The 115,343-nt window shown below is 54.3% G+C and carries 90 protein-coding genes and 26 pseudogenes; 51 read left to right on the top strand and 65 right to left on the bottom strand.

Annotated features, from left to right (window positions below):
• Window positions 1–149 precede the first annotated feature (149 nt).
• Window positions 150–410, top strand: coding sequence for a helix-turn-helix domain-containing protein (locus tag HYG81_RS39585; protein WP_226777640.1), 261 nt, complete (start codon window positions 150–152; stop codon window positions 408–410).
• A gap of 21 nt (window positions 411–431) precedes the next feature.
• Here the strand turns inward: HYG81_RS39585 and HYG81_RS39580 are convergent.
• The 3 genes and pseudogenes from HYG81_RS39580 to HYG81_RS39570 all read right to left on the bottom strand — a co-directional run.
• Window positions 432–635 (bottom strand): annotated as a pseudogene (locus HYG81_RS39580) (IS5/IS1182 family transposase); the annotation flags it as partial.
• Between the two features lie 60 nt (window positions 636–695).
• Window positions 696–1,195: pseudogene (locus HYG81_RS39575) on the bottom strand (transposase); the annotation flags it as partial.
• Between the two features lie 272 nt (window positions 1,196–1,467).
• Window positions 1,468–1,701 (bottom strand): hypothetical protein, encoded by a 234-nt coding sequence (locus tag HYG81_RS39570; protein WP_226777639.1) that lies wholly within the window; start codon window positions 1,699–1,701, stop codon window positions 1,468–1,470.
• A gap of 135 nt (window positions 1,702–1,836) precedes the next feature.
• Between HYG81_RS39570 and HYG81_RS39565 the strand changes: the two are divergent.
• Window positions 1,837–2,040 (top strand): annotated as a pseudogene (locus HYG81_RS39565) (Fe-Mn family superoxide dismutase); the annotation flags it as partial.
• A 538-nt stretch (window positions 2,041–2,578) separates the two neighbouring features.
• Here HYG81_RS39565 and gdhB (HYG81_RS39560) read toward each other — a convergent pair.
• Window positions 2,579–3,880 carry a glutamate dehydrogenase GdhB gene (gene gdhB, locus HYG81_RS39560; RefSeq protein ID WP_226777638.1) on the bottom strand — a complete coding sequence of 434 codons (1,302 nt, stop codon included), beginning with the start codon at window positions 3,878–3,880 and terminating at the stop codon, window positions 2,579–2,581.
• Between the two features lie 345 nt (window positions 3,881–4,225).
• On the opposite strand from gdhB (HYG81_RS39560), the gene HYG81_RS39555 reads away from it, so the two are divergent.
• Window positions 4,226–4,375, top strand: coding sequence for a 3-alpha domain-containing protein (locus tag HYG81_RS39555; protein WP_226777637.1), 150 nt, complete (start codon window positions 4,226–4,228; stop codon window positions 4,373–4,375).
• A 312-nt stretch (window positions 4,376–4,687) separates the two neighbouring features.
• On the opposite strand, the gene HYG81_RS39550 is transcribed toward HYG81_RS39555, so the two are convergent.
• Both HYG81_RS39550 and hemL read right to left on the bottom strand, forming a co-directional pair.
• On the bottom strand, window positions 4,688–5,908 hold the full coding sequence (locus tag HYG81_RS39550; protein WP_226777636.1) for an MFS transporter: 1,221 nt from the start codon (window positions 5,906–5,908) through the stop codon (window positions 4,688–4,690).
• A gap of 92 nt (window positions 5,909–6,000) precedes the next feature.
• Window positions 6,001–7,365 (bottom strand): glutamate-1-semialdehyde 2,1-aminomutase, encoded by a 1,365-nt coding sequence (gene hemL / locus HYG81_RS39545; protein WP_226777635.1) that lies wholly within the window; start codon window positions 7,363–7,365, stop codon window positions 6,001–6,003.
• Window positions 7,366–7,400: 35 nt separating this feature from the next.
• Between hemL and HYG81_RS39540 the strand changes: the two genes are divergently transcribed.
• Window positions 7,401–7,718 (top strand): hypothetical protein, encoded by a 318-nt coding sequence (locus HYG81_RS39540; protein ID WP_226777634.1) that lies wholly within the window; start codon window positions 7,401–7,403, stop codon window positions 7,716–7,718.
• 118 nt (window positions 7,719–7,836) lie between these two features.
• Window positions 7,837–7,923, top strand: a pseudogene (locus tag HYG81_RS39535) (IS5/IS1182 family transposase); the annotation flags it as partial.
• 606 nt (window positions 7,924–8,529) lie between these two features.
• Here the strand turns inward: HYG81_RS39535 and HYG81_RS39530 are convergent.
• The 5 genes and pseudogenes from HYG81_RS39530 to HYG81_RS39515 all read right to left on the bottom strand — a co-directional run bounded on the left by HYG81_RS39530 (window position 8,530) and on the right by HYG81_RS39515 (window position 13,980).
• A complete protein-coding gene (locus tag HYG81_RS39530; RefSeq protein ID WP_226777633.1) occupies window positions 8,530–9,474 on the bottom strand; it encodes a transcription initiation factor IIB family protein in 945 nt (314 codons plus the stop codon).
• 212 nt (window positions 9,475–9,686) lie between these two features.
• Window positions 9,687–9,956, bottom strand: a pseudogene (locus HYG81_RS39525) (ATP-dependent protease LonB); the annotation flags it as partial.
• 1,200 nt (window positions 9,957–11,156) lie between these two features.
• Window positions 11,157–11,519: a DUF7972 family membrane protein gene (locus HYG81_RS46110; RefSeq protein WP_486641984.1), complete on the bottom strand. Its 363-nt coding sequence runs from the start codon at window positions 11,517–11,519 to the stop codon at window positions 11,157–11,159.
• A gap of 357 nt (window positions 11,520–11,876) precedes the next feature.
• Complete coding sequence (locus HYG81_RS39520) at window positions 11,877–12,578, bottom strand: DUF2270 domain-containing protein (RefSeq protein WP_226777632.1); 702 nt, start codon at window positions 12,576–12,578, stop codon at window positions 11,877–11,879.
• Window positions 12,579–12,972: 394 nt separating this feature from the next.
• Complete coding sequence (locus HYG81_RS39515; RefSeq protein ID WP_226777631.1) at window positions 12,973–13,980, bottom strand: DMT family transporter; 1,008 nt, start codon at window positions 13,978–13,980, stop codon at window positions 12,973–12,975.
• Between the two features lie 325 nt (window positions 13,981–14,305).
• Between HYG81_RS39515 and HYG81_RS39510 the strand changes: the two are divergent.
• The 6 genes and pseudogenes from HYG81_RS39510 to HYG81_RS39485 all read left to right on the top strand — a co-directional run.
• Window positions 14,306–15,014: pseudogene (locus HYG81_RS39510) on the top strand (transposase); the annotation flags it as partial.
• 112 nt (window positions 15,015–15,126) lie between these two features.
• The gene (locus HYG81_RS39505; RefSeq protein ID WP_226777630.1) at window positions 15,127–15,927 is read left to right on the top strand and encodes an IclR family transcriptional regulator; all 801 of its coding nucleotides are present in this window, start codon (window positions 15,127–15,129) and stop codon (window positions 15,925–15,927) included.
• A gap of 1,063 nt (window positions 15,928–16,990) precedes the next feature.
• Window positions 16,991–17,524 carry an Rrf2 family transcriptional regulator gene (locus HYG81_RS39500; RefSeq protein ID WP_226777629.1) on the top strand — a complete coding sequence of 178 codons (534 nt, stop codon included), beginning with the start codon at window positions 16,991–16,993 and terminating at the stop codon, window positions 17,522–17,524.
• A 149-nt stretch (window positions 17,525–17,673) separates the two neighbouring features.
• Window positions 17,674–18,502, top strand: a pseudogene (locus tag HYG81_RS39495) (IS5 family transposase).
• A 402-nt stretch (window positions 18,503–18,904) separates the two neighbouring features.
• Window positions 18,905–19,548 (top strand): annotated as a pseudogene (locus HYG81_RS39490) (IS1595 family transposase); the annotation flags it as partial.
• 545 nt (window positions 19,549–20,093) lie between these two features.
• Window positions 20,094–20,584 (top strand): annotated as a pseudogene (locus HYG81_RS39485) (deoxyhypusine synthase family protein).
• Here the strand turns inward: HYG81_RS39485 and HYG81_RS39480 are convergent.
• Complete coding sequence (locus HYG81_RS39480; protein ID WP_226777628.1) at window positions 20,577–20,927, bottom strand: hypothetical protein; 351 nt, start codon at window positions 20,925–20,927, stop codon at window positions 20,577–20,579. The pseudogene HYG81_RS39485 and the gene HYG81_RS39480 overlap by 8 nt on opposite strands.
• A 417-nt stretch (window positions 20,928–21,344) precedes the next feature.
• Between HYG81_RS39480 and HYG81_RS39475 the strand changes: the two genes are divergently transcribed.
• The 3 genes from HYG81_RS39475 (at window position 21,345) to HYG81_RS39465 (ending at window position 23,102) form a co-directional block, all read left to right on the top strand.
• Window positions 21,345–21,494 (top strand): hypothetical protein, encoded by a 150-nt coding sequence (locus HYG81_RS39475; RefSeq protein ID WP_226777627.1) that lies wholly within the window; start codon window positions 21,345–21,347, stop codon window positions 21,492–21,494.
• An 879-nt stretch (window positions 21,495–22,373) separates the two neighbouring features.
• Window positions 22,374–22,517: a hypothetical protein gene (locus HYG81_RS39470; protein ID WP_425607555.1), complete on the top strand. Its 144-nt coding sequence runs from the start codon at window positions 22,374–22,376 to the stop codon at window positions 22,515–22,517.
• 231 nt (window positions 22,518–22,748) lie between these two features.
• Window positions 22,749–23,102 (top strand): hypothetical protein, encoded by a 354-nt coding sequence (locus HYG81_RS39465; RefSeq protein ID WP_226777626.1) that lies wholly within the window; start codon window positions 22,749–22,751, stop codon window positions 23,100–23,102.
• 333 nt (window positions 23,103–23,435) lie between these two features.
• Here HYG81_RS39465 and HYG81_RS39460 read toward each other — a convergent pair whose 3' ends face one another.
• On the bottom strand, window positions 23,436–24,197 hold the full coding sequence (locus tag HYG81_RS39460; protein WP_226777625.1) for a TrkA C-terminal domain-containing protein: 762 nt from the start codon (window positions 24,195–24,197) through the stop codon (window positions 23,436–23,438).
• A gap of 507 nt (window positions 24,198–24,704) precedes the next feature.
• On the opposite strand from HYG81_RS39460, the gene HYG81_RS39455 reads away from it, so the two are divergent.
• Window positions 24,705–26,555, top strand: coding sequence for a multicopper oxidase family protein (locus HYG81_RS39455; RefSeq protein ID WP_226777624.1), 1,851 nt, complete (start codon window positions 24,705–24,707; stop codon window positions 26,553–26,555).
• An 84-nt stretch (window positions 26,556–26,639) separates the two neighbouring features.
• Here HYG81_RS39455 and HYG81_RS39450 read toward each other — a convergent pair.
• Window positions 26,640–26,948, bottom strand: a pseudogene (locus tag HYG81_RS39450) (MBL fold metallo-hydrolase); the annotation flags it as partial.
• Here HYG81_RS39450 and HYG81_RS39445 point away from each other — a divergent pair.
• From HYG81_RS39445 to HYG81_RS39435, 3 genes are all read left to right on the top strand, one after another.
• Complete coding sequence (locus HYG81_RS39445; RefSeq protein WP_226777623.1) at window positions 26,924–27,085, top strand: HalOD1 output domain-containing protein; 162 nt, start codon at window positions 26,924–26,926, stop codon at window positions 27,083–27,085. The pseudogene HYG81_RS39450 and the gene HYG81_RS39445 overlap by 25 nt on opposite strands.
• Before the next feature lie 159 nt (window positions 27,086–27,244).
• Window positions 27,245–28,105, top strand: a complete 861-nt coding sequence (locus HYG81_RS39440; protein WP_226777622.1) for an IS5 family transposase — start codon at window positions 27,245–27,247, stop codon at window positions 28,103–28,105.
• Window positions 28,106–28,675: 570 nt separating this feature from the next.
• Entirely contained in the window at window positions 28,676–30,643 is a 1,968-nt protein-coding gene (locus HYG81_RS39435) for an acetate--CoA ligase (protein ID WP_226777621.1), read from the top strand.
• 1,769 nt (window positions 30,644–32,412) lie between these two features.
• Here the strand turns inward: HYG81_RS39435 and HYG81_RS39430 are convergent.
• From HYG81_RS39430 to HYG81_RS45865, 4 genes and pseudogenes are all read right to left on the bottom strand, one after another.
• Window positions 32,413–32,694, bottom strand: coding sequence for a DUF8072 family protein (locus tag HYG81_RS39430; protein ID WP_226777620.1), 282 nt, complete (start codon window positions 32,692–32,694; stop codon window positions 32,413–32,415).
• A 133-nt stretch (window positions 32,695–32,827) separates the two neighbouring features.
• Window positions 32,828–33,001: pseudogene (locus tag HYG81_RS39425) on the bottom strand (IS5/IS1182 family transposase); the annotation flags it as partial.
• Between the two features lie 106 nt (window positions 33,002–33,107).
• A complete protein-coding gene (locus HYG81_RS39420) occupies window positions 33,108–33,311 on the bottom strand; it encodes a HalOD1 output domain-containing protein (RefSeq protein ID WP_226777968.1) in 204 nt (67 codons plus the stop codon).
• Between the two features lie 216 nt (window positions 33,312–33,527).
• Window positions 33,528–33,698 (bottom strand): annotated as a pseudogene (locus HYG81_RS45865) (IS6 family transposase); the annotation flags it as partial.
• Between the two features lie 670 nt (window positions 33,699–34,368).
• Between HYG81_RS45865 and fni (HYG81_RS39410) the strand changes: the two are divergent.
• From fni (HYG81_RS39410) to HYG81_RS39395, 4 genes are all read left to right on the top strand, one after another.
• The gene (fni, locus tag HYG81_RS39410) at window positions 34,369–35,448 is read left to right on the top strand and encodes a type 2 isopentenyl-diphosphate Delta-isomerase (RefSeq protein ID WP_226777619.1); all 1,080 of its coding nucleotides are present in this window, start codon (window positions 34,369–34,371) and stop codon (window positions 35,446–35,448) included.
• Window positions 35,449–35,538: 90 nt separating this feature from the next.
• Window positions 35,539–35,862 carry a quaternary ammonium compound efflux SMR transporter SugE gene (gene sugE / locus HYG81_RS39405; RefSeq protein ID WP_226777618.1) on the top strand — a complete coding sequence of 108 codons (324 nt, stop codon included), beginning with the start codon at window positions 35,539–35,541 and terminating at the stop codon, window positions 35,860–35,862.
• A 368-nt stretch (window positions 35,863–36,230) separates the two neighbouring features.
• Window positions 36,231–37,022, top strand: a complete 792-nt coding sequence (locus HYG81_RS39400) for a sulfite exporter TauE/SafE family protein (protein WP_226777617.1) — start codon at window positions 36,231–36,233, stop codon at window positions 37,020–37,022.
• An 18-nt stretch (window positions 37,023–37,040) separates the two neighbouring features.
• Entirely contained in the window at window positions 37,041–39,473 is a 2,433-nt protein-coding gene (locus tag HYG81_RS39395; protein ID WP_226777616.1) for a heavy metal translocating P-type ATPase, read from the top strand.
• 58 nt (window positions 39,474–39,531) lie between these two features.
• Here HYG81_RS39395 and HYG81_RS39390 read toward each other — a convergent pair whose 3' ends face one another.
• Entirely contained in the window at window positions 39,532–40,386 is an 855-nt protein-coding gene (locus tag HYG81_RS39390; RefSeq protein WP_226777615.1) for an MBL fold metallo-hydrolase, read from the bottom strand.
• Between the two features lie 322 nt (window positions 40,387–40,708).
• Here HYG81_RS39390 and HYG81_RS39385 point away from each other — a divergent pair, with 322 nt between their 5' ends.
• Both HYG81_RS39385 and gdhB (HYG81_RS39380) read left to right on the top strand, forming a co-directional pair.
• The gene (locus HYG81_RS39385; protein ID WP_425607554.1) at window positions 40,709–40,855 is read left to right on the top strand and encodes a rubrerythrin-like domain-containing protein; all 147 of its coding nucleotides are present in this window, start codon (window positions 40,709–40,711) and stop codon (window positions 40,853–40,855) included.
• Window positions 40,856–40,872: 17 nt separating this feature from the next.
• Window positions 40,873–42,174, top strand: coding sequence for a glutamate dehydrogenase GdhB (gene gdhB, locus HYG81_RS39380; protein ID WP_226777614.1), 1,302 nt, complete (start codon window positions 40,873–40,875; stop codon window positions 42,172–42,174).
• A 56-nt stretch (window positions 42,175–42,230) separates the two neighbouring features.
• Here the strand turns inward: gdhB (HYG81_RS39380) and HYG81_RS39375 are convergent.
• Window positions 42,231–43,127, bottom strand: a pseudogene (locus tag HYG81_RS39375) (transcription initiation factor IIB); the annotation flags it as partial.
• A 360-nt stretch (window positions 43,128–43,487) separates the two neighbouring features.
• Here HYG81_RS39375 and HYG81_RS39370 point away from each other — a divergent pair.
• Window positions 43,488–43,709, top strand: coding sequence for a hypothetical protein (locus HYG81_RS39370; protein WP_226777612.1), 222 nt, complete (start codon window positions 43,488–43,490; stop codon window positions 43,707–43,709).
• 37 nt (window positions 43,710–43,746) lie between these two features.
• On the opposite strand, the gene HYG81_RS39365 is transcribed toward HYG81_RS39370, so the two are convergent.
• Entirely contained in the window at window positions 43,747–45,177 is a 1,431-nt protein-coding gene (locus tag HYG81_RS39365) for a pyridoxal phosphate-dependent decarboxylase family protein (RefSeq protein WP_226777611.1), read from the bottom strand.
• Between the two features lie 140 nt (window positions 45,178–45,317).
• Window positions 45,318–46,274, bottom strand: a complete 957-nt coding sequence (locus HYG81_RS39360) for a transcription initiation factor IIB (RefSeq protein WP_226777610.1) — start codon at window positions 46,272–46,274, stop codon at window positions 45,318–45,320.
• Between the two features lie 662 nt (window positions 46,275–46,936).
• Between HYG81_RS39360 and HYG81_RS39355 the strand changes: the two genes are divergently transcribed.
• Entirely contained in the window at window positions 46,937–47,497 is a 561-nt protein-coding gene (locus HYG81_RS39355) for a TATA-box-binding protein (RefSeq protein ID WP_226777609.1), read from the top strand.
• A gap of 763 nt (window positions 47,498–48,260) precedes the next feature.
• Here the strand turns inward: HYG81_RS39355 and mptA are convergent.
• The 10 genes and pseudogenes from mptA to HYG81_RS39310 form a co-directional block, all read right to left on the bottom strand.
• Window positions 48,261–49,205 (bottom strand): GTP cyclohydrolase MptA, encoded by a 945-nt coding sequence (gene mptA, locus HYG81_RS39345; protein ID WP_226777608.1) that lies wholly within the window; start codon window positions 49,203–49,205, stop codon window positions 48,261–48,263.
• Window positions 49,206–49,344: 139 nt separating this feature from the next.
• Window positions 49,345–49,527: a DUF8106 domain-containing protein gene (locus HYG81_RS46105; RefSeq protein WP_486641983.1), complete on the bottom strand. Its 183-nt coding sequence runs from the start codon at window positions 49,525–49,527 to the stop codon at window positions 49,345–49,347.
• A 153-nt stretch (window positions 49,528–49,680) separates the two neighbouring features.
• Window positions 49,681–49,806 (bottom strand): annotated as a pseudogene (locus HYG81_RS45860) (IS200/IS605 family transposase); the annotation flags it as partial.
• 417 nt (window positions 49,807–50,223) lie between these two features.
• Window positions 50,224–51,654: pseudogene (gene sufB / locus HYG81_RS39340) on the bottom strand (Fe-S cluster assembly protein SufB).
• A 474-nt stretch (window positions 51,655–52,128) separates the two neighbouring features.
• A complete protein-coding gene (locus HYG81_RS39335; protein ID WP_226777607.1) occupies window positions 52,129–52,815 on the bottom strand; it encodes an urease accessory protein UreF in 687 nt (228 codons plus the stop codon).
• A 739-nt stretch (window positions 52,816–53,554) separates the two neighbouring features.
• On the bottom strand, window positions 53,555–54,244 hold the full coding sequence (locus HYG81_RS39330) for an urease accessory protein UreD (protein WP_278002171.1): 690 nt from the start codon (window positions 54,242–54,244) through the stop codon (window positions 53,555–53,557).
• Between the two features lie 216 nt (window positions 54,245–54,460).
• The gene (ureG, locus tag HYG81_RS39325) at window positions 54,461–55,084 is read right to left on the bottom strand and encodes an urease accessory protein UreG (RefSeq protein ID WP_226777605.1); all 624 of its coding nucleotides are present in this window, start codon (window positions 55,082–55,084) and stop codon (window positions 54,461–54,463) included.
• Window positions 55,081–55,497 (bottom strand): urease subunit gamma, encoded by a 417-nt coding sequence (locus HYG81_RS39320; RefSeq protein ID WP_226777604.1) that lies wholly within the window; start codon window positions 55,495–55,497, stop codon window positions 55,081–55,083. Before HYG81_RS39320 ends, ureG begins: the two co-directional genes overlap by 4 nt.
• A gap of 2 nt (window positions 55,498–55,499) precedes the next feature.
• Window positions 55,500–57,206 carry an urease subunit alpha gene (ureC, locus tag HYG81_RS39315; protein ID WP_226777603.1) on the bottom strand — a complete coding sequence of 569 codons (1,707 nt, stop codon included), beginning with the start codon at window positions 57,204–57,206 and terminating at the stop codon, window positions 55,500–55,502.
• Window positions 57,203–57,640, bottom strand: a complete 438-nt coding sequence (locus tag HYG81_RS39310) for an urease subunit beta (protein WP_226777602.1) — start codon at window positions 57,638–57,640, stop codon at window positions 57,203–57,205. Before HYG81_RS39310 ends, ureC begins: the two co-directional genes overlap by 4 nt.
• Window positions 57,641–58,176: 536 nt before the next feature.
• Between HYG81_RS39310 and HYG81_RS39305 the strand changes: the two are divergent.
• Window positions 58,177–59,301 (top strand): annotated as a pseudogene (locus HYG81_RS39305) (ISH3 family transposase).
• 291 nt (window positions 59,302–59,592) lie between these two features.
• Window positions 59,593–59,721: pseudogene (locus tag HYG81_RS45585) on the top strand (hypothetical protein); the annotation flags it as partial.
• Here HYG81_RS45585 and HYG81_RS39300 read toward each other — a convergent pair.
• The 3 pseudogenes from HYG81_RS39300 to HYG81_RS39290 all read right to left on the bottom strand — a co-directional run.
• Window positions 59,718–60,505: pseudogene (locus HYG81_RS39300) on the bottom strand (IS5 family transposase). The pseudogenes HYG81_RS45585 and HYG81_RS39300 sit on opposite strands and share 4 nt — an antisense overlap.
• 578 nt (window positions 60,506–61,083) lie before the next feature.
• Window positions 61,084–61,946: pseudogene (locus HYG81_RS39295) on the bottom strand (site-specific integrase); the annotation flags it as partial.
• Window positions 61,938–62,524: pseudogene (locus tag HYG81_RS39290) on the bottom strand (methionine synthase); the annotation flags it as partial. The pseudogenes HYG81_RS39295 and HYG81_RS39290, both read right to left, overlap by 9 nt.
• A gap of 76 nt (window positions 62,525–62,600) precedes the next feature.
• On the opposite strand from HYG81_RS39290, the gene HYG81_RS39285 reads away from it, so the two are divergent.
• The 7 genes and pseudogenes from HYG81_RS39285 (at window position 62,601) to HYG81_RS39255 (ending at window position 67,840) form a co-directional block, all read left to right on the top strand.
• Window positions 62,601–62,840, top strand: a complete 240-nt coding sequence (locus HYG81_RS39285; protein WP_226777601.1) for a sulfurtransferase TusA family protein — start codon at window positions 62,601–62,603, stop codon at window positions 62,838–62,840.
• Between the two features lies 1 nt (window position 62,841).
• A pseudogene (locus tag HYG81_RS39280) lies at window positions 62,842–63,983 on the top strand (NAD(P)/FAD-dependent oxidoreductase).
• Entirely contained in the window at window positions 63,984–64,619 is a 636-nt protein-coding gene (locus HYG81_RS39275) for a helical membrane plugin domain-containing protein (protein ID WP_226777600.1), read from the top strand. It abuts the pseudogene before it with no gap.
• Window positions 64,620–64,833: 214 nt separating this feature from the next.
• A complete protein-coding gene (locus tag HYG81_RS39270; protein WP_226777599.1) occupies window positions 64,834–65,016 on the top strand; it encodes a cytochrome oxidase in 183 nt (60 codons plus the stop codon).
• A gap of 3 nt (window positions 65,017–65,019) precedes the next feature.
• Window positions 65,020–65,877 (top strand): cupredoxin domain-containing protein, encoded by an 858-nt coding sequence (locus HYG81_RS39265; protein WP_226777598.1) that lies wholly within the window; start codon window positions 65,020–65,022, stop codon window positions 65,875–65,877.
• Window positions 65,874–67,628 (top strand): b(o/a)3-type cytochrome-c oxidase subunit 1, encoded by a 1,755-nt coding sequence (locus tag HYG81_RS39260; RefSeq protein ID WP_226777597.1) that lies wholly within the window; start codon window positions 65,874–65,876, stop codon window positions 67,626–67,628. Before HYG81_RS39265 ends, HYG81_RS39260 begins: the two co-directional genes overlap by 4 nt.
• The gene (locus HYG81_RS39255) at window positions 67,628–67,840 is read left to right on the top strand and encodes a CbaC protein (RefSeq protein ID WP_226777596.1); all 213 of its coding nucleotides are present in this window, start codon (window positions 67,628–67,630) and stop codon (window positions 67,838–67,840) included. The genes HYG81_RS39260 and HYG81_RS39255 overlap by 1 nt, the downstream gene beginning before the upstream one ends.
• 158 nt (window positions 67,841–67,998) lie before the next feature.
• On the opposite strand, the gene HYG81_RS39250 is transcribed toward HYG81_RS39255, so the two are convergent.
• The 7 genes and pseudogenes from HYG81_RS39250 to HYG81_RS39220 all read right to left on the bottom strand — a co-directional run bounded on the left by HYG81_RS39250 (window position 67,999) and on the right by HYG81_RS39220 (window position 75,138).
• Window positions 67,999–70,479 carry a heavy metal translocating P-type ATPase gene (locus HYG81_RS39250; protein ID WP_226777595.1) on the bottom strand — a complete coding sequence of 827 codons (2,481 nt, stop codon included), beginning with the start codon at window positions 70,477–70,479 and terminating at the stop codon, window positions 67,999–68,001.
• A 15-nt stretch (window positions 70,480–70,494) separates the two neighbouring features.
• The gene (locus HYG81_RS39245) at window positions 70,495–71,310 is read right to left on the bottom strand and encodes a sulfite exporter TauE/SafE family protein (RefSeq protein ID WP_226777594.1); all 816 of its coding nucleotides are present in this window, start codon (window positions 71,308–71,310) and stop codon (window positions 70,495–70,497) included.
• A 3-nt stretch (window positions 71,311–71,313) separates the two neighbouring features.
• Window positions 71,314–71,511 carry a DUF8131 family protein gene (locus HYG81_RS46100; protein WP_226777593.1) on the bottom strand — a complete coding sequence of 66 codons (198 nt, stop codon included), beginning with the start codon at window positions 71,509–71,511 and terminating at the stop codon, window positions 71,314–71,316.
• A 157-nt stretch (window positions 71,512–71,668) separates the two neighbouring features.
• Window positions 71,669–72,019 (bottom strand): universal stress protein, encoded by a 351-nt coding sequence (locus HYG81_RS45855; protein WP_226777592.1) that lies wholly within the window; start codon window positions 72,017–72,019, stop codon window positions 71,669–71,671.
• Window positions 72,016–72,474 carry a hypothetical protein gene (locus HYG81_RS39230; protein ID WP_226777591.1) on the bottom strand — a complete coding sequence of 153 codons (459 nt, stop codon included), beginning with the start codon at window positions 72,472–72,474 and terminating at the stop codon, window positions 72,016–72,018. Before HYG81_RS39230 ends, HYG81_RS45855 begins: the two co-directional genes overlap by 4 nt.
• Before the next feature lie 3 nt (window positions 72,475–72,477).
• Window positions 72,478–73,059 carry a DUF7342 family protein gene (locus tag HYG81_RS39225; RefSeq protein ID WP_226777590.1) on the bottom strand — a complete coding sequence of 194 codons (582 nt, stop codon included), beginning with the start codon at window positions 73,057–73,059 and terminating at the stop codon, window positions 72,478–72,480.
• A 592-nt stretch (window positions 73,060–73,651) separates the two neighbouring features.
• A pseudogene (locus tag HYG81_RS39220) lies at window positions 73,652–75,138 on the bottom strand (transposase).
• Between the two features lie 390 nt (window positions 75,139–75,528).
• On the opposite strand from HYG81_RS39220, the gene nikB reads away from it, so the two are divergent.
• Genes nikB through HYG81_RS39200 form a run of 4 tightly spaced genes read left to right on the top strand, consistent with a single transcriptional unit; the run spans window position 75,529 to window position 81,192 of the window.
• A complete protein-coding gene (nikB, locus tag HYG81_RS39215; RefSeq protein ID WP_226777589.1) occupies window positions 75,529–76,476 on the top strand; it encodes a nickel ABC transporter permease in 948 nt (315 codons plus the stop codon).
• Complete coding sequence (nikC, locus tag HYG81_RS39210; RefSeq protein ID WP_226777588.1) at window positions 76,473–77,408, top strand: nickel transporter permease; 936 nt, start codon at window positions 76,473–76,475, stop codon at window positions 77,406–77,408. Before nikB ends, nikC begins: the two co-directional genes overlap by 4 nt.
• Complete coding sequence (locus tag HYG81_RS39205) at window positions 77,409–79,643, top strand: dipeptide ABC transporter ATP-binding protein (protein WP_226777587.1); 2,235 nt, start codon at window positions 77,409–77,411, stop codon at window positions 79,641–79,643.
• Window positions 79,644–79,650: 7 nt separating this feature from the next.
• The gene (locus HYG81_RS39200) at window positions 79,651–81,192 is read left to right on the top strand and encodes an ABC transporter substrate-binding protein (protein ID WP_226777586.1); all 1,542 of its coding nucleotides are present in this window, start codon (window positions 79,651–79,653) and stop codon (window positions 81,190–81,192) included.
• A 6-nt stretch (window positions 81,193–81,198) separates the two neighbouring features.
• Here HYG81_RS39200 and HYG81_RS39195 read toward each other — a convergent pair whose 3' ends face one another.
• The 4 genes from HYG81_RS39195 to HYG81_RS39180 all read right to left on the bottom strand — a co-directional run bounded on the left by HYG81_RS39195 (window position 81,199) and on the right by HYG81_RS39180 (window position 86,364).
• Window positions 81,199–81,906 (bottom strand): creatininase family protein, encoded by a 708-nt coding sequence (locus HYG81_RS39195; RefSeq protein WP_226777585.1) that lies wholly within the window; start codon window positions 81,904–81,906, stop codon window positions 81,199–81,201.
• Between the two features lie 368 nt (window positions 81,907–82,274).
• Window positions 82,275–84,272 carry a copper resistance protein CopC gene (locus HYG81_RS39190; RefSeq protein ID WP_226777584.1) on the bottom strand — a complete coding sequence of 666 codons (1,998 nt, stop codon included), beginning with the start codon at window positions 84,270–84,272 and terminating at the stop codon, window positions 82,275–82,277.
• 3 nt (window positions 84,273–84,275) lie between these two features.
• Entirely contained in the window at window positions 84,276–85,511 is a 1,236-nt protein-coding gene (locus HYG81_RS39185; protein WP_226777583.1) for a beta-propeller fold lactonase family protein, read from the bottom strand.
• 346 nt (window positions 85,512–85,857) lie between these two features.
• A complete protein-coding gene (locus HYG81_RS39180; protein WP_226777582.1) occupies window positions 85,858–86,364 on the bottom strand; it encodes a hypothetical protein in 507 nt (168 codons plus the stop codon).
• Between the two features lie 105 nt (window positions 86,365–86,469).
• Here HYG81_RS39180 and HYG81_RS39175 point away from each other — a divergent pair, with 105 nt between their 5' ends.
• Both HYG81_RS39175 and HYG81_RS39170 read left to right on the top strand, forming a co-directional pair.
• Window positions 86,470–86,865, top strand: a complete 396-nt coding sequence (locus HYG81_RS39175) for an MBL fold metallo-hydrolase RNA specificity domain-containing protein (RefSeq protein WP_226777581.1) — start codon at window positions 86,470–86,472, stop codon at window positions 86,863–86,865.
• A gap of 1,078 nt (window positions 86,866–87,943) precedes the next feature.
• Window positions 87,944–88,135: a hypothetical protein gene (locus HYG81_RS39170; protein ID WP_226777580.1), complete on the top strand. Its 192-nt coding sequence runs from the start codon at window positions 87,944–87,946 to the stop codon at window positions 88,133–88,135.
• Between the two features lie 55 nt (window positions 88,136–88,190).
• On the opposite strand, the gene HYG81_RS39165 is transcribed toward HYG81_RS39170, so the two are convergent.
• Window positions 88,191–88,490 (bottom strand): hypothetical protein, encoded by a 300-nt coding sequence (locus tag HYG81_RS39165; RefSeq protein WP_226777579.1) that lies wholly within the window; start codon window positions 88,488–88,490, stop codon window positions 88,191–88,193.
• 339 nt (window positions 88,491–88,829) lie between these two features.
• Entirely contained in the window at window positions 88,830–89,276 is a 447-nt protein-coding gene (locus HYG81_RS39160) for a hypothetical protein (RefSeq protein WP_226777578.1), read from the bottom strand.
• A gap of 454 nt (window positions 89,277–89,730) precedes the next feature.
• Between HYG81_RS39160 and HYG81_RS39150 the strand changes: the two genes are divergently transcribed.
• On the top strand, window positions 89,731–89,904 hold the full coding sequence (locus HYG81_RS39150; RefSeq protein ID WP_226777576.1) for a hypothetical protein: 174 nt from the start codon (window positions 89,731–89,733) through the stop codon (window positions 89,902–89,904).
• A gap of 54 nt (window positions 89,905–89,958) precedes the next feature.
• Here HYG81_RS39150 and HYG81_RS39145 read toward each other — a convergent pair whose 3' ends face one another.
• A complete protein-coding gene (locus tag HYG81_RS39145; RefSeq protein WP_226777575.1) occupies window positions 89,959–90,366 on the bottom strand; it encodes a hypothetical protein in 408 nt (135 codons plus the stop codon).
• A 421-nt stretch (window positions 90,367–90,787) separates the two neighbouring features.
• Window positions 90,788–91,132, bottom strand: coding sequence for a hypothetical protein (locus HYG81_RS39140; RefSeq protein WP_226777574.1), 345 nt, complete (start codon window positions 91,130–91,132; stop codon window positions 90,788–90,790).
• A 100-nt stretch (window positions 91,133–91,232) separates the two neighbouring features.
• Here HYG81_RS39140 and HYG81_RS39135 point away from each other — a divergent pair, with 100 nt between their 5' ends.
• Window positions 91,233–91,427: a hypothetical protein gene (locus tag HYG81_RS39135; RefSeq protein WP_226777573.1), complete on the top strand. Its 195-nt coding sequence runs from the start codon at window positions 91,233–91,235 to the stop codon at window positions 91,425–91,427.
• Window positions 91,428–91,606: 179 nt separating this feature from the next.
• Here the strand turns inward: HYG81_RS39135 and HYG81_RS39130 are convergent, their stop codons facing one another.
• From HYG81_RS39130 to HYG81_RS39120, 3 genes are all read right to left on the bottom strand, one after another.
• Window positions 91,607–92,284 carry a class II glutamine amidotransferase gene (locus HYG81_RS39130; protein WP_233289922.1) on the bottom strand — a complete coding sequence of 226 codons (678 nt, stop codon included), beginning with the start codon at window positions 92,282–92,284 and terminating at the stop codon, window positions 91,607–91,609.
• A 167-nt stretch (window positions 92,285–92,451) separates the two neighbouring features.
• Complete coding sequence (locus HYG81_RS39125; protein ID WP_226777572.1) at window positions 92,452–93,099, bottom strand: class I SAM-dependent methyltransferase; 648 nt, start codon at window positions 93,097–93,099, stop codon at window positions 92,452–92,454.
• A gap of 2 nt (window positions 93,100–93,101) precedes the next feature.
• Window positions 93,102–94,022 (bottom strand): NAD(P)/FAD-dependent oxidoreductase, encoded by a 921-nt coding sequence (locus HYG81_RS39120; protein ID WP_226777571.1) that lies wholly within the window; start codon window positions 94,020–94,022, stop codon window positions 93,102–93,104.
• Between the two features lie 242 nt (window positions 94,023–94,264).
• Between HYG81_RS39120 and HYG81_RS39115 the strand changes: the two genes are divergently transcribed.
• Complete coding sequence (locus HYG81_RS39115) at window positions 94,265–94,654, top strand: helix-turn-helix domain-containing protein (RefSeq protein ID WP_226777570.1); 390 nt, start codon at window positions 94,265–94,267, stop codon at window positions 94,652–94,654.
• A gap of 44 nt (window positions 94,655–94,698) precedes the next feature.
• A pseudogene (locus tag HYG81_RS39110) lies at window positions 94,699–96,287 on the top strand (transposase).
• A gap of 476 nt (window positions 96,288–96,763) precedes the next feature.
• Here the strand turns inward: HYG81_RS39110 and HYG81_RS39105 are convergent.
• The 3 genes and pseudogenes from HYG81_RS39105 to HYG81_RS39095 form a co-directional block, all read right to left on the bottom strand.
• The gene (locus HYG81_RS39105; RefSeq protein WP_226777569.1) at window positions 96,764–97,759 is read right to left on the bottom strand and encodes a cytochrome d ubiquinol oxidase subunit II; all 996 of its coding nucleotides are present in this window, start codon (window positions 97,757–97,759) and stop codon (window positions 96,764–96,766) included.
• Window positions 97,752–99,200, bottom strand: a complete 1,449-nt coding sequence (locus tag HYG81_RS39100) for a cytochrome ubiquinol oxidase subunit I (RefSeq protein ID WP_226777568.1) — start codon at window positions 99,198–99,200, stop codon at window positions 97,752–97,754. The genes HYG81_RS39105 and HYG81_RS39100 overlap by 8 nt, the downstream gene beginning before the upstream one ends.
• Before the next feature lie 100 nt (window positions 99,201–99,300).
• Window positions 99,301–99,635, bottom strand: a pseudogene (locus tag HYG81_RS39095) (transposase); the annotation flags it as partial.
• A 2-nt stretch (window positions 99,636–99,637) separates the two neighbouring features.
• Between HYG81_RS39095 and HYG81_RS39090 the strand changes: the two are divergent.
• Window positions 99,638–100,048 (top strand): annotated as a pseudogene (locus tag HYG81_RS39090) (transposase); the annotation flags it as partial.
• Window positions 100,049–100,466: 418 nt separating this feature from the next.
• On the opposite strand, the gene HYG81_RS39085 reads toward HYG81_RS39090, so the two are convergent.
• The 6 genes and pseudogenes from HYG81_RS39085 to HYG81_RS39060 form a co-directional block, all read right to left on the bottom strand.
• A complete protein-coding gene (locus tag HYG81_RS39085) occupies window positions 100,467–101,420 on the bottom strand; it encodes a LysO family transporter (RefSeq protein ID WP_226777567.1) in 954 nt (317 codons plus the stop codon).
• Between the two features lie 65 nt (window positions 101,421–101,485).
• On the bottom strand, window positions 101,486–102,523 hold the full coding sequence (gene fni, locus HYG81_RS39080; protein ID WP_233289930.1) for a type 2 isopentenyl-diphosphate Delta-isomerase: 1,038 nt from the start codon (window positions 102,521–102,523) through the stop codon (window positions 101,486–101,488).
• Between the two features lie 153 nt (window positions 102,524–102,676).
• Window positions 102,677–103,005: pseudogene (locus HYG81_RS39075) on the bottom strand (heavy metal translocating P-type ATPase); the annotation flags it as partial.
• 338 nt (window positions 103,006–103,343) lie between these two features.
• Window positions 103,344–103,883, bottom strand: a complete 540-nt coding sequence (locus HYG81_RS39070) for a DMT family transporter (protein ID WP_233289921.1) — start codon at window positions 103,881–103,883, stop codon at window positions 103,344–103,346.
• Window positions 103,844–104,350: a DMT family transporter gene (locus tag HYG81_RS39065; protein WP_226777566.1), complete on the bottom strand. Its 507-nt coding sequence runs from the start codon at window positions 104,348–104,350 to the stop codon at window positions 103,844–103,846. Before HYG81_RS39065 ends, HYG81_RS39070 begins: the two co-directional genes overlap by 40 nt.
• A 309-nt stretch (window positions 104,351–104,659) precedes the next feature.
• Window positions 104,660–105,910, bottom strand: a complete 1,251-nt coding sequence (locus HYG81_RS39060) for a saccharopine dehydrogenase family protein (protein WP_226777565.1) — start codon at window positions 105,908–105,910, stop codon at window positions 104,660–104,662.
• Between the two features lie 150 nt (window positions 105,911–106,060).
• Here HYG81_RS39060 and HYG81_RS39055 point away from each other — a divergent pair, with 150 nt between their 5' ends.
• On the top strand, window positions 106,061–106,489 hold the full coding sequence (locus HYG81_RS39055) for a universal stress protein (RefSeq protein WP_226777564.1): 429 nt from the start codon (window positions 106,061–106,063) through the stop codon (window positions 106,487–106,489).
• Between the two features lie 123 nt (window positions 106,490–106,612).
• Here HYG81_RS39055 and HYG81_RS39050 read toward each other — a convergent pair whose 3' ends face one another.
• The 3 genes from HYG81_RS39050 to HYG81_RS39040 are packed head-to-tail and all read right to left on the bottom strand — an operon-like array spanning window position 106,613 to window position 109,835.
• The gene (locus HYG81_RS39050; RefSeq protein WP_226777563.1) at window positions 106,613–108,256 is read right to left on the bottom strand and encodes a BCCT family transporter; all 1,644 of its coding nucleotides are present in this window, start codon (window positions 108,254–108,256) and stop codon (window positions 106,613–106,615) included.
• On the bottom strand, window positions 108,253–108,717 hold the full coding sequence (locus HYG81_RS39045) for a Rieske (2Fe-2S) protein (protein ID WP_226777562.1): 465 nt from the start codon (window positions 108,715–108,717) through the stop codon (window positions 108,253–108,255). The genes HYG81_RS39050 and HYG81_RS39045 overlap by 4 nt, the downstream gene beginning before the upstream one ends.
• Window positions 108,718–108,722: 5 nt before the next feature.
• Complete coding sequence (locus HYG81_RS39040) at window positions 108,723–109,835, bottom strand: amidohydrolase family protein (protein ID WP_226777561.1); 1,113 nt, start codon at window positions 109,833–109,835, stop codon at window positions 108,723–108,725.
• Window positions 109,836–110,112: 277 nt separating this feature from the next.
• Here HYG81_RS39040 and HYG81_RS39035 point away from each other — a divergent pair, with 277 nt between their 5' ends.
• The 4 genes from HYG81_RS39035 (at window position 110,113) to HYG81_RS39020 (ending at window position 115,104) form a co-directional block, all read left to right on the top strand.
• Complete coding sequence (locus HYG81_RS39035) at window positions 110,113–110,895, top strand: IclR family transcriptional regulator (protein WP_226777560.1); 783 nt, start codon at window positions 110,113–110,115, stop codon at window positions 110,893–110,895.
• A 423-nt stretch (window positions 110,896–111,318) separates the two neighbouring features.
• The gene (locus tag HYG81_RS39030) at window positions 111,319–112,080 is read left to right on the top strand and encodes an IclR family transcriptional regulator (RefSeq protein ID WP_226777559.1); all 762 of its coding nucleotides are present in this window, start codon (window positions 111,319–111,321) and stop codon (window positions 112,078–112,080) included.
• Window positions 112,081–112,712: 632 nt separating this feature from the next.
• Window positions 112,713–114,164 (top strand): 2,5-dioxovalerate dehydrogenase, encoded by a 1,452-nt coding sequence (gene xacF / locus HYG81_RS39025; RefSeq protein WP_226777558.1) that lies wholly within the window; start codon window positions 112,713–112,715, stop codon window positions 114,162–114,164.
• 184 nt (window positions 114,165–114,348) lie between these two features.
• Complete coding sequence (locus HYG81_RS39020) at window positions 114,349–115,104, top strand: hypothetical protein (RefSeq protein ID WP_226777557.1); 756 nt, start codon at window positions 114,349–114,351, stop codon at window positions 115,102–115,104.
• Window positions 115,105–115,343 lie beyond the last annotated feature (239 nt).

Below are 115,343 nucleotides of genomic sequence, written 5' to 3'. Positions count from 1 at the left end.
CAAATCGGTTGATCGACCAGTTTCGTTCGGCTGTCCGCGTTGAATTAGCAACTACTGTTTATAGCGGGTTTGACTATGTCGCAGATGTCATCGTGAATTTTTTCTGATTGAACCGACATTTTAAGAGCGCCGATCGCCAACATCTGCGTATGGCGTGGTTAGAGCTTTCCATGGCTCAAAAGAAAATCCTAACTGCACTGATACAATTGTACGAACAGGATGAAGGATATATAAAGGGTGAACTCATCGCTGAGAGCACCGGGTTCGAATCTGATAGCGTGCACTCGCAGATGCAGGAACTCAAGAAGTTACAACTTGTCGAAGGTGTGGTTGGATCGGTGGGTGCTTACAAGCCTACTGTTGGCGCATATGAAGTATTGAACCGCGATGAATCGCAAAACGTACCTTGATTCCACTGGTTCACAGCCATTTTTTATGTTGTGAATCCACACATCAGGACAAGTCCACGAAGCTCATCATATTGAGCTCGTACAAGCACTGCGTCGCCGAACGTGCTCTTGATTATCAAAATGACGGTTTTACAATCTACCGTTTTCGGTCGTAAGTTCCATCAATCCGCGTGTTGTACGCGTATTGATGGGGCGGAACTTCCGATGTTTGATTAAGAATCTCACAGTGTTTAGGGGAGATAGTAGGATTGCTCCTGTGGTATAGATTGTTGGTGGGTTAGGGAGAGTTTCGAGGATGGGGTTGAGCGCTTCTTCTCCTAGTTTCGGAAAACCTCACAGCGGAGATAGAACGCTCGTAGATACGTTGTGAGTTTTTTGGAGTCGATACGATGTGGTGAGAGCCACCGTTGCGTCAGCGATGCGCGGGTCTCACAGGTATTCATGTGGATGTCTCTATCAACGTACTTACCGTCGCCGTGACTGACATATTCATGGTTGAATGCGTCGTTCTCGTCTAGCGGTTCGTACGCCCGAAAGCCGTCGGTATAGACGGTCAATAAATCTTGCTGGCCGACCGCCTGCAGGAGTCGAATCGTCGATACGTCGACGGCTTTCGTCGGGATCACGGACCGCTCACCGCCGCCGCCGCGATCCGCGAGAATAAATATGGGGTGTTTGTCCTCAGCGTACGTTCCACGTCTACGCGTCAACAGCCCACTTGAGCGCGACCAGCAGTCTCTCTCGCAGTCTTTGAGTCCGGCTTTCACGTAGAGTTCGACGATCTGTCGGCAGCACTTCCCCGCGGAATTTGAATCATATGCAACAAGTGCCAAACGACACTTCGGACGCTTCCCGCCGGTCGGCGCACTACTACGACGAAGTGGAGGTCTAGAACCGGAACAGCGAGCAACTCGCCACGATTAGTTTCGTCGGCTGTGTGGTCGTGCCGGACGGCATCCCAGGGTCACAAGTCGTGGATTGCACTTCATATCATTACGGTCGTAGTTGCGGTGGTCTGGCTATAACTAGGGGCAAGAAGTGACGGGATTCTCTCTCGTCAGGGTCGCGGCGGAATCCTCAGTTCGCCATCGACTTCGTAGAGATAGCCCTTCAAAAGTAGTTGTTTGATGTGGGCCCGTGCATCAGTCTGTTCGACATCCTGCTCCATAAGATAGGTGACAGCATCCTCTTGGGTGATGCTCTGGTCATCCCCAGCCGCGTCGCGGTACTGCTCGAGGTGGTTGAGTGCGTCTTCCTCACCGGAGCTGATCGGCGTCCACGAATTCTCCATGCAGGATGTATGTACATCCCCAGAAATATATTCGCTGTCCCTCCGACGACTACATCGCCTGTACTGACCGTAACCGAGTCACGATGCGTCACCCGCGGAGGATTTCCATATCATCCATCCCGGTTACAGATTTGGATCGCCAAGCAACTGCGCAACCTCGCCGTCGACAAACACGACCAAGGTGCGCTCTGGGGTGCCCATCCTATCCTCGCACTTGACGTCTGGGAGCATTCCTACTACGGGCCGGATCGAGGGAGCTTCGTCGATGCTTTCTTCAAAGTCATCGACTGGGACCACGCGACTGAGCAGTACGAGAAATCCGTCGATCACTTTGAATAGGATTATCTAGATCTACAGGCCGAGTAGGCCGCGTGCCTTGGGGTCGTCTGAGACGGTAAAAAAGCCGTCTCGCAATGCCGAAAGAGCAGATCACTCTCGAACCACTTGTCCTCAAGCCGGTTCACACTATAGCGCTCCACACGCCAATGAGCCACGCTTGCACAGGACTGGATGTAACTCGCATCGTGGCTGCACCAAAACCAAAGGCGATCAAACTCATCAGTATAACAAATTCCGCGTTTGCATTCTTCGTATCAAGAAGGAGTGTGAGTAGCGTGAGTGTCCCGGACATCGTACACATAAAAGCTCCCGCTAGGAAGCTCGACACAAGAAAGAAGGGATCGGTAAAGCCCATCACCGCGAATTCAGGATCGTAAATGCCAACCACGTTGAGTGCAAATCCGATAAATAGATACCCGAATAACCAAACAACTACAGCGGTGGTACCGAGCGATGACAGTCGGAATATCCGAAATAATCCTCGCTCAAGCGGAGTGGATGGCTGCCGCGTTCGCTTGAGTGGAGAATGACTCATCTGTTACGGCCACAACCCCCGAGCCTCGTGGGCTTCGGCGATTCGAGAAAGCGCGACGATGTAGGCTGCATCACGCCAGGAGACATCACGTCTCTCGAACTCTGCTTGAACGTCACGCCATGCGGCCTGCATCTCTGTTTCGAGTTCGTCATTCACTCGTTCGAGCGACCAGGCTCGACGATTGATATCTTGGAGCCACTCGAAGTAGCTCACCGTAACTCCGCCAGCATTGGCGAGAATGTCGGGAATCACTGCAGTATCTCGTTCGGCGAGCATCGAATCTGCTGCCGATGTCGTTGGGCCGTTTGCTCCTTCGATGACGAGATTCGCAGTAATCTCCCCCGCGTTCTCTTCCGTAATAACGTTCCCCAGAGCTGCAGGAATGAGCACGTCGACGTCGAGCGTGAGTAGCTCTTCGTTCGAGATCAGGGTATCCGCGTAGTCGGTGACGGCTTCCGGCTCCTCGTCGTGCGAAGGGACCGAAGCCGTATCAATCCCCTCTGGGTCGTACATCGCTCCGTTGACGTCGCTGATCCCGACGACCGTTGCTCCCCATTCGTCAAGCAGTCGGGCAGCATTTGCGCCGACACTTCCATATCCCTGTACTGCTACCGTCGTCTCCTCGAGTTTCCGGTCGTAGTGCTCGCAGACGAGCTGTGTGATGATCGCCACGCTCCGTCCGGGAGCTTCTTCACGGCCTTTACTGCCGCCGACGGCCGGCGGCTTTCCGGTGACGACGCCCGGTGTCGACTCGCCTTCTTGCATCGAGTACGCGTCCATCAGCCACGCCATCGTCTGTAGATCCGTCCCCATGTCTGGGGCGGGAATATCCTTATTGGGGCCGATGACGTTGCGAATCTCTTGTGCAAACCGACGGGTGAGCCGCTCTTTTTCCGCCGAACTCAGCTCTTTCGGATTGACAGCGACGCCACCCTTGGCACCGCCGAACGGGAGGTCCATGACAGCACACTTCCAGGTCATCCACATGCCGAGTCCGACGCATTCATTTCTGGTCACCTCGGGGTGGTACCGGAGCCCTCCCTTATACGGGCCTCTGACGCTATCATGTTGGGCTCGGTATCCCGTGAAAACCTCAACTGTGCCGTCATCACGTTCAACAGGGACGGTAACCTCGTGGACTTTTTTCGGGTATTTGAGCCGTTCGACGACATGCTGGTCAATACTGAGATGGTCTGCGGCATGGTGAAGCTGCCGGCGTGCCGTTTCGAGCGCCGATTCCGGTTTCGTAGATTGTACTGTCGAATCCTCTGTCTTGTCGCGGTCTCTATCGGAGTTGGGTGCCATGGTCATTCTAGCGACATTCGACGATTTCGCATCGGTCCGCCACAGCCAAGACAGCAGCTAGTGCTGTCCACAGCGATGACGTTTTTCGACTCGAAGCTCTCGTATGGGCTCCTATTCGTTAGGTCAGCTTCGACATCTCGTATGTTAGGTTCTCTCGTTTATAATCGCACCGAACTATCTGGCCCGCTCTCAGTGGGTGCTACCGTTCAGACCGGACAACCCGTCCGGTTCGGCCCAGCATCTCCTCTATCATCTGTTCGGTCGGTTTAGATTACGGCCAGTGGGCACGTCACCGTCGCAGAGGACCAAATCTTCATGAGTAGAACGGTCGCTCCCGGCCAGTCGATGTCACCCGTCAGCCGATCGAATCCCGACTGGTCGGTGGCCCGAGCAACGAACGTGCGCTATCGAATGCCCGACGATCGCGAGTTGGCCAAGGAACTCGCTACCATCGATGCACTCGGAGAGATCTGGACGAACAAGCTCAACCACTAGGCCGAGATAGGCGAGCAGCTGTATTCGACGGCACGGGTAATCGGGCCGAACGCGGATCCTGACCCTCAACCGAACGAGGAGACCGATATCTAATCTGTAATCGACAACAACGTACTGGCCTGTGGACTTGCACGGACGACTGTGCCGCGGACGCAGAGACCTTGACTGCTCGTCCGTACTATCGGACACAAACAAAAGGCTATCTGCCGATATAGACTCACGAGGACAGAGGGAGGGCATTGTCGTGACTGGCAGAGAGTTCTTTCGGGTGAACCGTGATAGGGATATGGACGAGCTCATAGAACAGACCGTTCACCCATATGTAATGTCCAAGTTTGAATTACTATGCTTTGAGATTATGAGGAGGCCGTAACCAGTGACACCGAAGACGAGGGCGGCGATACCGGCAATGAGGAGTGTGTCAGCGTAGCCGACGATCGAGGCGCCAGCAACGAACACTGGCGGGCCGAGGGTGGTTCCGAACTGAAGCACGCTCGTTCGAATACTCATGATTCCGCCGCGGAACGCATCGGGCGAGAGTGTATTCAGCGCCGTATCGGTGATCGGCTCCGCAAATCCCTGTCCGATACCGAACAGGAACAGTGCGCAGGCGAGGACGATGATCGAGTGGGCGAGTGCAGCGAGCGTCATGCCGATACCGTAGGTCACAAAACCGAGTGTGATGAGTCGTGGGGGTGAGAGATGGCGCATGAGACGGGATGACTGTGAGGACGTCACCCCCATCGTTACCGCCGGAAGTCCGAGCAACAGTCCAATCGCTCCGGAGGAAAGGCCGTAGGATTCGTCGAGAATGAACGGGATGACCGTGAGCTGTGCGCCATAGAGAATAAAGAAAATGCCGAAAATAGCGACGTATAACCCGAGAGCCGACCGAGTTGGTACCGCTCGCACCGCGTTAACGACGTACGAGAGTCCGGACGAGTCCATGCTACTCTCGGGGTCAGGGAGAATCGCAGAGCCGGCAACGGCAACAACAATACCGAGTGCGAAACAGACGAACGGCGCGGCCCACGAGAGCAGTGCAAGGCCACCGCCCAGTAAGGGGTAGCCAGCCGCGCCGATGGCGAGGATTGCCGCGTTCAGTCCAATGAGACGACTCTGCTGTTCCCCCGAGAACAGGTCACCGAGCAACGTCACGGTGAGACTCATAATGGCACTGCCGGCAGTTCCCTGCACGACGCGGAGACCGAGAAATGTCGTGAATCCGTCGACGAACACGACTGCAATGCCACTCACGCCAAACAAGAATAGCGAGGGGACGAGCACACGCTTGTGACCAACGCGGTCGGCTATGAGTCCGATGAACGGCGTGAGAACGATGCCAGGCAAGGTAAATGCCGAGATGAGAAGACTCGCTTGGCTCGCTGAGATGTTCCATGCCGCCTGTATCGTCGGCAGCGCTGGGCTAATGAGGGAGACGCCCATCACACTCACGAGCGTACTCGCAAAGATGATGAGGACTGTCTGTGATTGCTGGATGTCAGTAAGCGGGCTAGAGAGGCGTGATCTCATAGATTGTGTCTCTTGAAACTCGTGTGTTGAAATGGCACCGAATAGTGCTGTGGACGACTGTGGGCGCTGAGGGGAACACCAGGAGGGAGCGGTTAGTTCGACCTCGAGAGGACAGTCTGATACGCCTCGAGCGTCCGATCGATGTCGTCTTTGGTGTGCACGTAGCTTACGAACTGGCTCTCGAATTGATTCGGCGTGAGCAACACGTCTTGGTCGACCATCGCCGGCCAGAAGATCCGTTTCCACTGATCGGTTTTGCCGGCTGCGACATCCGCACCAGTTTTCGGGCACAGCTCGAATCGTGGACAGTCCGGCCGCTGTGTACAGCCGGCCGAGCAGTGATCGGCCATCGTCTCAGGTTCGTCACGCGTGAACAGTAGCTTGAACATCGAATCCGTTCCCGCGACGGTGTATTCCGGAGCGTGCTCTTCAACGATATCCTGGAGGCCGGCTCGAAGTCGTTCGCCGAGATCATTGACGTGCATATAGATGTCGTGGTCCTTCGCGAACCGGAGGGTTTCGAGACCGGCGACCATCGTCACCGGATGGCCGTTGAACGTCCCGGACTCGAAGACGTCACCCGTCGGCGTGAATGCCTGCATAATTTCGGCGCGGCCGCCGATTGCTCCGACCGGGAATCCGCCGCCGATAACCTTCGCGAACGTCGTGAGATCCGGGTCGATGTCGTACTTGCCCTGCGCACACTGCAGGCCGCCAACCCGGAACCCAGTGATGACCTCGTCAAAGATCAGTAGCGAACCGTAGTTGTCACAGAGATCACGGAGCGTTTCGTGATACCCCTCGACCGGCAGCACGATTCCGTGATTCCCCAGAACCGGCTCGGTGAGGACTGCTGCAATCTCCGAGCCGTGGCGCTTGAAGACATCGCGGATCGCGTCCTCGTCGTTGAATGGGACCGGAACTGTCTCCTTGGCGAACGCGGGCGGAACACCAGCACTACTCGGTTCCCGTTCATCTACGTCGCCGTCGACGAGGAACGATTCGTGGCCGCCGTGGTAGCCGCCCTGCATCACGACGATTTTGTCGCGGCCAGTGTACCCTCGAGCGAGTCGGGCGACCGCAGCAGTCGCCTCTGTGCCGGAATTAACAAACCGAAGCCGATCGACACTATCGACGTGATCGATGACGAACTCGGCGAGTTCGACCTCGACCTCGGTCGGAACGCCATACATCGGTCCATCGGTGATCGTCTCGGTGACCGCTTTACGTACGGGTTCGGGCATGTCGTGACCGAGGAGCAGCGGCCCGTACCCCATGATGTAGTCGAGATACCGATTCCCGTCGGTGTCGACGACGTGGGCACCGTCACCGTGGTCGATGAATGCTGGCGTTGGTCGTGGATCCGCTCTGACGGGCGAGTTGACACCGCCGACGAGCGACTCAAGTGCTCGATCGTACAGCTGGGACATGGAATCAGAACCGTAGCTATTGGTCATTCTATATTCATTGTTCCCTCTCAACCCACAATTGAGTGACGATACCGGCGATCGAGGCCGATCAAACGACCGTGGGGAGAATGGGCTGTGCGTTCGCCGCGGACGACACCGTCGACGCCACCTATAGTATGGAGACAAGCGTCGAGAACTGTTACGTGATGAGTGCGATGGTTCGGACCGGGAGTGACAAGAGATCATTGTCGCCGGTGACGGTGATACGGCGGTGTTGGATATCCCCAATCCCAAGAAGAGCGACGATCCACGATTTCGTCACGCCGGTGGACGTTCCGGTGCCCGAGTCTAAGTATCGGGCCACAGAAACTAGCGAGGCCGCCTGCATTTTCAGAGGGTGAGAATATGACTATACATTGACAATCGGGCCACGATGACTATCACCAATCTTCACGACTTGTTCGTATACAAGAATATCAAGTATTTTAGCCTAGGCGGCCCTATCATACTATTATTTGAGCCGTCCGAGCACGTGTTTGGTACCGACAGTTCTGTGAAATCACTCTCGCAGCCGCAGTCTATAACGTCGAACAAGCCGCCAAATGATGAATCCCGTCGCCCTCTGAGGATTCAATAGAGCTGTTCCATTCGAAACCTCGGTAGCGTCGGGTTTGCGCTGACCGTTCTCCAGAGGCTGAAAGCCGAATCGAATGTGGTCGCTCTGTCTATCTCTGACAACGTGATACCCGCATTAGCGGCTTGAACCGGGTCCCTGTAACGGTTCGACGATCGAGCGGGTTGGATTCGAGAAGAGTCAGGTGGCTTGGTTTAGACGCGGTACAGATCGTTCTAGACTGTTTGTGTACACGCTACATAATTGATATCAAGAGACACTTCCTCCCTGAATCTAGTTGACCGGAAGTAGCCACACTGTCTGAACTCAGTAGCGTCTAAACACGGTCGAGTCAGACTATTTTTCGATAGTCTGACTCGAGTCGACGACGCGGACACTGAGAACGAGGAGTGAGACGATTTTCGCTTCGATCCATGATTCGACGGAGCGACACGTCGGATTTAGATTCGCTGAATCCGTATTGAAAGCTGCGTTCGGGAAATCGCCGTGCATATCACAGACCCAGTGGGCTTCACCGTAGCGCAAAACCGGATCCATTGCTGTCCCACAGACGGGGCAGGTGGCTCGTCCGAGAGCGCTCATCGCTGCTCCCCGAGAGTAACGACGGGGTCCTCGTCTGTACGCTCCATGTGTTCGACAAAGTCTTCGTAACGGGCGCGAATCGTTGACTCACCGACTCCCGTGACGATCGCCAATTCCGCCGCGCTTGTGGCTATCTCCGCGGCATTCGCAACGTACAACCACGCTCCGGCAAGGATTCCTAAATACCGTTTGTTCCGTGCCCAATCGGTCGTCCGTGCCTCGGCGAGGAGTTCGTCGACAAACGACACCGCCTTGGGAGACGCATTGGGAAAGTGGATCTCGAACAGTTTGCTTCCCGTCGCCTCGAGGAGGGTGTCTCGCCGCTTGCGAAGGGTCGCAGTCGAAATATCGAAGTGGGAGGCAAGATCGGCCTGTGAGAGTTCGACGTCAGTCGGTGAACAGACAACGTAGAGAACTGCAGCGGTATACGTATAGGGAGAAACACCGCTCGTCGCGCCGGTGGCGTCCCCGGTTCGGGCGAGACACATAGCTCGCTTTCGAACGACGTCTGGCAACGCAAGTTCCTCACAGCACGTCTGAATAAGCGTCTCCGGATCGGCGAGCGGAACCCCGATCTCGAGCCTCTGGGAGAGGCGCTGCATTTCACCGATGATCTGCTCCTTTGAGAAGGGCGTCCGATCGGCTATGACAGTGACTCGCACCGGCTGCTCGCGAAGCCGACACGCGATGAGCAGACACGCGGCGGCAGTACGTTGGGGCGATATGACTCGGATATTGTTTCGTTGTAACTCTTCGGCGAGTATCGTCGCGTACCGTCCGAGCGAATCGTCGACATCAAGTCCCGTTGCTATTGCCGTGATCGCCGCTGAAACTGGTTTGTCTGTCATCTTGTCTTGATCTCCGATGGCGGGTAATTCCGCATAGTATCCGGTAACTACATCCCCTGATTCGATCGCGGTTCGTACAGAGTTCAACGTCATCGATCCGTATGAACGTTTTCTTAATTCGTGTTCCATCCAGTACGAACGTACGACGAGGTCGGGCGTGATGTGACCTGATCAGACACGCCGCGCAATAGATTCCTATTTAGACTTGAGAGCGGTGATACTCTCGCTGTGCGTGCAGGAATTACGTCGGATACCTGATGGAATACGATGCGCGTACTACTGCCGAGCATCGATCTCCGAGTCGGTTACTGCAGGCTCGGACTCAAGCTGCCCGTGGAAATGACGGCGCCTTGTTCCAATGTTGTCCCGGTGATCGACTTGAGACGGTCGACCGGCGAGACCTTCTTGGGTTCGCCCAGCAGGGCGCCGTCTAAGACCTCGCTGATGTTCGAACACGGTGTGATCTCGCTCATCTTCTCGTACTCCTCCTTGATCATCACGTCCTGCTCGTTCGCCTCGGGGATGATGATCTTCGGGCAGCTGGTCTTCGCGGCGGCCTCGATATTAGCTGTAATTGAGGGCGGTAAGCCCCTTTCCTCAGCGAGCGTCGAAGACGGGAGAAGGGAGGGGATACAGCGCCCGCACGCCTTGTTTCCGCGCGAATCGGCATCCTTACTACCCACGCGGTTGAAGAGGGTAGTAAGATGCTTACCACGCTTCCGGCGTTGTTCAAACGTGACAAAAAGCCCGCATCGTCGGTTGTGGCCGAGTACCGATCGGTAGGAGTGGGACACTCCGAACTACCTGTAAAGGGAGATCGCCTGCGGAGTCTGTAACCGCTATGGGACCTGTTCTTGCAAGTTCTGGTACAGAAACAAAAAGCTCTGCCCTCAACAAGCGAGGGCCGGTAGGCCCGAGCACGGTAGGGCGGAGTAGTTCACAGAGTCACCCCCCTAGAACCGTGTATGGGGGAGATTGCTGCGACAATCGGGAGCTGGAGATACAAGGGGTAATACGGGAAGAGACGGATGCCTCATTCAAGGAAATCGAAACTGAGGATGATGGATCCGATACAATATTCATTGCAGACTCCTGTGACCAAGAGTAGCCTCTCTAGAACGACCCAATGAAATCCGAACTAGTCAGTCGAGTTTTCAGAGCCATCTGACGAGGAATTTCTATGACAGTTTGCCTGTCACGACTAGCTCTCACCCGCTGATATCGGACCGAACTGATATCTGTCCGACTGTTGAGCTCCTACACGGCCGGTTGTGGCGACCGGTCGAAAAGGGACACAAGGGAACCTCGGTACTCGCACTTTCCTTCTTTCGCCGATAGACCTTCACTACTCAGTCCCGACTCTCTGCTATGTCTAACTCTCGAACTCAATAGTTCCGCGGTTGCTCACCGCCTGATCGTGACGGCTGGCAGGGCTCGGCAGTGGCCTGCCGAACGACTAAACACGACGGGTCGGCCGTCTGTGCTGTCATGGGTGAAACTGTTCAGCTGACCGAGACACATTTCTATATAACGCTGCGACGGGAAACATCGTAATCGACCCAGCCTGACGAGTATGATCACGTGGCCGTTCGCGATGGGGTACTCGGCGAGCTGGATGAGTAGCTTGAGCGAGAGGAATAACGATAGTTGGTAATACGACCTCTTTATTTAGAATATCTGTTGCAGTTGTTCCGTCGACTCATCGTCACGATCGGATGATTCCGTCTGTAACCGCCGGATCTTGTAGAACTAGGACAAATTATCGTAGTTGAGCATCACGACGAGCATCTGCAGCATACTCGAACTGTTCGCTTCCAACTCGTCGTTCGTTCGATTCGCTTCGTTGACGACCGCTTCACTGACCGCCTCGAGTTCGTTCGGTATCGGGTTGTTCGCTCGAACGCTATCGTGTCCTCGCCGAAACGAGTTCGCAGTGTCGGAGACGGACGAGAGAAGCGTCCCGAAAAATCGGACGCATACGGGGAACTCACCGACGTGTCGGTTCGGTCTTCGACGCGCTCCCGAAAGTCGGTGACGTCGGTCTGATGTTCGTAGAGATCTTGTATCGAACCGAATTCGTGGGAGAGGACGATCTGATTGACGCCAACCGAAATGGGAACCAGCGTAACCAGGCCCATTGACGGTGCCGTTGAGGTACCACATAATCCGTGACGGCGTGGTCACCGTGGCAAGGCCAGGCCTCCAACGACGACGAACGCTGCGCTGATCCCAATCAGGATGACGAGTGAGCCCGTGAGTCGATTTCTGGTAAGTAAGAACCATCGCGTGAATTCCATGACAGGGCGGCGGCCAGCCGATTCGGCGGGCGTCTCGTCCATACTGTCTTCCGACGTACGCGAGTAAGGCACATAATCGTCAGCGGTGGGTTTGCAGCCCGCTTCGTCGTCGGGTTGAGCGAAATGCGGTGATTGACTATGTCAAATATTTTGACGTGCAAGTGCGTCCCTTTGTCGTTATCTCGTTCTCAGTATTCGTTATCGATGTTTCCCGATATCTCGTGAGTGAAGTTCGTCTTCGGCCTGCCATGTTCGTGGTCGTACGGCAATAAAGACTGCAACAAGATACAGTGCGACGACGATACCAATTACGAGAAGGCCGGGTATCACCCCGATAGAGGCACTGGTTGGCCATGGTGTCGTTGTAAATGCGGCTATGTGTATCGTCCAAGCCCCTAACATAATCGTGAAGAGCAAGAGGTAGATCCGTCGGAGACGATGCGCAATAGCTTCCTCTCTGGTGATTTTGATAACAGGTGTGCGGTAGTCCTGGCTCAACGTCTCTCGCCACGATGGATCCTCGAGACCCGTAGATGGGTCTAATCCGTACGCAAAGACGTTTTTCTGGAGCGTCCGAACGCGTCCACGCCAGAGATCGTAGCCGCGATACCGCTGTGCCTCCATGAATAAGAAGGCCGTCAATGCCGCTATTCCCAATAATATGATATAGTGCGGTCGGTTAGGTCCCGAAAAGCCCCATGTCAGGACTCCGCTCATGACTATAACGGCCCAGTTTGTCGTTCGGTCGAGGCGCTCACGCCAAAATTTCATCCGATGAATCTCTCCCCGGTAGAGATGTGCCATCGACGAACTCGGTGCCATTTCTTCTAATAACCCTTCACCGACTTCGCGGTGTTCAGCGGAACCGGGGTCGATATCTTTCGCTGATTTCTGAGTCATTACAGTTAGACGCATTCAACGACCGGAGTAATAGAGGCAGCACTTTACCACAATAATCGTACTATCTGAGAAATCTCCTTTTCGTACTCTGCTAATTAACGGATAGAGTAGCCAAGGGAGGCACAGAAGAATTCAAAGAACATCGCGTATCCTGTTTGAATAAAACTTCGAAAGTCATTGAGTTCGCCACGCTGGCCTGACGCGTATGATCATACAATGAAAGTGAGTTTCGCATCCTCTTGGATCGACGAATATCTCCGTGAATCTCTTCAGAAGTTACGCTAGGTACTACACTCAAAACAGTCTCTGAGTAAAAAGCTCTAAAGGCTAATATAGCTAGACCACTTCGAAAAGTGCATATTCATCCGTAATTCTATAGACAACTAAGTCATATTTAATCATCTGACTGTTGGCAGGTGTGTGAGTCGGTCTGTTTCTTATACACGTTACCTTGGATGGCGACTTCATTGCGTTCGAGCAACCTGTCACTGCCGTCCGTGTACCGGATGGACCGAAGAAACCGCCAGAGTGGCCGAATGTTGCAAAATGCGAATCCGACAACGATGAGCGCGAAGCCGGCAACGGTCGCCGTGGTGATTTGTTCGCCAAGCAGGATTATACCGAAGAGCGTCGCCACGACGGGAGATGCATAGTTGATGAGACTGACGCTTGTTGCACCGATTTGATTCAGCAAGGTAAAGTAGAGGAAGTATCCGCCGGCTGTAGCGAAGACACCGAGGTATATGACTGCGAAGACTGCTGACGGTGTCCACACAATGTCTCCGAATGATACGCTTGAATAGGCGTAGGATGTGATGTGGAGGAAAATCGCACCAGTAGCCATTGACCACGCGTAGAGAGCCATTTCCGGGAGACCTGCCGTCCAACGTTCCGTCAGCACAGACCCGAGCGCGAAGACGAGTGCGGCCGCTATCAGCAGTCCAATGCCAAGGAGTTGTCCGTTGAAGGAGCCGCCAGCAATCGCAATAGCGGTTACCCCGGCGAGTCCAGTACAGAGGCCGATGACGTCCGTGATGTAGATGCGCTCCGTTGGGAGAATACGAATCGCGATGAGGGGGGTAATGATCGGCGTAAAACTGATGATGATCGCAGCGACACCACTCGTGACGTAGCTCTGGCCGATAAAGGCGAACGCGAATTGTGCACCCATGACAAGGATCCCGTTCGAAAGGATGAGAGCTACATCCGATTTAGTCTGGGGGAGCCATCGAATTCGACTGAGTAGCACAACTCCAGTGAAGATAATGGCAGCAATGTCCAATCGGGCCGCTGCGAAGAGGAGCGGTGGTAGAGCTTTAAGTCCAATTTCGATTGCTGTATAGGCTGTTCCCCAGACGAGTGCGAGCGCGCCAAAAAGCAATGCGTTTTTCCCATTTGTCATTTTGTCACTGCGTAGTCTGTAGCTGTCTCTAGGTCGATATTGTATCTATAGACGGTTCAACTAAACGGTTTACGTGGGCTATGATAACACGATCCAACAAATTCATGACTATACAAATAATTTATTGAATACATTGATTTCGACCGCTTCTCACCGAACAGGGCGTTGAAAACGGCCAGTTGGTTCGACAGACAAACTACAACGCACTTACTGATGATAATCGTAACAATCAAGAATTAGTGTTAAGTGGATAGAAAACCGGATCCACGGTGGGTGTATCGAACGAGGAATGGCGTACGCTTTTTATTAGCGGCTTTCACCACTCTACTATGGGGATGTCTTCGGTACTCGCCCAGTCACACGAGAACTCCAGAAACCGCCTGTCTGGCTAAGTTGTGGCTTCGATCGACTGCCGTCAAGAGACGCGGTCGATCGATTTTCACTGATATTGCACATGTGGTTGACTATGTCATCGCTCACGTCGTCGAGCAGGCCGCCGTCCGGGGCCAGCTCAACTCTATCTATGAATCGATTCATCACATATCGAGGCAGTTCAGGGGAACGATGAAGTGTCTTGAAACTGCGATCCGACGGCTGAAGAGCATTACTGCGACTCCAGCTGTACGATCATCTTGACAAGAGCATAGATTCATATCGCAGTGGCATTCACACAGGCTAAGCAGGATTCTGAAGAGACGGCGAGTGACGCGCTCGCTGTCGAGAAACCTATCTGGATACGGTGACAGTGTCTACAACCCGCTTGAGTGGCATGATCACCTACTACTCGCAGGGGCCTGCCAATCGCCCCGTATAATTCGCGAAACACGGATGAACCGCTTGAGATTGGGTACAGGATCGAAGGTCAGATCGAGACACACAGCAAGGACGTCTAGCTGAAGCAATCGGTCTTAGACGAGACGTACAACCGCTGAACACAGGTTGAGCGAACAGATGACGCGGTCAAGGATCGCGGCCTCGTGCACGTCCACTACGAGCGGGGAGATAACCCAGGACGGGAGATACTCAAGGTATGAGGTAAATTCTATGACACACTCTCTCGAAGATATTCGAACAAATCATCTCTCCGCGATATTTAAAAATCCTATATAGGCGAATGCTTATACACATTCAGGAGTAAGAGGGGGTATGGGAAAACAAACAGCGAAGACTACAGAACGATCTTTCTTAGTGGTAGAGACAATCCAGAACTTAGGAGGTGCAACTTTAGAGGAATTGACTTCTGAACTGGAGATGGCAAGAAGTACAATTCACATCCACCTTCGGACTCTTATTGACAGGGGATATCTCATGAAAGAAGGAGAGATATATCATATTGGATTACGGTTTCTCAATCACGGAGAGTATGCAAGAACACGAAAGAATGCATACTCTCTTGCTAAAAATACGGTAACTGAACTTTCTGATCAAACAGATGAAGAAGTAGAATTTGTTGTTGAAAACAATAACCGAGGTATTCTTGTACACGAATCTTTTCACCCAGATAGCCAGTTCGTTTCTAAAGAGGGACATATATCTAATTCACCTACATCTGCTGGAATCTATTATTATTTACATACCATTGCGACTGGTAAAGCAATCCTCGCTGAGCTCTCTGATGAACGTGTTGGAGAAATATTGGATGAATGGGGATTGCCTGAACAAACAGATGAAACTATAACGGAAAAAGGTGAACTATTAGAAGAATTAAATCAGATTCGCGATCAAGGGATAGCTTTTGCTGACGAAGAATATGTGGAAGGACTAAGAGAAGTAGGACGTTGTGTGAAAAACCCAGATGGAAGTGTTCTCGGTGCAATCGCTATCATTGGTCCAAAATACCGGTTTACGGATGAACGATACACGGATGAATTGCCAGAAATTCTTACTGAATATGTAACTGATTTAGAGGTGGATATTTCAGAATCATATATGGAGGATTATCTTTGATGATATAATGCTAGTCTATCAGGACTCAAAACAGTACTAAGAAAAGAGACTGTTATATACTTTAGTCACTATCTATCTTTTCATTGGCATTAGGTTTCACACCAGCACATTTGCAAACACTCTGTTTAATTAAATATTCCTATTGGAGTTACTGCATAGAAAAGAGTAGGAGAGAGGCTATCGATATGTTCTATATATGTTGGACTCTTATTCGCTTAACGTGCTTTAGTTATAGTCTTAGAGTCAAATTCAGCAGCTACGAGAGATTCTATATTTTCATGAGCGGCAACTTCTTGTTCGTCCTAAGAATTAAGTACTATCGATAGATTGGCCTGATAGGCGTACCAATACTCCTCGAAAATAGATGAGTTTGCATTTGGGGTGGGTGAACGTCACTGTCAGCCTACCTCTAGATGTTTGATTAAATGTGGTACTGGAAGAGTAAGATGATCGAGAGGAGGATCATCACAAAACCGATTGAAATAAGAATTGATCCTAACATGGACTTGTTTTCAAACCTGAATAAAATGGGAATATTTATGGTTTCCCGTAGTTCGTGGTATGTAAATTCATTTCCTTTATTCTGTATTATCGCTGCTACTCGGAGGAGTTCAAGACCAAGACTAATGAGACAATATCCAAAGATACCACCAAGAATGATCGCTAACGTATCTTCGTACCACGGTTCAGTGATATTAGACAATCCACTTCCGATAGCGATCCCTATCGCTTTTATAATTATATACAAATTCACTATCATAACTATATAATAAATTCTTATCCATTGGTTCTGCAATTGTTCATAACGAGTTTTGATATCACCATCTCCATCTTGTTTGACCATTATTTCAGTGGATAGGCGAATATCGCCATTAAACTGAACTGCGTCTAATGACGATATAGCCTACAGTCTCTTCTTCATCCTACGTGGTAATCAAGCATGCGAAATTGCTTTGCTCTATGACTGAATCTTGATAAATATAGAATCTTTCCCTGGAGCCATGGAAAACGGTTGAGTGTAACTTCCATCGGCTTTAAGGAATCCGGTCGCAAATTAGAAACTATGGCGTCTATCGAACTAACTCCGAGCCAGAAGAAAATCCTTCGTGCACTGACGAACCTTTCTGCACAATCTGAAAGTACAATCAAAGGTAAGGATATTGCAGAGCAGGTCAATCGCAATCCAGGGACAATTCGAAATCAAATGCAGAGTCTCAAGGCACTGCAACTCGTTGAAGGTGTTCCTGGACCAAAAGGGGGGTACAAACCCACTGCAGGGGCATATGAAGCTCTTGAGATTCAACAACTGTCTAACCCCGCTTCTATCTCCATTTTGCATGAAGGCCAGAAGATCAAAGATATTGTTGTCGAGGAAATCGCTCTTTCGAGCGTTCATGATCCTGAACTCTGCAGGGCAGAGGTACACCTCCAAGGAGGGATCAACGAGATTTCTGAGGATGATTCGATTACTGTAGGTCCAACACCTCTCTCGAAATTGATCATAGAAGGGCGTGTTGATGGTATAGACGACACACACAATATTCTCATTCTCCGTATTGAGAATATGGTTGCTCCTGCTGAAGGATCTAACTGTTAAACCATCAAAACGTACTCATAGCACATAATTTTGATAATTTCTTATATATAGGGATAGTACTCGGCATATTCTCCATTGGGCCATGTTTAGACGTCAATCAGGAACCTCTCGCCTGGAATTATGAAGGATTAAGTGAGGTAGCAGCAAGTATGCCGTCTCAGCTCGCCCGGTTCACTGACCGATATGTCGATTTGTCCCACAACGCTGTCATCGGTGAGCCAGAACCAGCGCTCAAGATGGGTGATAGCGGCTACGCTGACTGGGTGATCGTCTCGATCCACTGTCTTCGAGAGTACCGGAACCATCCTTACCGCCGGTTGCTCGACATTCTGCATGAGATGCCCGGAATCATCGCTAAACTCGGCCTTGCGGTAGATAGCTCTCAGGTTTCATCACCGTCTGTACGCGGAAACAAAATCTTAAAATGCGGGTCTGGTACGTGTTGCTGCGGCTGTCTGTCTCACTGCATGAGTTCGGTGACGTTCAGGCAATCGGTGCATCGGGCTTCAAACGCCATCAAGCCAGCCGTCACTACGTACTTCGCGTCGGCTACAACTTTGGCGATATCAAGACGACAGCGCTCGTCGATTGCGATACCAGCGTCATTCTTGATATCCATTGCTCGATGAAACAACCGCACGACCACACGTTGGTTGGCAAGTACTCACGAGAAACCTAGCACAGTTAACCACGACCACCGCTGACAAAAGCTACGACTGGGACGCGCTACAGCACGAACTCAGGGATGATGGCATCCGTCGGGTAATCATACATCGAGAGTTCTACGCACTTGACAAAGCGCACAACGCTCGCCACGACAGGGACATCTATTATCCCCGCTCGATCGTCGAAGCGATCTTCTTCCCATTGAAGCATCGGTTCGGCGAGACATTACGGGCTAGAACGTGGTTTGGTCAGTTCAGAGAGTTCGTCCTAAAGACCGCCGTCAGAAACATCGAGCAAGCTGTGAGGCTCTAACACCACTGATTTCACGCGTCTAAACAAGTCCTCTCCATTGTATTCATAACGATTCCATTTTATTGCAATTTTTATATAAGCTTAGTTATAATGAGGATCAGGGTTTGGCATTCTTCCCGTTCTACCATTTTGGACTACTATATAGTATAGGCTATATTCATCTAAACCCTTGAGCCTATCTTTTGCGGGATTTTGCACGACAAGACTGCAAACCCGCTAGAGGCTAGCAGCAAAACGTCTCTGATAACCTCATTACAAACGTACGGGTGTAAATATTCTACTGCTAGTGGGTCCTATTATGATGGATTATTATAAAGAGTACTGCTATGACGTTTTCTTTAGTATCTTCGGTAGTAACTAGTACACTAATCAACATTCTTACTACTAATCCATACTAAACGTCGAGCGTACAAGACCGTGTACTATGCTATTCGAGAGGTGGAAGCCGCGGTTCATCGAGGCTTTCCAGCTGTCTGGAATCAATTCCAACAGATAATCGATGAGGCGGTACAAATTGACGACTCCAGTAGCATCTGGTCGGGGTATAAAGGCCAAGACCCGCCCGGGACGGCCGTCACTGCGGCGGGTCGTCTCAGTCGGGACGTTCGCGCTGGCGTAGAAGACACGGCGACCAGATAACGTTCGTCGCGGCGTGCCGCGACGTGCTACAGGTATTCATGGCCAGCCTGGTATCAGATACGGAACCGACCTAGATCCAGTAATTCAAGAGGCTGAAGACCTCCTCCCAGCCTCTGGGGAAGGTCTGGATTGACGGTCTCCAAGCCTATCGACAAATGGAGTACACTCACCAGATCGTCGTACACGATGAGACGTACGTTTCGCCCGACGGTATCCATATCAACCAGGTTGAGTGCCTCTTCTTGCTTGTCAAACCATGTCTACGGAAATTTCGCGGTCTGTCCAAGCACGACTTGGAACAGGCCGCTCACACATTTGGAATCGTCCGTTCGTTAAATCTCGCTGGCGCATCCCTCGTGAGCGCCATCGACTGCCTTGCTATGGGGACATTCCACAGCTCTACATAAGAGCGAGAATAGATGACTAGGGTGGATATGAGCGTCACGAAAAATTGATCTCTGATATTGAAACTGACTCCGAAGACCAACCAGAGGAATACCAGGGCACAATAACGTTTGACGGGGGGTTCAAATAATAAAATCCTCGAATATCTCCAGGTAATCAAGTCGAACCGATCATGGGACCTACCTTCCTTACATAGTAGTGGTCTGGGAGAGACTAATCATATCCTGCCTATTTAGAGACCCAACCTAGATCAAACAGTTTATCTTGTCCTAGTTCCTATCGTTATACATGGAGATCGACGAATTCCTTAGTGGTGACCAGCTTACAGGTCGGCAAGCAGCGACTATCTTCTTTCTATGGCTTGCACTAGTTTTTTCAGCCGGTATCTTTCTTCTTCTACGCACAAGTGGGTCAATACCAAGCTAGTCTTGGTTTCATCCTTGGCTGATGGATGAAATCTGTTTTAAGTTGGTGACATTCTCTTCTTTTGGTGAGTAAACAAAAATTCAAAGAAGAATATCAGTCATATTTGGTAATTACTGAGCGAATGCAGGAGGAGGATGCTACAATCTATCTCACTTTCACCTCAAATATCATCTCATCCGGATTGTGTGAAGTAGTTGCGTATCTTGTTCGTGAAGGATATATTGATGTGCTTATCACCACAGCAGGGGCGTTGACAGAGGATGTCATTAAGACAGCAAAGCCATTCAAAATGGGTGATTGGGATGCTGATGAAGTAGCACTCTGCGATCGAGGGATTAACCTCTTGGGAACATTTTTGTCCCATCTGGTCGATACATGTGGTTGGAAGAATAACTTTATGACTTCTTTGATGATTTTTGTAGGCGAGAAGGTGCGGACTCCGGCAGCATTTGCACGCGAATTAGGAGAAACACTTACTGACGAGGATTCTGTTTGAAACAGGCTGCAGATAACGATGTACCGGTGTACTGTCCGGCATTAACAGATGCTGAGGTAGGTAACTTCCTCGACTACTATCGCCAGGGATACGATTCCGAAGTTGGTATCAGTTAGCGGTATCCGTTGATCCGTTTGGATCGATTCTTTCATAGTCTGTTTCGGCTGTGGTTCCAAGTCGGTCAACAAAATCCGTAATGAGAGTCGCCGCAGTTTCATCTTCCTTCCCTTTATCACGATTCGAGTTTAGAGGGAGATTGTAAACTGTAATCTCAACACAAGTAAGATCTGTAAGGGATCCATTGTCACTTTCGAGGTTGAGAATCGCACCAGTGAAAATTACGAGAGTCCGCTGCTCATCGACATCCAAATACTGTACACTCATTGTTTCCAAGGTCGCCACGAGATCAACTGTGTCTGACAAAGCATAGGTGTGAGAGACGCTGACTGGATCAGTCATTGTATGATAGTACAATGTCACACCTATAGTAGCTTTTCACACGCCGGTCAAGACGTGAACCTCCCAGTTAGGCTCAGCAGATGGAAATCGGTGCCGTATCGATAGCGCAGAACCCATTTACGATCAGGTCGAGTCACACTTATCGGGCGGCAAGTACGGGCTCAAACGAAAACTGATATCTACGAAGGATCATCGTATACCTCAACCTACTGCGTCGAAAATGGTCAGGTTCGATCCACGAAAGAGTGTGACACTAACTAATATATTACTGGATAGATTGCCTTTGTAGCCGATATCACCAACAGATGACACGACTGTTGTCGAATAGATGCCAGCAGACAGCACGCCAGTTGCGTTCTAATCAGTCAGTTCGCACTGGCAGAGTCGTTCTTGCACGTCAGCCTCGACCGCCGAGACGTGTCACAACGTGCCTGTGACCAGTGTGTCGATCGGAAGGCCAACTACGACGGGTGCAAGACCCACATCGAGGCGAACATCGCCGAAGCCAGAGACGAGCGAGTACAGTTCGGGGGCGGACAGCGGAATCTGGCTGATGAGAACAAGTGACTGTTAAGAATTAATAGCCGTCAGTGGTGCGTCACCGGGCTGAATTGAACACCCCTAGGACAAGAGCGATTCCAACACTGAAGATTACCAACGTCATGAACACCTTTGAGATACCTACAAGACCCCTCCAGTGACTGTTACCAGTATAGCTACCGCGGCGAACAATGCTACGAGGATTCGAAGTCTACCGACTGCGACATTGAACATACACTACAAACGGTTGCTACGTACTTAATCCTATACTGAAATATAGAAATTTAATTAATATCCAGACCATATCCGTCTCCCATTTTCGGTAGCTCTTTGCTGTCCACAGGATAATACGATATCAGCGCGCTTGAGGTGCGCGCTATGGTCGACCAGCGGGTCGGCCTTCTAGAAGAGAGGTGTAGTTGGGCTATTCTATGCGCAGACATTCAGTGCTCGCAAAGTTTATTTGTCGAACAGTATTTGAGTAAATCATAATAAAGCACATAGGGACAGACACCACAGACGACAAAAACTCGAATTCTGAGGTGGCCGTCAGGACATTGGACGTCATCAAGGAGATCGGCCAAGCATTCACCAAAGTAGAGTTACGTTGCCCACGACTTGTTCAGGTAGTCAGCAATCGAGGCGATTCACTCAGAGTAGCTACCGATCAACGAGCCAATGCAGGTTCCGTTCGACTGAAAGTAATACCATCTAGACGCGCTTCAAATTAGCCTTGAGACAGCCGGTCGACGAAACCGTCGAAAAACTCCGCAATTGGACCCCAAGGAACGCTAAGCGAGTCTAACCGCTTCTGGCCTCGAGGTTGTCGAAGGTTTAGAGGAATTCTACATCTGGTGGTGGAGCGTAGACGACGAAGCGCAGCTGCGCCACTAGCTGGAGAAGGTCATGGAAGGTGGCGACGTTGACGAGTTGGAGACAGTTGATCACGATGTGGCCGTCGGCTACGATAGCGACCGTCCGGTGGAGACCGTGAAGAGCGGGCTCACCCGCGTCAGGAACCACTCGAAGTACGGCTTCGGAGAACTTTGAGTGAAGCCGTCACTCCAGATGAAACGAACATCAATAAACAGATAAAATGACGAAGTCGAAGCACTGACAAACGAATAATGACCAGCAAGGATTCCGCAATGTCCGGTCGGTCAGACTGAATAAAGTAAATCACACTGCCAACAACTATTAGCCGATTGAAGGTGATGACAATCGTGATACTTCACTGGGTTGGGCCGAACGTATTTCCGGCTGTTGAAACTCTATTGGTGTATGGTCGGACAAGAGGGGGCCGATTGGAAAAACCAACCACAAAATCTCCTGAACGGAGTCGTAATCGTGCTGGCGCTGGTTGTGGTTCTCATGTACGTGTATCGGGGAGTGACGCTAGAGAGGACGATTTACCTCGGTTTTGCGACGATATTCTTTCTCTTGTTTGTCGCGTATCTCTCTTCGTATTGGCAGCCAATTCTATATCTCGTCGGTGTTCTCGTCTTGGGAACATTCTCAACAGTATTGATCCTCGTCAGATTCTGGGATGACCCCTTCGATTGGGTCATCCTGACAGCTAATGTCATCTTGATCGGTCTTGATCTCTATCTTTTCCTCCAAGAAGAGATAGTGTAAATAAAATAGTTCTTTACTAACCGTTATCTAAGCACACGACTGAATGACTGTTCATAGAATATCAACTTCTGTGAGACAGGTAAGTTGAGACTAAAGTGATTTTATTAGGGCTGTGATGCATAGTACCGGTCGGATTTCTGAATGAAAATTGCTATAGATTGTTTCTTAAATGCACATTCTCCTCTCTAACTGCATGATTCCCTGTTTGAAGTGGGAATATGGAAGTTTCACCACAATATTATCGAGATATATTTACATATATAGACTAGTAATATAAAGAATAAATAATTATATATTAATATCTAATCACAGCTGATATATGAATCGAAGTATCTAGGAATACGTTGGAAATCGTCCATTTTCGGCGTTCTGATTGTGGTCTTTAATAGCCTCAGTGTGTGCTGTCTCATCATCTTTCGTGCGTTCTGAGAGTTCTATTAATCGCTCTTTCTGGCCATAGACAGTTAGTGTGTCGCCGGGTTGAAGTGTATAATTTGGATCAGGGGGACTGATATACGAACCATCCTGTCGATTAATACCCAATATCATCACGCCTTCGGCATCAAGGTTCAGGTTACCAAGTGGCCCACGTATGAGCCATTTGTCATTCTTAACTTGAAGTTCAGCTACTCGGTAGTCTTCATGTAAGTCTAGAAGATGGGTGTAATCGCGAAAATCAAGCGTAGTGGTACGGTTTATTGCCCACTCAATTCCGGGTGTAATGAGCTGATTGAACCAGCGACTCCGAGCAAACATGACAATTACAATAACACCGATAATGATAGAAATCAACCGGAAAGTGTAATCCCCTCCGTCACGCGTGAATGAAAGTACAAGCGACGCAATTGAGGTAACAATGCCAAAACTTCCAGCTCTGATGAGACTTTTGACTATTATGCGTCGCTGCGGGGTCGCAAGCACCCGTTCGGTTTCATCAGTAGTAAACCCTGCACCCGAAAACGCTGAAGCAGCTTGAAATGAAGCGACTTCTTGTGCCATTCCGGTCATCATGAGTGCAACGGTCCCAGTACGAACGATCAACAGCGATACGGCGAACACGAGTAAGAGAGTGATGATTGCTCCAGACGCAGTCATGGTAGTAGGCTAATGGGAGCCCAGTATTTGACAGTTTAGACTGTTATGCTTGCAGATGCGGGGCCAAATGTCAGTGTGATGCTTCGTTGGTTGGTTCTCAAGCAGTGGATCGGCTCTTCGAACATCAATTAGTGGTCGGAACTCTTCGTAGTCGTCTTTATTCCTAATGCCGAGGACGAAGAAATTCTCTGCATCGTCCTTGTCGATGCGTCGAGCGACCCTCGCTGGGTCATGGCTTATATACCTATTACGCCCAATCTCATACTATTCCAATTATCAAATACGTTGTCAGAACTAGATCCCTCCGTTTGAGCGACCACGAGGACAATTCATCCATTCAGCGAATCAAGGGATTCCATACGGTTGTTCGTTACGTTATAGGATTCTCCGTAAATTTGAACGGGGGTGCGCAATAGACCCGTTTGACGATGTCCCTTGGTCCGATTCCGATGCAGTAAGAATCAGCCAGACGCACATATACGGGGCGTTCATAGGTACAGTTGTACCATGGGTGATCACACTAGGCCACCTAAACCAAGGATATCGCGCCGCAAGCTCTGCATCGCAGCCGGTGCCACGGGTATCTCGGCTCTCGCAGGTTGTTCGACGGGGAACTCGAATCCGTCTCAAGCCGAGAACGCAACGACAATAACGGACCATTCGTCGCCGGATCTCGAGAAGTGGGTCGATGAGGTCCCCCGACCGGGCGTCGCGGAACCGTCCGGAACGAAGGACGGGCACCCTCGCTACGAGATAGAGATGAGTGAGGTCGAGCAGAAGCTACACCGCGATCTCCCAGCAACGACCGTTTGGGGCTATGACGGACAGTTCCCGGGTCCGACGATCGAGGCCGAGCAGGGTGAACCGATCTACGTCCGCTGGACGAACGACCTCCCGGACGAGCATCTCCTGCCCGAAGATACGACGATTCACAGCGACCTCATTCCCTACGATATGCCAGGCGTACGGACCGTAACGCACCTCCACGGCGGAAACGTCGAGTCTGAGAGCGACGGCCACGCGCAGGCGTGGTTCACTCGAGACTTTCAGGAGACGGGCCCCGAGTTCCAGAAGAAAGACTACTACTACATAAATGACCAGCCGCCGGCGACGCTGTGGTATCACGATCACTCGCTCGGCATTACGCGATTAAACGTCTATGCCGGCCTCGCGGGGTTCTATCTCCTGCGGAACGACCACGAACGGAGCCTCGGTCTGCCCAAGAACGAGTACGAGATCCCGCTCGTCCTCCAGGATCGGAGTTTCGAGGAGGACGGATCGTTGTTCTATCCGACGGCCATCTCGGACGAGAAAGGCGGCAGCGACGAGTCACACCCCGATCCGAGTATCGTTCCGCAGTTCTACGGCGACACGTCGGTCGTCAACGGGAAGGCCTGGCCTCGGCTCTCCGTCGAACCCAGATTGTATCGGTTCCGGCTCCTCAATGGGTCAAACAGTCGATATTACACCCTCAAACTCCGCCAATACAACGAGTCGTCGGGCGAGACTGGTGGAGATGGACCATCGTTCGTCCAGATCGGGAACGATGGCGGTCTCCTCTCAACACCGGTAGAGATCGACGATCGCCTCGAGGTCGGCTCCGGCCAGCGTGCCGACGTCGTCGTCGACTTTTCCGAATACGCAGGAGAGACGCTGCTGCTCCACAACAACGCGCCCGCTCAGTATCGTGGCAGGACGGGTTTGAGGGACGACAACATTGTTCCGCTCCCCGAGATCATGCTCGTGGACGTGAGCGACACAGGGGACTCACAGGATACTACTGAGCTCCCCGACGAGCTCACTCGTGTTCCGGACATCCCAGTCGATTCGGTCGACAACGAACGATATCTCACGCTCAACGGTGGTGCGACCGACGACTACGGACGGCAGCTCCACTTGCTCGGAACGGCACAAGAGCGAGATGGCCTCAAAATCGATGACCCTGTGACCGAGAAACCCGCGCTCGGTGATACCGAGATCTGGAGTTTTGCCAACCGGAGCGGGATGTCCCATCCGATGCATCTTCACCTCGTCCACTTCCAAATGCTGGGACGACAGCCGATCGGGGACTACGAACCCAACGAGGACGAGATCGACCTCGACGCACTTGAGGCGCCCAAGCCGTACGAACGAGGATGGAACGACGTGATCACTGTCGATCCCGGTGAGATAGTCCACGTGATCACCCACTTCGGAGAGCACGACGGACTGTTCAACGATCAGACGGGCACGTACATGTGGCACTGTCACATGCTCGAACACGAGGACCACGACATGATGCGGCCGTTTACCGTCCTGCCGAACGGTGATGAGGACGCCAATAGCAACGGCGGCGACGATTCGACGACCCAGCGCTGAAGCGATGGGGTCGTCGGAAGACTCCCGTCAGCTAAACGACCTCAAGGCCTTATAAAGCTGCCTGGCGGCGTCTTCCGCACCTTAGTCGTCGTCTTCTAAGTCTGGGCGGGTGACACTCTCGACGAACAGGTCGTCGCTAGTCGCAAGTAGTGAGTCGTCGATCAGGTACGAGGTCATCCCGGAGATATGACTGGGCGTGTAGACGGCCTCAATGGAGACGTCACCGACTTCGAACTCGTCGCTGTCCGCTGAGAGAGTCAGTTCGTCAGCGTAGGTGACGCCGCGGTCGACCGTCGCCTCAGGGATGACGCCCTCGTCGGCGAGATTGCGGACGCCCGAGGTATGGTCCGCGTGGATGTGCGAGTCGGTTGCGTACTCCAGTTCGGCACCGAGCCGTCGGCGTCCTCGAAGCGATCTCCGACGCGGAAGATGCTTCCCCAACTATCCTCGAGCCACCGTTAAACGATGTCGTGGATCCCGCCACGCTGGACCGATTGTTCGAACCGACCGCTACCGACGACTCGGCCTGAGTCGGACGCGTTTCGCTCAGCTGTCACGTATACGACGTAACAATCATCTCGAATAGTTCTATTGGGCCTTGTTTAGACGCTCAAACGTTACAGTGTAGAGTCGATCGAATACTTATCGCCGTGCTAGTATCTCGGGGAAAATACCAAATCTACTAGGAAATGAAGCGGGACGGGTTCGTTGTGCACACGAAGACCTCCCGCTTCACAGAGAAGATTGTATCGCTCGCCCAAAAAGCCGTCGTTGGTACGCCAGCTCCAGCCTACCGTCCGGGAAAAGAAGGCTACGCTGACTGGCTGATTCTCGCCGTTCAGGGATTGAAAGAGTATCTCGGCCATCCGTACCGGAAGCTGATGGATGTCCTCCGCGAGATGCCAAGAGTGACGGAATCACTCGGATTGACGCCTGAAACGGTCCCACACTTCTCGACCGTGTGTACGCGAAAGCAGTCGATTCCGATGAAGCGGTGGCGAGCGATCCTTGATCAGTCCGTCGAACTGTATGATCTCGGTGATGTGCAGGCGATCGACGCAACCGGTGTCGATCGCGTCCAGGCCAGCCAGCACTACGCAAAACGGACGGACTACACGTTCGAGGCGGTGAAGACGACGCTGCTCATTGATTGTGAAACCAGTGCGATTCTCGATATACATTGTTCGATGAAACAACCGCACGATACGCAAGTCGGCTGGCAGGTGTTAGTGCGGAATCTAGACGATTTGGCGACTGTCGCTGCCGATAAGGGCTACGACTGGGAGGAGCTTCGTACGAGGTTGCGTGCGGAAAGTATCACGCCGCTGATTCCGCAGCGAGATCCTGGACTGCGGGGGTGGGCGAGAAATTTGCTCATCAAGGATCGGGCGTACCACCAGCGCTCGAACGCTGAATCGGTGTTTTTCGGGATCCGACGCAGATACGGCAATACGCTCTGGTCGAGAACCTGGTTCGGTCAATTCCGTGAACTTGTCATGAAATCCGCGGTCCGCAACATCGAACGCGCCATAGAGAACTCACAGTCGTGAAATCACGCGTTCAAACAAGGCCGTTCTATTGAATTAGAGTAATGAGACTTCAAGCGGTAATTCAGGAGTTCTCAATTATTGTCGGCTATCAGTTATACCCAGACCGGGGCGGGTTGCTCTATCTGAACCAGATACCTAATCCCAGTGATGGGCCTCATCTGACGTGGCGGTCTGCGGAGATGGCGTCTATCTAATGTGGCGCGATGCTGACTACGGCGCTGGAGTAATCCTGACCAGACTTTCTGGATGAGTTACAGCCGTTCTCGATTATCCCAGAGAGTCCACATCAAAGCAGTCCCTCAACGAGCGAACCCTGTATGGGGTGAGCGAAGTAGGGAAGGTAGATCATAAGTAACAATTAAACTAGATGGAGTTGCATACTCAGATACGCCAACCCACGTCATGGGACCTCGAAGGCTGTAAAATTCAGTTAAATATCAGTACCGGAACCAGTGATGGGTGGCATTCTGATAGAGATGATAAAATCCTCCTGTTTCGTTTTTCGAACCGTAACATCGCCAATAATACTAAACGGAATCTACAGGAGGATCGGCGTCGAAGGGATGACTTATGACCGAAGAGAGACCGACGTATCCTTCCCTCGAGAACTCAACGGTTCGTCGCTGGACTGCGCAAACATTCAGTCGCAATAGTATTGCGACGGAGCCAGCCGACGATGATTGCTTCGATCATAAGTGGCCGGCGTGCTGGGAGGCCGCCACATCGTTGCTTGAGTGGCGCAAGCCCTACGATCGCGTCGTCGACGAGGAAAATGCGCCCTTTTACCGATGGTTCGTCGGCGGCCGCCTGAACGCCGCGGAAAATTGCATCGATCGTCACCTCGAAGAGCGGAAGAATCAGGTCGCACTACGGTGGGAGGGGAAACGAGGCGAGCGCCGAACCTATACATATTACGACCTCTACCGCGAGGTGTCGGCCGTCGCAGCTGCGCTTCGCGAGCTCGGTGTCGAAGCGGAAGACGTCGTCACGATCTACCTGCCGAAGCTCCCCGAGTTGCCGATCGCGATGCTCGCCTGCGCTCGCATCGGGGCGGTCCACAATGTCGTCTTTGCGGGGTTTGCTCCCGATGCGCTCGTCAAGCGGATGCAACATGTCGACTCGTCCGCGCTCGTCACCTGCGACGGTAGTATCCGCGAGGAGACCGCGATCGACCAGAAGCGGAAAGCCGATACGGCCCTAGCATCGCTCGAGAAATCGCTCCCCACAATCGTCGTCGATCGACTCGGTGCGAGCCACGGGACGCATCTCGGTGAGAACCAATACGACTACGACGACCTTGTCGAGACGTACGCCGGCGCAGATGTGACTCCAGTGTCGCGGAAGTCGACCGATCCCCTCTTTCACATTCACACGTCAGGGACAACCGGCGACCAGCAACGAATGACTCACGCGACCGGGGGCTACCTCACAGGTGTTGCGTGGACGGCTCAGGAAGTATTCGACCTCACGCCAGGGACCACAATCTGGTGTACGGCCGATATCGGGTGGATTACCGGCCACTCCTATGTTGTCTACGGGCCGCTTCTCTCGGGTGCAACGGTAGTCCTTGTGGAGGGGAGTCTCCGCTATCCTGATCGCCACCGGCCATGGGAGTTGATCGAACGAAACGGCGTGGAGGTCTTTTATACAACACCAGGAGTGATCCGGACGTTTATGAAGTGGGGCGAGTCGTTTCCTTCGTCCCATGACCTGTCGTCGCTACGCCTGCTCGGTACCGTCGGTGAACCGATCGGTCCGGATACGTGGGAGTGGTACTATACCCATGTCGGTGAGGAACGGTGCCCGATCGTCGACACGTGGTGGCAGACCGAAACCGGATGCGTTCTCATTTCGGTCCGTCCCGGAATCGACGAGTCGAAGCCCGGTTCGGTCGGCCCACCGTTACCTGGAATCGAAATCCAGATCGTCGACGAAGACGGCCGCAAACTCCCGCCGGGCGAACCCGGTTATCTGACGATTGACCGCCCTTGGCCGTCGATGCTCGCTCCGCTCGAGAGTGACCGGTACTGGGTTCTCGCGGAGTACTGGCAAGCGTTTTCGGACCCGCGGGCGGATACCTGGCGGTATTTCACAGGTGACCGTGCCGTCGTTGACGACGATGGGTACGTGACGATCGTCGGCCGTGATGACGATGTGATCACAATCGGTAACCGCCGCCTCGGAACGGCCGAACTCGAGGCTACAATCACGACGGTAGACGGCATTACCGAAGCTGCTGCCGTCGCCGAGAGTACTGCTGGCGAGACGTCACTTTGTGTCTTTGTAACCCTCGAGCAAGAACAGCAAGATCAGAATGTCGTCGAAGACGCCATCGCGGATGCAGTCGTCGAGCACGTCGGTGAGTTCGCACGGCCAGCGAGCATCGTATTCACGCCCGAACTACCCGAAACCTACTCCGGGAAGACTATGTATCGGCTCCTCGAGCGTGTCGTCGACGGTCGAGAACTTCCGAACAGCGACAGCCTACGGAATCCGGAAATTCTCGGTGAGCTCGCAACGATCTGGAATCGACAGTGAGCAGTCGAAAGTATTTCTGACTACGGTCTCCTCGTTCACTGGCTGACAGGACATTTTACATCCCTGATCCTTTGTTGAGTGATTAGGAAAGACAATTTCTATAGAATCGGAATCCGACAAAGATACATCACTGGAAGCGACTAACTACGACGGCCCGCTCCTAAAAAGTGAAATGAGATGTGTATCGATCCGAAGTCGCTGTAGCCACATCGACATTATTATGATTCATCCGGAATAAACACTCTATATCTTCCCGGTAACCGCCAGAGGCACCTCAATCACCATGAACGAAATCCCTTCCCAGTTACAGACATTCGATATCGCGGAAACTGACGACGTAGTACGAGAGTATCTAAAAACGGAGTGTCTGGATCATCCGACGAGAGGTCCTTACATAAAATCACGAGTACTATACGAGGGTGTCGAAGGTGAAATCGACGACCGGTTTTCACTGGAGTTGTTCGGGTTATTCTGTGAAAGTCGACCGTACTTAGAGAAGTGGTCGAGAGGATACAACGGATCATATCGCTATCAAATCCTGCAAGAGCATCTCCGCTAACGGTTTCTGCATAGGATCTCCAAGGGAGATGGTACCGAGTCAGGCGAATCATTATACCGTATCAGTCGGTACAAAGAGATATAACCAAGCAGACAGCAAAAACTACAGAACGGTCACTGGACGTAATCGACACGATTCAGAGAGTGGGTAGTGCAACGCTTGATGAACTGGCCGAGGAGTTGGAGATCGCGAGAAGTGCGATTCACCTCCATCTCACAAAGGAGGGCGCGGTATATCACATCGGATTATAGTTCCTCAATCACGGCGAGTATGTACGCTCACGCAAGAAGGCATACACGTTGGCGAAGTAGACTGACACAAAACTTTCTGACCGCATCGGCGAAGAGGTTGAATTCGTCGTTGGAAGTGATAATTGCGATATTTTCTCCCCGAATCCTTCTACCCAGACAGCCACTTTTCGTCCAAGAAGTGATATATATATCCCCGCACCTAGCTCTGACGAGATCTACTATTATCTCCATAGCGTTGCAACTGGCAAAGCGAGTCTCGCCGAATTACCGGACGAGCGCGTCGAAGCGGTACTGGACGACTGGGGACTTCCGAGATAGACGGTACACACTATCACGAACCGAGACAATTTCCTCCGAGAACTCGAGTAGATTCGCGATCGAGGCGTTGCATTCATCAACGAAGAGTACGTTAACAGTCTCAGAGAAGTTGAGCGGCGCGTGATAGGCCCCGATGGAACGTTCTCGGTGCGATCGCTATTATTGGCCCGAAGTATCAGTTCAAGGACGAACGATACACCACCGATCTGCCGGAGATTCTGATGGAATACGTCGATGACCTCGAGACCGAAATCAGTGATTCGAATCTGGATAATTATCGATAAGTAATTGGGTCTCATGAGTTTCAGCGACCGATCCGAGTTTACTGTGCTAATATATACATGTTCCCTGCTTTTGGAGGAGGTTATGTTCATGTATTATATATATATATATATATATATGCATGTAATCCAATGGGTGGAATTTCGAAACGGCACGACGAAACGCCGACATTATCCGAAAAAGATGAATTACTATATACTGATGGACGGAGATGTTGCGTTCCAGGAGAACTGTTGACCGTCATTAACTGTGCTGACGGCAGCTGTCGCCGAAGAACCGACTAGAACGGAGTTTTCCCTCACATTGCAAGAAATGATACGTCGTGAACGGGTGGATAGTCTGATTCTTAGCGAACAGGGTTACGATCCATCTCTGGTGACTTCAGTTACCGTCCCGATTGTCGTCCACTTCGATTCGTCTACGCCCTTCCGTCCAACCAGAACTGATTCGTTATCTGTGCTCGTAATGAATCGATAGTCCGCTTCATCGTCCTCAGAAACACCCTCCGCCTGAAATTCCTGCTGAAAGAACTCGGCCCCAGAAATATGAAATATGGCCGTCGTTCCATCGTCGAGCGTCAGCTCGACAGGTCCGGGACTGATCTGGTGTATTCGCTTCGCGATCGGGTTTAGGTCTGCCATACTCACATACTGGCTGTTGAGGCCTATAAGTCGTGCTGATTTCGCGCTAGATCACCCTCCTAGCTGATGTTCGGAGTTATCCTCTCTTTTGGATGAACCTATAGTTTAATCATGACTGATTGACAGAATGACTTTCAAGTGCTTCTCTGTAGGATTTCTCTAGGTAAACCCGCAGATAGTGCAGCGACACCACCGCATACTCGGCGAAGCCGCCACCCCCTTTGGGGGCGGCAACTCCACCTCGCTCACCAACAGCATTTTTAGCTAACTGGACTGCTTTGCTTGTGAAGCGGGAAATCTTCGACATGGATCATCGGCGGTTTCTCGCTTTATACTCCTAGTTCTGACGGTCGAAGCCGACGCTGTCCAGCGATTCACCAGAGCCGCTCTGCAATTACTCGCTGTCCCATCAGCTAGTTTTCGACACTAACAGTTCCTCTTCCGTCGATTATAACTTGCTGTCCTGCGTATGTGAAACGAATTTCCAGCGATGCTGGGCTCGTCACGACGGACTCGGTAAGTGAATCTAGCGCCTCGGGATCAATCGCATCATACAAGGGCAGTAACTTGGTTACTTCTTGGTCTGTGACCGCTGCAACACGTTGGACGACTTTCATCACCACAGGAATATCTACAAATCTGGTGCTGCTTACCATCGTTACTCACAGCTGTATTGGACTGAGATTTAAAAAAAAACCTTCGAAAGGTGAGTTGCTCCCATCACACTGGGTATCTGGACGCTGCCCACACAAAGGGCATATTCAGAGTAGCTAGTTCCAGCAAACCGCGAACGATTGAAGTCACGCTTCTGCGGTTTCCAGCTCAGCGTATCAGAAATGGTTGGCAAACGATTTAGTTCGGCGTTTTAGTTCTTTAAACGCCCGTTCGATGCTATTCCGGTTCCCATGGGTGACTTAGTAGAATCGGAGGTTGTGATGGTGGCATGCCACTTTCAGCCACGGCGCTCCGTCAACCAGAATGAGCGCGTCATCAACGAGTCGCTTGAGCCAGCTATAGACTATCCGTCGCTAAACGTCGTACCACTCACTGACTCAGTCTGCGTGACGCTGTTTTGCTCTGTTCTACTATCATCCAAGAAAATCCAATCTTATTGGGCTCTTATGTGGTTATATTCGAATTAGTATACACAGAACAGAGACAAAAACATCTTATACTCATTTCTTTTCACCGTAAAAATACAACCACCGGAATTGTTTTACACAGGTATGGTTGTAATTCCAATAGGGTGCAGCACTTATAAACTGTTTAGGGAAGTATCCATTTCTATTGTACTTTTATATAGACACCGATCGCTTAAAAGTCTATTACATTCTATCCATTTGTGAGTGCAATATAGTAACTTCGGCAACAGCAACTGAAAGTGCCACTCGTAATGAAATCAGTGTACATATTGTATCTAAGTTTGGCTCTCTTCTCAATAACGCTGTGACCAGAATATCCCAACCAAACAACGAATCAATTCACCATCACAACGCTAAAGTTGAGCGCATGATCGAGATAAGGATATTGCCTGAGGAAGTCAACGAAGAGTCCAAATCTAAAAGTTAACATCTTAAATCACTACTATCGGAATATTTCCAAACTGTTCTTTGTCAACTATATTGACTCCCACTATCGATATCCTTTTGCAGTTTACGACCACAGACCAATTCAATGTCGGAGACAAAGCCATCGGAGACAGAGGATCGAAAAGACGATCATATCCGAATAATCCGCGAAAAAGATGTTGAGACTGTTGGAACGGGTTTTGGAGATGTACAGCTTATCCACGAGGCTCTTCCGAATTTACATCGCGATGCGATTGATACCTCAGTGGAATTTTTGGACCATGAGCTCGCGGTACCAATCGTCATCGAAAGTATGACTGGTGGCCATCCGAACACTACAGATATCAACCGATCTTTGGCTGCTGCTGCCGGCGAAACTGGGATCGCTATGGGTGTTGGAAGTCAACGGGCAGGGCTAGAGATCGACGATAAAGATGTTTTAGAATCTTATACAGTTGTTCGCGAAGTTGCGCCCGATGCATTCCTCTACGGAAACCTCGGGGCAGCACAACTCCGAGAATACGATCTCGAAAAGATAGAACGAGCCGTCGAAATGATAGATGCCGATGCACTAGCAGTCCACCTGAACTTCCTCCAAGAAGCTATCCAACCGGAGGGCGATGTCAATTCACGAAATTGTTTAACAGCAATTGAGCAAGTAGTTGATGAACTCTCTGTACCGGTGATCGTAAAGGAGACTGGAAACGGAATCTCTGCAAAAACCGCCCAGAAATTTGCCACGATCGAAATTGATGCGATTGATGTCGCCGGCAAAGGTGGTACGACATGGTCAGGTATCGAAGCTTATCGTGCAGCAGCAGATAATGCACCTCGACAAGAACGTGTTGGGACTCTGTTCCGGGATTGGGGAATTCCGACTGCCGCTAGTACAATAGAGTGTACTCAGGAACACAGTTGTGTGATCGCAAGCGGTGGAGTTCGTACTGGCTTGGATGTTGCCAAAGCAATCGCACTGGGTGCACAAGCAGGAGGTCTCGCTAAGCCGTTCTTAGAGCCAGCAGTAGAGGGGACAGCGGCTGTTGTTAAGTTGATTGAAGACCTGACTGCTGAACTCCAGACAGCGATGTTTGTCACTGGCTCGGGGACTATCGATGAACTCCAGGAAACGGAGTATATCTTGCTCGGGGACACTCATGAGTATATTCAGCAGCGCCAGAACCGCTGATGGAGAGTTAACCGAGAACACAATCCGTCTGCTTTTGATTCGGAGGAGAACGGAAACTATACCTGACCAAGGAAGCAGATAGGAATTGTGATGGCGTGGTATATTCTGATAATTGCAGCATTGTTCGAGATTGGATGGGCAATCGGGCTCGAATACTCCGATGGATTCTCGAAACCAATCCCCACGTTTGGAACTATTATCGCACTTCTCATCAGTATGATCCTACTGGCACAAGCTGTCAAAGAACTCCCTATCGGGACAGCTTATGCTGTCTGGACGGGTATCGGGGCTGTGGGAACAGCCTTATTGGGGATGATCTTATTTGACGAACCAGTTAGTTTCTTCCGAATTTTATTCATTGGTGTAATTGTTATTGGCATCGTTGGTCTCAACATCACGTCGGCAGGTCATTAATCAGTTACAGCATTTCGGAGTGAATGTCTGTACTCTCGTTATAGTAGTTTAGATTGTCTGTATCCTTTTCTATATCAAATTCACTTCTTAACAGCCAGGAACTGTGAGTGATTTTCGACTGTCGTACCAGAACTACGAATAATATAGCAACTAAGTATTCGGTGTGACTCCAGTCACTAAACAACGGTTTCTTCTTCAAGTGTACGTAATATTACTACAAATGAAAGGAAAGAAACAATAATGACCGTAGTACTCACTGAAACACAATTCTGGAATACTCGGCGAGAAAGATATGATGGTACTGAGGCGAAATCTATTACCACTTGGAGCAGATAGTTTGACCAGTACCACTCACTAATCATATACATATGGATCCATTCACACTCCTTGGCATTGACGTGCTGTTGTTTCTCACGATCGGTATCCTCGCTGGAGCACACTGTATCGGAATGTGTGGTCCACTCGTCACCATTTATGCAAGTCAGATGGATGACGGCACATCAAACACCGATCGGGAAAGCCATCTTACAACCTATGAAGTGCGTCAACATGCACTGTTCAATATCGGACGAACGGCGAGTTACACTCTTCTTGGTGCAGTGTTCGGCGCACTCGGCAGTACGTTATTCGTAACGACCGCCTCGCTCTCGTCTACTGTTGAGTTCGTCCGCGGCGGTGTCGGTCTCATCATCGGTGGTTTCGTCATGATCATTGGAATATATTATCTACTGGGCAGAACAACCGGTGGTATTCACTTGCCGGGACTTGAGCGCATATCTGGCTGGCTTGCGACACGCGTTGATCGTCTTGCGAACAGCCCGGGGATCATCGGGCTCGGTGCAGTTCATGGACTGTTACCATGCCCAATCCTCTATCCCGCATTTCTGTACGCGTTTACAATTGGCTCACCTGCCGGCGGCGCACTTGCACTTGGCGCACTTGGACTCGGCACAATTCCTGCTGTCTTCGCGTATGGAACTGTCATCGACGCCGTCGACGTGGTTCACCGCCAACGAGTACATCGACTCCTTGGAGTTGCATTCGTCATCCTCGGATATATCCTGCTTGCCCACGGATTGATGAGCCTAGGTGTCCACCTGCCACACCCTGGATTACCGTTCTACGACGGATTTGAGATAGCAAGTGTGAATATCAGCTAGAACTCATAACAGACTAAAATGACCAACAATAGTACGACCGAAACCGGCTGCAAACTCTGCGACCTCCCAGTAGAAGGGAGCGATATTGTCGATGATGGGAACCCATTTTGCTGTCTCGGTTGTCGCGATGTCTACAACGCACTCGACGACGTTGACGATATCGAGCCAGAAGATGTTCGTCGTACCCGAGATGAATCACAGTCTAGTCGGGAAATCCCGCAAGATCATGAAACAACGTTTCTGGAAGTCGACGGGATGCATTGTGCAACCTGTGAGGCGTTCATCGAGTCAGCTGCAACCGCAGTTGAGGGTGTTAGCGATGCGAGATCAAGTTATATCACCGATACAGTTCGAATCGATCATGATCCAAATGTTGTCTCAGAAGTAGATCTTCAAGATGAGATAAGTGGACTTGGCTATAGCGCATACTCCCGCGACGATGCATTCAGTCGCCGGAGGGCAAATGATTGGGAAATGGGGCGAGTTGCTGTCGGCGTCCTTATGGGTATGTCGGTGATGCTACAGTACCTCGTTATTATTTATCCGACATATTTTGGTGGGCTATTTTACGATGATCGTACCGCAGAGTTCTTCGAAACAGCTCTCGCGAGTTCCGTTGCCACACCATTTTATGTCGTTATCGCGGCGCTCACGACAATCATTCTGGCTATAACGGGGAAGCCGATCCTGCAGGGGGCATATGTTAGCATTCGGACACGTTCTCCGAATATGGATCTGCTCATCGCGATTGCAGCTGTGAGCGCGTACGTCTACAGTACTCTCTCAATCGTATTTGGCGGTGAACACATCTATTACGATGTGACAGTTGCAATCATCGTTATTGTTACGGCAGGAAATTATTATGAGTCAACAATCAAGCAACAGGCGACTGAACGCCTCTCTGATCTAACTTCCATCCAAGTCGATGAGGCCCGTCGAATTTGTGAGGACGGTGAATATGAAGATGTCACAGTTGATGACCTCGAGGTTAGTGACCGTGTGCTTGTTCGGCCTGGAGAACGAATTCCCGTAGATGGCGAAGTTATCAATAGCGACGCGGCTGTCGACGAAGCAATTGTTACTGGCGAGTCCCTTCCTGTACAGAAAACTAATGGCGATACCGTAGTCGGCGGCTCAATGGTGACCAATGGTGCGATGACCGTCCGTGTCGGAGAGAACGCAACGAACAGCCTCGACCGGATCACCGAACTCGTCTGGGACCTCCAGAGTGGCTCTCATGGTATTCAGAAACTTGCGGACAAACTGGCGACGATTTTCGTGCCGGTTGTTCTAGTCCTCGCAGTTATTGTCACAGGTGTGTATCTCCTGCTCGGTAACGGAGTCTCTGCCCTTCTTGTCGGCCTCACGGTGTTAATCGTTTCCTGTCCCTGTGCGCTCGGATTGGCGACACCGCTCGCAGTTGCCGCGGGGATCCGTGACGCGCTAGAGCGCTCAATTGTCGTCTTCGACGATAGCGTGTTCGAGCGAATCCGTGACGCAGACACTGTCATTTTCGACAAGACAGGCACATTGACGACGGGCGAGATGATTGTCGCCAACACCGACCTGAAGGCGGACTTATTCGAAAAGGCTGCGCTCCTCGAGGAGAGGTCGTCACATCCAGTTGGGGAAGCAATTGCTGCCGAACGGACGGTCTCTGACGGCGGCACAGCCGAATCCGCCTCGAACACCAGTTCGGCAGACGACCGCGTCGAATCCTTTGACAGTCACCGGACCGGCGTTACGGGTGTCGTAGACGGAGACAAGATTCTCGTCGGTCACCCTAATCTCTTCCGTGACCACGGCTGGGATGTTCCCGCAGATGTCGCCGAGTATATTGCCGACAGCCGCGAAACGGGCCGGGTTCCAGTCGCTGTCGGTCGCGACGGAACTGCTAAGGGCGTTATCGTCGTTGGTGATGAACTACGAGCGAACTGGGATGAGACGTTGACCGCAATTTCGGATAACGAACGGGAGATCATTGTCCTCACCGGAGACGATGCACGAGCGGCGGAGAGCTTTCGTGAGTATCGTGCTGTTGACGAAGTGTTTGCAGGTGTTCCCCCTGAAGGAAAAGCAGCGACTGTCGAACAATTTAACAGAACTGGACGAACAGTGATGATCGGTGATGGTACTAATGACGCGCCGGCGTTAGCCGCAGCTGATCTCGGTATCGCGCTCGGTGGCGGTACCGCGATGGCCGCTGATGCTGCGGACGTCGCTCTCGTCGACGACGATCTCTCATCTGTCGAAACTATCTTCAATCTCGCCCAGGCGACAAACCGACGCGTGAAAGGGAATATTGGGTGGGCATTTTGCTACAACGCCATTGCAATCCCGCTGGCCGTACTAGGCATTCTAAATCCGCTTTTTGCCGCACTTGCGATGGGTGCAAGTAGCTTGCTAGTTGTTGCGAATTCAACTCGACCATTGCTACCAGAGGACGACTGAAGCTTTCACCCTCCCAGTAGCGATTTTACGAACGTTCTCTTCTGGGTGATTACGCTCGTCAATTCTTAGGCAGTGTAAATTTATAGGTATCCCCATGGTCGAGGTATGCGACTTGGTCCTCGAGCCCAGCTTCTGTGATTGTTTCCTTGAAATCCGAGAGTGGCGAGCGGAATACTTCGTAGTCGTTGTAATGAATCGGAATCGAAGTATCCGCATCAAACAATTCCACGGCTTCAACACCCTGTTTAGCGTCCATCGTTAGGAGTACACCGAGTATCTTCGTCCCACCTAAATGGAGGAGTGCTAGATCGATATCTGGGTACTCTGCAGGAATCTTCTCTAATTCATCGTACATCACCGTATCCCCTGTAATATACAACTGGAGAAGGGTGTTTTCCTGTGTCGATTTGAACTCTAACATACTACCCATAACGGGCGGTAAGCCCTTTTCAACAACAGGGGGGCCATGTCTGCCAGGCAATGACGTGATATTGAGCTCTAGAGGCCCTTTCCGGATGATTATCTCCTCCCATGTATCCATGGGATACGTTTGGTGGAATCCTTTATCCGCCAGTTTGTCAGCTGCGTGTTCTGTCGTCACGATTGGCAGGGTTTGATCGAGTTTTTCCTCAACAATACGATCGAAATGATCACCATGATAGTGAGAAAGCAGTACGAAATCGATATCCGACGGCAACTCCTCAATTTCGATGGCTGGATCGGTCTTGCGTTCAGAGGTTATCCCATACCCAAGATGAACATGGTCACCGCTATGCAGGAAGTTTGGATCAGTGAGAATCGTGAATCCGGCATAACGGATAATCACTGTCGCAGTTCCAATAAAGAAAATCGATCCACTCTCGAGATCGATGTCTTCAGTATCTGACGCTGGTAGTTCAAGGGCCTGAGTCATCTTTGTATTAGTTGGTTGCCTCCGTATCTTCTTTCTGGAGCCACTCACGTAGGCGGCCGCTCTGCATTCCGATCCCAATGCCAGCAAGGAATGACATGAGAGTGGGAACAACTATCCAAACTATATTAGGATGCTCTGCGCCCGTATGGAGTACTACGTCGAGCATACACGCAACTTTGACTACGAGATAAATTATAAAGGTTACACTTGCTGGTTATCAATATGGTATGTCCAGTAGACAGCCCGTTCCCAGGCAATTATATAAGGGTGATAATACAACATAATAGAATAAATATTATAAATATGGGCAGCATAGACTCTGATGATGTTCGATGGAATGAACAAGACGAAGAGTGAAGCCACATATGAGTGCTTAATTTGTGGTGAGATTATAAAAGCCAAGTCGTATCCTGGTAATTGCCCAGAATGTGGTGGAGACATACAGAATAGAGCAAATGCCCTCGAGTAATCCGTAAGCTAAAATCTATGACTTCTAACCCTACAGTGACAAACGAAGTGGACATCGAAGAACAGAGCGATGAATCCGCTCAAAAGACCGCAATTCGCCAACTCAATCACGCTGCAGAACATCTTTCACTCGACCCAAACGTCGTTGAACGACTCAAACATCCTGCTCACGTTCACGAGGTTAACATTCCGGTTGAACGGGATAATGGGGCACTTGCGGTGTATACTGGCTATCGGGTACAGCACGATAGTGTTCGTGGACCATTCAAAGGTGGGTTGCGCTATCATCCAGATGTTACCCGAGAAGAATGTATTGGGCTGAGTATGTGGATGACATGGAAGTGTGCTGTAATGGATCTCCCATTTGGTGGGGCCAAGGGCGGTATCGTCGTCAATCCAAAAGAACTGAGTGACGCAGAAACTGAACGGCTTACTCGCCGGTTTACCGAGGAGATCCGTAATACGATCGGTCCTCATAAAGATATTCCTGCTCCAGATATGGGGACAGATTCCCAGACTATGGCCTGGCTGATGGATGCTTACAGCATGCAACAAGGCGAAACCTGCCCTGGCGTTGTAACGGGGAAGCCTCCCGTCATCGGGGGTAGTGAAGGGCGTGAGGAGGCCCCTGGCCGGAGTGTTGCAATTATCACCCGTGAAGCGTGCAACTATTATGACCAACCACTTGAGGAGACAACTGTTGCCGTACAAGGGTTTGGTAGCGTTGGTGCGAATGCTGCCCGACTGTTAGATGAATGGGGAGCAACAATCGTCGCAATTAGTGACGTGAATGGCGCCGCATATGATCGAAGCGGAATCCCGGTACACGAGATTCCATCGCACGATGAGGAACCAGAAGCCGTTATGGAATACGCGAATACCCATGCTGATAACATCATCAGTAATGACGAACTGTTCCAGCTTGATGTGGATGTGCTGATTCCCGCTGCAGTCGGAAATGTACTCACCGAAGCGAATGCTGATGATGTGCAGGCAACACTCATAGTCGAAGGGGCTAATGGGCCGACAACAAGTATGGCCGATACGATCCTCACAGAACGGGAGATTCCTGTTATTCCCGACATTTTAGCTAATGCGGGCGGCGTCACAGTGAGTTACTTTGAATGGTTGCAGGATATCAATCGCCGATCATGGTCACTGGAGCGAGTCAATAACGAGCTCGAAACAGAGATGATAGCAGCGTGGAACGCAGTGAAGGATGAAGTGGATCAACGTAATGTGACATGGCGCGACGCAACGTATATCGTTGCGCTCGATCGAATCGGCCACGCCCACGAAGCACGCGGACTTTGGCCCTAACCAGCTCCCCCGGGTAGTTCTCGATTATTCGGATTTCAGGAACCGAGAGTAGTCTGTTATGGATGGCTATGCATGTCATATGCGTCTAGAAGTTCTTGGTACCGATTCCGGATCGTAAACTCGCTCACCCCTACTGTCTCATCTACCGTCTTTTGAGTTATATGTTCGTTTGTCAGACGTGCTGCCGCATAGAGTGCTGAAGCTGCAAGGCCGGCAGGGGTTTTTCCAATGTGTATCCCTTCGTCCTTTGCTGCCTCGAGTATGTCTCGTGCGACATGCTCAGCTTCATCACTTACCTCTAATTCTGATGCAAACTGATGGAGGTACTGAATAGGATCAGTAGGTTCGATCTTCAGACCGAGTTCACTTGAGAGGTAGCGGTATGCTCGCTGAATGGGGAGCTTTTCAACACGACTGACTGCTTCGAACGTGGTAAGCATCCGCGGCATACCGTGTTTTCGCGCTGCTGCATAGAGACATGCAGTTGTCATCGCTTCAATTGATCGACCAGGGAGGAGACTTTCGTCGACAGCCCTCCGGTATATCACTGCGGCAGTTTCACGGCACGGATCTGGTAATCCAAGCGCTGATGCCATACGCTCGAGTTCGCCGAAAGCTTGTTTCAGGTTCCGTTCTTGAGAATCCTTTGAAGAGAACCGTTCATTCCATGTCCGAAGTCGATGTAACTGCTTACGCTTTCGGACTGACACCGTATTTCCGTGTATATCTTTGTTCTGCCAGCCAATCGTCGTACTGAGGCCTTTATCGTGTCTTCGTTCCGTAATTGGAGCCCCAACCCGACTTTGTCTGTTGCCCTCGCCATCGAAGGACCGCCACTCAGGACCATAGTCGATTTCAGCGTCGTTGACTACTAACCCACAATCCGTACATGTACGTTCTCCGTGTTCTTCATCATATCGAATCCGTCCTGAACACTCCGGGCATACTGAAAGCTGCCGAGTCGACACAGTCTCGTGGTTTTTTTCCTGAGTCTGCTGTTTATCGGATGTATTGATGGTCATTTCAGTCATGGTTCAGTGAACACTAGGGTCCCTTCGCACCCTCTGTGAGTGGCGTTCCCTATCATTAGTTGGTTGAGGAGCCCTATGTATGACGGGTGGATTCCCACTCTCTGGGAACTAATCATATTTCTATAGAGATTAAAAGAGTATCTTGAGCCGTAACCGTGAGGCGATTCACAGGGATCCATCTCTCTTCCTCTTTAAAAGACCAACTATGGATATTGTGTATAGAAACACATTATTCCTATGAGAACCCGCAGCTTTTTGGTACCGTGATTTCAAGAAGATATCATGGCTCTAGAAGAGTATTTTGAGTCCGATATCCGATTTTACTATGCGGTCGGTGTGTTCATCATTGCTATTTACATCATAGGTATTATTACGATAGCAATCACGGGTTCTATTCGGATTAGTGGAACGACTTTAATCCCGCTCAGTGGAGGCTTCTTCCTGTTTATGTTTGTTTACTTCATATCGATAAGCGTGCAGCTTCTCGAGGAGGAAGACGTTTGATAGCTACCCTCATCTTAGATTGTGAGGTCACTTCAGGTCATCTCTTATCCAGGAGTTCTTTGGTGCTCTCCTTCAGATCCTCTATACAATGGATAATGTGTTCTTTGTGAGTCCGGAAAGAGAGCACGCTAATACGGATTGTGAACCGGTCATTCAGTGTCGTACCTGACAAATGGACCCTCCCTCGACGATTGATTGCTGTGAGTAGTTCCTGATTGAGTTCATTGAGTGCCGTTCCTTCTATACCCGGCGGCTCAATACGGAACGCGAGTGTAGAGAGTTGTGGCTCGGCCACTACGCGAACGTGATCAATATCTTTAATCTCTGTTGTAGCCACACGCGCGAGTGCGAGCTTTTCCTCAAGGTTCGCCCGAAACGGTTTGATGCCGTGCATCTTTACTGGTAGCCAGACGCGTAATCCCCGGAAATCACGACTCAATTCTGGACTGAGGTGACTAAAGTCTACGAATTCGGAGTCCGGATCCCAGTCTGGAATATACTCTGCATCCGTTGCATGAGTGCGAGCTAGTGCCTGTCCATTTCGAACTAATAACGCTCCAGTACCGTACGGGAGGAACAGTCCTTTATGAGGGTCTAGAGTGATTGAATCACATCGCTCGATACCGGATAGTTGCTGACGACCTTTATCGGTAAGAGTGAAGAAGCCGCCATAGGCGCCGTCAGCGTGAAGCCACATCTCCTCCTGATCACAAAGGTCAGCAAGCGCGTCAAGATTATCAACTGCACCTGTATTGGTTGTCCCTGCGCTGCCGACCACAAGGAATGGACGTTTTCCACCAATTCGGTCTTCTTCAATCATCTCTTCGAGGCGGTCTACTCTAATCTGATATTCATTGTTAGTCGGGACTGACCGAACATTTTCAGCGGGGAATCCAGCTAATACTGCAGCTTTCGCTACAGAATGATGAGACTGATCGCTTGTGTAGATGACGCCATCAAGGAACGCCTCCGACAGGTTCTCACGGCGAGCCGTAATTGTTGCAACGAGATTAGCCATTGAGCCGCCGGTCGTGAGTAGTCCAAATGCCTCTTCTGGGTAGTCAACGATCTCACAGAACCACTCTATGACGTTCGCTTCAATGCGAGCCAGTGCAGGTGCAGTAAGCCAAGCGCCTACGTACCTATTCACCGAATTTGAGATTAAGTCTGCAACTGCAGAGTGGAATAGCCCACCGCCGGGAATGTAAGCGAGGTAACCGGGGTGTGCAGTATTCACCGAACAGGGGATAGCATCTCCGAAGAGGAGATCTAATAGTTCCTCAAAGGAGGTTGGTTCCTCAGGTAGTGGCTCCTGCATCTGTTTCGCTAATTCAGCACCATTCTCGGTATCAGCGGCAGGTTGATCTTGAAGGTTCTCTAAATGGTCCCAGATACGTTTAGTTGCTTCTTCTACCATTTGGTGCCGTTTCTCAGGAGAGAGCTCTAACTCATTGTCAGAGGAATCCATATGATTTAGATAACGGCTGAGTTCGGTATAAAACCTGCTAATAGCCCATGAGCAGAAGCGTAGAGAATCATTCGTATGTCATCCTTATCTCTATCTAACGATAGTGATAACAGTAAACGTATTTTTCCACCGGGGCCCAGCTAACGAAGACCTAGCATCTCGATTTGTTCCTGATATCGATTACGGATGGTGACTTCAGTAACTTGAGCAGCATCTGCGACTTCTTGCTGTGTCCGTTTCTCGTTGCACAGCAAGGTGGCAGCATAAATCGCGGCAGCAGCGAAGCCTGACGGCCCTCTTCCAGAGAGTAAGGGGTCAGCAGTCTTATCGATAATCTCTTTCGCCTTTGCCTCTATTTCTTGTGAGAGACCAAGCTTTGAGGTGAAACGGGGCACATACTGTTTTGGATCAATTGGTAGTAGTTCAAGACCAAGCTCATTTGAGATATATCGGTAGGTACGACTCACCTCTACTCGCTCGACACGTGAAACGTCTGAAACCTCCTCTAGTGAGCGTGGAATATCTTCTTGTCGACAACCAGCATACAATGCAGCTGTGGAAACACCTTCGATTGATCGACCACGAAGAAGGTCTTCCTGTAATGCTCGCCGGTAAATCACACTTGTAACCTCACGAACGTTCTGAGGGATCCCAAGTGAACTTGCCATACGGTCGATTTCGCTAAGTGCGAATTGAAGGTTTCGTTCCCCGGCATCCTTTGTACGGATTCGTTTCTGCCATTTCCGCAACCGATTCATCTGCGAACGCTTCCTCGAGGAAATCGAACGACCATGGGCATCTTTGTCTTTCCAATCGATTTTAGTAGTAAGACCCTTGTCATGTATTGTCTGGGTGATTGGTGCACCGACACGCGCTTTTTCCTGCCTCTCTTGATAGTTGAAAGCACGCCACTCTGGACCCGAGTCAATCATCGATTCTTGGATAACGAGGCCACAGTCTTCGCAAATTCGCTCTCCTTGTTTAGAATGCTGTACTATGGTACTTGATCCGCACTCTGAGCAGGTGAATTTAGTTTTACTATCCTCAGCTTTCTCTGTCTCGTACTCGTCGTCACTGAGACGAACAGACCAAACCATTACCATTTCGGTACGAAGTCCAAGAATATAAAGTTTCAATCTCGATAAGGGGTGCTACTTTGTTAAGAATACGAAAAGGAATAATATTAGTATTTTCTTTGTATTATATATTAGTAAATATATAATTAATCCCAGAAAAGATGGTTGATCTCCATTGACTCCATAAATACTACTAAAATCGTCGTCCGTATTTCGGAAAGTTTCCCTCAGATTTCTGTGCGTCGCAGTCTAGTAGCAAACATATACTCCCAACAGTTCAGATGAATTGCGTCTCGTGGCAATTTATAGCATATTTCAACATTTTATGGCGTGATGAAATACGTTCTCAAGAGAATCTCTCATCGTCAACGGCTACGTATTTGAAATCTTGTCCAATATGACAACAAGGTTCTGATCGTAAGAACGCTTTAGTGCTGTCCATGTTCTGAGTGTTCTGCGTGTACCCGTTGAGCGGTTTAGACAGACGCTTACGTTTGGTCGATTGGTCTACACTACTTCTCACGGAAAATTCTCAACTTTAAGGGGACTGATGATTGATGTCGGTGGTCGAGTATCGTCGGACTCTTCAAAAGTTGCGGTGAATCACTAGACAGCGCTGCCAGCATAGGCACATATAGTATCACGAGATTTATAGTGATTAGACACATCGTTTTAAACAGCGAATGTCCAATCCAAAGGAATCTATCACTATCGAAAATGTAGTAGCATCAACAGGAATCGGACAAGAACTTGACCTGGAGAACGTCGCAGCAGATTTACAAGGAGCTGACTACGATCCTGAACGGTTCCCAGGACTCGTCTACCGCACACAGAACCCTAAAGCAGCCGCACTACTCTTCCGGTCTGGGAAGATCGTCTGTACCGGCGCAGAAAGCACTGGCGATGTCAGGAAAAGCCTCTCGATTGTCTTTGAGAAACTCCGTGAACTCCAGATTCCAGTTGAGGAAGATCCAGATATCATCATTCAGAACATCGTTAGCTGCGCTGATCTCGGTCAAAATCTCAACCTGAACGCAATTGCAATCGGTCTTGGTCTTGAAAACATTGAGTATGAGCCAGAACAGTTTCCTGGGTTAGTATTCCGACTTGACGAACCAGATGTCGCTTCCCTTCTCTTTGGATCGGGGAAGTTAGTTATCACTGGTGGGAAAGAGCGATCTCATTCTAGAGAGGCAATTGAGGTTATTATGACTCGTCTCGAAGAAATTGGATTACTCGAGTAGTACGTTTTTTCGATCAAAACTGGCTGCAACCAGTAACTATATTGATTTTTAGCCAATGGGTTTATATAATACCTTGTCCACTCCGCGACTTTCTGAATACGATGAAAACTCTACGAGAATCCTACTGACTCTTGATGCATGAAGGGCATTGAACTTGATGTTTCTTCCAAGTACCTCAGCCTTCACCCGATGGGCCGCAGAGACTAATGAGCTCTACGTCCTGATCGGAAAGAAGGACCACGAACGCGACTTTCGGTCTTATTCGCGGTCCAATTCACGCGCGATTATGGAATAGAAGCTGAGGATAAGTCGCTATTGTTTGCCATCACTGACTGCGGTAACAGGCAAGCTACGCGCCTCTGGCGAAAGCTGCTGGGGAAGCGACGATTCGACTCCTGTTGGCCCACCGCCAAAAGGGGCCTTTCGAACCTACGATCCGCTGGACAAGGATAACGCGCTCGATCGTCAATCGTTCGTTCACAACGAGGGCGAATACACCGATAGTGAGATGAACCTCAACATCTGCGAGAGCCATGCGTCGCTGGCGCGACGGTGGCACTTACCCCGACGAGACATCTCCAAAGACAAGCTCACGCCCTACCTCAGAGCGATTCAACTTCACCAACGCGTTCAGCGCAAACTCGCGGCGAAACTTTCAAACTATCCTCGAGTTCGAATCCTGATAACACTATAATCGATTATCCAAGAGCAGCACATCAAAGTCAAGCTTTGTCTCCGGTCCTACGAGATAGAATCCGCTAATTTAGCGTTTGAACGGAGTTTTAGTGGTGATTTCTTCACGAAGTACACCTATTTCGGTGACACGTTCGGCGTGAGCGTTATGCTGGTGAATCGACTCGTCATTCGATTGCTTCATCGAAATTACTGTGTCGTCCGGTAGGTGGTCGAACTCGTCGACGACGTCCTCAGCCATCGAGCGCACGCAGTCCTCAACGAACTTCGCATCTGCGTGGGCCTCGTGAGTCATGTGGTCCTCATCGGGGCGCTTCGCGAGGTTATAGATCCGCGCGCTCATCGAGTCTCGCGCGATATCGATGATATCATTGAGATCGACATTCGGATTGCCGGTGGCCTCAACCGTCAGCGTCGCGTGCCCACGCTGAGAGTGGCCAGGCTGGGGCACTTCGTCAAGAAAGTCCGTGATTGTCCCTCTGTCGACGCCCAAGTCTTCAAGGGTCTGCTTCGCGCGAGCGGTCGACATCCCCTGCGAACACGGACAGACGGTCATTCCGACAACTTCGGCACCAATCTCCTCGCAGGTTCCTTCCTCGGTCGCCGTTGCGGAGGCAATAATGTCGACGGTGTGTTGAGTTTCGCGATCGCTGGCGGGTGTCTGCTCACGGCGCATAAACTCCGCTTTCATCGATACCTCCGCATGGGAGGTGTAGTCGTGTTTCTTAAGCAGTCGTTCGGCGACCTCGCCACAGACCTCCTCGACACAGTAGGCCTCTTCGTGAGTGGCCTCCTCGAGAATCTCGTCGATGACCTCCATGTTGCGGCTCATATCCGCACCCTTGCGCCAAGACGGGAGGTCAACGAAGACTTCGAACTCGGCAGTGAGGACGATCGGACGCTTCTCTTCGCGAGCGATTTTGAGGAGTTTCTCAACCTCTGTGACACCGACTTGGCTCAGTCCTACAGTGATATTGGAACTATCAGCCTGAATATCTGGTAGTTGGTGACTCATTATCATTACAAACAACAGCAGCCAATTAGAGCTTTCGAAAACGATGTTAGTTCTATAAAGAGGGGATAAATTCTAATTTAAGTAAGATAGGTTTTTCTCATCCTGTACAATAACACTGTCTCTCCTTGCTATTATTATTTTAGACATCTGTAGCCGGACGAACGGCGATTGTTATAGTGCACTCTGGGCAGCGGTAGATATCACAAGTGCCGATCGTCTTCACCTCCCAATCACCAGAAATTAGACTCTTATGCCCGCATTCAAAGCAATATAGCGTCGCTTTTCTTGGTAAGCCACGACTGGACTTAAATTCGGAATCCATTGTAAACAGAAGTACGATTTGATTACCGATAACAGTGTTGAATGTACCCTGTTAATCAGGATATCAAGTCTAAGCGAAAGCCAGCGCGAATTCTCGCCCCATCATGGGCGGAGATGAAGCGCGTCATTTCGGCGCGTGCTCCGTTTTCGTAAGATTGTGCGCTGAGTCGCTCTGAACGAATAAGTGTACGGTCGTCTATAATCTCTAACGCGAGAATATCGTGCCCAAAGTGGTCGGTAGACTCTTGAGCAATTCTCGAACATCATCTTCAACCACGTTGAAACCCAGGGCCAGTATTCCGGAAGCATAAATCAGAGATTTGTATGCCTGCATCAGAGATATAGATTACTTAACGAATGTAGGCTTGCAAACCAATCGCTACTTAATAATCCATTTATGATAGACCCGTACATTGCTATATTCGGGCCCGATGCAATAATTACACTCGTACGAGTGTAATGAAAGCTCGGTTAAAGGCTAACCACCCTCACAAATAGACATCTATATTCAGATATTCTGTACTCTTATGAGTCGAGATTACTGTGTAGGAACGACGAATGCACTACTAAGGATAATTGAATGATCCATAGAATGATGAAACATATAGAAGAGTGATACGTTTCACTCCGCTCACGATAGGATGGGAAACTCGCGCTGTGTGTCTACAGTGCCTGCTAAATATATGTGTATTACCGATTAGCCGAGGCTCCCCTCCATCTCGAGTTCGATGAGGCGGTTGAGTTCGACCGCGTACTCGATCGGCAGTTCCTCCGTGATCGGCTCGATGAAGCCGGCGACGATCATCTTCTTGGCGTCGTCGTCGTCCAGACCGCCGACTCTGGAGGTAGAAGATGTCCTTGTCGCCGATCTTGCCGACAGTCGCCTCGTGAGCGACGTCGACCTTCGACTCCTTAATCTCCATGTACGGCATGGTGTCCGAGGTGGAATCGTTGTCGAACATCAGCGCGTCGCACTCGACGGCGGTCGAGGAGTTCTCGGCACCGTCGGCGATGTGGACGAGCCCGCGGTAGTTGGTGCGGCCGCCGTCCTTGGCGATCGACTTGGACTCGATGGACGAACTCGTCTCGGGCGCGTTGTGGTAGACCTTCGCGCCGGTGTCGATGTCCTGGCCCTCACCCGCCAGAGCGATGGTGATGTGGGTGTCGGTCGAACCGCGACCCTTGAGAATCGTACACGGGTAGAGCATGGTCACTTTCGATCCCATGCTGCCCGAGATCCACTCCATCGTGCCGTTTTTCTCGCAGATGGAGCGCTTGGTATTCAGGTTGAACGTATTCTTCGACCAGTTCTGGACAGTCGAGTACTGAACGTGGGCGCTCTCGCCGACGAAAACCTCAACGCAGCCTGAGTGGAGGTTGTGGGCGCCGTACTTGGGTGCGGAACAGCCCTCGATGTAGTGGACTTCCGCCCCTTCCTCGGCGATGATGAGCGTGTGCTCGAACTTCCCCATCCCTGCGGAGTTCATGCGAAAGTACGCTTGGATAGGCATTTCGACAGTGACATCCTCGGGGACGTAAACGAACGACCCGCCGGACCAGACGGCTCCGTGGAGCGCAGCGAATTTATTGTCGCTCGGGGGGATACAGGTCGTCATAAAGTGTTCTTTGACGAGTTCGGGGTGCTCTTGGACCGCGCGGTCCATGTTCATGAAGATGACGCCCTTCTCCTCCCACTGCTCCTGCATGTTCTGGTAGACAATTTCGGATTCATACTGGGCACCGACGCCCGAAAGCGCCTACGCTCAGCCTCCGGAATTCCGAGTTTCTCGAAGGTATTCTTAATATCGTCTGGGAGTTCATCCCAACTATCGACACCTTCGCGCTTGTCAACGTCAGGACGGATATATGGAATGATGTCATCTACATCAACCTGAGAAAGATGAGGTTGGTCCGGCCAGTCTGTCGGCATCGGCATATTCTGATATTGTCTAAATGACCGTAGGCGTCTCTCTAGCATCCAACCAGGTTCGGATTTGTCTATTGAGATCATACGAATGATTTCTTCAGTCAGGCCTTCATCCGATTTTACCGCAGCCTGCTGTTCCTTTTTGAACTCGAAACGGGCTTCGGTATTAGTCTCCTTGAGGTGGTTTTGCTCGGAACCCATCTTCTACAGATACAACTTTCGCCCATAGTAATATTATACTTCTCCTAGTTGGTTCCATATTTATTAAGAATTAAAGTTATATTACCTGAATAAATGTTCTATAGGTGGATATAATGAATGTTATGATATCGTTCATCCAGATTCATCTTGCTGAATGTCGACAACTCGAGATGCCTGCATTATCCGCGAGTACGTCGATACTATCAAGGTTCTTCGTAACCGTTTCAGCGAGTGGCTTTCCTTCACGGGCGGTTTGGAGTGTACCACACATACTGATCGGCATTCAGCCACAATTGAGGATACAACTTTTGTCTTGGTTTAAAGACCTCCGGCCTTTTGTGATGACAAGATATCTGATGTCTGGAATCACGCTTAAACACTGTCAGACGCGTAGCAAGTATCTTACCTTTCTATTCAAGCATAATAGCAGTAAAAACTCTAAAAGTTGCAAAGTTCATAGATAAAGACCAGTGGCTAGCTCATGAACAGACGACGTTCGGCGTGTTCGTGATCTGCAGTTGCCAAGTCAACTAATGGGGCAAACGGCGTTAGTTCGTCAAGTGAGCGGTCAGCACTGTCTGCAACAGCTGAGACCATTGTCGGCTGTAATGTGTTAAGAATTCGCTGGGCATCGGTGTGGCCAAGAGAAAGAAGTCGCTGTGCGGCACCGAGTAGTCCAGTAATAAAGCTGTGGCAGTGAAGGAGGCACGCTTCGTTGATTGGTACACCTAGACGACCCGTAACTGCTCCTACCACGGTCGGGTACATTCCAGGTGCGTCATTGGGGACGCGGTCGACATACGCATCAAGCAGTTTGTCGTCCCTCAGGTCAGTCTCTAGCGAAAGCAACCTGTTACCAGTACGAGTTGCACTCTCGCGGAATTCTGCAGCTAGTGTTATCGCGGCTAGTCGACGGTCAGCTTCACATACTCCATCGAGATCACCGTTGCTTGCTGCCGTATGGGCGACTCGGAGCACCACCAGTTCACCCGGGCCTAACAGACGTCGAAGATAGGTTTCAAGAATCGCTTTGAGCTCGTTTGTATCGGAGATCTCGTTTGTTTGGATGAACTGCTCTAGCCCATATGAAGTGGTGTAGCTTCCAACCGGAAGGAAGGAATCGGTTAGCCGGAAAGATGTGAGGGTCGTCTTATCGGTCATATACCGTTATCTCCCAGCTGGTCGTGTCCCTCCTCACCTTGAGTGCTCTTCTGGTCATTCTCTGAGTGGTGATGGGAATTAGAATTGTCAGTATGATCATTATCAGGTTCGTTCGTATGATGGTCGGATAAGGCATGTGAGTGATCGGATGAGCCATGTGAGTGATCGGATGAGCCATGTGAGTGATCGGATGAGCCATGTGAGTGATCGGATGAGCCATGTGAGTGATCGGATGAGCCATTGTGTGCACGGCCGGCGTCAGAACCAAAAGCTGCGGGCGAAACCGTCGTTCGCGTGGCTGTAGCTCCGTTGGGTAGATGCGCTTCGAGTAGAGATTCTAGACGGCTGAGATCTTGTTCTGCCCGAATGAGTACACGATTGTTCGTGACCGCAAGGTCGCGGTGGCGATTGCCAACAGCGTGTCCCAGTTCAACTGCCAATGGGAGTGCATCATGGTTGACGTCGTCAAACGAGAGCGCGACTGCGGGAATGCCATCAAGTTCAACTACAACAAAATGCTTGTCGTCACTACCTCTATCCCTCGTGACGAGTACATCCTTATCTCGAAGTTTACGGCCGACGATGATTCCTATATCGGTACCATCAACAGTAGTCGTCCGCACATGTGAGCGCCGGCGGTCAGTGTCATCTAGCACAACGCGGAGTGGGTCGGCAGCGTCAACGCGGTCACTAACCTCGCTGTCGGTCAAGGATCCGAAATAGGTGTCTGCGACGAGCATCACCATACCCCTCTGTCAGGCGCTGATACGCCGAGCATCTCCTTGCGGACTACGTCCCATGCAGTCCGGAGCGTCTTGGTTACAGCGTTGGTACGGTTTGCGAGCGCACGGACTACTATTCCGGCTTCATTGGGAAGCGCTGTGGCCCCGGCCCGTGCCGGACCATCGGTAATTCGCTCGTAGATCTGGTCGCTCAATCCAGCATCACAATTCGGTGAGACTATGTACAACGTTCCGTACGTGTCAAATTCGCCTAGGACACCCGCTGCCGTGGGATCCCGACTCTCCGTGTTAGGCTGGAGGTCTGTAGTGTCCTCGAACAGGAGTCCGTTGGGACCATGGACCCGAAGCCGGTTCAAATATCGATCGAAGTCAAATCGTTCGCCACGAGCTAACCGTCCCGGAACTACGATTTCACCTATAACCGCTGTCGCGTTCCGCTCCAGTGTTAGTGTCGACGTCTCGCAGTACCGGGCATTCGAATGCAGGATAGTCGGTGCAGGCACGAACGCCAGGTGGCCCCCATTCTGGACTGACAACGAACGCTCGGAAGCACCGTAGTTGCACTCCATCGAGAATACGTTTGTTGCGCTTCCGGTTGTTACCGTAGCAATGGCGTCCTCATTAACCGTAATTGTGATATCGTGACGGTCGCCCTGTACAACTCCACCGCTTGAAGTTTGCACCATGACAGTAGTTGCGTCGGGGTGAGGGTCAGTCGCGAGCGTCCCTGAAACGTGAAACGGAGCACGTGTCCGGTCACGAGTAAGATGGGTTTGTCCGTCGGCACCAACTGCGAAGGTTAGGTCTAGCCGCCCGTCCTTACTTGGAGAGCCCACAGAGGCCTGTGGAACCGACTCGGCGGCGTAGTTATCGAAGCTGGGATGTGGACTATCGGAGGCCATCTACGCGAACAGCACTCCTGACTTGATGTGCTCTAACACCTCGTCTATCCCGTCTTCGCTCTTACAGTCCGTGAATACGAATGGCCCGTCGCGCACTGAGCGGGAATCTCGCTCCATCACGTCAAGATCCGCGCCGACGTGGGGTGCAAGGTCTGTTTTATTGATCACAAGAAGGTCACAGTCTACGACACCTGGTCCGCGCTTCCGCGGGATGTCGTCCCCCTCTGCAACCGAAATCACATACAGCGAGTAGTCTGCAAGTTCAGGATTGAAGGTCGCCGCAAGGTTGTCCCCGCCACTTTCGATTAGCACGAGGTCAAGATCGGGATTGTCGTCGAGGAAAGCATCGATCTGTTGGAGATTCATCGATGGATCCTCTCGAATACCCGTGTGTGGGCAGGCACCGGTTTCGACACCTGCGACCAAGTCCTCGGGAACGACATCGGAGAACCGCTCACGGAGTGCATCCGCGTCTTCCTGGGTGAGGATATCATTGGCAATTACGCCGACATCTAAACCATTTGTCCGAAGACGTGGGACAATCTGGCTCAGCAGTGTCGTCTTTCCCGAACCAACGGGACCACCAATGCCAATTGTCGGAATATCGCGGTGACCCAGACTCATGTATCGTCACCTCCATCTGACTGGGTTTCAGTTGGTTCGTCACTCTCTGTGACCTCATCAGCCTCATCACGCTTGCTTCCATCTGCATCGTTTTCGTCTGACTTTGTGTCAGCTCTGATGGGGTCATGAACGGTCACCAGCTTCGTTCCATCGGGGAAGATCGGTTCGACCTGGATGGTGGAAATCATTCCTGGAACACCATCTCTCACGTCCTCATAAGAGAGTAGCTGCGTGGCTTGTGTCCGGATCTCTTCTACGTTCTGTCCCTCCCGGGCACGCTCGTTACACCAGTCGCTGATGTACGCAATGGTCTCGGGATGATTCAGCGGGACACCACGGTCCTTCCGGCGCCGTGCGATCTCTGCGGCTACGAAGATTGTTAATCGTTCGCGTTCTTTAGGTGTAAGGTTCATGTTCAGATCAGGTATTGCTGTGCAAGACTGAGTTCGGAGCTCGGTTCACAGGTGATGTGCTCGCCATCGATCCGTACTGCGAACGTCTCAGGGTCAACCTCAATGTCGTCGGGACAGTAGCTATTGTAGTGCATATCGTCCTTGCTGACCGTTCGCGTGCCCTCGACGGGAACGACCGGGGTGTCTAGGCCGTATTTCTCGCCAATGTCAGCTTTGACCGCAGCTTGGCTAACGAACGACACTGAACCAGCATGTTTAGCCTTCCCCACGGAACCAGCTCGCGGTCGTTGCATTATCGGCTCACACGTTATCACGGACCCGTTCGCCTCACCCATCTCCGAATAGGTAGGGAATCCACCTTTGAATGTCATGCTGGGCTTGATCCCGAAGAAGGCAGGGTCCCACAGCACAATGTCTGCTAGCTTCCCAGGTTCGAGTGTCCCAACGTGTTTGTTGACACCCGCCACGATTGCAGGATTGACTGTATACTTCGCTAAGTACCGTTTGATGCGGAAGTTGTCAGCCCCAGATCCTTCGTCTTCAGGAAGTGGTCCACGCTGCTGCTTCATCTTATCTGCAGTCTGCCAAGTTCGAGGGACAAGTTCTGCCATCCGTCCCATCGCTAGCGCGTCGGTAGTCATCATTGAGATGGCACCCTCATCGTGCAGGACGTCTTCGGCAGCAATGGTCTCTGCTCGAATCCGTGATTCGGCGAAGGAGACGTCCTCGGGGATATCTGGGTCAAGATGGTGTGCAACCATCGCCATATCGAGGTGCTCTTCGAACGTGTTCTCCGTATAGGGCATTGTGGGATTCGTCGAAGAGGGAGGCAAATTGGCCTCACTAATTAGTTCCATGATATCGGGAGCATGTCCACCACCAGCGCCCTCGACGTGGAACAAGTGCATCGTACGACCGTCGATCGCCGCAAAGGTGTTTTCGACAAAACCTGCCTCGTTCAGTGTGTCAGCGTGCAGAGCAACCTGCAGGTCCGCGTCCTCTGCAACAGAGAGACAGGTGTCAATAGTCGCTGGTGTTGCACCCCAGTCTTCGTGGATCTTGAACCCACAAATGCCAGCTTCGACCTGCTCACGAAGGCTAGCTGGCCGCGAGGAGCTTCCTTTCCCGTATAAGCCAATGTTCACTGGCCAGTCATCGGCAGCCTGCAGAAACCGCTTGACGTTCCAAGGTCCAGCAGTAGTACTGGCCGCACCACCACCGTAGCCACCTCCGATTAGTGTCGTAATCCCTGATGCAAGCGCGTGATCGTGGAGCTCCGTGGAAGCAAAGTGAACGTGAAGGTCTAATGCCCCAGCTGTGGCGATCTTCCCCTCACCAGAGTAGACATCTGTTGAAGCACCGACAACCATATCGACATCATCCATCGTGTCCGGATTTCCAGCCTTTCCGATACCGGCGATCCGCCCATCGCGAATTCCAATGTCGGCAGCGACGATTCCAATTACCGGGTCGAGTATCGTGGCGTTCGTTATCACCCAGTCGAGAGCCCCTTCGTCCCGTGTAACTCCCGGAGCCATTCCCATCCCGTCGCGCAGCGTTTTGCCGCCGCCGAAGACAACTTCCTCACCGGGGGTGCGAAGGTCCGCTTCAACTTCAGCCAGTAGCTCTGTATCCGCCAACCGGACTCGGTCGCCTTTCGTCGGACCGTACTGATTAGCATACGCCTCGCGATCAATATCTCGACTCATGTTTCCTCCTCCTCCGATGTCTCACTGGTTTCATCCATCACAGGCGATTCAGCGTCGTCAGCGAAGCGAAAGCCGGCCTGGCGTGCCTCAATAAGTGCTGTCTCAGGGTCGTTATCGACACTTCCGTTAACTAGGTTGTTCATCCCTTGGACACGGCGCTTTCCAGCAATGTCGATGAGATCTACCTCAGCACGTTCCCCAGGTTCGAACCGAATCGCCGTACCCGCCAAGATATCTAGCCGTTTGCCAAATGCAGCGGACCGGTCGAATTCAAGAGCGCGGTTTACTTCGAAGAAGTGAAAATGTGATCCTACCTGGATCGGTCGATCACCGGTATTTGCGACGGTCACAGTTACAGCCTCGCGACCGTCATTAATTGTCACCGGTTCGTCACCAGGAAGTATCTCACCAGGAACAACAGTATCATTAGTCATTCATGTACCTCACAAAGCAATTCAAACGCCTGTGGTGAAAGCACTCGTCTCATGGACTGTACACCGAATACAAAGGCAAGTATGGATAAAAAGCTGGTGGAGATGGTCTGATCCAGTTAATCAAAAATAATTTATTAGAGACATGATCGAAATAGATGAGTTATAGTACCAAGGTAGTTAAGGAACGAGCCATCCTGAACTCGGAGTCCACGCCTCCCGACATATATTGGCCGATAACATCTCTGAGTCGTCAAGGAGAATATAGTCACACTCGAGGAAACCGATGACGGAATAGTTAGATTGTGCGGTAGCAAGTTGCCAGTGTCGACACCCGAACAATCGCACAACTCACAGAGATTGGTGTCGTATTCCAGCACCAAGGTACAAGCCTGAACCAAAACAGACAGTTACTCAGTCGATTTCCGAGCCGCTGTTCGAGACGAGTTGGTCAAAATCTCAACATGAACGCGAGCGCAACCGGTCTTGGTCTTGAAAACATCGAGTATCAGTCGATCACATCAGATTAGGAGGAGTGTCTGCTTGGAGAAGGTGTACAATCAACCCAAGTAGACAACGAGCTAAAAGAAGAGCACCTGCTTAATTTTGTCGTCAACAGTCTCGATAAGGAGCTTTCCTTAGACCTCGGAGAGAGCGTAGAGGTCACGACGGAGGAATTGTACGAGGTCCTTGCCGGCGAGACCTCGATCAATCACGTCTGCGAGAAAACTAACGACTCAGCCTACGCCAATACCGTCCGTGGATATCTTACCGATTAGTTCGATCTTGATACCGTTGAAGCGGTTGAGAACACACTCCTTCAACAGGATGCCCTTGGGATGCTTCCAGATCGACCGGTGGAGGTCGTCGCCGACCTCCACCTCGATCCTACTACGGTGACGAGGACGAGACGAAGTCACTGCACTTCTCGCAGGCGAAACGAGGAACCACCGCCTTTCACGCCTACGTCACGCTCTACGCACGGGTGCGTAACAAGTGATACACGCTGGCGAAGCCACCAGCGATGCTCTTGATGAGTTCCTCGAACTTCTCGAGGGCCTTGACCTGCGCGTCAAGGCCGTCTACCTTGACCGTGGATTCTACAACAGCACCTATCTCGAACTGCTGTACGCACACAATTACGCCTACATCATGCCAATCGTCAAGTAGAGCGAGACGATTCAAGACAAACTCAGCAGAGGCTGGATCGCGTGATCGAACACGAACTCGCTGGGCGGGTAACATTCCCTGTGTTCATCGACTGTGTCTACTAGTGAGGACGATACTACGAGCACAGGGTGGCGCATCACGGCTACGCCGCTGACGCGCCGTTCATCGACACACCACAGGATGCACGAGAGCACTATCGCAAGTGCTTCGGCATCGAGTCAAGCTATCGATTAGCCAAGCAGAGCCTTGCTCTCACCAGTTCTCGGGACGCCGGGCTTCGGTTATTGCTGTTTGTCGTGAGTCTATTGCTGTATAACGTCTGGCGATACCTTCACTGGATGTACGTGGCGGCGCCCCGCCGTGGGAGGCGCCGCCTCTGGGAATTGTCGTTCACGGAGCTCTATGAGATGGTGATTCGTACTGCCTGGACAGCTCTCGGTGTGCACAGAGTTGTCCTAGCGAATCAATCACTCGACGACCGATTTTTCCGGTAGCTGTCCCTAAATTGGGCCAGTAGTCGTGAGTGGCAATATTGTCGCGTCGGTGGCGATCGCCGTCGACAGCGACTGACCAACATCAGACCTCACCATCGTTCCGGAGGCTATCCAGACATCACAGACGTAGATTCAGTGCCTACTGGAAGAGATTGTGAGCCTCTCGGTGTGATCGACTGAATATAAGCCAGAACAGTTCCCTATAGTAGCCACTGAAACGATTAACATACTGATTGCAACGCAATCGTGTAATTAGGTGTGTAGTGACTTTCAGCGGCTACTATAGGTTAGTATTCCAATCGACAACCAGACGTCGTTTCTCTCCTCTTTGGATCCGGGAAGTTAGTCATCACTAGTGGGAAAAAGCGATCTGATTATGAACAGGCAGACTTGTTTAGACGCGTGAAATCGGTGTATTAGCGCTTCACAGCTTGCTCCGTGTTTCTGACGGCAGCCTTTAGGACGAGTTCTCTGAACTGTCCAAACCACGTTCTAGCACGCAACGTCTCCGCCGAACCATGTTTCAGTGCGAAGAAAATCGGTTCAACGATCGACCGGCGGTGATAGACGGTTTCGTCATGACGAGCATTGTGTGCTTTGTCAAGTGAGCAGAGTTCACGATTTTTTGATCACCGGGCGAATGCTACGTTCTTGAGTTCGTGCCGTAGCGCGTCCCAGTCGTAGCTTTTGTCAGCACCGATCGTGTTCAATCGCACTAGGTTTCTCCGAACAACTTGCCGATCAACCTGCGTGTCATGTACCGTTTCATCGACCAATGAATGTCGAGAATGACACCGGTATCACAATCGACGAGCGCTGTCATCTTGATATCATCAAAATTGGATCCGGCACGAAGAGCGTAGTGATGACTGGCTTGATGCCGTTTGAACCCTGTCGCGTTGATTGCTTGGATATCGCCGAGCTCATGGGGTGAAACGGATAACCGGAGCAAAACGTGCCAGATACGCATTTCGCGGTCTTAGCTCTTCATACAAACAGTCGTAAAATCCGATAACTTATCTACCGTAAGTCCGAACTTGACGACGGTTCTGGGCATTTCGTGCAGAATATCGAGCAGCCGTCGATACGGTTGGTTCAGGTACTCGCTGAGGCAGTGAATCGAGACAATGACCCAGTCAGCGTACCCGCCATCACCCTTCTCGACCGCCGGAGCAGCCTCGCTGATGACAGCGTTCTGGGACAAACCGACACATCAGTCGGTAAAGCGGGCGAGCTGAGACGGCATACTCGCCGCTTCCTGACTCAGCTACTCAAATTCCTAGTAAAGATGGCATCTGGCTAGCGTCTAAACATGGCGGGATAAAGTATCCTCGAGATCGATATCACTAGTTTCTGGCGCTGAGATTCAAGAGTCTGAATCCTTTACCATACTAATTGGTTGCCTCTGTATCTGGTTGCTGGAGCCATTCCTGTAGACGGCCCGCCTTCATACTGACACCAATCCCTGTGAAGAACGAAAGCAAACTGGGCACAAGTATCCAGATTAAGTTTGGATGTTCTGTACCTGTATGCATTACTACGTCAAACATGCATGTACACCTAACTACTGGACGGGTTATAAAGTTTGGACATCTTAGTTAGGATCAGATTATATGTTCATAATAGCATGAGGTTACAATCCACTGGTATGTTGGTGATAAAATAATCCCTTCATCAGTAGGTTTCTGAGTCGGATTTTTACGATTCTCTACTACAATCCTTTGACTCAACAGTCACCAACTATTGCTGAGAATATAGCTACTATTCTGTAATACTATCAATCTATTCTAGTGCTTCTATCGCTATATCGCCGAGTTCACCGGCCTCGATGTGGGAGTAGCGCTCACGAACCATCTCCTTGGAGTTATCCAAGTACTGGGCAGCGACGGTGTAGCCAAACGCCCGAACGAGAACCTCCCCATCCCGCGTCGACCGCCGTGAGGTGCAAGATAATTGTGTTTCGGATGGTCAATATCGATCTCCGCGCCTCTGAGATACGTTGGAGAGTCAACCGTGCTCCATCCATCGTAATCAACGGCGGTCGGACGTCCTTATCAAGCGCCAATAAGAGGTCACGAGCGTGCTCGCTACGTCGCTCGTCGATTGCATCCGGGCGTTCCCCTCGGTCGGCCAGTACGCCCTGTACGAGCGTCGCAAGTGTCCGCTGGTCGAACATTGGGAACACCGGCCACCGCTCCGTTGATGGATCCATCAGCTTTCGGTAGCTCCGAAGCGGGGATATCATCGGATCAGGGAAGCTTGCGGCGTCCCATTGCTGTTTCTTCCGGTAGACATCCATACTCCCGTCCTCAAGCGAGATTTCTTCCTACTGGACCTCGTGCCGGCGCGGATCGTTCGGGTCCCGAAGGAGTTCGCCAACCCGGACAGCTGTGTACGCGAGGACGAATACGAGGGCGCGGTCACGAACTGCCTTCAGCGCCTCGTAGCGCGCTCGTTGCTTCTCCAGAGGGGCTCATCCGGGAGTGTCGTGTACGTCTCAATGGCTCTGCGGGCTTGCTCGTCGACGTGCCGGGTGAGGACGTGGCGCTGCTCTGATGTCCAGGCTTGCTGGTCGCCGGGTTTGCGGCCGTCGTCTTCAGGAAGTGGAGCCATCGCGCTTGCCGCTGAGCGTAGTGCGCCTCGAGTTTGGCCCACGCGATCTCGGGGTCGACCATGCCGAGGCCGGCCTGTGTGCCGAAGCCGCAGTCGGGCGCAGCAACAATCGGCGTTGACTCGTCGACCGCGTCCGCGACGCGCTCGAGGCGGTCCGCGATCGTCTCCGGGTGGTCGATGATGTTCGTCTTGACGTCGACGACGCCGGGCATCAGCGTCCAGCCGTCGGGAAGCGGCTGCTCGGCGAACGCGCGGTACTCTCGTGCTGGTGGCGGGGGTTGGCCTGTTCGACGCTCAGTCCAGTGATGTCGGCCTCGTAGATCTCCGGCAGGAGGTCAACGAGGTCCGCGTCAAGGTGGTGGGGGCCCTCGTAGCTCCCCCAGCAGGTGTGGAGGCGGACCTGCTCGGCGGGGATGTTCTCGAGGGCCTCGTTGAGCGCCTCGACGTGGAGGCGCGTCGCTTCCTTGACGTCCTCGAGCGGTTCGTCCGCGTAGGCCGCCGTCTGGCCGATGGTGAGGAGTTCGAGCGCGTCGATCTGGAGGGTCATTCCGGTCTCGGCGACCAGTTCGTACTCCGCTTGCATCGCGTCCGCGACGGCGAAGAGGAACTCCGCGAGCGCTACGCACGCAGTGAGATCTCGGAAAACGAGTTCGAACGACGACGACGCAATCTGCAACCCTATACCAATGACTGACGCACGCAATCCGGACGTGACGATCGACTCACGAGACGCATCGTGTCCAGGCCCGCTGATAGACCTGATCGGGAAAGTAAAAGGCCTTGACGCCGGCACCGTGGTCGAGCTTCAGCCCACCGAACGGAACTCGACGACCGACGTTCCGGAGTGGCTCGAGGAAGCCGGCTACGACCTGGTCGACATCGAGGAGCGCAACGAGTACTGGAGTATCTACCTGGAGGTCAACTGAGATGCATCGAATCGCCATCGTCGGCGGCGGAACGGGTGGGACGGTCCTCGCGAATCGGCTCGCGAGCGAACTACAGACCGAGATCGAGACCGGCGAGGTCGGGGTCCGGTGATCACGGCCGATCCGTACCACGTCTACAAGCCGACGTTCCTGTACGTGCCCTTCGGGAAGAAGACAGTCGACGACGCGAAACGGCCGATCGAGGAACTGGTCGACCGTCGCGTCACCCTGACGATCGAGGAGGTAACTGGCGTCGATACGGAGCGGAATCGCCTGTCCTTCGCCGATCGGACGACCTCGCTGCACTACGATCAACTCGTGCTGGTGACCGGTGCGAATCTCGAGCCCGAGGCCGTACCCGGACTCGCCGAGGGCGGCCACCACTTCTACGGCCCCGACGGCGCCGAGCGGCTCCGGGACGAACTCGCCGACTTCACCAAGGGCCACCTCGTACTGAGCGTCGTCGGCGTCCCGCACATGTGTCCGGCGGCGCCCGTCGAGTTCCCGCTGATGGTCGATGACTGGCTCCGCGAACGGGGCCGTCGCGAGGACATCGAGATCACCTACACGCACCCGATCAACCGCGCCCACGGCCTCGAGTCGGTCGCCGACTGGGCGACCGACCTGTTCGAGGAGCGCGACATCTCCCTCGAGACGTTCTTCAACGTCGACGAGGTCGACCCGGACGCGGAAGTCATCGAAACCGTCGAGGGCAACGAACTCGAGTACGACTTGCTCGTGGCGATCCCGCCCCACCGAGGCAGCGACCTCGTGACCGACGCGGGGCTGGGCGAGGACGGCTGGGTCGACGTCGACAGGCACACGCTCGAGGCGACGGCGGCCGAGGGCGTCTACACGATCGGCGACGTCGCTGATGTCCCGACGAGCAAGGCCGGCAGCGTCGCCCACTACGAGGCAGGCGTCGTCGCCGATCGGATCGCCAGCCGCGCCCGCGGGCAGACGCCGACGGTGACCTACGACGAGAAGACCGTCTGCTTCCTCGAGGCCGGGATGGACGAGGCCACGTTCATCGAGTTCTCCTCCGGCGAGGAGCCGTCCGTCCGCGAACCGTCGAAACCGCTTCACTGGGCGAAACTCGGCTACAACGAGTCCTACTGGCTCACCGCACAGGGGTTGCTGTAGATGTCCGAATCTGAACCTGAGCCCGCGAACGAGACCGCCGACGCCGGAAAGCCGACTCTCGAGCAACTCGTCGCCGACAATCCCGACGAGGTCGCCCGGTTCATAGAGCACCTCGGCGTCGTCAACGAACTGCTCGACACCGCGGACCTCGCGACCACTGCGATGGACGACCGGATGATCGAGGACTTCGCCGAGACGACGACGAACCTCGGCGCCGCAGCGGACGGGTTAGCGACGCCCGAGGCCGCGCGACTCGGCGAAGCCACCGGCGAGAACGCTGACGATCTAGCCGACGCGATCGAGGCCCTCGCCCGCCTGCAGCGGTCGGGCGCGCTCGACGACCTGCTGGCGATGGCGGACCTACTCGCGCTCGCATCGAATGCGATGGACGACGAGATGGTGACCGACCTCGCGGCGACCGGGACGCGACTGGGGGAGGTCGCCGACACCGCGATGGACGACGACGTGGCCCGGACGCTCGAGTCGCTGCTCGAGGCCGTCGGCGAGGCTGGTTCCGAACCGGCGGAATTCGTCGGTCCGATCGGAGTCGTGAAGGCGTTGCGCAATCCGGACGTCAAGGCAGGGTTGGGCTTTCTCCTCTCACTCGCGAAAGTGCTGGGACGAACGACCCGATAATTTGTCGTTCGTCCCTCTTAGACGGATAATGCGGATCGACGGTTTCGCCCCTTTTGTCGCAGCCGTTTACATAGTTTTCTTATATATACACCGATATACGATATTAAATGTATGTATAAAGAGAGTGTCGTACAGTACTGTAAGGGCTCATGTATATTGGGATATCATGGGTATTCACCACATATTTATGGACCAATTTGTGGTGGGGAAATCCATGGACAAGGCATCGATCTCGAGAGAACTCGGCCACAACGAGTTTGATCCTCGAGGGACGCTCGCCCTGATCGTGCTGTACTTCGTAGTGCTGACGCTGATGTGGCTGTTCACGTACTTCGTCGAATTTCTTGGAAACGGACCAACGGTAATCGGACTACTCGGTTTCTTGGTGAGTTTATAAGAGATGAAGATCCACGCCTACGAAAAGTTGTGGCTCGTCGCATCGATGGTATTGATCGTCGGCTTCATCTTGACGATCACCTACGGATCGGTCGGACTCGGAATCACGATGATCGGTGACGACGAATCGACGATCGCACCAGACGATATCGGAGACGATGATCGGTTTGGGGAGCCGCGCGTCGAACAGGTCGGCGAGGACGAATACGAAGCGTACGTTATCGCGCAGACGTGGATCTTTCAGCCCGATCCGATCGAGGTTCCCGCTGACAGTGAGGTCACGTTCTACGTGACGAGCTCGGACGTCGTCCACGGTTTCTCCATCCCCGGAACGAACATCAATACGATGGTTATTCCCGGAGAGATCGCGCAACTGACCGTCGAGTTCAACGAGCCCGGTGAGTACGGTATCATCTGTAACGAGTACTGCGGTGCTGGCCACCACGATATGGAAAGTGAACTGATCGTCCAGCCCGAAGACGAGTTCGATCTGACCGAACTGACCGTCGAAGCACCGGAGTCCGTCGAACCGGGAGCGGACGTCGAACTGACGGCGACGATCGAGAACGGCGAACACGAGCCCCTCGAGACGACGGTTGATACCGAAATCAGCAACGAAACGATCCAGCAGGACATCACCGTCGAGGGAGACAGTACTGAAAACATCTCGATTACCGTCGATAGCGAAGACCTCGATGAGGGAGACCACGACTGGACTGTCTCCGTCGACGGATACGAAGAAACCGGGACTGTGACGGTCGAACCCCAAGGAACGGGCGGCAACGAAACCGACTCTGACGGCGATGGTGATGATAGTGCAGACAACAATACGAACGAGACTAACGGAGGTGGCGGGACGTGACTGCACTGTTTGTTGACGAGTATCCCGCACAAGCTCGACTCGTTCGAGCCGCCTTTCTGACTGCGTTCACCGCGTTCGGCGTCGGGGCACTCTTCGGGCTCATCCAGGCGCTTCACCGGACCGATGTGTTTCGATTTCTTGAATCGGAGACGTACTATACGGTTCTAACTGGGCATGGTGTCTTCCTTGTCATCACATTCGCAATTTTCTTCCTCGTTGGACTCTATCAATGGGCGGTGACCGTCAGCCTCGAGCGAGGCCCCGTCGATATGCGAATCAGTTGGACGTGGTATGGACTCATGTCGATCGGTACGCTTCTCGTCGCGATTTCCATACTTGCAGGATTTCTAGACGACCCCCCAATGGTCCTTGGCTCGGAACTGAGCGCAGACGTTCTCTTTACGTTCTACGCACCGTTGCAAGCCCATCCGCTGTTTTATGCGGGACTTGCCACCTTTTTCATCGGAATCTGGCTCGCGGGAGCCGACTGGTTCCGGACGTGGTGGGTCTGGAAAGGAAACCATCCCGACGAGCGGATCCCGCTGCCGACGTTCATGGTGCTGACGACCATGATCATGTGGTACCTCGGGTCGATCGGCGTCGTGGTCGCAATCGTGGTATTTCTCCTCCCGTGGTCACTGGGAATCATCGAGAGCGTCAATCCGCTGCTAACGCGAACGCTGTTTTGGTACTTTGGCCACATGGTTGTCTACTTCTGGGTGTTGCCGGCGTATCTGCTGTGGTATAACGTGTTGCCGAAGGTCTCCGGCGGAAGACTGTTCAGTGATCCGCTCGCCAGAGTCGTGTTTATCCTGTTCGTCTTGCTGTCGACGCCGGTCGGAATCCACCATCAATATCTCGATCCTGGCATAGCGGAAGGGTTCAAATTTATAGCGATGACGAACACGATGTTCCTCTTGTTACCCAGTTTACTGACAGCATTCACCGTCGTCGCCAGTATGGAACACGGTGCACGTCAGCTGGGTGGCGAGGGGACGTTCGGTTGGTTACGAGCCCTCCCGTGGCGAAATCCGGCATTCACCGGCATGGCACTGGCCGGCGCGGTGTTTGCGTTCGGCGGATTCACCGGTATCGTCAACGCGGGAATGAACATCAATTACCTCGTCCACAACACGTTGTGGATCTCCGGTCATATTCACACGCAGGTCGGCACCGCAAGCGCGCTGACATTCATGGCTGGCACGTACTGGCTCATCCCCCAACTAACCGGAAATAGACTCATCAGCCGGCGGGTTGCTCTCGTTCAGGTTGTGCTCTGGTTTATCGGCATCGTGTTCATGACGAACTCGATGTACCGAGCCGGCCTTTTCGGCGTTCCGCGCCGCACGGCGGAACCGCAGTATGGTTTCGAGTACGATGTCGGTGTCGGATCGATGGCCGAACTCAACGCTCAGATCGCCCTCGGCGGAATACTATTGTTCATCTCCGCGATGCTCTTTCTCGGACTGCTGCTCCTAACGGTGTTCAATACCGATAGCGAACCAATCGTCGACGGGACGATCCCACCAGCGCTGTCCGGTCCAGAGGACTCGCCACGAGTCCTCGATAATCTGCGTTTATGGACGGCGATTGCTCTCGTGCTGGTCGCCCTCGCGTATACGCTTCCGCTGGCCGCCATCATAAGCCAAGGCGGTCTCTTGGGCCCTGATGTCAATCCATTCCCTGTCTTTATCGATGGCCTCAAGATTCTACAATACGTACTGTCGGCTATCGAAGTTGTCCCAATCTGATGCGCATCTCCTTTGCTACATTGTTGATCCTCATCGCTCTGATTCTCGTTGCTCTCGTCGAGGGGCGTACTATCCTCGCGTTCTTCGGCATCGGAATCTCACCGCTCCAAGCGGCGATTATCGGACTGGTCGCGATCGGGACACTTCTCTTGTGGGCGGTGTGGCCGACCGCCAAACAATTATCTGATTTAGAGTACTTTCGCGACAAATGACTGAAAGCCTCGTCGACCAGTGTGGCACTGCCACCGTTCGATGCTGAATCGATTTCGTGATCAACACATGTCGTCTTGTTCGGAGAGGGCTCGAGAGGTGAGGTTGGCCGGTACTGTGACTGATGATATCCAAGACCGAAGTGCAAACACGTATTCCCTCACAGTTGTCGCGAAGAATTGACGACGACGAGTAGACTACTCATTCCCATCGCGACTGCCGCGAACAGCGGATTCAGGAAGCCGGAAATCGCGAGCGGAATGGCTATCGCGTTGTACGCGAACGCCCAGCCGAGGTTCTGCCGGATGCGCCGATATGTTCCCGAGGCGACGTCAAGGAGGTCAATGATGGCGGTGAGGTCATCGCCGAGGATCACGGCGTCTGCGGCGTCAATCGCGAGATCTGTGCCGCTCCCCATTGCAATCCCGACATCCGCAGCGGCCAGAGCAGGCGCATCGTTACTTCCATCGCCGATCATCGCGACTGTCCCACGTGTGCGAAGACGACGTATCGTTTCGGCTTTGGCCTCCGGCGGGACCGCCGCGAAGACCTTGTCGACGCCGTTGATATCCCGGAACCGATCGGCCACTGCGCCCTCGTCGCCAGTGAGAACGACGACCTCGCGATCAGCTGCCAGCCGATCGATTACGCGGTGCAAGTTCTCGCGAAGCGAATCGCGTACCACGATGACACCGCGTACGTGGTTTCGCCAACCGACGGCAACCGGTACGCCGCCGTCAGATCGGACGGACTCGATTTGAGGCTCGAGTGACGACGGTATCGACATGCCGTGCTCGCGGACGAATTCCGGGTGGCCGACGAATACCCGTTCACCGTCGACGACGCCACTAACGCCTCGAGGTTCCCGTTCGAATTCGTCTACGTTCACGATGGAGTCGCGTTCGCAGTCCTCAAATGCTTCATCAGCGATCGCGTGGGCGATCGGATGCTTAGAAAACGCTTCGACGGATCCAGCGCGGTGTAAAATCTCGTCAGTGATTGCTGTCGTCGAGTCCTCGGCTCCAGTTTGGGCACTGTGGACGGCTGTGACGGACATTTGTCCCTCGGTGAGGGTACCTGTCTTGTCAAGAACGACAATATCGACATCAGGAGCATCCTCAAAAAACGTCTCTGTCACGACGACGATCCCCCGTCGTGCTGCGGTCTGGACGCCTGATGCGATCGCTAACGGCGTCGCGAGACCCAGTGCGCACGGACAGGAGACGATTACGACCGATAATCCGACCAACACTGCTGTCCCCAGACTCGAGCCAGTCGCGAGCAACGCGATCGTCGCGACCGACGCAAGTCCGACGGCAATCGGGACGAAAACCGTCGCAAGTCTGTCCGCAAGTCGCTGGATACCTGGACGGGCGCTCTGAATCGACCAGAGCAGGGAGATCAACCGATCATGCGTGCTCTCGACGCTTTCACCAACCTCGATAACGACTGCTGCGTCCGTGACGACGGTACCGCCGCGGACGGGATCCCCGACCTTCTTTGTTACAGGTAGGGACTCGCCGGTGATCAGCGATTCGTCGACAGCCGCTTGACCCTCGCAGACGGTTCCGTTAAGCGGGACGCGCTCGCCCGGACGGACGAGCAACTGTTCACCGGACTCAACTGCCGAGAGTGGGACCGTCTCACCGTTATCGGCTAGGCGGGCTTCGTCAACTTGTGTTTCGGTGAGATCGGACAGTAATCCCGCGGCACGGCGTTTTATCCGGCTTTCGTAGTAGGTTCCCGCGCTGACTACGAGGATGATTGCGACCGAGACATCAAAGTACAGGTCTGTTCGGCCGAGTACCATCGCGATGGTGCTGTACGTATAGGCACCAACCGCTGCCAGCGAGACGAGGAGATCCATGTTCGGCATTCCTGCCCGGAGACTAACGTACGCACCTCGCAGGATAGGATACCCCGTATAGAAGAGAACAAACGAGGTCATGAGCCAGATATTCACGCCGACATAGTAGCCGTCGTAGCTCCCGAACTCGGCCAGCGGCTCATACCCGAAGTAGGTCGGGTACAGGAAAACACCGTACCAGACCATCACCATCATCCCGAACAACCCACCACCGATCAGAAACTTTACGAGCGCAGCGTCTCGCGGTTCCTCGTTCGACTCGTCCGTTTGCTCGCGAGCGTCATAGCCGTACCCCGAGATAACCTCGGAAAGTTGACCATCGTCGATAACGTCGGGATTATACACCAATCGGATTGTATCCGTAGCGTAACTCGCCTCGCTTCCGAGAATTCCCTCAGTGGTTATCGCTTGCGTCTCGAGGAACGCTTCGCAGGTTGCACAGTGCATCCCGTCAACGCTGAGGAAGGCGTCCTCTCCTTCAAGGTCGTCCAGATTCGACGACTCGCTCGCCGCGCGGTCGCGGACAGCATCAGCGTTTGTATCGACATTGTCGAGCGTGCGGTGGACCTCGAGACAGCCGGCACAACAAAACGTTCCAGCGACGTTCGGGTCAGTAACAGGTGGGGATGGCGTCACGAGACCACAAAGCGTACAACTTCCTGCCGGGGTTTCGGCATCCTCGGTGCTCGTAGCGGTGAAGTCCAGCGGCTGTTTGGTATCGGTTCCGCCAGTCGTGCCGGCCGAGTTCGGTTCGGATCGAGATGGTTCTGTCATTGATACGGTGATTATTTAGAGCGGCTGATAGAGCGGAACAGGTGGATGTGGAAGGTGGATCCCATATAGTACCAATCCGTGTTGCAGCGGGACGTACCCGAGGACAAGAAAGGAGACCCCGAGCACGCGGTGCAGTCGCATTCGGGTTGACGAGCCCAGCGAACCGAGGAGTGTTCCGTAGGCGAATAATATCGGAATCGTGCCGATTCCAAGTATTCCGAGGGATATCCCACCGCGTACAGGATCGCCGAGCGCGAAGGCATAGAGATAGGCGGGGAAAATGATGGGGCATGGGAGGAAACCGTGGATACCCCCGAGAACAATGATTTTAGGGGACGCGGCGAGACGGTCAACCCGTGCTCTGACGATTGGCGATAGGTGTCCATAGAGCGTGCCGACAAGCGGAAGGTTATGTGAAATGCCGGGTTGCCCCCGGAGATAGTATGCTCCGATGACGATGATCGCAATGCCGATGAGGATACCCACTCCTCCGCGAAAGAGGTCGCCGAGTTCTGTTATGGAGTCAATCGAAACGAAGGCGAGAGCACCAAATGATACAAACATACCGCCAAGTAGAGTGTAACTTCCTGCTCGGCCAAGGTTGAACAGCACATGTTGGCGAACATCAAAGAGAGTGAGTGTATCCGATCGCTGAGTCGGGTTAGCTGATCGAACCCTGTCTGCGTACACCGTCACGAGCGGTCCACACATTCCGAGACAGTGCGCCCCGGCGAGTAACCCAACTACGAAAAACACCAGCAGGTCAACGTGTGGTCCGGAAACTATCGGAGAGCTAGCTGCGAATGTGGCGGAGGCCGCGATCCTGGACATCAGTTATCGCGTTGTTGTAGTACCGTGTCCGGTTTCAACCGGCCCCAACGCAACATATAGTGCAGCGATGATCAGCACGACGTTGACAGCGGCTACGAGCCCGCCAGTTGTCGACCTCCCGAATGCGAACCAGCCAACGGGAAGTAACGCCAGTAACCCGACTAGGAGCGCGTGCCGCGGCGTGAGCGCGTTGAGTCCCATACGGGGAATTACTCCAGTAGCTATCGACATAATACCATGGTGCTCGTAGGTGCTGAGAGTACGATCGCACACCCGTTCGCCGAAGAGTACGGTGATGGCTTTGCATGTGGCCGATGAAAGCGTGTCGCTCGACGGTCGTGTTAGGTCTTCCTGGGCATCAGGTCGTCCGGTCCGGTGGGACGAGCATGACGTTCCCTTTCGCCCGGGCGACGATGTCTTCGGAGACGCTCCCGAGCAACAGTCGGCAGAGCCTGCTGTGACCGCGCGGGCCGACGAGAATCGCCGTCGGCTCGTACTCGTCTTCGGCGGCGAGGATCTCGTCGGCGGGATCGCCCCGCTGGACCGCGGTTCGCGTCTCGATCCCCCACCGCTCGAGTTCGCGCGCCGCGTTTCGTCGGTAGTTCGCGTCGTCACCACCGCGGCCTTTCCCCTTGGCCTGAAGGTATCGCTCGAAGGAACTCGCGAGTGACTGATCGGCGCGTTTTCGAGGTGTCTTATCGGGAGTCATGATTCTTCGTTCGCGTACTGGTATGTCGGACGAACGTCCTCGAGGAGTTCTTCGACGATTTCCCAGAGGATTAAAGAGGGAGTCTCATGTTCGAACGTGATTCCCCAGCGGTCCTCCTCATCGGCGGCTGAGTACTGGAAATGCGTCCGTCCGAGATCGGGATGGTCCTCGTCCTGGTGCCAGCCAGCGTGAAAGCCCGTGTTCGGGTCGGTGTAATTGATACGGAACCAATCGTGTGGATCCTGCCGATACCATTTAACAGTTAGGTCTGGCGAATCAGGGCCTGTCGGGGGATCAAGGCGAGCCGGATCGAAAATCGCCCGCAGCTGCTTGGCCTCGATATCGTCAGGAACCACCTTGACCGCCGTGATCTGTGGAACACGGCCGAAGACGTCTCGCTTCAGTTGGGCGTGAAGGTTCGCGTTCGGATCACCACCTGGATGCGGGACCGACATCCGTTAGCTGCTGGCCTCGACAGGCTCTGTCGTCGGAGCGAGGAAGTCCCATTCGCGGATGGCGAAGCCAACGATCTGGATGCGCCGCTGAAGGTGCTCCCACTCGCGTGCGATCTCACGGCGACGGTCTTCCTCGTCGGCGTCAAGGGACTCCTTGGCGAGCGTCCCGCGAAGCTGGTTCGGTGACTTGACATCGAACTCATCCTCCCGGTCCCGGATCTGCGTCTTCATGTCGGTGAGGCGGTCCGTGAGCTCCTCGACAGTGTGCCCGCTGTCTCGAAGACGCATCGCCTCCTGCATCGCTTGGCGGCGGTAATCAGGGTAAAACGTCGTGTGAGTACCGGTTTCATCACGATGGAGTATGCCATCATCGACAAGTCGTTCGAGGACGCGTTTGGTCGGCTCGTGTGACCAGCCTGCTTCGGAGGCGATCCAGTTTGCCGTTCGCGGCTCCGATAGCTGCCGGGCAACCATCCGCACGCGGTCTTCACCCGTGGTCTGGCGTTCCATCAGGCCCTCGGAGCTCGATTCATCTTCGGTCATACAATACGGTTCGCGCTTCATCTTAATATAGGTTGAGGTCATTAATTCTATATCGAAACTTCTCCTTCGCCATCGCCCCGACCTCAGCTGAGGAGGGTTAAAGCAAACTCAAACCCTCGGTCTTGACGGCTTTACCCCGAGGAAGCGGCGTTGTGAGGTAGTTTACAATTCATGCTTACCCGACGGCAGCGGGGCACTTCAAAGATCATAATTATTCAGGTAATCAAGTCTGTTCAACTGACGTGTGCAAAAGACTTCTCGAGCAACCGCACTGGGGGTGAGAGCGCTCGAAAGCAGTTTGCTGCCCGGAATCCGCATTCGTGAGAATCGGTCACGAGGCCATAATCTCGGGGCCTAATCCTGTTGGACTAAATTCTTGAGGATAGTGAGTTATACCATCCATATACCACATATCGCTACATGAAATGGCAGGTCTGGAGTTCACAGAGTTTCGAAGGATGGGGTCAGTATTAGAGTGAATTCATCCTAACCAGCGATACTATTCGCCAGTAAGAGACAGTCTTGAACGTCTATATACATTTTGATGAGACAAATGTGAGAAAATGCCCTGGTTTTACCGTTGCTGAATAGCGTTTCCACTCACGGACAGCTAACTTGGCGAGAGCGCAGCCGATTAGTCAGGCGGAATCAGCGCCGAGGCGATGAGTTCTACACACTCGCCGGCAGTCAAGATTGGTGCGTAGTCCATCTCTCTGTCAACACCAGCTTTCAGCAGAAAGTCGGTGAGTCGCCAGATATTGTACAGCAGCACGGCAAACACGAAGTAGAACAGCCGTACCCGGTAGTTCCTCGACGAGGTCTTCGCGAGGAAGTCGTGCTTGATGTTCTTGTATTCGTTTTCGATCTGCCAGCGGCGGCTGTACCGTCGACAGAACATCTCTGCCTCGCCCGGTCCGACCTTAAGATTCGTCGCGAAGACAGCTGTGCCATCGCCTTTCGTCGACGGCACATACAAGAACCGCATTGAGTGGCTTCCTGCTTCGACGCTGACGGAGGCCGGTTCCACGGTGACTTCCTGTTCGTCGTCGTCCATCGTCTCAATGACCTCCCGCTCGTGCTGTTGATCCGTTTCGGGATCAGGTAGTTCACTCCGAGATTCGAGCACGTCTGCAAGACCTGCTGGGAGTCGAACTCGCGGTCACACAGCATCGTCTCGATGGGGACGTGTTCCTGTGCTCGCTTCACCAGGCGTCGGACGATACGATGAATCTTATTCGGAGGATTGCTGTCCCATTCTGAACTCTCTCGAATCGACTCTACACCGAGTACCAGCGGGATGTTCTGCCGAACGATCGACAAAGTCGCGAATTTGAACGCACGACGCTCCTGCTCTTTCGTGCCGCTAACCATCGACATCCCCTCAACGCCGCCGTAATATGGGATGGTCGTGATGTCGATCGCGGCGGTCACCGGTCGGCGAAAGGACGCTTCAGATGCGATGACCGAAAGAAGCCGGTCGGTCGCCGCATCGAATCCTTCGATGAGTGTCTCCAGGTCGAACTGCTTGATCGCTCGGAGATGGGTATCCCCGTGGGGACCGTAGTCGGTCCCACGCCGGTATTGGAAGCGTGCTGCGCCCTGTGGCGTCCCACAGCCGACCATCCCCATGAACGTTTGTAACTCGAAGAACTGCGTGTCTCCATACGTAGCATTCGCGGTGCGACCTGAATCGAACTCGTTGAAGCCGTGATCCCGTGCGAGGCGCGTGGTTCGGTGGATTTGTTCGTCAGTGAATCCTCGACCAGCTTCCTCGTCGTCTTTAGTAGAATGATTTTCCTCGTCGACAACCTCACTTTTCGGGCGGACGGAAGGAGCTGAGAACTCCCGGTTGTGGACTTCTTTGACGACGAAGTGAGCAGTACTCCGAATGAACTCTCGGACACCGTCATCGAAGCGATTGCGCCATGTCCGAGACAGCACAGATACATCAGGGATATGCTCCAGCTCGAACGGCTCGGCAAGTTCTTGATACCGAGTCAGAGCTCGATAGCTCTCTCCCGTAATCTCCCGGTAGATGAGGAGTCGAACCATTCCGAGAAACGAGTCCGGAGCGGGGTGCCACTCTGAATAGCTATCATTGAGATATTCGGTTCGAATCATACTCTTAGCGATGCTCAATGGCAGCGAGTTGCCTATTTGAAGCTGTTGGATAATTTCGATGCCCGTGTGGTTCTCAGTCATTCAGCAGGTACAGCCCGAGAGCGGATCCAGTGAGTCCGTCATCTATTATCAGGTGTACCGTCAGGAAACACAACTTATACAAACTAGGTTTCAGTAACTAAATTTGAATTGTGGTGAAATACACTGATCCCGAATCTCTGAGTGCATCGCGCTTCGTCGGGACGCCCAAAACACGTCGGCTGCGATCGACCTCGCACAACCGATTGAGCGGTCACGGAGCGGCGACGGCCGATCGATATCAGTTCCGCCCCTCGAGTACCGGACAGTCCGTCGATTCCAACGGTGGTGAAGACGGCTGACGGCGCTACCATGATACGAACGCTCCTCGCTCGACTCGGCTCACTGACGGCCGTCATGATGTTCGTGTCGGTGATCACGTACGGATTCGTTATTCTCACGCCTGGCGACCCGGCCCACACGATCCTGCGAGAGCAGCGACAGAGTTCGCCGTCGGAGCACGAAGTTGAGGCCTTCCGCACCGAACACGGACTCGACGAACCGTTCCTCACCCGGTACCTCTCGTGGCTCGGCGACGCTCTCCAGGGCGACCTCGGGACATCGTACTATCGGTCCGAACCCGTCACATCGCTGTTGCTCGAGTACCTGCCGAACACGCTCGAACTCGCGCTGGCGGCGATCGCCGTCTCGTTGTTGCTCGCCGTCCCGACAGGCGTGCTGAGCGCCGTCTACCGGGACACCTGGATCGACCGCACCAGTCAGTTCACCGCGCTCATCGGCGTCTCGATGCCGAACTTCTGGCTCGGATACGTGTTGATCCTCGTATGCTCGCTCTGGCTCGGGCTAACGCCAGTCTCCGGCGTCGGGACGCTCGCCCATCTCGTGCTTCCCGCGATCACTCTCGGCACCGGCATGGCCGCGATACTTACCCGCCTCATCCGTGCGTCGATGCTCGACGTCCTCGAGGCCAACTACGTCGCGACCGCGCGCTCGAAGGGGGTCCGCGAGCGTCTCGTCGTCTACAAACACGCGCTGCGAAACGCGCTGGTCCCCGTCGTGACGATGGTCGGCCTTCAGTTCGGCTTCGTGCTCAACGGGGCCGTCGTCGTCGAAGTCGTCTTCCAGCGACCCGGCCTCGGCACACTGCTGGTCGATGCCATCTTCGCACGCGACTATCCAATCGTCCAGGGAATCGTGCTCGTGACTGCCTTCGTCTTCGTCGTGACGAACCATCTCGTCGATCTCGCGTACGTTGCGCTCGATCCACGGATCAAACGCGGACGGGGTGAGCGCCGATGAGCGACCGCGAGAACAGACACGCCGAATCGAGGTACCAACTATGGGCGCTCGTAGAGCGCCCTCTTCGGCTGATCCGGCAGCGATTCGATGCCGGTCGTGGACTGCGGACGAACGCGCAACTCCGGTTCGGCGGCGGGGTCGTTTGCTTGCTGGGGATCGTCGCGTTCGTCGGACCGGTGCTCTCGCCGTACGATCCGACCGCTCAGGCCCTCGGTGCTCGCCTCGAGGGGCCGTCACTCGCCCATCCGCTGGGAACCGACGCGCTCGGTCGCGACGTCGCGACACGACTCGTCTACGGGGCGCGGATCTCGCTCGCGCTGTCGGTCGTCGCGACGCTCGTGCGGCTCGCTATCGGGACGGCGATTGGGCTGCTCGCGGCGACCGGTAGCCGACTGGTCGACACCGCCCTGATGCGGTTGGTCGACGCCCAACTCGCGTTTCCGGGACTTGTCTTGGCGCTCGTGATCGCCGGCGTGCTCGGGCCGAGCTTGACGAACGTCGTCATCGCGCTCTCAGTCGTCGGCTGGGCGACGTACGCGCGAGTCGTTCGCGGGAGCGCTCTCGCCGTCATAGACCGTCCGTACGTCGAGTCAGCCCGGCTCTACGGCACGCCGCGTCGACGGATCGTTACCCGGCATCTGCTGCCAAACATCGCCGGCCCCGTCGTCGTCCTCGCGACGCTCAACCTCGGGACCGTCGTCCTTGCGGCTGCGGGGCTGTCGTTCCTCGGTCTCGGCGCTCAGCCGCCGACGGCGGAGTGGGGAACGATGATCGCCAACGGACGAAACTACCTTCGGTCGGCTCCATGGCTTATCACCGCACCGGGCGCTGCGATCGCGCTGACCGTCGTCGGCTTCAACGTCCTCGGCGACGGCCTGCGGGACATCCTGGATCCAGACCACGTAGATGACGGCAAGCGGAGGCGAACCTGAATGACCGGATCACTCGAGGTCGACGACCTCCGCGTGCGGTTCAGAACGGAGCCGGAGCCGGTCCACGCGGTCAACGGCGCGTCGTTCCGGATCGACGCCGGCGAGATCGTCGGCCTCGTCGGCGAGAGCGGCTGTGGTAAGTCCGTCACCGCGAGATCGATCGTCCGACTCGAGGATCCGGGCGAGATCGTCGGCGGGAGTGTCCGGTACGACGGGCGGGAACTGACGACCGCCGACGACCGGACGTTGCGCCGGCTCCGGGGCCGGGAGCTCGCGATGGTGTTTCAGGACCCGTCGACGACGCTCAATCCCGTCTACACCGTCGGCGAGCAGATCGCCGAAGCTCGTCGAGTCCACCGCGATCCAGACCGCCAGCCGTTTTTTAGGGAACTCGCATTCGGCGCGAGTTCGCGACTGCGCTCGCGGGCGCGACGCGAGGAGGTCCTCGAGCTGATGGAGACCGTCGGCATCCCCCGTCCCGAAGAGCGAATCGATGCTTACCCCCACCAGTTCAGCGGCGGGATGCGCCAGCGGGCAATGCTCGCGATCGCACTCGCCCGGCAGCCGTCGGTGTTGATCGCCGACGAGCCGACGACCGCGCTGGATACCACGACCCAGGCGGCGATTCTCGAGCGACTGGCCGAACTCAACGACGAGCATGACATGAGTGTGTTGCTGATCAGCCACGATCTGGGCGTCGTCTCGGCAGTGTGCGACCGGATCGTCGTCATGTACGATGGCGTGGTCGTCGAACAGGGGCCAACCGACCGATTGCGGTCGAACCCGTCCCATCCCTACACGAAAGCGCTGGTGGGCTGTCTCCCCCATCGGTTGGAGTCACAATCACGGCTGCCGACGGTGGATGGGACGCCGCCCGGCGGTTCCCCGCCTTCTACGGGCTGTGTGTTCGCTGACCGCTGTCCGTCGGCGACGCCCGACTGTCACGCCACAGCCCAGCCGGTCGTCTCGGTCGGCGACGATCACACGACCCGATGTGGCGTTCCCACCGCCCGCGAACGCTCGCTCGAGTCGGTGATAGGTTCGACGAAGGGAGCCTCGACGAGCGACCGATCGATAGCCGTCGACGGCGGAACGGATGCGAGCGCTCGCACGACGAGCGACGCTGTGGAGACCGCGACGGCCGACCGACCGATCGTCGCCCTCGACGCCGTCGAAAAGTCGTTCCGACGGTCGGACGCGCTCGTTGATCGACTCCTCGGGAACGACGAGCGCATCCCGGCCGTCGACGGCGTCTCCCTCGAGCTTCGACCGGGGGAGACCGTCGGACTCGTCGGCGAGAGCGGCTGTGGCAAATCGACGCTCGCGCGAGTGATCGCGGGCCTCGAGGAGCCGACCGCCGGAACGGTTCGACTCCGGGATCGGCCCGTCGGGAGCGTCGAGACGCGAACGGCCGATCAGCTGTCCGAGATCGGCGTCGTCTTCCAGAACCCCGGCGCGAGCCTCGATCCGAAACGGACGGTCCGCGAGTCGATCGCCGAGCCGCTACTTGAGGCCGGCTGGGACTCGACCCGCCGCGAGGACCACGTCGACGACCTGCGCTCGCTCGTCGGGCTCTCACCCGCAGCCGCCGACCGGTACCCGCGCCAGCTATCGGGCGGCCAGCGCCAGCGGGTCGCACTCGCCCGTTCGCTCGCGCTCGAGCCGTCTGTGCTCGTTCTGGACGAACCGACGGTCGCCCTCGACGTGTCGACGCAAGCGACCATTTGCAACCTGCTCGCCGACCTGCAGGCCGACCTCGGCCTCGCGTACCTGTTCGTCTCCCACGACCTCGATGTCGTCCGCCACGTCGCGGACCGGGTCGCGGTGATGTACCTCGGGCAACTCGTCGAGGTCGGCCCCGCGGATCAAACGCTCTCGAACCCGACGCACCCGTACACGAAGACGTTGCTTGACTCGTCGTCGGCCGAGCGGTTCGACGCCGGTCGGACCGAGATCACGGACCGAGACGCGCTCGCCGGCGAGCCACCGAGCCCGACCGACCCGCCGTCGGGCTGTGCCTTTCACCCGCGCTGTCCCGTTGCCACGGAAGAGTGTGCCCGCCGCGAGCCGGCGCTCGAGTCTGTCGGTGAGGGACGGTCGCGGTGTCTGTACGCCGAGGAACTGGCGGACGCGGAGGAGGCAAGACCCCAAGCGGCTGCGAAGATCGATGTCGACGGGTCCGACCCCGACGGCACGGATGAATCGACCGATCGAACGACCGACTCACGACGTTGACCGCGACATGACTCACGACTCACGAGACGCTGTGAACCGACGCACCGCGCTGAAAACGACGCTCGGAGCCGCGACGCTGGCCGTCGCCGGCTGCCTCTCGAACGAACCGGAGACGGTCGGCTTCCGGGTCGGCGGCCCCTGGAAGCCAAGCCGAGATCCACTCGACGGCGGCACGATGCTGCGCCGGCTGGGGATCACCGAGGCTCTAGTCACCGTCGACTACGATGCGAATCCGGCTTCAGGGCTCGCGACTGGCTGGGAACGACTTGACGATCACCAGTGGCAGTTCGATTTGCTCGAGGACGCGACGTTTCACGACGGCGCGTCGTTCGACGCGTCGGCCGCCGTCGAGTCGCTCCGCCGGACGGTCGACTCTTCGGCGTTCGCGGCCGTCCCGGTCGAAACCGTCGAGGCCGTCGACGAGTCGACCGTCACCGTCGGGACCGAAACGCCGTTCTCGCCGCTTCCGGCCCACCTCTCGCGCCACGAGGCCGTCATCCTCAGTCCGGACGCGATCGACGACGACGGCTCGGTCACGGACCCGATCAGCACCGGCCCGTTCGCCCTCGAGTCGTTCCAGTCCGGGTCGATGGTCAGCGGCGTGCGTCACGACGAGTACTACGGAGAGACGCCGGAGTTCGAGTCCATCCGCTACGAAGTCGTCGCGGACGACCAGACCCGGCGGATGAAACTCGAGAACGACGAACTCGAGATGGCGACCGTGCTCCCCCACGAGATGGTCGACGCATTTGAGGCCGACGACGAAATCGACGTGTACACGCCAGTAACCCCTCGAATCAACTTCCTCACCTTCGATACGACGTCGGAGCCGTTCGACGACGAGCGCGTTCGACGGGCGGTCCACCATGCTGTCGACCGCGAAGCCATCACCGAGTCGGTCCTCGGCGGCATCCTCGATCCCACCGTCAGTCCGTTCTCGCCCGACGTTACCGAGTGGGCGAACCTGGACCTCGAGGTCACCGCGGCCGGCCCCGACCGCGCTCGATCGTTGCTCTCGGATGCCGGGTGGACGACCGACGTCGATGACGTTCGGACGCGCGACGGCAAGGAACTGTCCGTCGAGTTCTTCATGTTCGACGCCAGGAGCCTCCCGCTGATCGCCCAGGTGATCCAGAATCAACTCGCCGCGGTCGGATTCGACGTCAACCTGACGACGATGGAGTACAGCGCGATGGCCGACCGCGTCAGCCAGGGCTCGTTCGATGGCTATTTCACCTCGTGGGCGACGCTGTGGTACCCGGACCCGGATCGCCTCACCGAGATGTTTCACTCGACGAACGCGACGCTTCACCACGGCTACGAGAACGACCAGGTCGACGAGTTGCTCGAGCAAGCCCGCGAACTCAGCGACCGCGAGGAACGACTGGACCGCTACTACGAAGTACAGGAGATCGTCGTCGAGGAAGCGCCGATCGCCGTTATCACCGACTACTCGAACGTGTACGCGACCGCGAACGGCGTGAACGGCTTCGATCCCCACCCGACCGAACTGCGGTTCGGGCTCGAGTCGATCGAGTTCGACTCGTAGGCGGACTCAGTCTGCGGTCGGTCGGTGATCGACCCGATCCAGAAACGAACGGAGCACGTCGACGGCCGCTTCGAACACTTCTTCGCCCCGTTCGGCGGACGCTGTCGTCACGTCACCGACTACGCCATTCTCGCTGAACGCTTCCGTGAACCGGCGGACGACCCCGCCATCAACCGTGTCGTCCCAGGCCGCGGCGTCGCCGTCGACCAGTTCGCCGACGTCATCGGGACGGAGGAAAAGGAGCACGGACGTCTCGAGTTCGCCCGCGTGGCCGACGCGGTCGTCGACGGCGCGCATCCACTCCCAGAGGAACGCGTCGAGGCCGACCGTTGGATCGTCGGCGACGTCGCGGGCCAAGTTTCGAAGCGTCCCGCTGTTGCCACCGTGGCCGTTGACGAACACGACCGTCTCGACGCTCGAGTCCGACAACGAGTCGAGAACGTCCCGGACGTACCGTCGGAGCGTCTCCGCGGAGACCGATAGCGTCCCCGAGAAGTGACCGTGATACGGCGCGACGCCGACCGGCAGCGGCGGGAGGACGATCGAGTTGAGATCGCTACGCCGGTCGGCCTTCGCGGCCATCGCCCGGGCGATGATCGTGTCCGTGCCGACGGGAGCGTGTAGCCCGTGTTGTTCCGTGTTCCCGACGGAGAGCAGCGCTACCGTCGGTCTCGCGTCTTCGACGTCGGTCCAGGAACTCGTCTCGAGATGCATCGACGTTCGGTAGTCACGACGCAACATTAGGGATAGTGATCCGGCACTCAACGATATATCGAGTCGGCCGCAGACCAATGCCGTGATTGCGTAATCAACCACTCTGGCGTTCAGCCCGCACGCATACTGGGTATTTGATGTATTTAATTTTATTGAAACAAAGGAACGCATCGAAACCATCCTACGAGGTTGTGGGAGTTCGGCCCTGTTGAAATCCTCTCTTTTAAATAAATAATATCACGAAACTACTTCTCACTACACGTGCGAATATACCGTTCACAGGATCGAATAGAGACAATCAACCTTACTTTATCCACTCTGATTTTGGGTAGAAGCGGTCAAGTGGAAGATTATATTGGTAGCTATTACTATTGGATCTTTCGACGATTAAAGCGAACTGACTCAACTACTACCGCGACAGATCCGATGACAGCAATGCCGATCGCCCCATACTGGAGCGCTGTTGTGAATGGGGTAGTAGGAGACGTGGATTCTTCCTGATCGTGGTCATCATGTGTTGTGTCGGTCACTGCATGAACATTGAACCACTCACTGACGAATGAGCCGTCCGGCGCTCCGGTAACACGTATCTCCCAGTCTCCGTCGGCTGGAAGCGTCTGTACTGTCGCGTATGTTCCATTCTCTGCTTCATCAAGTTCAATCTGCATTGTCTCTTCGCCATCTTGACTGTCTGCGAGCAATCGAACAGGTCGGTCTGATTGGAGTGGCTCACTGTTACGCAGAAATCTTACCTCGAACACAACTGGTTCATCTGCGTGAACGGTAATTAGATCATCCCGGTCGGTTTCAGTATCGGCCTCGGCAACCGGGAGTGTTGTTAATTCGATAGTGATGTCATCAACATCTTGTTCAATGGTCGCCATCTCCGGTCCGGTTTCTTGTTCTTGGCCAACGATAGCAGCCGTTGGAATCGATGTGAGTAATCCTGACACGAGCAGGACGAGGACGAGAATCGTGACCTCGAATCGAACGGCGCGAACGAACGTCGTGATCGTTCCGATTCTCGATTGACCGCCGTCTTCGCGGAGTTGCGTGTCGGTCCCTCGTCCGGACAGCCGACCAGCAATGTCTCTTGAGCGGGCCTGTGACTCAAGTTGCCGTAGAAGAATAAATCGGGTGAAGCCGCCGAGTCCGAGTGCAACCAACACGAGAAGGACCTTCGCCGAGAGCGAGAGTCCGTAGAGTGTCTCGGACAGTCCATCGAATGTGGGGATGTGCCACGATGCGAGAACGAGTCCGGTCGTCACTGCGATGGTTACGCCAATAATGGCGAGAATCGAATACCGCCGAACAATTCCAGCGGCGAATGCATTGCGATCGCCTGGGTCGCTTTCCCGAAGGAGTGGTGGAACGACTACCGCGAGGACGACAAGTCCACCGACCCAGAGGCCTGCCCCGATAATATGTCCGAAATCTACTGCAGTTCCCAGCAACCGATCGATCGTAGTGGCCGAGTGACTCGTCCAGCTCACGCTCGCACCGACGTGCAGTCCACCGACGAACGCGATTCCGAGCCAGACGCGTCGAGATAGTAATCCACGAACGGCCCCGAGGAAAGCGACGGTAAGGAGCGCTGTGAGTATCAATTGTACGATCCATGCATTACCAAGTGGGGTACGGCTGAACTGAATCACAGTCTCGGCGGACAACGGGCCGACTGCCGTACTCCGTGCGAGTCCGAGTACGAGGGCCGAGACAAAGAGGAGGAGGCTCACGCCGGTAAGGAGTTTCGTAAGACGTTGATCAGCTGTTGTGGCTTCAGACTTGAATCGGTCGACGAGTGGGTAGATAACGCTGACTGCCGTTATTGGAATGCCGACGACTCCGACGAGGGTGATGAGGAGGAGTCCCTTTGCGCCAGCCTCGACTGGTGACACCCCCTCGTCAACCTCGTCATCCTCACCCTCATACGCGTCGAGGACAGCGTCACGATCGAGCGGTTCGTCGCCGACGCTGAAGAAGAACGAGCCGCTGGAGGTATGGCCGTCGTCGGCGAGTATCTCCCACTGGACCGTGTATATTCCATCACCGACGTCTTCGTCTTCGATCGGTACATGGACGACTTGTGAGTCATCGGCATCAATCCGAGCATCACCGCTTACGTCCTCGTCGTTCGGCCCAGTTACGGTGACATCTGCGACTTGGACCCCATCGCCCGAGAAGTAGAGCGTCACTTCGTCGGGTACTGTCTCCACTTGTTCCCCGTTCGAGGGATCTGACTCGCTAAGATAGGCGTGGGCTGCAACCGGTGTCGCGATACTTGCAAGGATGACTACCGCGACTGCGATGGCGATAGCTACTTTGAGCGGCGGTCCAGACCGGTTAAGCGACTCGCCCATGCACATGGCTTACTGTTCGTCTCCTGTACCACCGAGGTACTGAACAGTGTCGACGCCTTCCTCAACCGGAACGTGTTCGATCAGCTCTTGCGCCTCCATGTCGATCACAGCTACGGTACCGTCAGCACCAGCAGGTGTAAAGAAGTATCCGTCACCGGAGACACCCGAACGGTGGAGGAACTCCGCACCTTCTGGACGTTGGATATCTCCGGCGTCGATCCGATCAACTTCCTCGAAAGCGTCGATGTCGATGACCGTCGCGGTAGCTTCCTGTGTGTTGGCGGTGAACCCATAGAGCGTGTCGTCAGCCTCGTAGTATTCAAGCGCGTCAGGTCCGCCCTCAACTTCAACAGATCCGACCTCCTCGCTGTCTTCGGTGGTAACGTCGACGAAGTGGATCTCGTTCTCGTCGATGATACCCAGTAGTTCCTCATCGGGAGTGAGATACATTCCACCGGTAAAATCGAGTTCGTCAACAACTTCATCGGTTTCGGTGTCGACCACTGCAGTCGTTCCGACGCCACCGGAGCGCTCGAAATACGCGAGGCCATTCTGGGGACCATAGGCCTTGTAATGTGTGCCGCCCTCGTCACCGAGTTCGATCGAGTCCGATCGCTCATACGCTTCCAAATCGATAATATGTGCTGCCGGATCATTGACATTCGTCGCGTATCCCGTCGTTCCAAAGTCCTCGTGGTAGAGGAGTTTACCGTGACCTTCTTCTTCAAGGCCTGCAACGACGGTTTCGATGACCTCGTGGGACTCGGTGTCAATAACGTAGAACGTCCCCTCGGCATCGGAGTGTGCCCACATCTCCTCGTCGTTCGGATGATACATATGAGTCCCATCAGGACCCATAGCGACTTCGGAGACAATTTCATGGGACTCGGTATCGATTACAAGGACCTGTGAAAGGGTTGATTCGATGACAAAGAGTTGACTCCCATCATTCGTTGGGACAGCATCCCCCCATTCGTAGCCATCGATACCCTCGGTAATCTCATCGACAACTTCCCCTTCTGCGGGATCGATAATTGCGATTGTATTCGGTCCGAACGCGTATGCGACCCCGCCATTAGATTCTGTCTCGGTTTCAGTGTCCTCACCGTTTTCTTGAGTTTGCCCACTATCACTATCGTTTTCAGGGTCCTCATCCTGTGCCTCGGTCGAGCATCCGGCGATGCTAACCGCAAGTCCGCCGCTCATTACCTGCACGAACCGTCGTCGCTTGACAAGAGACTCCATATTCGATACTCCACCCCTGTATTATTTGTAGTTATGGTTCGGCAGTCGAAAACCGATATTAGTAATATATTACAGATATTTGTCGGCCCTATTACTGTCTCAGAATCTATCTGATTGAGCGACAACCTCTTGACGTATGCGTATGGATCATCAGAATGATTCACCACTTCTATTCAATATGACCGGAAGCAAGAGCGCTAAAAGGCTGCCAGAGGCACCCTTTACCGCAGTAGACACCTTCTGACGAACAGATAAAACCATTGGTATGAATTCACATTCGATATCGTAAGTATCGATAAAAAGATCCATGTGATACATAAATTTTTACCAAAAGTTCCAATTTGATTTAATGCAGAAGAAAGGCACGCATCAAAATCATCTTCCGAAGTTGTGTAGTCCACCGATCGGGCTGTATGAGGAGTTCCGGTGAGACGATCTCGTATTTGGCGTACAACTCATTTAACCCGATTGCTCTCGCTACCATACTGCGGTGGTGTCCGTCATCCGTCACATAAAAGCAGTCACCACACTTCCGAAGCTTCGGAGGAGCCGTATTCTGAACCTCAAACTCTTCCTCGAGCAGGCACACCAATATCTTCTTGATTCGGGGCTTTTCCAGTCGGCTCGGTGAGCTGACCGAATCCGCGATTGCCGACAGTGTGATGAAACTCTCCTCTTCTGGGAACAGATCCTCTTTCCGCTCCCAGTCGATAGTGCCGGTCGGCTCTTCCCACGAATCCACGATGTCGGTCGGCGATTCGACCTCCCCATCGACAGTTCGCTTCAGGAGTTGCCTCGCGTGAGCAGTCTGCTCTGGTGTTAGGGAAAGGGTTTCACCCGATGGTCGATACATCTACCACCATAAAGTAATTACAAGTACATAAACACTTCAATAGATAGAATCCGTTACGGAATCACTCTGACTCGAGCAATGATTCCGTCCGAGTGAGTCTCGAGAGTGAGCGGACTGAGCGGTCATGCCGCTCAGGCCGGACTGCTCGATTTCGCCCGGACAGTAGATCCGGAGACGATCGCGTTGATCCACGAGCCGGACTACGCCCAGGAACACCTCGGGAACCACCTCATGGAAAACGTCGAGACAGTCACGCGGAGTCGCCGGCTAACGCCGGTCGGTGTTAAACGGGAGTCTGATCCCGATACAGCGGCACTGTCCACTGAGATGTTCGAAAGCAACCACGAGAACGCCTACGACCAACTTGAGGACGTCTTCGAGGCCATGGCCGCGCTGAACGAGGGGGTCGCCGCTGCACGGAACGATACTGGTCAGAGTGAGGCAGATATTCGGGCGATTATACGGGACGAACTCAAGAAAGCTGGCGTGATCGAGGACTGACGTAATCAGCGCCTCAAGGACGTCCTGATTTGGGCAACTGTTTTACTCTACATCTCTCATTTTGAGGTGAGAATTTTCTTAGACGGGAAGATACATTTTCAAAATCTGGAGAAAACCGGTACACGAGCCCCCGCTCGCACGTAAAGGGTGCCTTTTTATGCCAACCAACCCTTGTCTGGCCTGTAGTCTGAGCGAAGTTAGGTTCCGTCGCCTCACCACTTCGGATCCCTTCTGGAGGACTACGTTAGGAGTTATGACGATGAGTGAACCACCGGACAGCGGTGGCCATGAACAACGGGAGTCAGGATCTGATCGAGGTCGCGATAGTCCCGGTCAAATGGGTCTAAATTTGCGACTCGAGGTCACAGCGAGCCCTCGAACGATCACACTACTCTCGACAGTGGCCACTGTCGTTGTTAGCATCGTTCTCTAAGAAGCCGGTCGCCCGAGTTTCCACTCGGGTTCCGACGCCTCACCAATTGGTAGTGGTGGTTGTGTCGGCTTAAAGACTTTGGAGATCAATTTTTGGAAGATCAGTAGCGAGAGAACGATACGTATTGGTTGGCCCCCAGTACGGTTTTAATCGCCGAGAGAGTGTGTCTGAGCATGGTACGACCGGTGTTTCACTAGTCATAAGTACACCAACAGACCCGGTACTGACACGGCCTACGTCGGTCGCTTCGGGACGCTCTGCCGATACATCCCGCTGTTCGATGCCAGCGCTCCGGACGGCTGGACGATCACGCACCGTGCCTACGACCGTACGGTCTGGCTGCACCTCGAGACCGATATCTCGATCGAATGTCGGAAGACGCCCGACGGGTGGGAGCTACTGCTCACCGATCGCCAGACCGGCGAGGAGTATCCAGCGCTTCCGACGGACGCGACTCGGTGGAACGCCTACGGCGCAGTCCGATCATTCTTCGAGGGCGAACCACTGTTGCCCGCGTCTCCGAGCTCCGACTCAGAGTGGGAGACGCGGCGAGAAGGCGTTCTGACGCTCGATCGGATCCAGAACGAACGGCAGGAGTGACCCGGCTGTCGAATCACTTTTACCGCGGTCGTTGGCCTCGATGGTATGTCTGCGTCCCTGTCGATCAACGATATCCTCCTAATCGAGGCGTTAATCGCCTACCATCACGACCTTCGAGAGCGTGATCCTGACCACGCCCGGCGAGTATGGAAACGAGCACGAGATCTAGCCGCCGAGCGTGGCGAGACGATAGACGACGTTGTCTCGAGTGGTTCCTTCCGCGATCAGTACCGCTGACGGACGCATAGCTACACGATAGGTGCTTCAGTGAGAAATTGGAGTGCGGCCGTCGCTATCCGATAAGGGCCGCTCCAACGATCGCGAGGCCGGCTGCCGTGTATTTCGGAGCGTCGAACCCAGCGTGGGCCACCGCATTCCCTGTTTCGGGATTGTGCTGATCCATCTCGATCGTGTAGTGATCGTCGAATGCACGGATCTGGTAGCTGTTTGTTTTTCGCTGATCTCGATAGACTGCGTTCGCTCCATTCGGGAGCGAGCGCTTTGACAGTTCAAAGTTGGCTGGAACGCCAATAACTGCCGTCATCGGGACCTCAATCTTCGTACCATACTTCTGTTCGGCTGCGCGACGCATCGCTTCTGACCACGAGTACGCCGATGTCCTGGTATGTTCAAGGGACATACTCATCCGTTGAGACTGCACCCACTTAATGATTTGTCGGGGTCTATGAATAGAACGTCATACATACATTCTTGAGTAGAGACTTTTCATCAGAAGCCGCGGCCAAGGTCGGCGGTGTACGATCGTACTCCCCAGGAGGAACTCCTCGTCATCGAAGCGCTTGTCGATCTGGACGAGTGGCTGGAGGACAAACGTCTACATCCAATTGAGAATAGAGGCGACTTGGATAGCACCAATCACAACCTGAATGACTGCGAGGGTAACAACAAGCCACGATAATCGAACAGCCCACTATTGCAGGTCCTTCGGTTGCTCATGGACCGTTTCGTAGTGCGACCGGTCCCACACTGTAAACGTGTAGAGCGGGTCGTAGTCCTTTGCGGGACGACTGTGTAGCTTTCGGGGGTTCGATGTGTCCTGTCCAGAATGCCCTCCGAAAGCGATACCAAAGACACCATGCCCCTCAAAAGAGAGGAGGTCATCTTCGACAATATACGTTTTCGATTCATTCGGTTCTAGATCAATGTCGATGGTTCCCGAATGTACTGGTCTTGGCCGTCCATCACCGATAGCAGTCGCCCACGTTATTTGGCTCCCTTCGGTAAAATGGTATTCTGAACTGTTCGCGATCTCCACCTCAAATTCTGGCGACTGGTCGGTGAAAAAGACCGAATCTGGTGGCCGAATAGGTTTGGCATTGACTGTCAGATAATCGTCTATCTCTTGAGAGGCAGGCATATGGCAACGCACGGTTTGGCCGCGGGTAAGAGTTCCCGGAGGGGAGTGAAAGTGAACGGTCTGATTAGCAGCTCGGTTGCTGGAGAAGGTTATCGCGCCGTGTGTTGTTGGACTCAGTCCGCACGTACTTCGTACCGCGCTGTTCGGCGGCTTCGAGATACGTCTTCGAGCCGTTCTCTTTCACGTAAAAGTCGGTGCCGTTGTTGATCCTGTCGTGTAGTTCGGCAGGCGTTTTCTGGATCGTTGACCCGAATACGTTGTAGCCGATCGTTTCGATACATCGGCAGTCGTCGTAGTTTGAACCGCTGTCCGTGGTAACGCACGTCACTTGAAGCGCCATGTCTGAGAGCAGGTATCGCCTATATTTAAACTGTCGTGTGCCACGTCGAAAGTAAAGTCAGACATCCCTACGTGAGACAACTCTTTTTATCGGAAGCCGAGTCCAACACCGTCGATGCGAACTCCACAGGAGGACCTACTCCTAATCGAGGCGCTCGTCGAATACCATGCGGATCGAAAGGACGTCCAACCCGAACGGGCGGCTCGAGCGCGGGTGCTGGCCGGCGAGATTGCAGGGAGTCACGGCCTCGAGATCGAGGATACGATGGGGCAGCGGGATAGCGTATGAGAAAAGAGTGAATTATCTTCGAAGGCTACCTTCGTGGGCGGCGAGACGGCATAGCTAAATCTCTTCGACTTCGCCAACTGACCAATGAGGAAGACAATTATAGTAGATTATTTGCCGTAGTACATTCTCTTCTGTGTACGATTCTACTTCATCAATAGCATCTTGGGTCCATTCCTCGTAGTTTCTGACCATCTCCTTCAACGGGTCAGGATCTATTGGTTCACCTCCATCAGGGATTGTTTCTGTTGTGAGAGATATCGTTTCCAGCATCATTTTCCAGAAGCCAATTTTCTCATATTCCTCAAACTGAGGGTGTGCTGCATATGGCTTATACAAGTTGTCTGAGGACGCATCGATCGATGCATAGAGTGATGGGTCATTCGTCTGTAAGCTCTCAATGGCTGAGCTTCGAACTTGGAGATTAGTAAAGGCACCAAAGAGATCGTCCTCTCGGGTATCCATCTCGGAACTTGTAGCCATAGCCTCTGTGTAATTGTCGACTAATTCCGCATGTAACGCACTTATGAGTGCCCTTTTCTGCCGAATAGATCTACCAACTAATATGAACAGAGATCCAAAGAACGAAGATGCCAGGATAATCAGTAGATTCCCCGCGACCAGAGGAATCAGTGCTTGAAGCTGATTTAACACCATGCGATTCTTTCAGTCGGTTGGAACGTCATAATGATACCGGGGAGTACTCCGCTAAAACATTGAGACGCGGACCACTTGCCGATCGCCGCCGAACGCGAGTACGGATCGGACGCGGACATGCACGTATCGATGTGGAAGCCGATACACGGACCGCTATGAGCGACGCCGAGTTGACGAATTCGAGTAGCAGTCGGGACTCGGGGCGTTCGACGGTAGCGAGACGGCGTAGCTATTCGGGCAACGATTCTTCGACCCAATTAGCCATCTCACCGAATGCGTCTCCGATATACTTCTCTCGAGGACTTGCGTCGTCAGTTGTCAATCCCTGCTTCCAAGATCGGAGAACTGATGCTGTGGCCTCTATCTTCGCAAAATTCGAGTCACCCTCGGTAGTTTTCACTTCCTCGCGTGCGGGCTGTTCGATGTAGTAAAAAGCTTGAATAAACTCTTCGTAAATATCGTTCCATGAGTACCCTTCGTCCCGAAGGTCTTCGATCAACTCACTGAACGCATTTTCGTCGGAAATTTCCCCAAGCGGATCAATTGTACGGTCTTCCTCTGGCTCTTCGTCCATACAAGCCTACTCTCCCCGACAACAGTCATTCTTTCGCCGCCGACCTTTCCCAGCCGAAACAGATACTCCGGTGTAGGCGACAGAGTGTACATAGCACCGAATGCTCCACTGCGAACACCGAGATGACGACTGCCCCAAACTGGCTGCGAAACGGATGCTCGTGTACTTCCACGAGACTGGCTCGTCAAACGCGGAGTACTACTGCGAGGACCATGCCCTCGAGCGATTGTCGCGTCTCGAGTACAACGACTTGGTGGAGGCGCGGGTGCTCGACGACTACGATATGGCCGATTGACTGGTCCGATTTCGCCCCCTCTGTTTCGTGTACGGCATCTAGAGTATGCCTGACGTTGGTTTTCGGCCGATTCATATCTAGCGGCACAACTTCGGAGGATGGGAATGATGCGTGCCTCCTTTTTCGAACGATCGGAATTTCGTTATTCGTAGCCGTGCACGCGTACGTGCATCGAATTGTCAATCAACGAGGGCGTTTGGTGAGATCCAGACAGTCATGTCAGGACTAACCCCAACTACCCCACCATGTCGGATCGGAGTCCACATTGCAGGGTTGTGAGCAGGTTCGCTCGCTAGTAGAAAGTGATCAGTCGCTCCTTGCTCGACTGCCCACGACTTCTCTTGCTCCCCGTGACTGATAGCAGGTGCGTGGACAAAGAGTGACTTTCCGCCTTGGTGCCCTATGAGAGTGTAACCATCCGTGAGGATGAATGTCAAATACGTTTCATCAGATGGTCCGTTAGGGTCGTCGTGCATACCACCAGCCAGTTCAGCAACTCGCTCCACGACGGAACGGATACTTTCCCAGAGTGATTGTGGATCGACTTGATCCGGTTCCATGTCGAGGATACCTGCATCAGCCATTGCGGTCAGGAGTCGGAAAAATAGCACCTCGCTATCCGTGGTACCCACGATATGGGGACGCAGGAACGGTGCTATTTTGTCCAGCAATGTCGGTCGCAAGTCATCGAACTCGGCGATATTGCCGTTATGAGCGAACACCCACCGACCGTATTGGAACGGATGAGTATTTGCGACGGTATGGTCACCATGTGTCGCACGACGGACGTGGGCGACGACACAACTCGACTCGATCTGATTTGACAGAGCCGAATAGACAGGACTCTCAGCACCCATCTCTGGACTCTTGACGATCTGCGGAACGCCCTGAACGTAGTGTGCGACACCCCATCAATGGGGGTTAATCTCGCTCAGCCGTTGAAGCGACCGGTCGGCATCCGTCAACGATTCCTGTACCGGACAGCTAACGGTGCTCCGCAACGCGAACATTCGACACATTGAGATTATTGGTCCTCTTGAGGGTCGTAAGCCGGCACCTCATCACTTCGTTCGGCGACCAAGACGCCCACTTGGTCATGCACACGCTCGACGGCCGTGACCACGAATCCGACATCAGTGAGTATGTCCACGAGCATCCCGACGGTAGCCCCATCAACCCCGTGGTCGAATAGTGGTTCTTCAGGGTCGGGCGATCCGAAGAACATCGCATCACCGAGGACGAATCGACGTGCGCCGATATCGGCGATGGCCTCGATAGCCTCGTGTTTCTCCTCATCGGGGAGGTGGTGCAGAGCGAAATTCGAGACCACGATGTCTACTTCGCCGTCGTAGTGCGGGTCGCGGAACTCGCCGTATCCGAAATCCACGTTTTCAAAACCTCTATCGGCATCTTTCGACCGCGCCTGCTCTATCATCCCGTCACTGATGTCGCGACCGACGACGTGGCCGGCGTCTTCGGCCAACGCAAGCGCGATCAGGCCCGTCCCCGTTCCGAGGTCGAGGACGACGTCGTCGGGACCAGGGTTGGCGTGCTCGACGACGAGCGAGGCGCACGCATTGTAGATCGGCTTCTCGTCACTGTCGTGTATGTCGTCATACTGACCAGCGATCTCCGAGAAGCGATCGGCGAACTCCTCTAAGGACATTTCCATAGTTACCACCCCCCTTCGAAGTCTTCCATGGAGAGCTTCCCATTCACGGTTGTCCCGACTGCGTATCCATCCGCGACGGCGGACGCTATGGAGGGAGGGCCTCCGCTAGAGGCGTCGCCAGCAATGAACAGACCCTCGACCGATGTCAACCCGATTCCACGCTGGGAGCGCGTTGCATCGACGAGTCCAGCCTCATTCGCTTCGAGACCGAGTTGTTCTGGGATCTCGCTGTGTTGCTCCATCGGCGGAGAGTAGAACAGAGCGTGGCGAGTTACGTCGCGGCCATCCGCGAGGGAGAGGCTTTCGAGAGCACCATTCGAGCCGGTGAGCGCGGTAATCGGTTCGTCTTCGATTTCGATTCCTCGCTCGACGAACTCCGATCGTGATTCTTTATCGAAAACGTCCTGTCCATCGGTGAATACAACGAGATCATCGCTCAGGTTGTAGATGAGCTTCGCGTAGTGGACCATGTGCTCGTTCGTGACCATCACGCCGAGGGGTTCGCCACGAACTTCGTAGCCGTGGCAGTAGGGACAGTGATGCACGCCACTCCCCCAGAACTCCTCGAAGCCGTCGGTTTCAGGAAGGTCGTCCCTGACACCAGTTGCTAGTACGACCTTCCGACTCGTGACGGTCTCGCCGGAATCCAGGGTACTGGTGAAGCTGTTGTTGTCTCGACTAACATCCGTTACTTTCGTGTCCCGAAACTCGCCTCCGTATTTCAGAACTTCCTCGCGACCGAGCCGACGAAGCTCCTCCGGTGAGATACCGTCCCTCGTCAGGTATCCGTGGGCTTCAGTTGCTGGACCATTGCGCGGTTCGCCGTTATCACAGACTAAGACACTGCGAAGTGAGCGCCCTAACTGGAGGGCTGCACTCAAACCAGCAGGCCCGCCCCCGATGATGAGAACGTCGTATTCCAAATCACCGCCATCAGTTGTTTGCATATCACCTGCAATGAGGAAGGGGGAGTCATAAGTCCATCGCTGCCGATAGTGGAACCTATCAAGCCTAGTATATTGGAGAAATATGGTCTCAGTAGCTCGTACTCTTCATTATAACTGTTCTGCCTCTCCAATCAATTTTATCATGTCGATTCCGTACTCGCGTTTGATTGCATAAGAGTGCAAACATTATGTGGCGGCAGCACTAAGGGTTGATAACAATGCCAGACGCCGTACAAAAGCAACTCGGGGATGAACGGGAGTGTGAGGGCCTTCTCGACTGTATGTTCGGAATGAACGAGCTCGACAGGGCCGTATTTAGACTGTTAGCGGAATCTTCTGAGCCGCTTACTGTGGATCACGTTGCGAAGTTCATCGGTAAAGAGCGGACGACCGCGTACCGTTCGGTCAAACGACTCGAGGAAGCAGGAATCGCCGTGCAAGAACAAGAAAGCTGTCCAAAAGGAGGCTATCACCACGTGTATCGGGTCTCTGACCCGGACGAGATAGCGGACGAACTCCAACGAATGCTCAACCAGTGGTACGCTGAAACTGGACAACTTATTCAGGAATTCCGTGATACGTATGTCGAAGACCATTCTCCAGAATAGTCCAATTTGTCTTCATTTATGATATTTGTTAGCAGGATAAACTGATGGAAGAATGTGGCCGCCGATTAACCGACTCTTTCGTCGCTGCTCTTGATCTCCGCGAGCACTTGCGTGAAGGTACTGACTTCTGTGCTGCACTTACTGATCGTAAACTTCAAATTAAGACGCTTGAGGACGACTATCCAGAGTGGCATCCTGCACCGTACTCGTTTCACGGAATGCTCAAACTCTTCATTTATCTGGAAGTCACTGGAGACAGCTATCGGTCCCTCACACGCCATCCAGAACTCGCAAATGTATTTGATCTCAACCAAATTCCTAACGAGTCAGTCATCTCTCGAACGTGGCGCAATCGCTTCGACGATGATGTTCGCGGGTATGTCACTGCCAGTGCACACTGCTTAGTCAAGGAGATCTACAACGAGAACCTCTCGGTTCCCGAAGTCCGGCCACTAGAGGAAGTCAAGCAATCATTAGAGGAGACTACTGACTCGGCTGAGGATGCTACCAAGTTCTCTGACAAAGAAATTTATCGAACAACCCGTCTCGCTCGTGAGCATGGCTTCGGTTCATTCGACTCCGGGAGAGCCCAAAACGCGACGTATGAAGACACACGATTCTTTGAGCTTCAGACGTTCATCGGGATGGTCGGATGCGGTACACCGCAAGGCGCTGCACGGTCAAGTTCCGTCGAGGCAAAGAATACGGCCCTCACGGTGACACGCACCTTCGTGCAGTCAAGCAATTCAGTCCAGAAGATCTTATCGAGGGATTTCAGCAGGCGACGGAACAGCTCCTCTCAGTGATCCAATCCGAGCCTTCGTTTCGGCGTCCAGTCACCGTAGCGATCGACATCACGACCATTCGCTACTTTGGGAACGTAGAGGGAATGCCGATGGTCAGCGGAACGAAAGACAGCGACGGACGAGCCTTCAAATTCGCCACACTCTCGATTGTCGGGTGGAATATCCCGTTGATTCTCGCTGTCGAACCAGTATGAGAGAGTTCCTCCTGGGACCAGAACCCACCAAATCAGATTCATCACACTGTTCGTCGCCTGCTTCTTCGGGCCAAAGAGAATCTGCCGATTGAGATGGTGCTGTGCGACCGGGAGTTTGACTCGAAAGCGGTCTACCAGACGCTCTCGAACCTCGATGTGAACTATCTCATCCCGAAACGCATTCATGGTGACGAGCGAGAGGCTATTGAAACGATGGACGAAAGTGGGCAGGAGGTAGCCGTTGAATCAGCATCTGTCCACGTTGAGCAGGGTTCGCACGCGATGCAGTTTCTGTACGTCCCCTCGACGAAAGGAGAGGGTACGGCGGTATTTGCGACGAACCTCTCAGTCGGCCCCAAAGAGGCTGAGACGTTCTGCCGCCGCTACAGCCGTCGCTGGCAGGTCGAGAACGAGTACAAGAGTATCAAGAACGACTTCCTAGCGAAGACCTCATCCAAGGATTACCGCGTCCGGCTGTTCTACTTCGTGTTCGCGGTGTTGCTGCACAATATCTGGCGGCTCACCGATTTCCTGTTGAAGGCTGGTGTCGACGGTGAGATGGATTATGCACCGGCTCTGACGGCTGGTGAGTGTGTCGAGTTGGTTTGCTCAGCACTTATTCCGCCGGATTAACGCTCAACACCGACTCGGGCCGCCTATCGTGAGTGGCGACACTTTTTGAATGATCGAATTATAGGCTGATGTCACGCATTCGATGATACCTCACCGAGAGAGACAATTGATACAGTTCCATTATGGGCCGCCCAAACCACGATAAGCCCCGAAAACACGCGAAAATAGCCCATCCTCCGAAACTGTGGGAGCGGAAGTGGGCGACAGAAGTTGAGACCGGCGTTCTCAATGCATATGGAACTATCTTCCTTCGATGGCCCCAGCTGGAGTGTCTGCTAGACAAACTGGGACACAATGCGGTCCTCGGCGGTCCGAAGCCGATACGCTCTGTCGCCTTCCAGTTGCCGGCACTGGTGATATGTGACACCGAGAGTGGTACACTATCGCGAGGATGTGATTCCATCATATCGTACATATCCCCGATCGGAGAGTCACCAGTACTGAGCGGAGAATGGAACGACGAGAGGTTGGAGGGGTTACCCTTCGTAGCCTTCACCCTCGATTGGGCCGCTAAACACGCCGTAGAGGAACTTGAAGTACCACAGTACCAGCAGCAGGACTGGAAACCCGAGGACGGTCACGAGGTTCAGCGCTAGTGGCGACACGACCGCTTCTCTAACCAACAGCCCGGTCGGCGGATAAATCGTCGGGTACAGCAGAATTGCGACCAAGATCGTCAACAGCGTGGGCAGCGCCAGCGCGCTCGCGAGCCAGGCTCGGTACCGGCCGCGTCTGGCCAGTACGCTCCCGCTCAGCCCGACGGCGACCGAGAGAGCGACGACTGCAGCGACGGGCAGCGAGAGCACCGCGTCGGCAGCGCCGCCCGCATCGGTCAGGACGACGGTTCCCAGCAGCACGATCACACCGCCAAGGTACGCCAGTGTCGCACCGATACCGTACGCTCGCAGTTCCGATGCCAGACCGGGCTCGGTCTTGGCTGCGAGGAACGCCGCCCCCGTGACTATCGAGACGGCGACCAGGCCGACGCTAGTCAACGCCACTGGTAGCATCGCCCCGCCGAACACCCAGCGACCCGCGAGCATCCCCAACAGGAGCGGCGCGAACACGCTCCCGCCGATGAACGCGTAGTCGGTGTAGCGCTTCCAGCGCTCGTCGTCGCGCTGCTCGCGGAGTTCCGGACCGACGCCGCGGAACACCAACGCGAGAACGAACCCGAGCGCGAGCAGATAGTTGTCCGCCAGGAGGCGCGAGTACACGCGCGGGAACGCCGCTAGCAGCATCGTCCCGAAGGCGACGACCCACACCTCGTTCGCGTCCCAGACCGGTCCGAACGCCGCCAGGAACGTCTCCCGCTCACGTTCGTCCGTCCGGGTCGCGTAAAGCATCCCAATACCGAAGTCAAACCCGTCGAGGACGACGTACATCCCCAACGCGAACAGCACTGCGCCGAACCAGATCTCCGGCAGCGATTCGACGAGGTACGCGTCGACGGGCAACAGCGGGTCAGTCATCGCTGCTCACCCACGGAATCGGGCCGTGCCAGTGGCCGCCACTCGACTCTCGGACGCCGAGTGACCGGAGTTCCTCCCGGACCAGCCACTTCAGGATGTATAGCGCAGTCAGCATCAGCCCGACGTAGAGCACGACGAACCCGACCAGGGTCAGTGTCGCCTCTGCCCCGGTGAGCGTCGATGACACCGCCTCGCTCGTCTTGAGCTCGCCCTGGATGACCCACGGCTGCCGGCCGATCTCGGTGACGTACCAGCCGGTGAGCAACGCAGCGTAGCCGAACGGCGATGCAGCGATCATCGCCTTCAGATAGCGTGTGCTGTCGGACAGCCGCCCTCGGTACATGAGGTAACCGCCCCACAGTGCCAACCCGATGAATAGGAATCCGAGCCCGACCATGAAGCGGAACGACCAGAACACGAGTGCTACGGGGGGGTTCTCCTCGTACTCGTTCAGTCCGATGACCTCGGCGTCGAAGTCCCCGCCACTGGCGAGGAACGACCCGACTGCGGGAAGACTCACGGTGACGAGATTCTCGGCTCGCGGGTCGGTGAGTGCCTCAGGTGACTTCGGAAACGCGAGCAGGTGTAGGTCGGCCTGCCCCGTCTCGTAGTGAGCCTCCATCGCGGCAAACTTCTGTGGCTGGGTGCCCTCGACGTGGCGGCCATAGGCGTCGCCGTGGACCGCTTGGAACGGTGCGGAGATGATCAGGAGTACGACAGCCAGCTTGAGTGCGGTGTTCCAGGCTTCAGTGTCGGGCTTTTTCCAGACGATGTACGCCGAGACGCCCGCGACCAGCAGTGCGACCGAGATCACCGACGCGTTCATCATATGGACGTACATCCAGGGCATTCGCGGGGTGAGGAACGCGGCGAACGGATCGGTTAGTTTAGCGACTTCCATCCCGTTGCGGGTGACCATCTCGTAGCCCCGTGGGGTCTGCATCCAAGCGTTGACGATCAGGATCCAGAACCCCGACAGCCAGGCACCAAAGCCGACGAGCACCGACGAGATGACGTATGTTCGGTCCTCAACACGGTCGCGGCCGTATAGCAACACGCCGAGGAAGACGGCCTCTAAGAAGAACGCCATCTTCGCTTCGAAGGCCAGCGGGCCGCCGATCAGTTCACCGGCTACCTCGGCGAACTGTGGGAAGTTCGTGCCGAACTGGAAGCTCATCGGAATTCCGGTGACTGTACCCATCACGAAGCCGGCGGCGAAAACCTTCACCCAGAACGAGCGCAATCGCGCATACCGCTGCTCGTTCGTCCGCACGTCTTTCCAGGTGAAATAGATAATAAACGGTGCGAGCCCGATCGAAAGGGACGCGAAGATGATGTGAACGGAGATCGTCCATCCGAACTGCATGCGACTCGCGGCTTCTGGAGAGAGGAACGCCACCCATACTGGGTCGACGGCACCCAGTAGTGTGATTGGACCCATTCACCTTGCGCTACGGCACAATAGCTTTTGAGTAGCCACACGGTTCCCACTTTGGAGTATTCACCACAACAGTTTTGACTGAGCGTGTCATAAATTTATCTCATAGCGTGAGTTTCTCTCGACCGGGATCGTCTCCCCGCTCGTAGTTGGTGATTGCAACGACGAGTCGGAGACACAGCGCAAGGAACACTTCTGTTCGTGCGTGGACGCGGCCTCGGGCACGTCCGCGCCCGAGACCGCGGTTCTTGATTGCGTCGTTGGTTCGTTCCACCCCCGTTCGGTTGTTGTACGTCTCGTCCAAGATGGACTGCTTCAGCTGAACGTCCTCGCTGTGTTCTGTGATGCGGTCTTCGACTCTGTACTCGATGGCTTTCAGGTCGTCAGTGTTCCGAGGATTGTATGGAGCGATTGGCACACCCCTGCGGTCAGCAGGTGGCCTCAAGGAGGGAAAGGACCGGTACGAGACTGATCGAAAACTGCACTTGGGCGACAACGAGTGGCACTCAACGACGCTAATCTACCGACGGAAGGAGAACTCCGAGCACACCGACCATCGGCAGTACTCGGTGTTCATGACGAATACGGGAACCGGGCATCTCACTGAATATGGGTATCGGTGGGAAATCGAGAGCGGCTATAAGTCGATCAAGCGGTTCATGACCGCTACGACCTCGAAGAATTTTGGCCTGCGGTTCTTCTACTTCGCGTTCGCGTGTCTGCTGTATTCGATCTGGCGTGCAGTCGATCTGTTGGTACAGGTGCAGTTGACCGGTGAATACGAGCACTCGCCGATTGTGACAGCCGATAATACACTGACGCTGGTGAAGAAGGAGACTGGAATCGGATAGTAACGAGAGTTTTTCCGTGAGAGCGCGGCGTCTGAGTGGCGACACTATCTAGAGTCTCGGAAATCCGCTGGAATAGTTGCCTGCGGAACAAGAGCGGCCGTTCAGAAAGCGATCTGACGCGGATTCCGCCCTCCGATTCGGCCGAAACCACGCATCACAGGCCCGCTATACCCGCTGTAGTCTCCTTCCACAACCTCGGAGGATGATTTTGATGCGTGGCTTATTTACGACATAGCTAGGTATGAATCATCTGATCAGTAGAGGTCGTAGACTTATCGCCAGTAGCTCCAGTAGTAATGCCCGAAAAAGAGCGCACATATACCGGCGAATGCGACTACCGACGTGTTTCGAACGGGAGTTCTTCAAGCATAACACTAACCAGATGACTCCCTCACCTTCAGCCATGATTTAGCAGCGCCTATATTCCCAGAATGGTCGGAATGAGAACAGTCGCAGCTACCGCTAGCACGAGACCGTTAATGAGCGCTGGAATCACAAACTCCTCACCAGAAACACGCTGAATCAAAGGAAGCGTTACGTCCATTGTCGTTGCGCCACCCGGCGCGATACTTGTTACCCCACCGAAGTACTTGGCGACGACTGGCAGCACGAAGAAAGTAACAATCTCTCGAAAGAGGTTCGCAAGAAACGCAATCGTGCCCAGTCTCATCCCGCCGAGATCAAACACGACAACCCCCGCATAACTGTACCACCCAAACCCTGCTGCGACTGCTGCGGCGTGGGTGACTGGCATATCGATAACTACTCCAAACAGCACGCTACCAAGAATACTCCCGACAGCCACAGCCAATGGAATTAGGAGTACGCCCCATCCGAAATGTGCGATATGGCTCAAAGCCTCAGTATCGCCTCCGACTGTAACGCCAACGCCGAATAGCAGCGCCAAGAGAGCATAATCAGAGAGGGATACAACACCCATGACGAAGTGCTCTGGAAGCCCGATGGTTGAGAGTCCAAGACCAACCACGAGCGAGATGAAAATGAGAAGAATGATCTGCCAATCAAAGCCATCAGCTCCTAGTTCCGACGGTGAGCCTTGACGAGCGATTGTACTCTCATCGGGCGAGGCGAATAGCGGATCGACAATCGACGTGATCGCGGTGAGCAGGTAAACGCACATGATACTTCCGATGACACTTCCGACACACAGCACAAGTGCAGATCCACCAATCGTGTTCAAATTTTGAAGGATTTGGTCATCACTACCGAGTTGTGCACCGATCGAAATGAGGAGGATAGCGAGGCCGGTAAAGATGATGCCGTCACCGATCTTCTGAGTTCGATAAAACGGTGAGTAATATCCAATTAGACCACCGATTACCAAAGAGACAAGCAGCATCCCGATACTCATATTCTACCATTGGAAGACACGGTATAAAACAATTCCATCTATAGCTTACAATATAATTATTATTATTATTGCTCGCTACTGGTCCGTTGTTCAACATATTCGCGTGTTTCTCCATGTAATACGTATTCTGCCTGTTGAAGGTCTTCAACCGAATTCGAACCAGTGACGAACATTGCTGTCTGTAGTTCGGCGATTAGATCCTCGACTCGTTCGATAACGACATCTGGTCCGTTTATGGCCGGTTTCAGGAACGGTTTCGCCAGCCCGCCGGCACAGGCACCCAACGCGATCGTCTTTGCCACGTCTAATCCCGTCCGCACACCGCCACTCGCAATCACGCAGTCGTGTTCGGCTACACACTCGATCGTGCTTGCAGCGGTTGGTATTCCCCAGTCTCGGAACAGGGTGCCAATTCGTTGCTGGCGCGGTGCGTTCGCGGTAGCGGCACGGTAGGCTTCAATCCCGGACCACGTCGTGCCGCCTTTTCCAGCGACATCGATCGCGCTAACCCCTGCCGCGGACAGCTTTCTGGCAGTTTCCCCAGAAATCCCGTTGCCCGTTTCTTTGACAATGATCGGAACCGAGAGATCCGCAGCTACGCGTTCGATCGCAGTTAGACAGTCACGGCCATCAACATCGCCTTCAGGTTGAACGGCTTCTTGGAGGAAGTTTAAGTGGACTGCGAGTGCGTCTGCATCGATCATCTCAACTGCGCGCTCGACCATTCCAATGTCGTACTTCCGAAGCTGTGCAGCGCCGAGATTTCCGTAGATGAATGCGTCAGGCGCGGCATCACGGACAACAGTATATGATCTGAGGACGCCGTCATCGTCGAGTTCGAGGCCGGCCCGCTGACTTCCAATTCCCATAGCGATGCCCGTTTCGCTGGCAGCGTGGGCCAGTGCTCGATTGATTTCTGTGGTGTTATGATGCCCACCAGTCATGCTCTCAATGAAGATTGGAGCAGATAACTCCTGTCCCAGAAATTCGATGGACGGATCAATAGCGTCGTAATTGAGTTCCGGAAGTGTTTCGTGGACGAGTTGTACGTCTTCGAAGCCCGTTCCTGTGGTTTCAACGTCTCGCTCCTGAACGATCTGGATATGATCATCTTTTCAGTCTTCAGTCTCCGACGAGTCCTGCTCCGTCATTAATCGAACTTACAAAAGGAACGGCAAAAGGGTACTGTTATTCTGCTTCACCCTGTCTCGGGTATCCCCGCAATGGAGTGACTGTCCCCGCTCTGTACTCTGTATGCGGAGGCGGCCGAGCAGCGTGTAGTCGTGGTCGGGAGTGTACCAGTGGAACAGCAGGCTGTTCGACAGCACCGACACGCTCGAGAACGCCATCGCGACGTCGGCGAACACGGACTGGAGTAGGCCGACGAGGCCAGCGGGGTCATCGCCGTGTTGTACCCCAGCGCTCACACGGAATTCTGCTTGACCTTCATGAGCGTCGCGGCCGAGATGCGAACCGCCTTCACGACGTCAACCAGATCGTCGCACATCAGGATGATGTCGGCGGCCTCAATGGCGACGTCCGTGTCCGAGCCGATAGCCGTGGCGACGTATACGACCGCGAGAGCGTCCTCTCTTCGCGTTCAGTCGGTTGCGCTTGGAGAGAGATTAGTGCTGCGAGGGTGGCGTCTTGTCCTCGATAAGCGTCTGTTCGGCGGGTAGCTGTTCTCGATCTGAAGATCGTTCAGGATCGAAACATCAAAAAGAGACGACTCTCCGTCGTCACTCATCGCTGTTTTTCTCCGTCTCGTTGAACGGCGTCCCTGTACTTCCGAGCAATCCGATCGGCCCTGCCCTCGATCGACGTCGTCTCTCCTCGCTTCGAGGACGTTTCCTCGACTCCATTCGTTTGAGAATCTTGGGGCTTGCGTCACTCCTAAACGAACCGACGTCGTCTAGGAAGCGGTTAATCATTTGGCAGCTGGTAGTCCTGTGACTCAGTCTTTTTCTTGTACACACTACCTCGGACGGAAACTTCACCGCGTTCAAGCGACCGATTGCGGGCGTCTGCGTTCCAGATGGACCGGAAAAGCTGCCAGAGCGGTCGGATATTGCAAAGCGCGAATCCGACAATGATGAGCGCGAATCCGATGACAGTCGTCGCGGTGATTTGCTCGCCGAGGAGGGTCGCACCGAATATCGTCGCCACAACGGGCGATGCGTAGTTGATGAGGGTAACACTCGTTGCACCGATTCGACTCAGCAAGGTAAAGTAGAGCAGGTATCCTCCGGCTGTAGCGAAGATACCGAGATATACGACTGCGACGGCTGCCGACGGCGTCCACGTCACATCTCGGAATGATACCCCTGAATAGGCGTAGATCGTGGCGTGAAGCAATACCGCGCCGGTGCCCATTGACCACGCGTAGAGAGACATTGGTGGGAGAACCGCTGTCCAGCGTTCCGTTAGTACAGACCCGAGCGCGAAGACGACTGCGGCCGCCAACAGCAGTCCAACACCGAGGAGTTGTCCGTCGAAGGACCCGCCACAATTGCGATAGCGATTACGCCCGCGAGCCCCGTACAGAGGCCGATAACGTCCGTGATGTAGATGCGTTCCGTTGGGAGGATACGGATCGCGATAATGGGGGTAATGATCGGTGTGAAACTGATGACGATCGCGGTGACACCGCTGGTAACGTAGCTCTGGCCGATAAAGGCGAACGCGAACTGAGCACCAATGACGAGGATTCCGTTCGAGAGGATGAGAGCGACGTCCGCTTTCGTCTGGGGGATCCACTGGAGCCGCCTGAGCAGCACGATTCCGGCGAAGATGAACGCAGCGACGTCTAATCGGCCCGCTGCGAAGAGGAGCGGCGGCAGGGTTTCTAGCCCGACCTCGATCGCCGTAAAAGCGGTTCCCCAGACGAGTGCGAGCGCGCCGAACAGCAACGCGTCTTCTAGATCTGTCATCGTATCAGTGCGCAGTGTGTAGCTGGTTTCACAGTCGACGCCGTTCCTATCAGTGGCTCGAATAAACAGTTTGCGGAGCCTGTGATATCATAGCTCAATGGTGACACGGACTGTCCACTCCGTTACTTTCCGTCTGAGGTCATTTTAAACGAGAGCCGTCACGAAACTGCGTCTAGCGGATACTCGCGGCTCTGCTCAGAAAACGCTATGGGATTCTCAGAGCGCGAGCAGACAGCGACGCGCGTCAGGCCGTTCTCCGTCTAACTATCTTCTGAACTCTCCACTTATCGGGGTTCGAAGTCCCATCAATTACTGGTTCTGTGCTGCGATCGACTTGCTGGGCGTTTCTTCAGTTACGAAGTCAAAGCCTCGCTCCTCCATCTCCTCGAGGTACCGTTCCGCGTCGAGACCGCTGGTCTCGGTGATAAAGATGCCGTCCTCATCGACGGCACCGTCGGCCATGAGCTGGAGCGTGACGGACAGCGGGACGCCGACGTAGCAGCCGTACTCGCGCATCACGGTGATCTCCTCGACGTCGAAGAACGGGGACGGCTGCTCCAGGTGGAAGACGGCACGGTCGTCCTGACCGTCTACGGTTCCGGTTACCTCCGCCGAAAGGATGGTCTGGGGCGTCCACTCCGTCTCGGGTGACAGTTCTTCGGGGGACTTCCACTGCGTTTCGAGCTCCAGTCCCTGGTTCTTCACCTGCTGTTGCATGACTTCGACGGGGTCGACCTCCGCTCCGTCGACCTCGAGGCTGTCCGTCTCGAACGCGTTCGATGCGTGGAGGGTCCGCTCGTAGCGCTTCCATTCCTCGTGCCACGCACCGCGCGTAATGATGCTGTCGACGTTCTTCTCCTGTGCGACCGGCGACTGCGGGAAGGTGATCGGTTCGGGGTGAGAGATGACGTACGTCTCCGCTTCGCCGATCGGGTCCGGGAACTCGAACATGCGCTGTTCGCTGAACGCCGGGAGGTCGTCGATGACCTCGCCGTCTTCCCACTTCGCCCGTTCGTCGACGTCGGGGTCGTGTTCGTAGGTGACCGTGTCCGTGAGTCCGGGCGTCGTCTGGGTGAGGAGACGCCACATCCCCCAGTAGAAATTGACGTCTTCGACGTCGTCGAACTGTTCACAGGCGGCCATTCCGAGCGCGATAGTGCTTACGAGACCTCCATTAGCGAACCAGAGGGAGTTCCCCGCCTCGGCGAACTCCTCGGATCGGTCGAGTACCTCCTCGAAGTCGAACGCGTTCAGATCGACGCCCGTGAGGTCGCCCACCTCTTGCATCGCATCGAGGACGTTCTCCTCGAACGGGTAGGGCAAGCCGTTGACGACGTAGTCGGCGCCCTCGAGAACCCGCGCGATATCGTCCGTGTCGGTCGCGTCGACGGATTCGAACCGAAATCGGTCGTCGTCGATGACCTCGAGGAGGCGGCGCGCGTTTTCTTCGTCAGCGTCCGCCACGACGATTTCGTCGAAGTCGTTCGTCTGATGGAGGTCGTAGACGCAGCCCGCTGCCATCGCTCCTGAGCCGCCTAGTACAACAGTCTTGCTACTCATATAGCGATTTAACAACCGACTCGGACCGGCTTAAAACTAGGGGAAGACGCGGAGCGATTCGATCGCTACCCCGCCGCATATCTGTGAGGCGACTGCTCGCGGGCATCTTCCGCCCGGAATCTCTTTGTCGATCGGCTACGATATCAGTGTATGGCGATCGTGGCAGCAATCGACGATTCGGAGCGAGCAGCACACGTTCTCCGAGAAGCACAGACGCTAGCGGCCAATTTCGACGAAGCGGTACACGCGGTTCACGTCCTCCAACGATCGGAACTCGTCGAAGTCCTCGAGAAAGACGTCGAGGGACAGGCCCTGGCTGATAATTACGAAGTGCAACAAATTGGAGAGAATATCGTGTCTCGAGCGACGGGAGAGTCGACACTGCCGGAACCCACCGTATCGGTACGCGTCGGAGATCCCGCGGCCGAGATCACGGCGTACGCTGAGGAGCAGGATGCGCGATACGTCGTTATCGGTGGACGGAAGCGGTCGCCGACCGGGAAGGCGCTGTTCGGAAGCGTAACACAGAAGATGATATTCGAGTCGCCTGCGCCGGTCGTTAGCGTCGCTCTCGACTGATTCTCACGGAACAACTGCGGAGTTCACGCACTATCTCCAGTGAGGCGGTTAGTACTGAGGGAGGAGACGGCCGACCCGTAGTCTCGAGAACGGAACGGGAGAGACCGCCGAGTGAACCGAACCTCAGTCGTCGGAACCGCCCATCCAGCCGGGACGGCGCTCCGAGAGATAACCGACGACCGTTTGTTGGTTCTCGTTCTCGCGGTCGGCTTTCTTGTAGCGTTCGGTCAACAAGACGGGGCGAGTCCGCTCGAGTTCGATGGTGAGTCCGACGAAACACAGTCCAATGAGGAACGCGATTGGGAACCCGAGCAAGACGACGAAGTTCTGGAGTGCGTCGAGACCGCCGGTGATGAGCAGAAGCGAGGAGAGCAAGCCCACGAGTCCGCCCCAGATGACGCGGTTGATCGTCGAGGGATACTCGCTCCCGTCGGTGGTGAACATCGCGAGGCTCAGCGTCGTCGAGTCGACGGTCGTGATGAGGAACGTGAGCACGAGCAGCAGGTAGGCGGCGGCGAAGACGCCCCCGAAGGGAATGAGGGTCTCGAACAGCGGGAACGCGGCGACTTCGCGGCCTTGCTCGAACACGATTGAGAGCAGATCGACGGTGCCTCTCGTCTGCACCCACAGCGACGAGCCGCCCATGACGATGAACCAGGGGAACGAGGCTGCGGTGGTTCCGATAAGCCCCGCAAAAACGACTTGCCGGATCGTTCGACCGCGACAGATCCGCGTGATGAAGATACCGATCATCGGCGCGAACGAGAACCACCAGGCCCAGTAGAAGATGGTCCAGCTACCGACCCACTCGCCGCCGTTCGCCGAGTTCGAATAGAGGCTCATATCGACGAAGCTGTTGACGTACCCGCCGAGCGCCTCTGATCCGGTGTTGAGCAAGAACGACGTCGGACCGAACACGAACGCCACCAGGAGGAGGAACACGAAAAGGTACATATTGAACGTCGAGACGCGACGAATACCGCGTTTGACGCCCAGGGCCGCGGAAACGGTAAATCCGACGGTAAGGCCGACGGTCACCAGTATCGTTCCGACGTTTCCGACCTCGACGCCGTAATTGTAGGAGATCCCGCCGAGGAACTGGGTGACGACGAACCCGAGCGAGACGGCGACGCCGCCCACCGAGACGATCACCATCAGGAGGTCGAGCGGTTTCACCCAATTCTTATCGAGGTTCTCGACGCCGATGAAGGGTGCGAACACGGTTGACGGTTTGATCGGAGCGCCCTTCCGGTGGACGTAGTAGGCGATCGTCACGCCGACGATCAGGTACGCCGACCAGGGGGAGATACCCCAGTGAAGCATCGTATACTGGATCGCGTCGGGGACGGCAGCGGCGTTCTCGGCTTCGGAACCGAAATACGGCGGTCCCGAAGAGTAGTGGAACAGCGCTTCGGCCGGACCGTAGAAGACCAGCCCGGTCGAGAGCCCCGCGGAGAACAACATCGCGAGGAACGAGGAGTACGAGAATTCCGGCTCCTCGTCGGGGCCGCCCAGCTTGATTTTACCCCACGGTCCGACCAACAGCCACAGGCAGAACGCGACGGCGAGAAACATCGCCCAGAGGAATACCCAGCCGAGTTCGCTCCAGAGGAAATTATTCGCGTTCGTGAGGAACTCCCCCGCTGCATTCGGACGGGCGGCGATGAAGCCGATGGCGAGAAAGGTAGCGATCGCTCCGCCGAGGAAGACGAACGGATCGATCTCGTCACGGAGGGAAGCGATGGCGCTGTCTGAACCGGTACTCATAGGTAGACCACAACTGTGCCCTGTTCGACTTCCACGTCGTACGTCTCGACCGGCGGTTCGTCTCCCTCCAAGTCGGCACTGCAGCCCTCACAGCCGCCGTCGGCGACGGTATTCTCGTCTTCAGACGGTTCGACTCGCGTCTCGAACGTCTTGGCTTTCACCTTGTGGGGGTTGAAGACCGACTCGCCCGTCGTGACGTCGAACTCCCACCCGTGCCACGGACAGCGAACGACCCGCCCCGGCCGGACCCACTCGTACTTGCCAGGGCTGTTCGATTCCGTGGTGCCGCCGAGTTTCCCCTCGCAGAGCGGTGCGCGCTGGTGTGGGCAGTCGTTTTTCATCGCGTAGTACTCCCCGTCGACGTTGAAAACGCCGACCGAGAATCCGTCGAGGTCGACGATGCGCCGCTCGCCGGCGTCGAACTCGGCAGCCGGACAGATCTCGAATCGTTTTTTCGTCATTGGAATCACTTCAGTTTACTTCCGTCCGTCGGGAGGTCCCACAGCTCGGCCGCGTTCTCGTGTTTGATCGCTCTCTCCATGTCGTCGTCCATCGGCGGCAGCCCCCACGTGGGGTCGTCGCCATCCCAATGCGGATAGTCCGACGCGTAGATGAGCATCTCGTCCGCGTGCATCATCTCGAGGATCTGGTCGTGGAATTCCGGCCGTTCGGGCTCCTCGACGGGCTGGCTGGCGAACCAGACGTTGTTTCGGATGTAGTGGCTCGGTTTCTCTTCTAGCCACGGTACCTGCGAACGGAGCCCCTTCCAGTTCTTATCGAGTCGCCACATGAAGTGAGGGACCCACCCGTAGCCACCCTCGAGAAACGCCCATCGCAGGTCGGGATACTCGACGAGGACGCCCTCGGTGACGAGCGAGGCGAGCTGTCCCATGTAGTACGCGCCGAGGAGCGTGTGCCACTCGATGTAGCTGTTCGGGTGACCGGCACCGGTCGGCGGATTGCTCGTTCCGTGTCCCTCCGAGAACGGGTGGACCGCCATCGCGAGGTTCTGTTCTTCGGCGGCCTCGTACATCGGCCAGTACTGGGGCCGACCGTACGGCACTTCGGCTCCGCCGGGCAGCATCACTTGACGGATTTGCGGGTGATCACCGTATTCGCGGATGAGTTCCGCGGCTTTCTCTGGCGCCTTCGGTGCGACGTACATCGACCCGATAAACCGGTCGTCGACCGGAAGGACGTCGTTCACCAACCACTCGTTGAACGCTCGCGCGAGCTCGTTAGCGTAATCGCGGTGTGGCAGTGCCGCGAGATTGAACCACGAATTCCCGGTCAACATCGCGTAGTCGATATCGTGCTCGTCAAGGTGATCATCGCAGATCTTCTGGTGGTCAGTTCCCGGTTTATTCCCGTCCTCCGTTTTCTCGTCTTGGCGAAGGAACTCACCGGGGTTCCGGTATAACAGCTCCGGCAGTACAAGGCCATCGTCTCTGTAGCGTTCCGGGAGGTATTGGGCGATCGCTTCGTCGTCCGCCCACCGCTGGTGGACGTCTGCATCGACTAACGTTAGCTCCGACTCTGAGCGACGGTCCGTTCTCGCTCCCTGGGTATCCTGTGCCATGATCCAAGTAGACATACCATCACGACCCCAGATAAACCTTTCTCTATTTTAGATGATGAAATCAGCCACATGAACGCTTCAATAGAGGGTATTCGGCAGAAGAGCGATTCAGGTCCTACTTAAAAATAGCCGCTACATTCGTTATTATCGAATGAATCGGTGAGAACATAGTTATCAATTATGATTATAACGATAGATCCTGGGTGAAAGCCGATTCTCCGATCGCAATATTCGACAATTCCGAATGTATATGTGTGGTGCCGCCGCTAGACGGAATATGGATGACGAAGCAAATCGTCCGATCAAGGCCTTGTTGACGATGGACGATATCGTGACGACGCTCGAGGAAGACGGTGAACGCGGTGTCACAGCGATCGCCGAGGCGATCAACAGACCGCCTAGCATCGTCCACGACTACCTGAGCACGCTTCGGCAGTTGGGGTACGTGGTGCAAGACGACAGCGGTGCATACAAACTCAGTCTCCGATACGTGGAACTCGGGGGACGCGTCCGCGATACTGAAACGCTGTACAACGTGGCGAAGCCGGAGGTGAACACCCTCGCCGAAAAAACCAGCAGCGAATTCGTCACGCTGTCCGTCGAACAAAACGGAATGTGCGTCGCACTCGATGTCGTCCAGAACGACCTCAGTATCTCGTACGGCTTTACCGTCGGGACGCACTTTCACATGCACTGTTCGGCCGTCGGAAAAGTGATTCTCGCGCAGTACTCCGACGAACGCGTAACTGAAATACTCGACAGACACGGAATGCCCGCCCACACAGAGAACACGATTACGGACCGTGACGAACTTGAGGAGGAGTTCGAACGGATCCGCGAGAGCGACGTCTCGTTCGACCGCGAAGAATACAGGATGGGGATGGCGTCGATCTCGACGGTCATCGAGGATTCGACTGGAACCGCGCTAGGCGGCCTCAGTATTACTGGTCCTGCACATCGGTTGCGAGAGTCCGACGTCAAAGAGGAACTCCGAAGAGAACTCCTCTCGGCCAGAAACATAATCGAACTCAACTATAGTTCGAGTGATACGACCATCTGAATCGATTTCTCCGTCAAAAACGGCTATCTCTCTCGAGTAGTTCCCTCAGAAGTCTGTATACTGATCCTGTAAAGGATAGTTCTGTACAACAGAACGGAGTGACACACCCCGTTGTGGCAGCTACATGAATTACAATAATACGATCGTAATTTGAGGTCCGTATTCCGATCAAGGGTAACTCAACCAGGCAGTGTTTCGTGTGAAGGAAAGGCGAGACGAACGGTACCGACCAGCAGAACGGAACGATCGGGTAGTACCGCTCTTCAGGCAAACGACCGAGCGTACGGTCCGCAACTCGCAGTCAATCGGAGGGAGAGATCCGGACGGCGCTACGGTAGTGGAAACGAAGCACAGAGCTGGCGTTCTGTCGAGCAGAACATTTTGGAGCCAACTACAAGTACACCCAGTGACTACGCTTCGACTATGGACCGCACGAACGCTCCCGTCGAATCGATTACCACCCTCTTATCAGTGGTAGAACACCTCGAGCAGGCGGACGAGTCGGGTGTGACCGAAATCGCAAATTCGGTCGGCGTTTCGAAAAGCACCGTGCACAACCATCTGACAACGCTTCGCGAAAGCGGGTACGTCGTGAACGAGGGCGGTCGATATCGACTCGGGCTCCGTTTCCTTCGCATCGGCGAGACGACGCGGATGCAGACGGACCTGTTCGAGATCGCGCGACCGCAGATCGAAGTCCTCGTCGAGGGGCTGGACTTAGTGGGTAATCTCACCGTCGAAGAGCAGGGAGAAGGCGTCTACCTGTACCGATCCCGCGGAAGCGACGACATCCGATTTTCGACGCGGGCCGGCGAGAGACACGACTTACATTGTACGGCTACCGGAAAATCGATTCTCGCTCACGCGTCGTCGGATCGGCTTGAGACGCTCCTCGAACGGATGGAACTAGTCGGTCACACCGAGAACACGATCACCGAGAAGGGAGAGCTGCTGGACGAACTCGACCGGATCCGTGATCGCGGTGCCGCGTTCGACGAAGAGGAGTACGGTCCCGGGCTCCGGTGCGTCGGGGTTCCGGTGTTCGGTTCCGACGACGCGGTAATCGGCGCGATTAGTCTCTCGGGAGCCGCAGCCGACATGAAAGAGGAGTGGTATCAGGAAACCCTTCCGGACCGATTACGTGCGACGAAGAACCGAATCGAAGTGAATATTCGCGATTACTAATACACACAGTGCCGTTTTTCGCAGGAAAGCCTGCAAAACGTATATATGTGGAATCGACCAACAGGCGTCTGATGGCAGCGTCCCATTACGAGTGCACGAACTGCGGCACAGAGCTGGATTACAAGACCACGAAGCATAATGGCTGTCCGAGTTGCGGATTCATGCCGCCCCATAGCGCAGATTGAGGCGAATTAGAGGCGAATACGAGCCGCGCGGGAGGCCGTTGCGAATCGCCGTCCGACACGGATGCAGCTAGGTCATTGCAGTTGTTAGAGACAGGACACGGCAGGACATTTTCACAGAATCTCCGCTTCGCGCACGGCGACACCGAGCGTGCGCTCGAAGCGTGAGCTCGAGCGCCGAAACGGCGATCACAGACAGCTTCGTGGCGGTACCGACGGTTCAGTACTCATCACCCATATTGCGACAGGAGAGTTAGCAGCCGAGTCGGCTGCTGTGAGCGTTCTGGAGCGGACGGTGATCGACGGAAACGCTCATGTCGCTGTATCGGCGGCGGCGAGCGTTTCGAACGCGCCCGAACACGGTAGTCTAGCGATTCACCGGCGTCGGAAGGGGCGAATACCCGCGGCACCGCAACTGACGTATACCAGCAGAGAGAACGCACAGATGGAATGGCAACAGAGTACGAGAATTATATCGACGGACAGTGGATCGAATCGGAAAGCGGCGACACGTTCGAGGTTCGAAACCCTGCGAACGCCGACGAGATCGTCGCACGGTATCAGGCATCGACGCGCGACGACGTCGAAACCGCGATCGACGTTGCGGTCGCCGCCCAGGACGACTGGGCCGGCACCCCCGGACCGAGCCGCTGTCAGATCCTCAAGGAGGCCGGAAAGCGCCTCGACGCGCGGAAGGACGACGTTACGGAGACGCTCGTTCGCGAGGAAGGAAAGACCCGGAGCGAGGCCGCCGGCGAAGTCCAACGCGCGATCGACATTTTCTACTACTACGCGGAGAAAGCCCGCGATATCGGCGGAACGTCGAAGGCGCCGAGCGCGCCCGGAAAGGAACTCCATACGAAGCGCGAACCGCTTGGGACGGTCGGGCTCATCACGCCCTGGAACTACCCCATCGCGATTCCGGCCTGGAAACTCGCGCCGGCGCTGGCCACCGGAAACACTCTGGTCATCAAGCCGGCCACTCAGGCGCCGAATATGACGCGAGTTATTTTCGAGTGTCTCGACGACGCGGGGCTTCCCGACGGCGTCGCGAACTTCGTGACGGGTTCCGGCAGCGAGGTCGGAGCCCCGCTGGCGTCCCACGACGACATCGACGGCGTCTCGTTTACCGGCAGCACGTCGGTCGGAACGGCGGTCGCCCAGTCCGCGGCGGATGACCTCAAACGGGTCCAGTGCGAGATGGGTGGGAAGAATCCGACGGTTGTCATGCCCAGCGCCGACATCGACGACGCTGTCGACATCGTCGGCGTCGGGGCGTTCGGAACCACGGGCCAGTCGTGTACCGCCTGCTCTCGAGCGATCGTCCACGAAGAGATCTACGACGAGTTCGTCGACACGATCAGCGACTACGCGGAATCACTCGAGGTCGGGGCGGGGCTCGACGATCCCGATATGGGCCCGCACGTCAGTGAATCGGAACTCGAGAGCACGCTCGAGTACGTCGACATCGCTCGCGAGGACGGGGCGACACTGCAAACGGGCGGAAGCGAGGTTGACGGCGGAGCGTTCGACGACGGCTACTACGTCGAGCCGACCGTCTTCAGCGACGTCGAGAGCGAGATGCGAATCGCTCAGGAGGAGGTCTTCGGTCCGGTGCTCGCAGTCTTGAAGGTGAGTGACTTCGAGGAGGGCGTCGAGGTCGCCAACGACGTCGAGTTTGGTCTCTCCGCGAGTATCGTCACGCAGGATCTCACCGAAGCGAACCGATTCGTCGACGATGTCGAAGCGGGCGTCGCGAAGGTCAACGAGAAAACGACGGGGCTCGAACTCCACGTCCCGTTCGGCGGCTACAAGAACTCGTCGACGAACACGTACCGGGAACAGGGCGACGCCGCAATCGATTTCTTCACCAGCACGAAAACCGTCTACATGAACTACTGACCGCACCTCCCACGGCCCTCTGTCTATAGGTTTATTGGGCCCGTTCAGACACCGGAGACCGCGTCTCTATGGAACTCCCCGGCACGACGCTTCGTGCTCTCATCCTCCATACGAAAGGCGATTATCGGGAGCGATTCGAGACACCACAAGCATTACACTTCGAGAGGACTAGTGTGACAGTATCATGCATAGCAGTGCGGAACTAGACGACGAATCGTTCGACTACGTCCAGAACGGTCGATCCATTCGACGGGCGGACGTCATGCCGTCGATCGACGCGCATAGCCGTCTCGGTGTCGTCGAACGGCGGCAGTTCGACGCGCTCGGAGCGACCGCCTTCATCTACTCTCGTGTCCGTGCATTTTACGATCTGTACCGACAGGATCGTATTTCAACCGCGTCGGTCGTTGCGGACACCATCGATGAGGATACGAGAGTCGCCAATTACCTGGAAGAGAACGGATTTTACGCGTATCCCGACTTCTACACGTTTCAAGCCACAGCGGAACTGGTCGATTACCTCTGGTTCGATATCTGGCCCGACCACAAGCAGGTTCACGTCGGGACGGACTCGGAAACCACTCTCCGCGCGATAAACGATCGAGCGATCACCACTCTTCTGGTACCGAACGGATCGCCGTCCCCATCGTCACTGGCCCCGGAAACTCGGGAAAGTGCGGAGCGGCGAATCGAGAACTGCTACCTGTACTCGCCGGACGGCGATCTCGACGATCCGGACGTCTCCGTCCAGATTGAAACGGACTCCCTTGAAGAGTGGATCGAGACGACCTTCGATACTGTCGACACCGACCCCGATAGCGTTCGAGACGAATGCATCCAGTACTGGCGAGACCGACTTGCGAACCAACCACTCGAGCAAGACTTCAAACGGATCGATCTCGATCGGGCGCTCCACTATCTCCCTGATTCCGACCGGTAGAACAGTCGGTACAGACTCTTCTCCGGTCGGGTTCGCTCTCAGCGTGACCTGAATTTACGCTTTCAGACCGTCGCCATCGAACACGACGCTACAGACGGCAGAGCCAAGAATTTAATACTAATTTCCACGATACGCATTGTGCGGGCTGATACCAGCCAACTCGATAAGAGGAGAAGTCCAGCGCATTGAGCAGGTCCAGTACCCATGAAGCGGACACGTATCTCGGTGAGCACGGATAT

Source organism: Natrinema zhouii (assembly GCF_013456555.2).
Classification (GTDB): Archaea; Halobacteriota; Halobacteria; order Halobacteriales; family Natrialbaceae; genus Natrinema; species Natrinema zhouii.
Note: the sequence above shows the minus strand (reverse complement) of the source record. Positions and strands in the feature narration are given on the sequence as shown.

Bases quoted from the DNA above. Each gene is read 5' to 3' on its own strand.
- HYG81_RS39140 (WP_226777574.1), bottom strand. From the start codon at position 91,132: ATGGACGAAGAGCCAGAGGAAGACCGTACAATTGATCCGCTTGGGGAA.
- HYG81_RS39400 (WP_226777617.1), top strand. From the start codon at position 36,231: ATGGATCCATTCACACTCCTTGGCATTGACGTGCTGTTGTTTCTCACG.
- HYG81_RS39330 (WP_278002171.1), bottom strand. From the start codon at position 54,244: ATGGTGCAAACTTCAAGCGGTGGAGTTGTACAGGGCGACCGTCACGAT.
- HYG81_RS39200 (WP_226777586.1), top strand. From the start codon at position 79,651: ATGACTCACGACTCACGAGACGCTGTGAACCGACGCACCGCGCTGAAA.
- HYG81_RS39105 (WP_226777569.1), bottom strand. From the start codon at position 97,759: ATGACTGACCCGCTGTTGCCCGTCGACGCGTACCTCGTCGAATCGCTG.
- mptA (WP_226777608.1), bottom strand. From the start codon at position 49,205: ATGAGTCACCAACTACCAGATATTCAGGCTGATAGTTCCAATATCACT.
- HYG81_RS39360 (WP_226777610.1), bottom strand. From the start codon at position 46,274: ATGGTTTGGTCTGTTCGTCTCAGTGACGACGAGTACGAGACAGAGAAA.
- xacF (WP_226777558.1), top strand. From the start codon at position 112,713: ATGGCAACAGAGTACGAGAATTATATCGACGGACAGTGGATCGAATCG.
- HYG81_RS39515 (WP_226777631.1), bottom strand. From the start codon at position 13,980: ATGACAAATGGGAAAAACGCATTGCTTTTTGGCGCGCTCGCACTCGTC.
- HYG81_RS39320 (WP_226777604.1), bottom strand. From the start codon at position 55,497: ATGAACCTTACACCTAAAGAACGCGAACGATTAACAATCTTCGTAGCC.
- nikB (WP_226777589.1), top strand. From the start codon at position 75,529: ATGATACGAACGCTCCTCGCTCGACTCGGCTCACTGACGGCCGTCATG.
- HYG81_RS39190 (WP_226777584.1), bottom strand. From the start codon at position 84,272: ATGTGCATGGGCGAGTCGCTTAACCGGTCTGGACCGCCGCTCAAAGTA.
- HYG81_RS39035 (WP_226777560.1), top strand. From the start codon at position 110,113: ATGGATGACGAAGCAAATCGTCCGATCAAGGCCTTGTTGACGATGGAC.
- HYG81_RS39040 (WP_226777561.1), bottom strand. From the start codon at position 109,835: ATGGCACAGGATACCCAGGGAGCGAGAACGGACCGTCGCTCAGAGTCG.
- HYG81_RS39420 (WP_226777968.1), bottom strand. From the start codon at position 33,311: ATGAAAGTCGTCCAACGTGTTGCAGCGGTCACAGACCAAGAAGTAACC.
- HYG81_RS39160 (WP_226777578.1), bottom strand. From the start codon at position 89,276: ATGCCTGCCTCTCAAGAGATAGACGATTATCTGACAGTCAATGCCAAA.
- HYG81_RS39270 (WP_226777599.1), top strand. From the start codon at position 64,834: ATGGACAAGGCATCGATCTCGAGAGAACTCGGCCACAACGAGTTTGAT.
- HYG81_RS39060 (WP_226777565.1), bottom strand. From the start codon at position 105,910: ATGAGTAGCAAGACTGTTGTACTAGGCGGCTCAGGAGCGATGGCAGCG.
- HYG81_RS39065 (WP_226777566.1), bottom strand. From the start codon at position 104,350: ATGACAGATCTAGAAGACGCGTTGCTGTTCGGCGCGCTCGCACTCGTC.
- HYG81_RS39225 (WP_226777590.1), bottom strand. From the start codon at position 73,059: ATGACCTCAACCTATATTAAGATGAAGCGCGAACCGTATTGTATGACC.
- HYG81_RS39150 (WP_226777576.1), top strand. From the start codon at position 89,731: ATGCGAACTCCACAGGAGGACCTACTCCTAATCGAGGCGCTCGTCGAA.
- HYG81_RS39470 (WP_425607555.1), top strand. From the start codon at position 22,374: ATGGAAGGTGGCGACGTTGACGAGTTGGAGACAGTTGATCACGATGTG.
- HYG81_RS39050 (WP_226777563.1), bottom strand. From the start codon at position 108,256: ATGAGTACCGGTTCAGACAGCGCCATCGCTTCCCTCCGTGACGAGATC.
- HYG81_RS46100 (WP_226777593.1), bottom strand. From the start codon at position 71,511: ATGGGACTCAACGCGCTCACGCCGCGGCACGCGCTCCTAGTCGGGTTA.
- HYG81_RS39255 (WP_226777596.1), top strand. From the start codon at position 67,628: ATGCGCATCTCCTTTGCTACATTGTTGATCCTCATCGCTCTGATTCTC.
- HYG81_RS39505 (WP_226777630.1), top strand. From the start codon at position 15,127: ATGGGAAAACAAACAGCGAAGACTACAGAACGATCTTTCTTAGTGGTA.
- HYG81_RS39310 (WP_226777602.1), bottom strand. From the start codon at position 57,640: ATGACTAATGATACTGTTGTTCCTGGTGAGATACTTCCTGGTGACGAA.
- HYG81_RS39145 (WP_226777575.1), bottom strand. From the start codon at position 90,366: ATGGATACCCGAGAGGACGATCTCTTTGGTGCCTTTACTAATCTCCAA.
- HYG81_RS39165 (WP_226777579.1), bottom strand. From the start codon at position 88,490: ATGCGTCGCGCAGCCGAACAGAAGTATGGTACGAAGATTGAGGTCCCG.
- HYG81_RS39185 (WP_226777583.1), bottom strand. From the start codon at position 85,511: ATGGAGTCTCTTGTCAAGCGACGACGGTTCGTGCAGGTAATGAGCGGC.
- HYG81_RS39465 (WP_226777626.1), top strand. From the start codon at position 22,749: ATGGTCGGACAAGAGGGGGCCGATTGGAAAAACCAACCACAAAATCTC.
- HYG81_RS39020 (WP_226777557.1), top strand. From the start codon at position 114,349: ATGCATAGCAGTGCGGAACTAGACGACGAATCGTTCGACTACGTCCAG.
- HYG81_RS39385 (WP_425607554.1), top strand. From the start codon at position 40,709: ATGATGTTCGATGGAATGAACAAGACGAAGAGTGAAGCCACATATGAG.
- HYG81_RS39435 (WP_226777621.1), top strand. From the start codon at position 28,676: ATGACCGAAGAGAGACCGACGTATCCTTCCCTCGAGAACTCAACGGTT.
- HYG81_RS39370 (WP_226777612.1), top strand. From the start codon at position 43,488: ATGGCTCTAGAAGAGTATTTTGAGTCCGATATCCGATTTTACTATGCG.
- HYG81_RS39530 (WP_226777633.1), bottom strand. From the start codon at position 9,474: ATGACGTTGAACTCTGTACGAACCGCGATCGAATCAGGGGATGTAGTT.
- HYG81_RS39245 (WP_226777594.1), bottom strand. From the start codon at position 71,310: ATGTCCAGGATCGCGGCCTCCGCCACATTCGCAGCTAGCTCTCCGATA.
- HYG81_RS39100 (WP_226777568.1), bottom strand. From the start codon at position 99,200: ATGGGTCCAATCACACTACTGGGTGCCGTCGACCCAGTATGGGTGGCG.
- gdhB (WP_226777614.1), top strand. From the start codon at position 40,873: ATGACTTCTAACCCTACAGTGACAAACGAAGTGGACATCGAAGAACAG.
- gdhB (WP_226777638.1), bottom strand. From the start codon at position 3,880: ATGGCACCCAACTCCGATAGAGACCGCGACAAGACAGAGGATTCGACA.
- HYG81_RS39430 (WP_226777620.1), bottom strand. From the start codon at position 32,694: ATGGCAGACCTAAACCCGATCGCGAAGCGAATACACCAGATCAGTCCC.
- HYG81_RS39555 (WP_226777637.1), top strand. From the start codon at position 4,226: ATGTCACCCGTCAGCCGATCGAATCCCGACTGGTCGGTGGCCCGAGCA.
- HYG81_RS39055 (WP_226777564.1), top strand. From the start codon at position 106,061: ATGGCGATCGTGGCAGCAATCGACGATTCGGAGCGAGCAGCACACGTT.
- HYG81_RS39125 (WP_226777572.1), bottom strand. From the start codon at position 93,099: ATGGAAATGTCCTTAGAGGAGTTCGCCGATCGCTTCTCGGAGATCGCT.
- HYG81_RS39135 (WP_226777573.1), top strand. From the start codon at position 91,233: ATGCTCCACTGCGAACACCGAGATGACGACTGCCCCAAACTGGCTGCG.
- HYG81_RS39460 (WP_226777625.1), bottom strand. From the start codon at position 24,197: ATGACTGCGTCTGGAGCAATCATCACTCTCTTACTCGTGTTCGCCGTA.
- HYG81_RS39085 (WP_226777567.1), bottom strand. From the start codon at position 101,420: ATGAGTATCGGGATGCTGCTTGTCTCTTTGGTAATCGGTGGTCTAATT.
- HYG81_RS39275 (WP_226777600.1), top strand. From the start codon at position 63,984: ATGTCCGAATCTGAACCTGAGCCCGCGAACGAGACCGCCGACGCCGGA.
- ureG (WP_226777605.1), bottom strand. From the start codon at position 55,084: ATGAGTCTGGGTCACCGCGATATTCCGACAATTGGCATTGGTGGTCCC.
- HYG81_RS39365 (WP_226777611.1), bottom strand. From the start codon at position 45,177: ATGGATTCCTCTGACAATGAGTTAGAGCTCTCTCCTGAGAAACGGCAC.
- HYG81_RS39455 (WP_226777624.1), top strand. From the start codon at position 24,705: ATGGGTGATCACACTAGGCCACCTAAACCAAGGATATCGCGCCGCAAG.
- sugE (WP_226777618.1), top strand. From the start codon at position 35,539: ATGGCGTGGTATATTCTGATAATTGCAGCATTGTTCGAGATTGGATGG.
- HYG81_RS46110 (WP_486641984.1), bottom strand. From the start codon at position 11,519: ATGGGCCTGGTTACGCTGGTTCCCATTTCGGTTGGCGTCAATCAGATC.
- HYG81_RS39440 (WP_226777622.1), top strand. From the start codon at position 27,245: ATGAAGCGGGACGGGTTCGTTGTGCACACGAAGACCTCCCGCTTCACA.
- fni (WP_226777619.1), top strand. From the start codon at position 34,369: ATGTCGGAGACAAAGCCATCGGAGACAGAGGATCGAAAAGACGATCAT.
- HYG81_RS39250 (WP_226777595.1), bottom strand. From the start codon at position 70,479: ATGACAGAACCATCTCGATCCGAACCGAACTCGGCCGGCACGACTGGC.
- HYG81_RS39130 (WP_233289922.1), bottom strand. From the start codon at position 92,284: ATGGGTGCTGAGAGTCCTGTCTATTCGGCTCTGTCAAATCAGATCGAG.
- HYG81_RS39585 (WP_226777640.1), top strand. From the start codon at position 150: ATGGCGTGGTTAGAGCTTTCCATGGCTCAAAAGAAAATCCTAACTGCA.
- HYG81_RS39230 (WP_226777591.1), bottom strand. From the start codon at position 72,474: ATGTCGGTCCCGCATCCAGGTGGTGATCCGAACGCGAACCTTCACGCC.
- nikC (WP_226777588.1), top strand. From the start codon at position 76,473: ATGAGCGACCGCGAGAACAGACACGCCGAATCGAGGTACCAACTATGG.
- HYG81_RS39285 (WP_226777601.1), top strand. From the start codon at position 62,601: ATGACTGACGCACGCAATCCGGACGTGACGATCGACTCACGAGACGCA.
- HYG81_RS39395 (WP_226777616.1), top strand. From the start codon at position 37,041: ATGACCAACAATAGTACGACCGAAACCGGCTGCAAACTCTGCGACCTC.
- HYG81_RS39390 (WP_226777615.1), bottom strand. From the start codon at position 40,386: ATGACTCAGGCCCTTGAACTACCAGCGTCAGATACTGAAGACATCGAT.
- HYG81_RS39570 (WP_226777639.1), bottom strand. From the start codon at position 1,701: ATGGAGAATTCGTGGACGCCGATCAGCTCCGGTGAGGAAGACGCACTC.
- HYG81_RS39520 (WP_226777632.1), bottom strand. From the start codon at position 12,578: ATGACTCAGAAATCAGCGAAAGATATCGACCCCGGTTCCGCTGAACAC.
- ureC (WP_226777603.1), bottom strand. From the start codon at position 57,206: ATGAGTCGAGATATTGATCGCGAGGCGTATGCTAATCAGTACGGTCCG.
- HYG81_RS46105 (WP_486641983.1), bottom strand. From the start codon at position 49,527: ATGGATTCCGAATTTAAGTCCAGTCGTGGCTTACCAAGAAAAGCGACG.
- HYG81_RS39480 (WP_226777628.1), bottom strand. From the start codon at position 20,927: ATGACTGATCCAGTCAGCGTCTCTCACACCTATGCTTTGTCAGACACA.
- HYG81_RS39045 (WP_226777562.1), bottom strand. From the start codon at position 108,717: ATGACGAAAAAACGATTCGAGATCTGTCCGGCTGCCGAGTTCGACGCC.
- HYG81_RS39335 (WP_226777607.1), bottom strand. From the start codon at position 52,815: ATGACCGATAAGACGACCCTCACATCTTTCCGGCTAACCGATTCCTTC.
- hemL (WP_226777635.1), bottom strand. From the start codon at position 7,365: ATGACCAATAGCTACGGTTCTGATTCCATGTCCCAGCTGTACGATCGA.
- HYG81_RS39355 (WP_226777609.1), top strand. From the start codon at position 46,937: ATGTCCAATCCAAAGGAATCTATCACTATCGAAAATGTAGTAGCATCA.
- HYG81_RS45855 (WP_226777592.1), bottom strand. From the start codon at position 72,019: ATGACTCCCGATAAGACACCTCGAAAACGCGCCGATCAGTCACTCGCG.
- HYG81_RS39030 (WP_226777559.1), top strand. From the start codon at position 111,319: ATGGACCGCACGAACGCTCCCGTCGAATCGATTACCACCCTCTTATCA.
- HYG81_RS39180 (WP_226777582.1), bottom strand. From the start codon at position 86,364: ATGTATCGACCATCGGGTGAAACCCTTTCCCTAACACCAGAGCAGACT.
- HYG81_RS39195 (WP_226777585.1), bottom strand. From the start codon at position 81,906: ATGCATCTCGAGACGAGTTCCTGGACCGACGTCGAAGACGCGAGACCG.
- HYG81_RS39170 (WP_226777580.1), top strand. From the start codon at position 87,944: ATGTCTGCGTCCCTGTCGATCAACGATATCCTCCTAATCGAGGCGTTA.
- HYG81_RS39265 (WP_226777598.1), top strand. From the start codon at position 65,020: ATGAAGATCCACGCCTACGAAAAGTTGTGGCTCGTCGCATCGATGGTA.
- HYG81_RS39115 (WP_226777570.1), top strand. From the start codon at position 94,265: ATGCCAGACGCCGTACAAAAGCAACTCGGGGATGAACGGGAGTGTGAG.
- HYG81_RS39205 (WP_226777587.1), top strand. From the start codon at position 77,409: ATGACCGGATCACTCGAGGTCGACGACCTCCGCGTGCGGTTCAGAACG.
- HYG81_RS39500 (WP_226777629.1), top strand. From the start codon at position 16,991: ATGGCGTCTATCGAACTAACTCCGAGCCAGAAGAAAATCCTTCGTGCA.
- HYG81_RS39550 (WP_226777636.1), bottom strand. From the start codon at position 5,908: ATGAGATCACGCCTCTCTAGCCCGCTTACTGACATCCAGCAATCACAG.